Raw genomic sequence first — 115,343 nt, forward strand, 5'->3', positions numbered from 1 at the left:
ATCTGGCGTTGACTTTTGGCACGCTGTTGAGTTCTCAAGGAACGGACGCTTCCTTTGTACTCACCCTCTCGGGCTTTCCTCCGGGCGCTTCCCTTCGGTGATCCACACTCTATCAGGCTTTTCCGGCCCTCTTGACCACCGTCCCGCAGGCATGCGGAAGGCGATCCAGAGATAGGATCTGACAGGTTGGGTTCCGCTCGGGCCGAGGACGCTTGCTCGCGTCACTCACCCCCAAGCAGGAGTACGACTGTACAGGGGCCCGTGGAGCCGGTGCAAATCGATGGGATTGGTGGTCTAGACCACTATCGTGAGCTGTCGTAAGCTCTCGCCCGGATCCGGTACTTACCGTGACATACCCTGCTTCACAGTGCGCCGTCCGGGACAGACAGCGACGGCCCATACGAATCTCCACCCCTGGGAGGCTTCCCATGACCACCGTGACGTCCCCGCTCGCCGGACGCGCCATCGGACTGGCCGCTGTGCCCGACCCCGTCTTCTCCGGCGCCATGGTCGGCCCGGGCACGGCGATCGACCCCGTGCGCGAGCCCGCCGAGGCGGTCGCCCCCGTGGACGGTGTCATCGTCTCGCTGCATCCGCACGCCTTCGTCGTCGTCGACGAGCAGGGGCACGGTGTGCTCATCCACCTCGGCATCGACACCGTCCAGCTCAACGGCGAGGGCTTCGAGCTGCTCGTGAACAAGGGCGACACCGTCAAGCGCGGTCAGGCGGTGGTGCGCTGGAACCCCGCCGCCGTCGAGGCCGCCGGCAAGTCCCCGGTGTGTCCGGTCGTGGCCCTGGAGGCCACTGCCGAATCCCTCTCCGAGCTGCGTGACAGCGGCGACGTGCAGACCGGCGACAGTCTCTTCGCCTGGGAGTGACCGCCCCGCCGTCCCGGGACGGCCCAGGAACAACCACCGCGGCGCGACCCGCCGCACTATTCGGAGACGGGTGACATGGAGACAACGCTGCGAGGCGTCGGCGTGAGCCACGGTGTGGCGATCGGCGAGGTTCGGCACATGGGGACGGCGGTGCTGGAACCGCCGGCCAAGCAGATAGCGGCAGACGAGGCGGAGCGCGAACAGGGGCGCGCCCGCCAGGCCGTGGAGGCGGTGGCCGCCGACCTGACGGCCCGCGGCAACCTGGCGGGCGGCGAGGCCCAGGCGGTGCTCGAGGCGCAGGCCATGATGGCTCAGGACCCCGAGCTGATCGCGGACGTCGACCGGCGTATCGCGGTGGGCAGCACCGCGGAGCGCGCGGTGTACGACGCGTTCGCCGCCTACCGCGACCTGCTGGCCGGTGCGGGTGAGTACCTCGCCGGGCGGGTGGCGGACCTCGACGACGTGCGGAACCGTATCGTCGCGCGGCTGCTGGGCGTGCCCATGCCGGGTGTGCCGGACAGCGACGAGCCCTATGTCCTGGTCGCGCGTGACCTGGCTCCGGCCGACACCGCGCTGCTGGATCCCACCCTGGTCCTCGGTTTCGTCACCGAGGAGGGCGGGCCGACGAGCCACAGCGCGATCCTGGCGCGGGCGCTCGGTGTGCCGGCCGTGGTGGCGCTGCCGGGTGCGGGTGAGCTGGCCGAGGGCACGGTGATCGCCGTGGACGGCAGCACCGGTGAGATCTTCGTGAACCCCAGTGTCGAGAAGAAGGCGCAGCTGGAGGCCGCGGCCGCCGAGCGCAGGGCGGCGCTGGCCGCGTCGACGGGTCCGGGTGCCACTTCCGACGGTCACAAGGTGCCGCTGCTCGCCAACATCGGTGGTCCCGCGGACGTGGCGGCCGCGGTGGAGGCCGGTGCCGAGGGTGTGGGTCTGTTCCGGACCGAGTTCCTCTTCCTGGACGACAACAAGAAGGCGCCGTCGGAAGAGAAGCAGATCGAGGCCTACCGGCAGGTGCTGGAGGCCTTCCCCGAGGGCCGTGTCGTCGTGCGGGTGCTGGACGCGGGTGCGGACAAGCCGCTCGACTTCCTGACGCCTGCCGACGAGCCGAACCCCGCTCTGGGTGTGCGGGGTCTGCGCACGCTGCTCGACCACCCGGAGGTGCTGCGCACCCAGCTGAGCGCCCTGGCCAGGGCGGCCGAGGGGCTGCCGGTCCACCTTGAGGTCATGGCTCCGATGGTCGCGGACCGGGCGGACGCCAGGGCGTTCGCGGATGCCTGCCGTGCGGCGGGGCTGCGGGCGAAGTTCGGTGCGATGGTCGAGATCCCGTCGGCCGCGCTGCGGGCGCGCTCGATTCTGCAGGAGGTCGAGTTCCTGTCGCTGGGCACGAACGACCTCGCGCAGTACACCTTCGCCGCCGACCGGCAGGTGGGTGCGGTGTCGCGGTTGCAGGACCCGTGGCAGCCGGCGCTGCTCGATCTGGTCGCGCTGTCCGCCGAGGCGGCGCGGGCCGAGGGCAAGAGCTGTGGTGTCTGCGGTGAGGCGGCCTCGGATCCGCTGCTGGCGTGTGTGCTGACGGGCCTTGGTGTCACCTCCCTGTCCATGGGTGCGGCGTCGCTTCCTTATGTCCGGGCGGCGCTGGCGAAGTACACGCTGGCGCAGTGCGAGCGTGCCGCCGCGGCGGCACGGGCCGCGGACAGTGCCGAGGAGGCCCGTGACGCGGCTCAGGCGGTGCTGTCCGGCGAGTGAGCGGACCGTGCCGTCACCGGCTGGTTCGTCCGGGGCGCTCCACCCGAGGGTGGAGCGCCTTTGGCGTGTTCAGGGACGGTGTCGTGGGGTGAGTCCTTCTTCTCCCAGGTCGGGCGGGGTGCCGTAGTCGACGCCGGATTCCGGGGCGAGGAGGCCGCCGGATTCGATGTCGGTGCAGTAGGCGTCGAAGACCTCGCCCGCGGTGAGCGGCTCCAGGCCGTCGCCGCGCAGGCGCCAGCCGTAGATGCGGTCCGGGGTGCCCGGCGCGGTGGTGCGCATGACGAGTCCGCCGGGGCTGCGGGTGGCGAGTCCGAGGGCGAGGACGGTGGTGAATTCGAGGGCTTCGGCCTCGTCGAGGCGGGTGATGTCGGTGCGGAGGGCGTCACCGCCGGTGTCGTCGCCGGTGTCGTCGGCGTGGAGCACGGCGAGGAGGGTTTCCGGTGCGGTGGTGACACTGCAGACCAGGTGTCGGTTGCCGGGCGGGGCGGTGTCGAGGATGCGGGCGAGGAGGCCGGCGGCGCGGGTGAAGGCGGCGCGGCCGATGTCCTCGCCGCAGGAGGCACAGGGGCCGAGCCGGGCGAGGAGGGTGGAGGCGTACTCCCAGGTCGCCTGGCGGACGGCTTCGTCGACGAGGGCGGGGACGAGTTCGGTGAGCGGCCGGCCGTCGTAGGGCAGGGTCGGTCCGGCGGTGGCGATCTCGGCGGTGAAGCGGGCCCGGCTGGCCGGGGCGTCGGGGTCGAGGCCGGTGCGGGCGCAGAACTCGGCGTATTCCTCGGGGTCGAAGAGGGCGACGGTGGTGTGGCCGCCCTGGGCCGCCCTGACGCGCAGGAGTGCTTCGACCTGTTCGAGATAGGTGGTGTGGTCGTCGAAGGTGAAGCTGCGGTAGCGCCGCATGGCGCGGAAGTCGTGTTCGTCGGTGAGCAGGCCGATGGTGCCGGCGATCTCCCGGCGCAGGAGGCGTCGCATGGTCCGGCGGTCGGTGTGTGTCATGTTCTTCCCCCATGGTTTCCCCGTGTGTGCGCGCACGGTCTCGCCGTGTGTGCACGGTCGATCAATGCTCACTCACAGTAACGGGCGGCACTGACAACGGTGGTTCTGCGAGCCGGGCGCGGACCGTGCGGTGCTGGATGACGCAGGTCAGGGCTATGGAGCCGCCGAACACGGCCCATCCGGCCGGGCCCGCGGCGATGGCCGCGGTGACGGCGAGGGGTCCGATGCTGCGCTGGGCGGACTGGGCCAGTCCGTGCACGCCGAGGTAGGTGCCTTGCGCCGTGCCGGGGGCGAGGGCGACGGACAGTTCCCAGGAGGCGGTGGCGTGGAGCATCTCGGCGAGGGTGAAGGCGGCGGCCGCGGCGGTGAGGAGCGCGGTGGACGTGACGGTGCCTCCGGTGGTGGAGAGGGCCAGGGCGGCGCCGCCGAGGGCGTAGGCGAGGGAGAGCGGGAGCAGGAGGGTGCGGGCTGCCGCGGTGGTGGCGCCGAAGCGGGCCAGGGGGACCTGGAGGGCGACCACCATGACGTTGTTCAGCACCATGAGCAGGGGTGCGAGGCCGTGGGGCGCGGTGCTCGCGTGCGCGATCCACAGGGGCAGGCCGACCTTGAAGACGGCGTCGTCGAGGAAGAGGACGGTTTCGGTCGCGACGTAGGCGAGGTAGGTGCGGTCGCGCCACGGAGTGGCGGGGTGGCCCGCGGGTGCCGGGGTGTGGTGGGTGGCGACGGTGCGGGAGGGCGAGGGGGGTTCGCCGCAGCGCAGGGTGAGGAGGGCTACGGCGACGAAGGAGAGCGCGTCGCCGAGGAGCAGCCACCGGTAGGCGGCGGCGGTGCCGAGGGCGAGGGCGGCAGCGGCGGCGAGGCCGCCCAGGGCCCAGCCGGCGTTGGCCGCGGTCCTGTTGAGTGCCTGGTAGCGCACGCGGTCGGGTCCGGAGACGCGGGTGGCGTAGAGCTTGGTGAGGACGCTGGCGGCGCGGTCGCCGAGACTGCCGAGGGCGGAGAAGGCGAGCAGCGGGCCGTAGTGGTCGGTGGTGAGCAGCCCGAGGGAGGCCAGGGCGCGCAGGAGCTGGAGCGCGACGAGGACGCGGGTGAGCGGGAGGCGGTCGGCGATGCGGCCGCCGATGGGGGCGCCGGCGATGCCGACGGCTCCGGCGAGGGCGGCGAGGGTGCCGACCTGGGCGAGGGAGAGGTGGGAGACGTAGGTGAAGTACAGGACGGAGACGGAGGCCCACAGTCCGCTGCCGGTGCGGTCGACGAGCGCGACGAGGAGCATGCGGCGGCCGTCGGGGCCGCCGGGTATCCGGGGCTTTCCCGTTCTGGCGGGTCGTGTGCCGGTGTGACCGGTCTTCGTACGGCGGGTGGTTCCCACGGTTCCCCCTTGCGGCCAATTATGTATTGATACATAATCTTCAACGTGGCAGTACATTATGGGATCAGCGGTACGTCGGCCAAGGAGATTGCGGCCTCGGTGGAGCGGGGCGTGTCCGAGGGAGCCCTGGCGCCGGGTGCGGCGCTGCCGCCGGTGCGACGGCTCGCCGGTGAACTCGCCGTCAGTCCGGGGACGGTCGCCACCGCGTACAAGGAGCTGCGCGGGCGGGGCATCGTGGTGACCCGGGGCCGGGGCGGGACCGTGGTGGCGTCCGCGCCCGCGGTGGCGTCCCGCCGGCCGCCGAAGGTGCCGCCGGGGCTGCGGGACCTGGCGGGCGGGCATCCGGATCCGGCGTTCCTGCCCGCTCTGGTGCCCCCTTCCCGTCTGTCCTCGGGGGCCCGGTCGCACCGTTCGGCCCCGCGACTGCCACGGCTGGAGGAGGCCGTGCGGGACTGGCTGGGGCCCGACGGCGTGCCGGTGGAGCACGTGACGTTCGCGCACGGCGCGCTGGACCTGGTGGGACGCCTGCTGTCCGTGGAGCTGCGTCCGGGGGACGCGGTCGCGATGGAGGACCCGGGCTACCACCACCTGCTGGACCTGGTGACCGCGCTCGGCCTGCGCGGCGTCGCGGTGGCCGTGGACGACGAGGGGATGCGTCCGGAGGCCCTGCGGCGGGCGCTGCGGGCAGGTGCGCGGGCCGTGGTGTGCAGCCCCCGGGGGCAGAACCCGTACGGCGGCTGCTTCTCGGAGGAGCGCCGCGCGGCACTGGTCGAGGTGGTGCGGGAGGAGCCGGACGTGCTGGTCGTGGAGAACGACCACGCCTCGGCGGTGGCGGACGTACCGCTGCGCACGCTCACCTCCGGCGGCCTGAACCGGTGGGTGCACGTGCGGACGGTGAGCAAGTTCCTGGGGGCGGACCTCCGGTGGGCGGCGGCGGCCTGCGACGCCACCACCCTGGCCCGGCACGACGGGCGGCTGCTGCTGACCTCGGGCTGGGTCAGCCATCTGCTGCAGGAGACGGTCCTCGGTCTGCTGACGGACGAGGGCACGCGCGCGCTGGTGTCCCGCGCGCGCGGGACCTACGCCGAGCGCCGTGCCGCCCTGACCGGGGAACTGGCGGCCCGGGGCATCGGCGCGCACGGGGCGAGCGGGATGAACGTGTGGGTGCCGGTGGCCGACGAGTCCGCCGTGGTGAACGGCTTGCGTTCGTACGGCTGGTGGGTCGCCGCGGGGGCCCGGTTCCGTCTGTCGTCACCACCGGGCGTACGGATCTCCGTGGCCGGCCTGGAACCGGCCGAGGCGGCCCGGCTGGCCTCCGACTTCGCCGCCGCGCTCGGCGAGTCGGAGGCCACCTACGGCGGCTGACCCCCGGCCGTGCTCACCCCTCCTCGTGCGCTCAGGCGCGTTTGCGGGCCAGGTCCTCGTAGAAGCGCAGCAGGGCGAGGTCGTCGACGGAGCCGGGGTTGACGGCCTTTTCCAGCGGGGTGCCCTGGAGCAGGCGCTTGACCGGGACCTCGATGCGTTTGCCGGTGAGGGTGTGCGGAACGCCCGGCACCTCGATGACCTCGTCGGGGACGTGGCGCGGGGAGAGCTGTTCGCGGATGGTGCGCTTGATGCGGTCCAGGAGCGCGTCGTCGAGGACCGCTCCGGGCGCCAGGTGCACGAAGAGGGGCATCCAGTAGCCGCCGTCGGGCTGTTCGATGCCGATGACGAGCGATTCCCTGATCTCGGGCAGCCGCTCGACGGCCTCGTAGATGTCGGCCGAACCCATCCGCACGCCCTGGCGGTTGAGCGTGGAGTCGGAGCGGCCGTGGATGATCACCGAGCCGCGGGAGGTGAGCGTGATCCAGTCGCCGTGGCGCCACACCCCGGGATACACGGCGAAGTAGCTGTCGTGGTAGCGGCTGCCGTCGGGGTCGTTCCAGAAGTGGATCGGCATGGACGGCATGGGGTTGGTGACGACGAGTTCGCCGACCTCGTCGACCAGCGGTGCCCCGCTGGGGTCCCAGGACTGCAGGTCGGTGCCCAGGCAGGGCGCCTGGAGTTCGCCGATGTGCACCGGGAGGGTCGGTACGGCTCCCGCGAAGCAGGAACAGACGTCCGTACCGCCGCTGACGGAGGCGATCCACAGGTCCGCGCCGACCTCGTCGTGCAGCCAGCGGAACCCGTCCGGCGGCAGCGGGGACCCGGTGGTGCCGACGCACCGGATCCGGGAGAGGTCGTGGTCGCGGGCGGGGTGCACCCCCGCCTTGCGGCAGGCCATGACGTACGCGGCCGAGGTGCCGAAGAGGGTGGCTCCGGTGCGCTCGGCGACCCGCCACTGCGCGTCCGTGCCGGGATACCCGGGGCTCCCGTCGTACAGGACGATCGTCGTCCCGGTCAGCAGGCCGGAGACGAGGAAGTTCCACATCATCCAGCCGGTCGACGTGTACCAGAAGAAGCGGTCCCCGGGGCCCAGGTCGCAGTGCAGGCCGAGCTGCTTGAGGTGCTCCACGAGGATGCCGCCCTGCGACTGCACGATGGCCTTGGGCAGACCGGTGGTGCCCGAGGAGTACAGCACCCACAGGGGATGGTCGAAGGGCACCTGTTCGAAGACCGGCTCGACGTCGGCGGCGGTCAGGTCCGGCCACGCGAGGGCGCCGTCGGGGGTGGCACTGCCGAGCAGGGGGACGTGGACGACGGCGCGCAGGGTGGGCAGCTCGCGGCGCAGCTCGGCGACGACGTCCCGGCGGTCGTGCTCCTTGCCGCCGTAGCGGTAGCCGTCGACGGCGAAGAGGACGACCGGTTCGACCTGCTGGAAGCGGTCGAGGACGCTGCGGGCGCCGAAGTCGGGGGCGCAGGACGTCCACACCGCGCCGACGGCGGCGGTGGCGAGCAGGGCGACGACGGCCTCGGGGATGTTCGGCAGGTACCCGCTGACGCGGTCCCCGGGGCGTACGCCGAGGGCGCGCAGCCCGTCCGCGAGGGAGCCGACCTGGCGGCGCAGTTCGGACCAGGTCACCGGGTGCGGTTCGTGGCTCTCGTCGACGCGGAGGAGGGCGGGCTCCTCCGCGCGGGCCGCGGCGGCGCGCAGGGCGTGTTCGGCGTAGTTGAGGGTGGCTCCGGGGAACCACTGCGCGCCGGGCATCGTGCGGTCGCCCAGCACGCGCGCGCAGGGGGTGCTGAACCGTACGTCGAACCACTCCGTGACGGCCTTCCAGAAGGTCTCCAGACGGTCGACGGACCAGCGGTGCAGGGCCGGGTAGCCGCCCTCGGCGGGAGCGCCGTGGTGTTCGGCCGCCCAGGCCTGGAACTTCGTGATCTGTGCCTGGGCGATCCGCTGCGGATCGGGCTGCCAGAGCGGCAGGGGGTTCACGGTCGACATGGGCGGCTCCCGGACTCTGCGCGTCGTGTGCGTCGGTCCGCGCACGTGCGGGGTGTGCGCGTGACGCGGCTGACAGGGACGATGCCATGTGATCGACTTCCGCACCAGGGCTGGCCCCACATAGTCCCTGCCGTGAAGATGTGGTCCGGGCCTGGGTGAACGGCAGTTGAACAGCACACGCGTCGGGGCCTGTCAATGGCAGGGTGATCAGCATGAACGGTCGTGACCTGGTGCGTTCGGTGAAGGTGGTCGGTTCCGCGGGGCCGGCCCAGGGGGTGCGCACCGTACGGGCCGCCTGGCGCAGGCGGCGTGCCGACGCCGCGGGCCTGCCGCCGCGGGGCGCCGAGCGGGCCCGGGTGCCCGGCGAGGTGCGCGACGCGCGCCCGGAGCCCGGCGGCGGTGTGGTGCGCTTCGGCCGGTCGGAGCTGCGCATCGTCGTCGCGGTCAGCGGAGCGGTCTTCTGGAGCTGGGACGGGGCGGCACCCGAGCCGTCGTACGCGCTGGCCGGGCGCGCCCCCGAGCCGGATCCGCGGGCGGTGCTGGAGCCGGACAAGGACGGCGGCTGGCGGGTCGTCGCCGAGCGGGTCACGGTCACCGTCTCGCGGCGCGGCACCGTCGAGGTCTGTACGCCCGGGGGCGTGCGGCTGCGCCGTGATCTGCCGCCCCGGTGGTGGGAGCCGGTCGGCGGGGGCCCGGCACGCTGGATGCAGCGGTCGGAGGTGGCCGCCGACGCGCGGTTCTTCGGGCTGGGCGGGCGGGCCTCGGGACCGGTGCTGCGGGACGGCACGTACCGTCTGTGGAACACCGATCCCGGTCACGCCTCCGGGCCCGGGGACGATCCGCTCCACGTCACGATGCCGGTCCAGGTGGTCGTCGCGGACGCGGGCACGCATCTGGTCTTCCACGACAACTCCTGGGACGGCACGGTCGTGCTGCGGGAGGGCGAGGAGGGGGCCGGCTCGGGTCACGACCGGCCGGGGGTCAGTGAGCTGCGGATGGACGGCGGCCCGCTGCGGTGCTGGGTGGTCGTCGGCACTCCCGCGCGCGTGGCGCACATCTGGGCCTCGCTCACCGGGCCGGCGGCGCTGCCGCCCGCGTGGGCGCTCGGCCACCACCACGCCCGGCCGTTCGGCGGGGAACAGGAGGTGCGCCGGATCGTCGCGGGCCATCACGAGCACGGCCTGCCGCTGGACGCCGTGCACCTGGACACCGACCACCTCGACGCGCACCAGGTGTTCACCGTCGACCAGGACCGCTTCCCGAAACTGCCGGTGCTGGCGGAGGAACTGCGCCGGGACGGGATCCGGCTGGTGTCGGTCGTCGGCCCGGCGGTGCACGCCTTACAGGGCAACGCCGTCCACGACGCGGGGACGATCGAGGACGCCTTCGTGCGGGAGGCGTCCGGGGACGTCGTACGGGGGGTCGGGTGGCCTGGGGAGGCGGTCTTCCCGGACTTCACGCACGCGCGCGTGCGCGCCTGGTGGGGCGGGCTCTACCAGGAGCGGCTGACCCAGGGGTTCTCGGGGTTCTGGCACGGCATGGACGAGCCCACCTCCTTCGCGGCGTTCGGTGAGACGACGCTGCCGCGGTCGGCCCGGCACGCCCTGGAGGGCCGCGGGGGCGACCACCGCGAGGCGCACAACGTGTACGGGCTCTGCATGGCCCGGGCCGGCTACGAGGGGCTGCGCACCCTGGCGCCCGGCGAGCGGCCGTTCGTGTTCTCCCGCTCGGGCTGGGCCGGGACGCAGCGCTACGGCGGCACCTGGTCGGGGGACGTGGCCACGGGCTGGGCCGGATTGCGGGCCTCCCTGTCCCTGGTGGTGGGCCTGGGGTTGTGCGGGGTGGCCTACTGCGGGCCGGACGTGGGCGGCTTCGAGGACGGCCCCTCGCCGGAGCTGTTCCTGCGCTGGTTCCAGTTGGCCGCGTACCTGCCCCTGTTTCGGACGCACGCGAGCGGGCGGGCAGGGCGCCGGGAGCCCTGGGAGTTCGGGCCGGAGGTGCTCGGGCACGTGCGCGGGGCGCTCATCGAGCGCCGGCGGCTGCTGCCGTACTTCGTGACGCTGGCGCACCTGGCGCGGCGCACGGGCGCACCGTACGTGCGTCCGCTGTGGTGGAACACGCCGGAGGACCGGGCGCTGCGGGAGTGCGGGGACGCCTTCCTGCTCGGCGACGCCCTGCTGGTGGCGCCCGTGCTGCGGTCCGGGGCGGACGGGCGGACGGTGCGGCTGCCCCCAGGCCGCTGGTACGACACGGCTACCGGGCAGGCGTTCGAGGGTCCCGGGCAGGTGCGGGTGGACGCGCCCCTGGGGAGGATTCCGGTGCTCGCGCGCGCCGGGGCGGTGATCCCGGTGCGGGGTGAGACGGGCGGGGTGGAGCTGGAGGTGTGGGCGCCCGCCCCCGGGCGCGGCGGGGGCGGGCTGGTGGTGCCGGACGCGGGCGACGGCTGGGACGAGGCGGGGACGGAGCGGTACGCCGTGCGGCGGCAGGGCCGGCAGGTGGTGGTGGAGCTGGAGCGCGAGGACGGTACGGGCGCCCCGTCGCGTCCGTTGCGGGTGCGCGGGCTGGACTGAGCGCGGGGCCGGCCCCGGCCGGCTCGGACGGCCGGGGTGGGGCTGCCCGGCGGCTCAGACGTAGCGGCCCTCGAACCAGGCCCGGGCGGCCAGGGTGTGCAGCGGGAAGGCCAGTTCCTCGGGCCTGCGCAGCAGGTGCCAGCCGTCCGTCTCGGGGGTGGCGGCGGACTGCGGCAGCCCTTCGGCGGGGCGCTCCGGAAGCAGCCCGAAGAGCAGCAGATGGCCGTCGGGCGCGCTCATGGCGTCGATGAGCCGGACGTCGCGGGCGGCGGCCTCGATGCCCGTCTCCTCCTTGAGCTCGCGCACGACGGCCTGGCGCCAGTCCTCGCCGTCGTCGATGTACCCGCCCGGCAGGGCCGTGCCCCCGCGCGCGGGCGCGATGGTGCGGTCGATCACGACCAGGGCGGTGCCCTTCGGGTCGTAGACGGGCTGGAGGGCCACCGCGACGGGCAGCGGGTTGCGGTAGGCCACCGTCCCGCAGGCCGGGCAGGTGCGGGGCCAGCCGGAGATGCCCTCTCCGTAGGGCGCTCCGCAGCTCGAACAGTGCGAGTTCGGCGCGGAGTTGACAGTCGGATGCTGGTTTTCGGACACGCGCGGACTGTATCCGATCAACGGGTGGTCGTCTTGCGCCGATACCGCTCAGCGACCCGGGTCCGCCACGTCCGGTTCCGCGCGGGTCCGCGCGGGTCCGCCGATGTCCGCGCAGGTCCGGCACCGGCGGCGGGCCTGCGCGGACCCGGGTCGCTCAAGACCTGCCCGGACCCGGCTCAGGGCCTGCCGGCGAGCGACGCCCGGGAGACGGGGAAGTCGAAGTAGGTGTCCGGGTAGGGCTCGGGCTGGTAGGTGAAGTGCCACCACTCCTCGGCGAGGTTTACGAAGCCGAGGTTCTCCAGGGTGCTCTTGAGCAGCAGCCGGTTGGCCCGCTGCCGGCCCTGGATCCTCGGGTCGAGCGTATGGGCGAGCGTGTCGAAGCAGTCGAACCCGGTTCCCATGTCGACGGAGTTGTCCGGGAAGCGCTGGTCCTGCGGGGCGTAGCAGGGCACCAGGGCCTGGCCGGGGACGTAGGGACGCGTCGGCCGGACCGGGAGCCGGACGATGGTGAGGTCCACGGTCGAGCCGCGGCTGTGGCCGGACCGGGCCGCGATGTAACCGTCGTCGAACAGCCGGGTCTTGTCGACGCGCGGATAGAACTCGCCCTTCATGGTCTGGTCGTCGAGGTCGCGGGCCCAGCGGACGAAGTGGTCGACGGCGCGCTGCGGCCGGTAGCAGTCGTACACCTTGAGCGTGTAGCCCTCGCGCAGCAGTTCCTGCTGGGCCCGGTACAGGGCCTGCGCCGCGGGGCGGGTGAGGATGCACATCGGCTGCCGGTAGCCGTCGATGCGCGCGCCGACGAAGTCGTGCGGGGTGAAGTAGCGGATCTCCTGGAGGATCGTCGGGTCCACGGAGCTGAGGGCCACGAATTCCTCGGGTGCCCGGGGTTCGGGGACCGCGCGGGCCGTGGTGGCGGCGGTGGTCACGGTGAGCAGGGCGGCGACGGCGGTGATCACACCGCGGAGGAGCCTTGGCAGTCGTGTCATGTCTCCTACATCTATCGGGACGGAGCCCGCCCGGGGAAGCCCGAACCCGGGTCTCCGCCGGGGGCGGCCGGGGCGGGTCAGCGGCCGGAGCCTCCCTCACGGGCACCTTGACGCTCTCCGTGCACCGGTGAACACTTCCCGTGCCCGGCGGCCGGATGTCCATCCCGAGCCGTTTGCGCACCTTCTGGGACAAACTGATACCAGTGAGAACACAGGGGCCACAGCGGTCCCGGTCCCGGCCGTCTCTCCGCCCCGGGGAGGCGGCCACGCGATCCACCGGACCCGCGGCGCGGGCCCGCGCACGGTCCCGCTGAGCCGGGGGACGTGCGCGGGCGCCGGACACGGCGCGGCCGTCCGACCCTCGCCACCAAGGGGTAGCCATGACGGACAACGCCGAGAAGTACGTGGCCGCAATCGACCAGGGCACCACCTCGAGCCGCTGCATCGTCTTCGACCGCAACGGCGGCATCGTCGCCGTCGATCAGCGCGAGCACCGCCAGATCTTCCCCAAGCCGGGCTGGGTGGAGCACGACGCCACCGAGATCTGGTCGAAGGTGCAGGCGGTGGTCGCGGGCGCGCTGGCCAAGGCCGGGCTGCGCGCCGGACAGCTCAGCGCGCTCGGCATCACCAACCAGCGCGAGACGACCGTCCTGTGGGACCGCGCGACCGGCAAGCCCGTGCACAACGCGATCGTGTGGCAGGACACCCGCACGGCGGCACTCTGCAACGAGCTGGGCGGCGAGCAGGGGCAGGACCGGTTCCGCGAGCAGACCGGTCTGCCGCTCGCCAGCTACTTCTCCGGTCCGAAGGCCGCCTGGCTGCTGGACAACGTCCCCGGTCTGCGCGACCGCGCCGAGCGCGGGGAGATCGCCTTCGGCACCATCGACTCCTGGCTCATCTGGAACCTCACCGGCGGCACGGAGGGCGGGCAGCACGTCACGGACGTCACCAACGCGGGCCGGACGATGCTGATGAACCTGGAGACCCTCCAGTGGGAGCCGTCCATCCTGGCGGCCATGAACGTCCCCGAGGGGATACTGCCTCGGATCCGGTCCTCCTCCGAGGTGTACGGCACCGCTGTGGGCCAGCTCGCCGGAGTACCGGTCGCCTCGGCCCTGGGCGACCAGCAGGCCGCGGTGTTCGGACAGGCGTGCTACGACGTGGGGGATGCCAAGAACACGTACGGCACCGGGAGCTTCCTGCTGCTCAACACGGGCAACCGGCCCGTACCGTCCAGCAACGGCCTGCTCACCACCATGGGCTACAAGATCGGCGACGAGGCGCCGGTGTACTGCCTGGAGGGTGCCATCGCGATCACGGGTGCGCTGGTGCAGTGGTTCCGCGACCAGCTGGGCATCATCCGCACGGCGGACGAGATCGAGCCGCTGGCCGCCTCCGTCGAGGACAACGGCGGCGCCTACATCGTGCCGGCGTTCTCCGGCCTCTTCGCTCCGTACTGGCGTTCGGACGCGCGGGGTGTGGTCACCGGACTGACCCGGTACGTCACCAAGGCCCATCTGGCCCGCGCCGTCCTGGAGGCGACCAGTTGGCAGACGCGCGAGGTGGTGGACGCGATGTACCAGGACTCCGGGGTCCGGCTCACGACCCTCAAGGTCGACGGCGGGATGACGAAGAACAACCTCCTGATGCAGCACCAGGCGGACGTGCTCGGCGTGCCGGTGATCCGGCCCGAGGTCTCCGAGACGACCTGCCTGGGCGCCGCCTACGCGGCCGGACTCGCCACGGGTGTGTGGAACGACCTGGACGAACTCAAGTCGCACTGGCGCAAGGACGCCGAGTGGACGCCCGCCATGGAGGACTCGGTCCGTGACCGCGAGTACCACAACTGGCGCAAGGCGGTGGAGAAGAGCTTCGGCTGGCTGGAGGACGGCGAGGCGTAGCCGGGCCCGGGCTCGGTGACGCGCCTCGCCGGGGCCGGGCGGGCACGACCCGGCGCGGCGGCCGGGAGGGCGGCCCGTGCCGGGCCGGGTCAGCCGGTGACGGCCCGGCGGTGGGCCGCGCCGTACGCCATCGCGTGCTGGACGACCCCGACGAGGATCTCCTTGACCGATGCGCGGTCCCGGGCGTCGCACAGCAGGACGGGAACGCCGTCGTCCAGGTCGAGGGCCCGGCGGACGGCCTCGGCCGGGTGACGGGCGGCCCCCTCGAAGCAGTTGACGCCGACCAGGAAGGGGATCGAGCGCCGTTCGAAGTAGTCGACGGCCGCGAAGCAGTCCTCCAGACGGCGCGTGTCGGCCAGGACGACCGCGCCGAGCGCGCCCTCCGACAGCTCGTCCCACATGAACCAGAACCGCTCCTGACCGGGTGTCCCGAACAGGTACAGCACCAGGTCCTCGCGCAGGGTGATGCGGCCGAAGTCCATGGCGACGGTCGTGGTGTGCTTGCCCTCCACGCCGCTCAGGTCGTCGACCGGGCGGCCCGCCTCGGTGAGCAGTTCCTCGGTGCGCAGCGGCCTGATCTCGCTGACCGCGCCGACGAGCGTCGTCTTGCCCACGCCGAAGCCGCCGGCCACCAGGATCTTGAGCGTGAGGGGCTCGACCGGGGGCTTGCCGCGCTGGGTGCGCCCGAAGATCATCTTTTCCTTCTCCTGCTTGGTGAGGGCCGGTCAGCGGCGGCGGCCGCGACGGCGCCCGGCCGCGGCTTCGCCGTGACGGGGCCGGCGGTGCTCACAGCGCCCGCAGTCCGCTGATCACGTCGCGCAGAACGCTCTCGTCCGGCAGTTCGGCCGGGGGCACCGGGCGGCTCACGTGGACGTACTCCTCGTCCACGAGATCCCCGATGAGGACGCGCACCACGCCGACGGGCAGATCCAGCTCCGCGGCCAGTTCGGCGACCGACTGAGGTGCCTCGCGGCACAGCTCGACGATGTCCACGTGCTCCGGGGAGAGCGAGTGGTCCGCCTCCGGATCGTCCACGTGCGGTTCGGTGACGACCACCGCGATCAGATCGAGCCGGTGCTGGGCCGCGTGGCTGGTACGGCCCCGCGTCATGGCGTACGGGCGGACCACCGGTCCGGCCTCGTCGTCGAACCAGTGGCTTGCTGCCTGACCGTCTCCGTTCATGCCATCCCACTACCCGCCGGCGGGCAGGTCGGTGCGGGGTGCGGCGCCCAGGTGCACTCCGACCCGCTTGACCAGCAGGGTCATCTCGTAGGCGACCTGCCCGATGTCGGACTCGGCGTCGGCGAGGACGGCGAGACAGCTGCCGTCACCTGCGGCGGTCACGAACAGGAAGGCGTCGTCCAGTTCGACGACCGTCTGCCGGACGCTGCCCGCCTCGAAGTGCCGGCCCACGCCCTTGGCGAGGCTGTGGAAACCGGAGGCGACGGCGGCCAGGTGTTCGCCGTCCTCCCGGGTCAGGTCCTTGGACACCCCGGTCGGCAGGCCGTCCCCGGAGAGCACGACGGCCTTGCGGATGGTCGCGACCCGGTCCACGAGGTCGTCGAGGAGCCAGTTCAGTTCCTTCTTGCCGGTGGTGGTGTGGCCGGTCGTCTTCGGTGCGGTCATCGACCGTCCCCCTTAGTCGTTCCTTGTGCTGTGCTGCCGTCGGCGTCGTCGCCCACGGCGTTCTCCTCGCGTCCGCGCCGCCAGCCGCGCTGGAGCGAGGCCATACGGCTGCGTACCTCGTCGGCGTCCCGTTCATCCGGGTCGTCCCCGGCCCCGGGGCGCCGGGGAGTGCGCTTGAGCTGCGGGGCGAGGCTCGCCTGCCGGACGCGGCGGGGCAGCGCCCCGGCGTCGGCGGCGGGCTCGCCGGGTGCGGTGGCGGGTCCCTCGGGCGGGGTGGCGGGCCCGTCTTGGGCGGGCGCGGGCCCCTCGGGTGCGGGCGCGGCACCGGGCTCGCCCGGACCGCCCGCGCCGGGGATCCCGGCGGCCGTTGCCGGGTCGCCGGGTGCCGCGGCGGGCTTCCCGGAGGTCGGGGCACCGGGGGTGTCGCGCGCGGCGACGGGCCTGCGGGTGCGCTGTGGGAGGGCGGCCGGGGGCTGCTCCGGTGGTGCGCCACCGCGCCGACGGGCCGGCAGCTGCGGCGCGGACTCGGACGCGGGGCGGGCGGCCCGCCCGCTGTCCTGCCGGTCCGCGCCCTCGCGCCGCGCCCGCGCGTCGGTGACCGGACGTCCGTGCGAGCTGACCAGCTTGGGCGTCCTGCGCCGGGTGAGGGGGACCGGGCCGTCCGGAGCCTCGTCGCCGCCGGGGCGGTCGGGGGCGCTGCGCGGCCCGGGACCTGGCCGGGACCCGGCGGGGTGGCGCGGGGCCGCCTCGTTCGTCTGGGGCCGGGACGGCGGGCGTGACCGGAACAGGCCGCCGCGTTCGCTGTCGTCCTCGCCGAGGGCGCCGGGGAACTCCTCGAACTCCCCGATGGCGTCGAGGCCGACCGGCGCCTCCAGTTCCACCGGCCCGTCCAGCAGCGAGACCGGCAGACCGGGGAGCTGTACGGGCGTCTGGGAGAGGGCGTTCCTGCGGCCCTCCTCACGATCGGCCTTCGCGGCGGGCCGGTCGAGGCGGAACCCGACCCCGTTGGTGTCGGGGACGTCATCGGTCAGCAGCGCGTCCGGGATGAAGACCACCGCGGTGGTGCCGCCGTACGGGGACGGCTGGAGCGAGACGCGGACGTTCTGCCGCTGGGCGAGCCGGCTGATCACGAACAGGCCGAGCCGGTCGGTGTCCGACAGTTCGAACTCGGGGGTCTCGGCGAGCCGCAGGTTGGCGTCCAGCAGGGTCTCGGCGGCCATGCCCAGGCCCCGGTCATGGATCTCCAGGGTGAACCCGTTGGCGACCCGTTCGCCGACCACCTGCACCGCGGTGTGCGGCGGCGAGAACACCGTGGCGTTCTCCAGGAGTTCGGCGACGAGGTGGGTCAGGTCGGCGACGGCGGGCCCGGTGAGGGCGACCCGGGGAAGCCTGCGGACCTCGATGCGTTCGTAGTCCTCGACCTCCGCGACCGCGGCGCGGACGACGTCCATCAGCTGGACCGGTTTGCGCCACTGCCGGGACGGAGCCGCACCGGAGAGGATCACCAGTCCCTCGGCGTGCCGGCGCATCCGCGTGGTGAGGTGGTCCAGGCGGAACAGGTCGGCGAGTTCCTCGGTGTCCTCCGTCCGGCGCTCCATGGCGTCGAGGAGGGTGAGCTGCTTGTGCAGCAGGACCTGGCTGCGGCGGGCGAGGTTGACGAACACCTCCGAGACACCGGCGCGGAGTTCGGCCTGTTTCACGGCTGCCTCGACGGCGGCCCGTTGCAGGGTGTTGAGGGCCTGGCCGACCTCGCCGATCTCGTTCTTGTCGTACTCCAGGCGCGGCGCCTCGGTCTCCACGTCGACCTGCTCGCCGGCCGACAGGCGGCGCATCACGCTGGGCAGGCGGACCCCGGAGGCCTCGTGGGCCTCCACGCGGAGCTGCCGCAGGTCGCGGACGAGCCCGCGCCCGATGCGCACGGACAGGACGAGGGAGACCAACAGCGCCAGCAGCCCGAGGATGCCGACGGCGGCCGCCCGCAGGATGACGTGCGTGGCGACCGGGTCCGTCCGGTCCTGGAAGCGGTCCTCCGCGCCGTCCTGGAGGGTGCCGAGGTCGTCGAGCCCGTTGGCGGCGGCGCTGTCCCAGCTCTTCGCGGTGACGCCGCGCGGCGTGCCGGGCGCGGTGGAGACGGCGGCCCGCTCGGCCACCCGCAGCGGGGCGGACGCCGCGTTCGCCCAGAAGCGCTGGTAGCGGCTGCGTTCGGCGGCGGGCAGCAGCGGCAGGTTCACGTCGTACAGCAGGGACCGCTGGGCCACCAGTGCGGCGACGGCGCGGCTCTCGTCGCGGGTGAGGGTGCCGACGACCAGGGAGGAGCCGAGCAGCGCGTCCTCCCGGGAGAGGAGTTCACGGGCCCGGGAGAGGTTGACGAGGGCGCGGTACTGCTTGTCGAGTTCGACGTCGTCGATGACACGGAGGCCGGCGAGCAGGCCGTAGCAGGGGTCGACCAGACGGTTGTAGAGGTCGAGTGCCTGGGCGCGGCGGACGGTGCCGTCCTCGACGCTGCGGCGCAGGGAGTCGAGCCCGTCCAGGGCGTCCAGCACGGCGGTCAGCCGTCCCTCGCCGCCGGTGCCCAGCGCGTGGCGGACGTCGCCGTCGCTCGCGTTGCGGCGCAGGTCCAGGACGGCCCGGTCGGTGGCCGTCCGGCTGCGCCGCAGGGCGGCCAGGGCGTCCGAGGCGCGGGGGTCGGCGAGGTGGACGAGCGTCTGACGGCGCTCCTGCTGCAGGACGCGGACGGTGTCCTCGGTGGGGTAGGCGATCTTCTCCACCACGGAGGACGAGTTGAACAGCCGGCCGGCCTGCCGTCCCGTGATCACGGTGGCGAAGGCCCACACGGCCGTCAGGGACAGCAGCGGCACGAGGAGGAGCGCCACGATCTTCCTGCGGATGGACTTCCCGCGAAAGCGCATGGCCTCCCCCAGCTCGCCCCCTCCGTCAGGGGGTACACGTGTACGTCAACAAACGGCGCGAGCCTACTACCGACACACAGGTAACTCGAAGGGGCGGCCGGAGGGCGAACGTCCGCACCGGCGCGAAGAGAGGGGGAGTTGTCCGGGCATGGCGGGAGATGACGCCCGCGACACCGGGGTGGCGGACCGGCCGGAACGGGCCGGGCGCACCCGCCGGTTGGCCGAGATCATGCGTCTGCCGGGAATCTTCACGAAGTGCCGTTCGTCCTACTCCATGGGGCAGGAGGCGGAATCGGCCACTGGAGCCGCGTCCCGCACCTGGGCGGCGTAAGACAGCGCAAGCCGGGCAGCCAATGGGGAGCCGGTTTCCACGGACACCGGGGCGAGCGGCCTGCCGGCGGTGGGGAGTGACGGGTTGATGGACGCGACGGGGCGGCGCGAGAGGGCCGCCGGAAGCGGTACGGCGCAGGCGGCGGGGCGGACCGTACCCGGGGCACGGGATCACGGGGCACCGGATCACGACATTCCTGGGACCGGGAGCGACCGGCGGGGCGCGGGCGGGCGGGCGTACCCGGCGCAGGCAGGCGAATCGGCGGGACAGCCCGTGTACAAGCCGCTGTGGGTCGAGGAGCCCGCGCGGCGGCGCAGAATGCCGGATCCGGTGCGCGAGGCGGCGGTGCGGGCGGTGCTGATCATCGCCGTGACGCTCATCCAGGCCGTGGTGGCGTTCCTGTGCACCCTGGCCGGGTCCTGGCTGGCCTTCCCCATGGTCCTCAGCAGTGTGGGGAGCACGGTCGTCGCCACCTGGGCGGTGCTCGACGTCTGGGTGACCCGCCAGGTCTGGAACCAGCGCCATGGCGTCGTCTCCGCGCCGAACAGCACCGCGCGCGCCCTGCGGCGCGAGCGGCGCCGGGCCCGGCGGGAGCGGCGGGCGGCGGAGCGCACGCAGGAGCGAATACGCCGACAGGGCGGCGCGGGGCGGTTGTCGCACCCCTAGGGCACGTTTCGAAAGTCCCGCCTGCCCCGCGGCGCCTGGCACGCGCGCTCGCCGCGTTGTCGGGATCGTCCACGTACGCCCGGTACGAGGACGACCCTCCGCCAACTCCGCCAGCGCGGTCGTGTCGAACAGGCCGGTGGTGTAGAGGAGCTGGACGCCCAGCGCGTCGGAGACGGCGCGCTGCAGCTCCAGCAGGTAGGTGGCGTTGGCGCGGCCGATGGGGTTGTCCAGGAACAGGGTGCCCGCGTGGCGGTGCTTGTCGCGGCCCCGGTCGTTGGAGCGCAGGGCCGCCATCGTGCAGTACAGGGCGATGGCGGCGGTGAGCAGCTGGCCGCCCGAGAAGACGTCGCCCATCTGCCCGACGGGCACGCGCTCGGCGCGCAGCACGGCGTCCGGCTTGAGGATCTCCACGGCGACGCCCCTGGGCTGGAGCGCGGCGGCCACACCGCGCAGCAGCAGGGACACGCCGTCACGGCGCAGGTCGGAGTTCTTCTTCACGGCGGCACGGGTGGCCTCGTCGATGACCTCGCCGAGGCGTTCGGTGAGGGTGGCCTGGTCGGGTTCCTCGAAGCGGATGCGCAGGAACTCCTGCCCCGACCACTCGCCGAGCCCCTCGGGCAGGCGGGACAGGCGCTGGGCGGATCGGAGGGTGGCGAGCGCGGACTCCACCAGGCCGCGCAGGCGGTCCACGATCGAGTCGCGGTTGCGTTCGAGCTGGGCCAGCTCGTCGGTGAGGACGCGGAGCCGGGGCGCGAAGGCCTCGGCCCACTTGCGGGCGTGCTCGGGCAGGGCGGAGGCGGGCAGTTCGCGGATCTGCTGCCGGGCGGGGGTGCGCACCTGCTCGTAGCGGGTGGAGTTGGCGTGCCGGACGAGGACGTCGCTCGCCTCGCGCACGGCGGATTCGGCGGCGGACAGGTCGGCGGCGCAGCCGCGCAGCGACCGGCGGGCCTCGGCCGCCGCCTGCCGGGCGGCCTCCGGGCTGCCGGGGTACGGCTCGGTCTCCTCCTGTTCCTCCTCACCGGTGTGTTCGCGCAGCAGGTCGCGGAGCATGGCGGCGATCTCGTCGAAGCCGCCCGCCGCGTCCTCGGCGGCGCGGTGGGCGTCCAGCAGCTCGCCGTGGGCTTCGCGGGCCCGGGCCAGCGCCTCGGTGCGCGAGGTGAGTTCGGCGGTGGCGGTGCGCAGCAGGGTCTGGGCGTGCTCGGCGTCGCCCGGGAGCAGTTCGCCGGGCAGTTCGGTGTGGGCCTCGGCGTCCTCGGGTGCGAGCCGTTCGGCCTCGCCGCGCAGCCGGCCGAGCTGCTCGCTCGCGGTGGACATCCGGGTCTCCAGGAGCTGCACCAGCTCTTCGGCGCGGGCCGCGGCGGCCTGCCGGGACGGGCCGTCGGAGCCGTCGGGTGAGGCGAGGAGCTGCTCCGCGCGGGTGCGGACCTTGTTGCTGAGGCGGTCCAGTTCGGCGCGGGCGGCGCTCTCGTCGCTCTCCGCGCGGGCCTGTTCGGCGCGCAGGTCGGCACCCACGCCGACCTTCTCGTAGAGCTGGGAGGCCGCCCGGTAGGCCTCACGGAGGGCGGGCAGGGACGCCTTGGGCTCCTCCCCTTCGGTCTCGGGCACGTCGTCGGGGGCGCCGGCGATCTCGGAGCGCTCGGCGCGCAGCGCGCGGGCGGTGCGGCGGGCGTCGTCGGCGGCGCGCTGGGCGGCGCGCCGGTCCTCGTCGGCCGCCCGGGCGCGCTCCAGGCAGGTCTGGGCGCGGGCCTCCGACTCGGCCGCCTCGTCGGCCAGTTCGCGCAGTCTGGCCTGCCAGCCGGCGCGCTCGCGCAGCCGGAAGGCGAGTCCGGCCAGGGCGTCGGCGGCGCGCCGGGCCTTCTGCGCGGTCTCCTGCCGTTCGTCGCGTGCCCGGGCGGCCTCGGCGGCGGTGTCCTCCGCCTGGGCGCGGGCGGCCCGGGCCTCGGCCAGCTCGGCCTCTGCCTCCTCGGCGAACGCGCGCGTGTCCTGGGCGCCGCGGGCCAGTTCGGCGAGCCGTCCGGCGGGGCAGCCGGTGCGCCAGGAGGCGAGCCGGGCGGTCAGCTCGCGGTCCTTGCCGAGCCGGGCGGCGAGGCGGCGGATCTCCTCGTCGCGTTCGGTCGCCCGCGCGCGCAGCGCCTGCCGTTCCTCGTCGGCGGCGTGCTCGTCGTGCATGGCCGGGTTCGGCGGGACCAGGAAGACGCCGGTGACCGTGGCGTCCGTGGCCGGAGTGGGGGCGAGCAGGGCCGCCGCGGTGCCGACGGCGACGGCGGAGCGGGGCAGCAGCGCCGCGTCGGCCAGGGCGTCCCGGGCGCGGGCGTGCGTGTCCGGGTCGGTGATGATCACGCCGTCGACGAGTTCGGGCCGGGCGGCCAGTACGCGCGCGTGGTCGGCGGGGTCGACGGCCTGGGCGAGGTAGCGCCAGCCGGGCAGGGCGGGGATGCCGTGCTCGCCGAGGAACTCGACGGTGGCCAGCACGTCGGGACCGGGCGGAAGCAGACCGCCGTCGCCGAGGGCGCCGAGGATGCGGGAGTCGTCGGCCGCGGCCGTGCGCAGTTCGAACAGGTGCCGTTCGGCGGAGGAGACCGCGTCGTCCAAAAGCGCGCGCAGTTCGTCAGCGAAGCGGTCCAGGTCCTCGGCGGTCAGGGGTGTGCCGGCCGGGCGGCGCGGGCCGTCGGCGGGTGCGCCCGGCACGGACGCCGGTGTGCGCCCTGGGGCCGCCGGGTCCTCCGAGCCCGTGCGCGGGCCCGGCACGCCGGGCCTCCCGGCCGCGGGGGCGGCCGGGAGGCTCAGCAGCTCCGCGAGCCGCTGCTCGCCCGCCAGCGCCTCGGCGGTGCGCCGTTCGGCCTCGTAGGCCCGCTGCGCCGCCGTGGCCGCGTCGGCCGCGCGGGCCGCGGTGAGTTCCGCGCGGGACTCCGCCGAGGCGGTCTCGCGCGCGTGTTCCGCCGCCCTGCGGGAGGCCTCGCGGGCTTCGTCCCAGGCGGCGACGGCCGTCTTCTCGGCGTCGCTTGCGGCCAGGGCGGCGCGGGCCGGGTCGGCGTCGGGGGCGCTGTCGTCGAGCCAGCCGGCGCGGACGGCCTCGGCGGTCTCCTGCTCGACCTCGGCGAGCCGCTGGCGCAGGTGGCCGGCCTCGCTTCGGGCGCGCTGCGCCTCGGTGGCGGCGGCGGTCGCGTCCCGGTGGGCCGTCTCGCCCGCCTCCTGGAGCTGTGCGGAGCGCTCCTCGCCTTCGTTGGCGAGGGCTTCGGCGCTGCTCGCCGCCGCGTGCAGGGCCCGTACGAGGTCCACGGCGGCCCGGGCGCGGGCGGCGAGCGCGGGGGCCGCGTCCCGCTCGGCCTCCTGGATGGCGGCGGAGACGCGGGAGACGCGGTCGGCGGCGGCGCGGTGGCGCAGCACGGACTCGGCGGCCTGCCAGGCGGAGTACAGGGTGCGGGCGTCGGCCAGTTCCCGTTTCTGCGCGGCGGCGGACTTCTCGGCGGCGGCCAGGGCCAGCGACGCGTGCCGGTAGGCGAGTTCGGCGGCGATCAGGGCGCTGCGCTCGCGGGCGCCCTCGGAGTGGGTCACGGCGTGGGCGGCGGCGGTGACGCGCTGGGCGAGGTCGGCGGCCCGTACCCGCTCCTGCGCCGCCCGCGCGGACAGCCGCCGTGCGAGGGTCCGGGTGCGGCGTTCGGCTCCGGCGTGGATGTCACGCGCGCGGGTGCGGGCCTCGGCGGCCTCGACGATCCGGCCGAGCAGGTCCACCGAGCCGGCGGTGAAGTCCCGTTCGGCGATCAGTTCGGCGCGCCGGCCCAGTTTGCTGCCGAAGCCGCTGACCAGGTCGGCGAGTCCGTCGGTGTCGCGGGTGTCGGTGACGGCGCGCAGCAGCAGGTCGGTGAAGTCGGAGTCCTTCTTCACCGCGAAGAGGCCGGCGGCCTCGCCCTCGTCGGCGTTCATCTCCCGCTGGTACCGGAAGAGTTCGGGGTCGAGTCCGAGGTCGCCGAGGTGTTCGATCCACCGGTCGTGGATCTCCTCCCAGTGCGCCTCCAGGTGCGGGTAGGCCTTGCCCGCCTCGGTGAGGGCGTCCCGGAAGCCCTTCATGGTGCGGCGCCGGCCCCGCGCGCCGGAGGTGCCCTCGGCGGGCGGGCGCACGGAGGTGGCCTCGGCGACGGGGAGGTTGTCCAGGGTGAGTCCGGGGCCGGGCCGGAAGGAGTACCAGGCCTCGGCGAACTTGCGCGGGTCGTTGGAGACCTGCCGCCCGCGCCACTCGCTGACCTTGCCGACGACGACGCACTCGCCGGTCTGCACGTGCTGCCACTCCAGGGCCACGTGCCCGCAGTCGTCCGCGAGCAGGAACTTGCGCAGCACGCCGGAGCTGGCGCCGCCCAGGGTGTTGCGGTGGCCGGGCAGCATCACGGAGAAGATCAGCTTGAGCAGGACCGACTTGCCGCCGCCGTTCTCCAGGAAGAGCACGCCCGCGGGTGCGGGGCGGCGCGGCGGGCCGGCCGGCTCCTCCTCGAAGAACTCCGCCTGGGTGGGCGCGGGGTCGGGCACCGGCTCGCCCACACCCCGGAGGTCGAGCACGGTGTCGGCGTAGCGCGCACCGGCGGGACCGATGGAGTAGAGGCGGACCCGGGACAGCTCGTACATGGCGGACTCTCGTCAGTTTTCTGGCGGTTCGGGGGATTCGGTGCAGGGGTCGGGCGCGGATGTTCGGCGCGGACGTTCAGCGCTGGGCGGGACTGTGGAAGGGCAGTCCGGCGTCGGCCACCAGTTCCAGGTCGTCGGTGTCCTCGGCGGGCAGCAGGCTCGCCGTGCCGTCGGTGACGGGGACGACGCCCAGGTCGAGCAGTTCGGCCATGGCGGCGCCACCGGCCATGTCACGCACCTGGAGCTGGTAGCGGGCCGTGGTGCGGTAGGTGCCGCCGCTCTCGTCGCCGGTGCGCTGCAGGAACCCGGAGTCGGTGAGGAACGCCAGGGCCTTGGCGACGATGCCGGTGGTGGAGGCGGCCGGACGGCGGGCGTCCTTGGTGGCACCGGTCGCGCTGCGCCGGGCCCAGATCCGCCAGGCGGCCTCCAGGCCGGGGGCGCCCGTGGCCGGGTCGGTGTTCTCGCCCTGCTCCTCGGCGCGTTCCTCCAGGCGGCGGCAGGCCTGGCGGACGAAGGCGTCGACGCCGTTGACCGTGACGCGGCCGATGTAGCCGTCGTCGGACAGGTCCTCGGGGCGCGGGAAGGCGAGGGCGGCCACGGCGAGGTGGGCGAGGCCGTGCAGGAAGCGGTCGCCGGAGTCGGCGGCGGTGCGCCGGGCGTAGTCGCCCATGCGGACGGCGAACACGGAGTCCTCGGCGGCGGTCACCGCCATGCCCGCGCGCGGGGACACCTCCAGGACGACCAGTCCGAGGCCGGCGGCCACGGCGTCCGCGAGGCGGGCGAACGCCGGGTCCTCGCGGTGGCGGCGCAGCAGGTCGGCGTACTCCTGGTCCCGCGCGGGCTGCAGTCTGGGCTGCAGGCCGAAGGCGACGAGCCGGGCCGCGTCGGCGGCGTCGGCGGGGGTGACGGCGCCGGTCGCGGACGGGGCCGGGGTCTCCGCCTCGCTCCACTCGACGTGCTCACTCACTGCTGGGGCTCCTTGTCGCGCTCTCGCTCACTCGTGCTGCTTCCGTCCGGCCCGGGGCTCGTGCGGCTGACGCCCGGCTCGCGTCTCGTGCCGCTCACTCCCGGCTCAGCGGTCATGCCGCTCACGCCCGGTCGGCGGCTCATGCCGCTTCCGTCCGGTCCGCCGCCATCCCGGCCGCGTCCAGCAACGCGGTGCCGACGATCAGGTCGGCGCCGCCGAACTCCGGGTCGTCCAGCTCCGTGCCGTCGTCCACGGCGAAGAGCAGCTTCTCCTCGCCCTGCCGGTAGGCGGTGCCGACCGGCGGGCTGGCCGCGTGCACGGCGAGCAGCGCCACCAGGTACGGGAGGTCCGCGTCCGTGCGGCGGGCCTCGGCGAGCAGCCCGGACAGCCGGCGCGGGGCGTCGGCGGGCAGGTCCAGCAGCTCCATGGCGGCCGCCAGCTGCTCCTCGCTGAACCGGCTGTCGTCCGGTGTGGCGATCAGGTCGGGTTCGGGCATCTCGGCGCCCAGGTGCTCCCGCTCCACGGGCGGTGTGAGCAGGATGCCGACGAGGTCGCAGACCCGGACGGAGACGGGGGTGCGCAGCCCGGTCCCCCGGGCGAAGAAGGCGTCGGTGACCCGGATGGCGCTCTCCAGCGGCAGCGGCAGGGTGGGGGCGAGCAGGTGGCCGTAGAGGTCGGTCCCGGAGCTGGTGGTGGGGGTGGCGAAGGCCTGCCGGTCCTGTTCGGCGCGGAAGAGGGGGCCGGCCTCCAGCAGCCGGGACTGGAGCTGGGTGTGCCGGCGGATGCAGTCCTTGACGATGTCGACCAGCTCGGCGGCGCGCCGCTTGTGCTCGGGTTCCTCGGTCTCGTCGCGGGCCTTGCGGATGTTGGTCAGGATCGCGTTCTCGTGCCGGTAGCGGTCGGCGACGTGGTCCAGTGCCTCGGCGATCATGTCGGGTACGGCGCTGAGCCAGTCCACCGCGCGGACGTTGCGCCGGGTGGCGTCCAGGGCTCTGCGCAGGGTCTCCGAGTACTGCACGGTCCGGTAGCGGGCCTGCTCGGCGGCGAGCTGGGCGTCGGCGAGCCGGCCGCGGCTGATGAGCACCTCCAGCTTGACCTCGGCGGCGATCTGGGCGCTGGTGACGTCGGTGTCCAGGGCGCCCACGAGGACGTTGACCGCCTCGTCGGTGGTGCGCAGGTAGACGCTGCCGCCGGGGCCGGGCACCTCCTCGATCAGCTTGAAGTCGTAGTCGCGGCGCACATAGGTGCCGTCGGGCGCGAACGTGCCGTACACCGCGCGGAAGCCGCGGTCGGCACTGCCCACGTTGATCAGGTTCTCCAGGACCCAGCGGGCGACGCGCTCGTGCTCGGCGGCGGGGCGCCGGGGGGCCTGGGCGGCGACGCGCGGGACGAGCCGGGCCACGATCTGGTCGTGGTCGGCGCCGGTGTCGAAGTCCATGTTGAGCGTGACCAGGTCGATGGCGGCGAGCGCGATCTCCGCCATGCCGTACACCGAGTACTCGCCGGCGAGGTTCGCCTTGCGCGCGTCCAGGTCGTGCAGCGGGGCGGTGCACGCGAGCGCGCGCAGCCGCCGCGCCAGTCCCTCGTCGGCGGCCGGGCCCGGCGCGGGGCGCGGCCCCGCGCTGAACTGGGGCGGAACGCTGTCCGTCGATGCAGGCGAAGTCACGGTGCACAGACTAGGTCCTCGGTCCGACAACGACCCAAACGGCGCAGACGCGCCCCCTGCGCCGGGGCCGGACGACCGCTCTCCGCCGTCGGGGGACCGGGGCGGGCGCGCGCCTGCGGCGCCGGCGATCGGGGCCGCGCCCGTGCACGCCGCCGCGGGAGCCGGTGCGGTCGGGCCGCTACACGCCCTCGCCGACCCGCCGCCGGTACACCTCGACCACCTTCTCCAGCGAGTCGTCGAGGTAGACGGCGAGCTGCTTCTCCGCCTGGTGCCGGTCGCCGCTGCGGAGGATCCGCAGGAGCTCCTGGTTGCGGGTGAGGTAGGGCTCGTGCAGCCGCCGCGGGTCGTCCACGACGTGGAAGGCCAGGCGCAGTTCGGCGAAGACGCTGCGCATCAGCTCGTCGGTGCGCTCGCTGCCGGCGAGCGCCACCAGTTCCCGGTGGAAGTGGATGTTGGCGGTGCCCAGCGTCTTCCAGTCGGCTTCGAGCGCGGCCCGCCGCCCCTCCTCGACGGCCGCGGCGACACCGTCGAGCGCGTACGGCGGCTCCCCCAGGCCGCGTACGACGGCGCATTCGACGAGGCGGCGGGTGCGGTAGATGTCCTCGACGTCCTCGACGGCCAGGACGCGTACGAAGACGCCGCGGTTCAGTTCGTGGACGAGCAGCCGCTCGTGCGTGAGCAGCCGGAACGCCTCGCGCAGGGTGTTGCGGGAGACGCCGAGCGCGCCGCCGATGCTGTCCTCCGACAGCCGGGTGCCGGGCGGGAAGTAGCCCTCGGCGATCCGGCTTCTGAGGATGTCCGAGACGCGCTCGGCGGTGCTGGTGCGCCCCAGCAGGACGCGGTCGTCTGCCAGCGACGTCAACTGCTCTGCCATGCCCGGAATTCAACCGCAGACAAGAGGACAAGACAATAGAGGTATCGCGGGATCGTTCAACGATCCTCGGCCTTCCTCGCCGCCGCGCACGGCTCAGTGGAGGAGCAGGTCCGCGGGGGCCCGAGCGGACGGGCGTCGTCCGCCTCGCGCGGGGCGGGCGGCACGGGAGGGACGGGCGGCGAAGGGCCGTCCCGTCGCTCACCCCGTGGAGATGTCGGGCTCGATCCGGCTGCGTACGGCCGTCTGCACCTCGTCCTCCTCGGCCGGGTCGGCGGCGAGCCGGCGCAGTTGCTCCACGACGCGCTGGTCGGCTGTCTCGGCGTGCCGGGCGGCCACTTCGCGGGTGCTCTCCTCGCAGTCCCACAGGCATTCGACGGCGAACCCGGCGGGGAAGGAGGGGTCGGTCGCGGCCAGGGCGCGGGCGGCGCGACCGCGCAGATGGGAGGAGGCGGTCTCGCGGTAGACGTGCCGCAGGACGGGCGCGGCACAGGCGATGCCCAGTCGTCCGGCGCCGTCCACGAGGGTCCACAGGGCGGGCGCGTCGGGGCCTTCGCCCCGGACCGCCTCCCGCAGGGCGGACAGGACCAGGTCGCGGTCGCCGGCCCCGCCGCGGCAGGCGAGCATGCGTCCGGCGGCGGCGCCCAGCGGATCGGGACGGCCCGCCCAGGCGCGCGCCCGGTCGACGGCGGCGACGCTGCGCATGCGTTCGAAGGCGTCGAGGGCCGCCTCGGCCACGGCGGCCGAGCCGTCGCAGACGGCCGACTCGATCAGGTCCAGCGTGTGCGGGTCGTTGCCGTCGGCGAGGTAGCGCAGGGCGGTGCACCGGGCGCCGTCGGTGCCCTGGCGGGCGGCCGTGAGGATCTCCGGCCGGTCCTCGGGGCCCGCCACGGCGGCCAGGCAGCGGGCGGCCGGGACATGGAGGGCCGCGCCGCGCTCGACACCCTGCTGGGCCCACTCGAACACGGCCCGCACGCTCCAGCCCGGCCGGGGCCCGGCCGGGCGCATCTGCCGCTGCCAGCGGTCGAAGCTGCCCGTCTCCTGCGCGGCACGCACCCGGGAGGCGATCGACGGGCGCGGATCCTCGGCCCACAGCCGCCAGGGCCGGGGCTCGAAGGCGTCGCGGACGGTGGCGGCCAGCTCGGCGTCGCCCTCGGCGCCGGTGGCGAAGCGGGCCAGGACGGGCGCGGCCAGGGCGCGCAGGCCGGCGTCGTCGTCGCGCAGCGCCAGCTCGTCCAGGGCCCAGCTCCAGTTGGCGCCGGTGGCGGCGTACCGGCGCAGCAGGGCGAGCGCGTCGCGGCGGCCGTAGGAGGCCAGGTGCCCGAGGACGGCGAGGGCGAGTCCGGTGCGGGACTCGTCGGTGTCGACGGCGTCCTCGGGGTCGAAGAGGTGCGCCTCGATCGCGTCCAGTTCGGCGTGCAGGTCGAGCAGGAGCCGGGCGTAGTACAGGGAGCGGTTCTCCACCTGCCAGTCGTGGCGGGGGTCGTGCAGCACACAGTGATTCAGTGCCGCGAGCGCCTCGGCGCGGGGGGCGGTGAGCGCGTGCAGAGTGCCGTCGCCGCGGCCCCGCTGGAGCAGGCCGAGCAGCGTGCCGCTGGGCGCTATGACCGGATCGAACATGGGAAACAGCCTCACATCAAGCGTCGACGCAACCGGGGAACGCGCACTACCTGGCCGCGTGACAACACGTCGGGGCGCCCGCCGTCTCTTGCTCTCTGTAGACCATCTTCCTCTGCCTCTCGTCGGTGGCCCATGCGGACCGCTTCACGGCCCGCGCGGTGCGGCAACACCTGCCCAGCCATCGCGTCCGTGAATCACGACGTCATGATGACCCGGCGCCTGCGCTGCCGCGACCGAAATTTCCGGCGGCCCCGTACCGCCTCCCCCGTATTTGGTGTCATGGCTGGTTCAATGGGCCGTTTCAGATGCTCACGGCCCGTGCGTTCACTGCTCTCCGAACAGGCGCAGCAGCTCCGTACGGCCGAACATCCTGGCCGTGTCCAGGGCCGAGGGCGTGCCCGCGGTGGGGTCCGCGCCGCCCTCGAGGAGGGCTTCGATCACCTGCTGCTCGCCCTTGAAGACCGCTCCCGCGAGGGGGGTCTGGCCGCGGTCGTTGACGCGGTCGGCCTGGGCGCCGCGGGCCAGCAGCGCGCGGACCGCGTCGGCGTGGCCGTGGTAGGCGGCGAGCATCACGAGGGAGTCGCCACGGTCGTTGGTGAGGTCGGCGGGTACGCCCGCGTCGACGTACGCCACGAGCGCCTCGGTCCGCCCCTGCCGGGCCAGATCGAAAATCTTGGTCGCCAGCTCCACGACCTCGGGGTCGGGGGCATCACTCATCGGCCGGACCGCCTCTCACTGCTCACTGCGACTTCGGGGACTGTGGGTACTGCTGGGGCCCGCGCAGGTACCGCCGGAAGCCGCGCGGCTCTGCCGGGGACTGCGGGGAGCAAGCGTACGGCCGTGAGCGCGGATCGGCCGTACGGGTGAATCGCCAGGGTACTGGCTCGGCCGGGGCGGAACCCGGCGCACCGCAGGTGAAGATCAGCACGGACCGGGCCGCATGGGGCAGGGCGCCGGGCCGCCGTCGGCGCGGACCCCGTCCCCGGAGAGCGTTACGTGGCATTTCACCCAGTTGCACCTTTTGTCATACAGATACATGCTGTGATCCTGGAAGGACTCAGGGTGACCGTCCCCCTTCGACACCAGGAGATCTCACATGATCCTCTCCATCTCAGGCGTCGTCCTGTTCGGCGTCATCGGCTTCATCTTCTTCCGCAAGGACGGACTGAAGCCCTCCCACGCGTGCGTGTCGACTCTGTTCGGCTTCTACCTCGCGAGCACCGCGATCGCGCCGAGCATCAGAGCCGGCGGCGAGAGCCTGGCCAGCCTGCTCGGCGGCATGAGGTTCTGACGTCCCCCTCCCCGAGGACTCCGACAAGCTCCGTCCAGGGGGCGCCCCCGCCGCCCCTGAGCACTCCCAGGAGGCAGCAGTGGCCCGGCGCCCCCTCCCCCGCATCCTGAGCACAGGCGGCGCTCAGCTGGCCCGGAGCCGGGAGCTGGCCCGGACCGCGGCCGACAGCGCCACGGACGTCCTGCACCCGCTGATCACCATCGCCCGCGGTCTGCGCCGGCTCGCCGCCGCCGGCCGGCGCAGATGGGCCCAGACCCCCAAGGACCGGCGGGGACCGCTGCTGTTCCTGGTGGCCTCGGTGATCCTGGTGGTGGCGCTGGTGCCCTACGGTCCGCTGCTGGCCGCGGTGGTGGTGACGGGGGCGGCGGCCTGGCACGGCCGGGACCGCACGCCGCCCGAGCCCGTGGACGGCGACGAGCCGCGCAACCAGCGCCTGGGCGCGCTGTACGAGGCCCTGGTCCCGTACTTCTCCGCCGCCGAGGACCCCTCCCCGCTGTACGCGCACGGCGGCGAGTGGGAGAAGGCCTTCCCCTCCTACGCCTTCGACGACTCCGGGCGCGTCTGCCATCTGCTGATCCGCTACCCGGCGTACTTCACCGACGGCGAGCCCGAGGCACGCGCGCGGATCGAGCACCTGCTGACCGCCAAGGCCGGCCGCGGCCGGGAGTACCTCTTCGTCTGGGACGAGGAGGGCAACGAACTCGCCCTCACCGCGCTGGCCCCGCTGCCCACCGGCATCGCCGCCCAGCGGTTCGTCACCGCACCGGGCGAGACGGTGCTCGGCTTCACCGATCCGAGCGAGGTCCAGCGCACCCTGCCGCTCACCTACGGCGAGGAGCAGCACGACGTGCCGCCGGTCGTCTGGCGCACCGGGCTGCGCTCCACCGAGCCCCACCTGCTCGCCCTGGGCCAGCCGGGCAGCGGCACCTCCACGCTGCTGCGCTCCCTCGCCCTCCAGGCGCTCCAGCACGGTGACGTCGTGATCGTGGACGGCGGCGGCACCGGCGAGTACGCCTGCCTGACCGGCCGGGACGGCGTCCTCGCGGTCGAGTGCGGGCTGGCCGGGGTGCGCACGAGCCTGGAGTGGGCGGCCACCGAGACCGAGCGCCGGCTCATCGCCGTCAACCGGGCGCGCCAGGTGGGCCACCCGCCGCCGGAGGACACCAGGCGCCCGCTGTGGCTGCTGCTCGACCGGCCGACCGCGTTCACGCACCTGGCCGCCGCGGACGGCCGCGAGGACCCGCAGGCGCTGCTCCAGGTGCCTTTGCGGCACGGCCGGGCGGTCAACGTCACCGTCGTGGTCGCCGAGCAGTTCGACTGCGCGGAGGCGCTCAGCGACGCCCTGCGGCAGCACACCCGCGCGCGCGTGGTGCTCGGGCCCGCCACGGCGGAGCAGGTGAAGGCCGTGCTCGGCGCGCCGCCGCACACCACGCCGCTCTCCGTCGTCCCGCCGGGCCGCGGGTACGCGCGGCTGGGCACGGGGGCGGTGCACCGACTCCAGGTGCCGGCCACCCCCGACCCGTACGACGACTCCACGAACGAGGTCCTGCGCCGGGCGGTGCAGGAACTGCTGCCGCCGAAGACGACGCCGGCGGACGGCGAGACGGTCCCGGACCCGGCGCCGCCCGGGAAGACGGCTGTGAAGGTGACGAAGTCCGCGGAGGAGGCGGAGGAGGTCCTGGGGGCGGACGAACCCTTGGAGGCGGACGGGCCCGTGGGGGCGGTGAGGTCCTCGAAGGCCGTCTCTTCGGGGGCGGTGGAGCCCCTGGAGCCCCTGGAGGCCGTGGAGGCCGCCGTGACGGAGGCGGCCGTGGCCGAGCCGTCCTGACCGGCGGCCGCACCTCCCCGGCGGGAGGCGGGACCGTGACCGCTCCGGCTCCAGGGCGCCCGCCGCCGGGGAGGTACGGCGCACCGCGCCGGAGTCGCCCTCGTCGGGGCGGCCCGCCTCCCGCGGGCCTACGCCACGAACGTCCTGGGCGACTCGCCGCCCCCCGTCGCGCCCGACTCCACCATCCGGGCCGCGGCCGCCAGACGCGTCGCCGCTTCGTCCGCCACCGCCCCGGTCACGGTGAACGGCAGCCGGACGTACCCCTCGAAGGCGCCGTCGACCCCGAAGCGGGGCCCCGAGGGGACCCGGACGCCGACCCGCTCCCCCGCCTCGGCCAGGCGGGATCCCGACAGACCGCCGGTGCGCACCCACAGGGTGAGGCCGCCCCGGGGCACCTCGAACTCCCAGTCGGGCAGTTCCCGGCGGACCGCCGCGACCAGCGCGTCGCGGTTGCCGCGGGCCTGGCCCCGGCGGACCTCGACGGCCTGCTCCCAGCCGCCCGTGCTGAACAGCCAGTTGACGGCCAGCTGTTCCAGCACGGGGGTGCCCAGGTCGGCGTAGGCGCGGGCCGCGACCAGGCTGCGGATCACGTCGGGGGCCGCCCGCACCCAGCCGATCCGCATCCCCGCCCAGAAGGCCTTGCTGGCGGATCCCACGGTGATCACGGTGGAGCCCGCCGGGTCGAAGCCGCACACCCGCCGGGGCATCTCCACGTCCGGGTCCAGGTACAGCTCGCTCATCGTCTCGTCGACCACGAGCACCGTTCCGGCGGACCGGGCCGCCTCCACCAGGCGGCGGCGCTGGTCCTCGTCCGCCAGGGCACCGGTCGGATTGTGGAAGTCGGCGACGACGTAGGCGATCCGGGGCGCGGCCTCCCGCAGCACCTGGCGCCAGCGGTCCACGTCCCAGCCGGTGAGCCCCTCGGCCATCGCGACGGGCACCAGCCGGGCCCCCGCCTCGCGCATCAGCTGGAGGATGTTGGCGTAGGACGGCGACTCCACGGCGATGCGCTCGCCCCGCCCGCCGAAGAGGTGGCAGATGGCGTCGATGGCGCCCATGGCACCCGTGGTCACCATGATCTGCTCCGGCATGGTCGGGATGCCCCTGGCGGTGTACCGGTCGGCGATCATCGAGCGCAGCGCGGGCAGGCCCGCCGGGTAGTCCCCGTGCGTGTGGGCGTAGGGCGGCAGCTCGTCCAGCGCGCCCTGGACCGCGCGGGTGAGCCACGGCTCCGGGGCCGGCAGGGCGGCGGTGCCCAGGTCGATCATCGAACCCAGGGCTTCTGGCGGCAGGGGCTCGAGCCCCCGGGCGGGCAGCGGGTTGCCGGCCGGGACCGCGGTCCAGCTGCCCGCCCCGCGCCGCGACTCCAGGAAGCCCTCGGTGCGCAGCGCCTCGTAGGCGGCGGCGACGGTGGTGCGGCTGACGGACAGGGCGAGGGCCAGTTCGCGTTCGGCGGGCAGCCGCGCGGCCACCGGGACCCGGCCCTCCAGGACCAGCAGCCGGACACCGTCGGCGAGCGCACGGTAGGCGGGCGGGCGGCGCGCACCGGGACCCGCCGGGCGCCCCTGCTGGGAGGTGAGCAGCCGGGCGAGCTGCGTGGCACCCACCGCCGAGGTCCACTGCGCCATGATGATCAGTCCACCTTCCCCGAATTGGCCATGGAGAGGTCGCTTCCCCACGCCACAGAGTGGCACGGGTCAGGCCACTTCCACCATCCGGGTCTCCATGTGGCCGCCACCGGCCCACGCCCGGAGCCGACCGGTCCACCACCGACCCGCCACCAGGGCCACCATCGGCCCGCCACGACGGCCACCACCCGGCCCACCACCAGGGGGAAACCTTGTCCATACCGGACCGCCTCGGGCGGCGACTCGTCCAGCTCTACGCCGGCCTCGCGCTGTACGGCGCCAGTTCCGCGCTCCTCGTCGAGGCCGGGCTCGGGCTGGAGCCCTGGGGCGTCCTGCACCAGGGCCTGGCCGAACTGTCCGGTCTGACGATCGGTGTCGTGTCGATCATCGTGGGAGCGGTGGTGCTGCTGCTGTGGATCCCGCTGCGCCAGCGGCCGGGCCTCGGCACCGTCTCCAACGTCTTCGTGGTCGGACTCGCCATGGACGGCACCCTCGCCCTGGTCCCCGATGCCCGCGCTCTCGCGGTGCGGATTCCGCTGCTGGTGGCGGGCATCCTGCTCAACGGTGCGGCGACCGGCCTGTACATCTGCGCCCGTTTCGGTCCCGGCCCCCGGGACGGGCTGATGACGGGGCTCCACCGGCGTACCGGCCGCTCGATCCGCCTGATGCGCACGGCCGTCGAGGTGGCGGTGGTGGCCACCGGCTTCCTCCTCGGCGGCACGGTCGGTGTCGGCACCCTGCTCTACGCCGTCTCCATCGGGCCGCTGGCCCAGCTCTTCCTGCGGGTGTTCGCCGTGCCCGGGACCGCGGGCGGCGGTCCGGTCATGTCCGGCGGTACACCCGAAGGGGCGATACTGCGTCCGTGACCACGCTCGTACGCCACCCCTACCTCGACCACCCGGGGCCCCTCGCCTTCGCGCACCGCGGCGGGGCGGCCGACGGGCTGGAGAACACGGCGGCCCAGTTCCGCAGGGCGGTCGAACTCGGCTACCGGTACATCGAGACCGATGTGCACGCCACGGCCGACGGAAGACTGGTCGCCTTCCACGACGCGACGCTCGACCGCGTGACCGACGGCGCGGGACGCATCGCCGACCTGCCGTGGGCCGAGGTGCGCCACGCGCGGGTGGCCGGCCGCGAACCGGTGCCGCTCTTCGAAGACCTGCTCGCGGCGTTTCCCGGGGTGCGGTGGAACGTGGACGTCAAGGCGGAGCCCGCCCTGCTGCCCCTGCTGGACGTGCTCGACCGGGCCGACGCCTGGGGGCGGGTGTGTGTCGGGTCGTTCTCCGAGGCGCGCGTCGCGCGGGCGCAGCGCCTGGCGGGGCCGCGCCTGGCGACGTCGTACGGCACGCGCGGGGTGCTGGGGCTGCGGCTGCGCTCCTGGGGCGTGCCGGCCGTGCTGCGCCGGTCCGCCGTGGCCGTGCAGGTGCCGGTGGCGCAGTCGGGTGTCCCGGTGGTCGACCGCCTGTTCCTCCGCGCGGCCCATGTGCGGGGGCTGCACGTGCACGTGTGGACCGTCAACGAGCCCGGGGAGATGCACCGGCTCCTGGACCTCGGTGTCGATGGCATCATGACCGATCACATCGACACGCTGCGCAAGGTCATGGAGGAGCGGGACGTCTGGGTCTGAGCCCGGCCGCGACCGTCCGCGAGGTCCGTGCGGCGACCGGGGCGAAGGAGCGGGGGCGCGGGTGGGCAGCGGCACCGTGCGGGCACGGCAGGACGAGGGGAGCGCCGCGCGGCGGCGCGAGCAGCACGGCTGGTACTTCTACGACTGGGCGTGCTCCGTCTACTCGACCAGCGTGCTCACCGTGTTCCTGGGCCCCTACCTGACCTCGGTGGCGCGGTCGGCGGCGGACGCCGACGGGTTCGTGCACCCGCTGGGGATCCCGGTGCGGGCCGGGTCGTTCTTCGCTTACTGCGTCTCGGTGTCGGTGGTCGTGGCGATCGTGGTGATGCCGGTCGCGGGCGCCGCCGCCGACCGCACCGGCCGCAGGAAGCCGCTGCTCGCGACCGCCGCCTACGTGGGCGCGGCGGCCACGACGGCCCTCTTCCTGCTGGACGGCCACCGCTACCTGCTCGGCGGCCTCCTGCTGATCGTCGCCAACGCGTCGGTCGCGGTCTCGATGGTGCTCTACAACTCCTACCTGCCGCAGATCGCGCATCCCGACGAACGGGACGCGGTCTCCTCCCGGGGCTGGGCGTTCGGCTACGCGGCCGGTTCGCTGGTGCTCGTGGCGAACCTGGTGCTGTTCACCGCCCACGACTCCTTCGGTGTGTCGGAGGCCATGGCCGTGCGCATCTGCCTGGCGTCGGCGGGGCTGTGGTGGGGCCTGTTCACCCTGGTACCGCTGAAACGGCTGCGCGACCGGCGCCCGGACCGCGCCGCCCCGCCGGGGCGCGGCCGGCGGCAGCTCGCGGCCACCTTCCGGGACATGCGGGGCAAACCGCTCACCCTGGCCTTCCTGCTGGCGTACCTCGTCTACAACGACGGCATCCAGACGGTGATCTCCCAGGCGTCGGTGTACGGCTCACAGGAGCTGGGACTGAGCCAGTCGACGCTGATCACGGCCGTGCTGATGGTGCAGGTCCTGGCGGTCGCCGGGGCGCTGGGCATGGGACGGCTGGCCCGCAGGTTCGGGGCGAAGCGGACGATCCTCGCATCCCTGGCCGCCTGGACGCTCACCCTGGGCGCCGGGTACTTCCTCCCGGCCGGGGCGCCGGTGTGGTTCTTCGTGCTGGCGGCCGGGATCGGGCTCGTCCTCGGCGGCAGTCAGGCGCTGTCCCGGTCCCTCTTCTCGCACCTGGTCCCGCCCGGCAAGGAGGCCGAGTACTTCTCGGCGTACGAGATGAGCGACCGGGGCATGAGCTGGCTGGGGCCGCTGCTGTTCGGGATCACCTACCAGCTGACCGGGAGCTACCGGGACGCGATCGTCTCCCTGGTGGCGTTCTTCGTGATCGGGTTCGCGCTGCTCGCGCGGGTCCCCGTGGCGCGGGCGATCCAGAGCGCGGGCAACGCGGCGCCCGGCCGGATCTAGGTCCGGCCGGACCTGGCGCCGAAGGCGCCGGATTTAGCGCTGGAGGCGAAAGGGCTGTAGTGTACGCGTTTGGCCTGCCAGGCGTACCGTTACTGCGCGTCAAAGATGCCGAAACGCTGGGTGACATCTCCTTTCAGATGTGACAAACCGGGCGCCGGTGGGTACTGCACTGGTTGACAAGGCTGCGGCTACGACGGCGACACATGACCCGGAACGGGACATCGGAACGGGAATCTTTACCGCCGACCGGACGTTGACCGGATGACGACGACAGCGACACCTGTCCTGTGGGCGACAAGCCCGGGAGGCACGATTCATGAGTGAGCGAGCTCTTCGCGGCACGCGCCTCGTGGTGACCAGCTACGAGACGGACCGCGGCATCGACCTGGCCCCGCGCCAGGCCGTGGAGTACGCATGCGAGAAGGGGCACCGCTTCGAGATGCCCTTCTCGGTCGAGGCGGAGATCCCGCCGGAGTGGGAGTGCAAGGTCTGCGGGGCCCAGGCACTCCTGGTGGACGGCGACGGCCCGGAGGAGAAGAAGGCCAAGCCTGCGCGCACGCACTGGGACATGCTGATGGAGCGGCGCACCCGTGAGGAACTCGAAGAGGTCCTCGAGGAGCGTCTCGCCGTACTGCGGTCCGGGGCGATGAACATCGCCGTTCATCCCCGGGACAGCCGCAAGAGCGCGTAGTCCCCGCGGGGGCTCGGGCCGGTCACCAGCGCACCTCAACAGGGAACGGGCGCCGTACGTGGATTCACGTACGGCGCCCGTTTCGCGTGTCCGTGGCGGGTTTCGCCCCTCCGGCACCCGGTGCCCGCCCCGTCACGACGCCCGGGACTCCACCGGTCCGCCCCGGGACCCTCGGTCTGCCCGGGTCTCACCGGGTCAGCGGCGGGTCCGCCCGGGTCTCACCGGGTCAGCGGCGGGTGCTGTGCGCGCGGGGCGTCGCCCGGCTCGTCGTCCCTGATCACCTCGCCCGGCACGACCTTGCCGTCGGGGCGGTGCATGCGGGCCTGCTGGAAGGCGTCCCCGAGGGTGCCCGGCGCGGCCGCGCGCAGCCTGCGGTCGACCGTGCGCTGCGCGAACCGGCCGACGGCCCGCTGGACCGGCGGGACCAGCAGGAGCAGACCCACCGCGTCGGAGATCATGCCGGGGATCATCAGGAGCAGACCGCCGAGCATCATCAGGCCGTTGCCGCCGCGCCGGTCGGACGGGGTGGCACCGCGCTGAAAGGCCTCGTTGAGGTTCTGGAAGGCGCGGCGGCCCGCCCGCTTGATCACCACGGCGCCGAGCACGAAAGCGGCGACCAAGAGCAGGAACACCGTGAAGCCTCCGGCCGCGGCGGCCACCAGCGTCAGCAGCCAGATCTCCAGCACCAGCCACACGGCGACGGCCGCCGGCAGAAACCTGCGCAGCCGCGAGTGCCGGGGCCTGGTGGAGTACGGAGAGGTCGGAGCGCCTGTCGTCATACTCCCAGTGTGCCTGGGCGCGGCTCAGGACGGGATAAGAGGGCAGTGCCTAGGCCTGCGGGCCGCCGCCCCGGCCGGTGAGCCTGGTCACGCGTTCGCCCACGCCCCAGGACGTGACCCGCCACAGCGCCTCCGCGACGATGTCCCGGCTCATCTTGGAGTCGCCCAGTTCCCGCTCCACGAACGTGATGGGCACCTCGACGACGTGGAAGCCGGCCTTGATCGCGCGCCTGGCCAGGTCGACCTGGAAGCAGTACCCCTGCGAGGCCACCTCGTCGAGGCCCAGGCCCTCCAGGGTCTCCCGCCGGAACGCCCGGTAGCCGCCGGTCACGTCGCGGATCGGCACGTCGAGCATGAGGCGCGAGTAGGTGCTGCCGCCGCGGGAGAGGAACTCGCGGGACTTCGGCCAGTTGACCACGCGGCCGCCCGGCACCCAGCGGGAACCGAGGACCAGGTCGGCGCCCTTGAGGGCGGTCAGCAGCCGGGGAAGCTCCTCGGGCTGGTGGGAGCCGTCGGCGTCCATCTCGACAAGCACGCCGTAGTCGCGTTCCAGACCCCAGCGGAAACCCGCGAGGTAGGCGGCGCCGAGGCCTTCCTTGCCCTTGCGGTGCAGTACGTGGACGTGTCCGTCCTCCGAGGCCAGCTCGTCGGCGAGCTTGCCCGTGCCGTCGGGGCTGTTGTCGTCGGCCACCAGGACGTGCGCGTCGGGGACGGCCTTGCGGACCCGGCCCACGATCGTGGTGATGTTCTCCGCCTCGTTGTAGGTCGGGATGATCACCAGCGCGGTGCCTAGCGGACCGAACCGCCTCTCCTGGGACCCAGCCGCGGGGGTGCCGTCGCCGTGGTTCACTACTGCCCCTTCATGTCCGTACGCAGGGGACCACCATAGTGGCCAGGGCCTGCGAGGATGTGACACCACGTCCGTTCGGTGGTGTCGATTCGACCAGAGCTGGGTAAGAACTCTCTTTTTCGGAATGGGGGCCCGGTGCCCTTCGGGCCGACCTGGTACCCGCTGGCTGCGGATCGACCGAAAGCCGTTGTCTACTGAGCGACCGGGCCCCACCCGGGTCACACCTTGCCGACCGTCCGGAACGTTCCCCCGCCGACGCGGACGCTGAGCCTGGCTCCCAGTGACGGTGACCCGGTGCGGCACACCGTCCCTGACCCAGCGGCACTGCGACGCGGGTACGGAAGTTCCCCGGTCGGGCGTCCGGTGGTGGACCCGGCAGAACCTACCGGCCCCCTGCCGTCGCCTGTCAAACAGCGGCCCGGCCCGCCGGGAAGCCCGGCGCCGCCCGGCCGGTGCCGAGGATGCGCAGGTCGCGCGAGCGGGCGGCGGGGGATCCTCGCCGCCGCGCCGCACCGGGAGATCACTCGCCCGGCCGTACGAAGACGGTCCGGCCCCCCACCACGGTCCGCAGGCAGACGGGCAGGTCACGGCCCTCGCCGAGGTCGGGCAGGCCGGGGGTGCCGGAGCGCGGGTCCGTCGACCAGCGGGCGACGCGGTCGTCCGGGGCCTGGACGACCAGCTCGCCGGTGCGCCACACGGCATAGTCCGCCACGGCGCCCGGCACCAGCACACCGGCGTCGTCACGGCCGATGGCCCGCCAGCCGCCGCGGGTGTGGGCGGTGAAGGCGGCCCGCACGGAGACCCGGTGCTCGGGGGTGCGGTGGAAGGCGGCGGCGCGGACCGTGCCCCACGGGTCGAGCGGGGTGACGGGGCTGTCCGAGCCGAGGGCGAGCGGGACACCGGCCCGCAGCAGCGCCGCGAAGGGGTTCAGCGTCCTGGCCCGCTCGGCGCCCAGACGCTGGGCGTACATGCCGTCCTCACCGCCCCACAGCGCGTCGAAGGCGGGCTGGACGGACACGGTCAGCCCCAGCTCGGCGAAGGCCGCGACGGTCTCCGGGGTGAGCATCTCGGCGTGTTCGACGCGGTGCCGGGCGGCGCGGACCCGGGCCAGGCCGAGCTTGTCGGCGGCGGCCCGCACGCCCTCGACGACCGTGCCGACCGCGGCGTCCCCGATGGCGTGGAACCCGGCCTGCAGGCCCGCCTCGGTGCAGGCGGTGACATGGGAGGCGACGGCGTCCGCGTCGAGGTAGGCGCTGCCGGTGTGGGCCGCGTCGGCGTACGGGGCGTGCAGGCAGGCGGTGTGGGAACCGATGGAGCCGTCGACGAACAGGTCCCCGGCCGCGCCGAGCGCCCCGAGCTGCCGCGCCTTGTCGGCGTCCGCCTCGGCCCAGTAGCCGACGACCCGCGGGCCCGGCTCCTCGGCGGCCGTGCGCAGCAGACCCGTGAAGTCGTCCTCGGAGGAGATGTTGGGGCCGCCGCACTCGTGCACGGAGCCGATGCCCAGGGCGGCGGCCCGGGCCAGCGCCGCACGCTGCGCCTCGGCGCGCTGGGCGGGCGTGACGGCGGCGAACGCGGCGGCCCGCACGGCGTGGTGGGCGTCGGCGGTCAGCGGGCCGTCCACCGGTCCCCGGACCGACGGGACGAGGTCGAGCAGCGCGGTGGTGACGACGGCGGAGTGGACGTCGATCCGGCTGAGGTAGAGCGGCCGGCCGCCGGTGGCCTCGTCGAGTTCCGCGCGCGTCGGGGGACGGCCGCCGGGCCAGCGGGCCGCATCCCAGCCGTGGCCGAGCAGGACCCGGTCGTCCGGCCGGGCGGCGGCGAAGTCCCGTACCCGGGCCAGGGCCGCTTCCAGGGAGGGGGCGGCGGACAGGTCGAGTCCGGTGAGGGCGAGGCCGGTGGCCGTGGTGTGCACGTGGGCGTCGGTGAACGCCGGGGTGACCAGGGCCCCGTCCAGGTCGACGACCTCGTCGACCCCGTCCGCGAAGGCGTCGGCCGCGCCCTCGGAGCCGACCCAGGCGACGTGTCCCGCCTCGACGACCATCGCGGTGGCGAACGGGTCGGCGGGACTGTGGACCTCGCCGCGGCGGAGGAGGACGGTCTGCGGTTCGGCGGTGCGCTCACTCATGAGCACCAGTCTCGCGCCTCCCCCGGGCGGTCCGGCACGCAGGGCGGGTCCCCGCGCGGCACGCGGCGCCCCGGAACGGTACCCGGACCCGCCGGAGCGGGGCCCTGGCCCGCCGGAGCGGGACCCGACGCTGCCGGGGCGGGGCCGGCGGCCCGGAACGGCGGACCCACCGATGCGGCGGCGGAACGGCGTCGGGCCGGCCGAAGCGGTGGGGAACGGCGGCCCGGAACGGCAGGGGCCGGTTCAGATGCGCGGGGGGCGTGCCTCGTACGGGGTCGACAGGACCACCGTGGTCCGGGTCGACACCCCGGCCAGGGTCCGTACCCGGGCCAGCAGTTCCTCCAGTTCGTGCGGCGTGGCGACGCGCACCTTGAGGATGTAGTTCTCGTCACCGGCCACGCTGTGGCAGGCCTCGATCTCGGGCACGCCCGCGAGCCGGTCCGCGATGTCGTCCGGTGCGCTGGGATCGAAGGGTTTGACCGAGATGAAGGCGGTCATGGGCAGCCCGACGGCCTCGGCGTCGACGACCGCCGCGTACCCGCGGATGACGCCACGCTGCTCCAGCCGCCGCACCCTCTGGTGCACGGCCGACGTGGACAGGCCCGTGGCCTTGCCCAGGTCGGTGTAGCTCATCCGCCCGTCCTTGACGAGCAGCTGCACGATCTGTCGGTCCAGCTCCTCCATGACGCAAGAACCTACAGTGCGCTTGATCTCCTCGGATACCTCGGCGGCCCAGGTCATGCCCCGTTCGCCCGGGGCCCGGCGGCGGCCGGTCGGCCACCTGGGGGACAAACCGGCCGCGAGGGGCACCTGCGACCGGCATGTGACCAACGCCACAACACCTGGTCGCTCTTCGTGATGTTCTCGTGATTACCGCCGAGAGCGGGCGGGAAGTGCTTGCTGTGGTCCAGGCCGCAGCGCCTTCACGGCCCAGCCTTAGGGGGAGAATCCCATGCAGAGTCTTAAGCGCCCTGGTCGATCTGTGCCCAAGCGGCAGCAGCCGGTCATCGAACCGCAGCCGGAGGGCGTCGAACCCGACGAGTTCGGCGAGGGCACCGACGCCTACGACACCTTCGAGATGTTCCGGGTGATCTGCCCGGAGTGCGCGCAGCCCATCGCGCTGCTGGCGGACGAGGAGATCCTTCCGGAGCACGCGCTGTGCGCCTCGCCGTGGAACCCGTTCGGACTCACCGTCTGCGCCGGTACCGGGCGCAAGGCCGCCGAGGCGCGTCCGGCGGACGAGTTCGACGGCCCCCAGGAGCAGCAGACGGCCCTGCTGCTGACGCTCCCCCAGGGACTCGACTGGCGGATGCAGCCCTTCTCGCACGTGGGCGGCCCCGGTTCGCGACCGATGCGGGTACCGGCGATGCGGCGCCAGGCCGCCTGACCACCCGCCCGGCCGCCCGGCCCAGGCACTCCGTCCGCACCATGGCGCACCGGCGCCGTGGTGCGGTACCGGCGGGCACGGGCGTGCCGCGATCGCCGCGGGGGGCCCGACGGGCACGGGCCGCGTCGCCGGCCACAGGGCGCATCGATGGGCACGGGCATGCCACCGCGCGGGGGCGCATCCGGTGAGCACGGGTGCGGCGCCGACGACGGGCGCATCGATGCGCCCGGGCGTGCCGGCGGGCGACGACGGCTCGCGACGCCGAAGAGCGGCGGGCGTACCGGAAGAGGCGCGGCCCGGGTCTCCCGCTGCCAGGAGTCCGGACCGGACGCCGCTGGACTCACGCTCGATTCCCCGCGGCGGTGACCTGTCCGCCGTGCGGCGCGTTGCCCGGGTATGACCGCCATTCCTCCGGCAGCCGGACGTCGGCGTCGCATCTTCGTGCCGCCGCCCGCGGAACTGGTTCCGCCCGCGCCCCCGCAGCTCCCGGACCCGCCGATCTACCGCGACCTGATGCGCACCTGGGCCGACCGGGGCCGTACCCTGCCGGGGCGCCACGACCCGGAGTGGGTTCGGCTGGCGGCGCCCCTGCTCGGCCTCGGGCAGTTCAGCGGGTCTCGGGACCCGCGACGTGACGGGCGATGACCATCCGCTGGATCTGGTTGGTCCCCTCGACGATCTGCAGCACCTTGGCCTCCCGCAGGTAGCGTTCGACCGGGAAGTCCGCGGTGTAGCCGTACCCGCCGAGCACCTGGACGGCGTCGGTCGTCACCTTCATGGCCGCGTCCGTGCAGAACATCTTGGCCATGGCCGCCTGCCGCGCGAACGGCCGTCCCGCGTCGCGCAGCCGCGCAGCCGTCAGGTACAGCGACCGGCCCGCCTCGATCTGCGTCGCCATGTCGGCGAGCATGAAGCGCAGCCCCTGGAAGTCGGCGATCGGCCGTCCGAACTGCCGCCGGCCGGTGGCGTAGGCGACCGCCTCGTCGAGTGCCGCCTGGGCGAGGCCTATGGCGCAGGCCGCGATGCCGAGCCGTCCCGAGTCGAGGGCCGCCAGCGCGATGGTGAAGCCCTGGCCCTCCTCGCCGAGCCGGCGGGTGTCGGGGACCCGCACTCCGTCGAGGTGGACCTGCGCGGTCGGCGAGCCCTTCAGGCCCATCTTCTTCTCCGGTGCCGCGGCGCTCAGTCCCTCCGCGTCGCCCGGCACCAGGAAGGCCGTGATCCCGCGCGGGCCCTCTTCGCCCGTGCGGGCCATGACGGTGTAGAAGTCGGCGATGCCGCCATGGGTGATCCAGGACTTGGTGCCGGTGATCACCCATTCGTCGCCCTCGCGGACGGCCTTGGTGCGCAGCGAGGCGGCGTCGGAGCCGGAGGCCGGTTCGGACAGGGCGTAGGCGCCGAGCAGTCCGCCGCCGAGGATCGCGGGCAGATGCTCGGCCCGCTGTTCCTTGGTGCCGTACGCGGCGAGCCCGTAGGTGGCCAGGGAGTGCACGCTCAGGCCGAGTCCGACGGTGAGGCGGGCCGCCGCCAGCTCCTCCAGGACCTGGAGGTACACCTCGTAGGGCTGGTCGCCGCCGCCGTACTCGGAGTCGTAGGGCAGGCCGAGCAGTCCGGAGCGGGACAGCAGGGTGAAGACGTCGCGCGGGAAGCGCCCGGCGTCCTCCTCCTCGGCCGCCTTCGGGGCGATCTCGTGCTGCGCGATGTCGCGGACGAGCGAGATCAGGTCCCGGGCCTCGTCCGTGGGCAGTTGCCGGTCCACCGGCTGCGGGGCGCGGTCGGGCATGGCGACGCTCTCCTCCCTGTCGGGCACTGGCGGACGAGCACCCTGTGGGGCGGCTCCGCCGGGGTCTTCCTCGGGCCGGCCGATGTTCGTCCTCCCGGGTCACGGAAGCGGCTGACCAGCGGCTGTGCGCTGTGAGTATGCCCGATCGGAGGCAGGGAGTCACCGGTTAACGACCGCTTACTTCAAGAAAGGGTGAAGCGGTGTGCCGCAAGCGGTGATCGGCGGTTCCCGCCGGCGGGCGTGCGGTGCCTAAGGGCGGCCGCGGGGGCCGGACGGACAGGGCGGTCCCGTCGGTCGCGGAGCGCGCGGTCCAGGGTCTTCGCACCCAGTTCGCGCAGTGTCCCGGGAGAGCCGGGGGCGGTCGTGCGGCAGGCGCCGGGGCCGTGCCGGGCGTGGCCTGGATCAGGCCTTCGGTGACCTGGGCCTGCCGGGCGACCTACGGGTCACAGCAGTCCGAGCTGGGCGACGAGCATGGCGATCACCACGACGAGGGTCCAGCCGAGGACGTGCTCCAGGACCTTGGGCCCGTCGCCGTCGTCCCGGGGGCCACCGGTGCGGACGCGGGCGGGTGCGGCGGTGGCCGAAGGAGCGGTCATGGTCTCTCGCAGGGTCGGACGTGCGGTGTGGAATCCCCCGCGGGCTCGGCGCCCGCCTCGTCTCCACCTTGCCACCCGCGACACCTCATGCGGCGGAGACCTTGCTCACAGGCGGGGTCCCCGTGCTGACCGGCGCTCTGGTGCGCACAGGCGGGGTCCCGGTGCTCACCGGCGCTCTGGTGCGCACAGGCGGGGTCCCGGTCGCCCGGGGCCCCGCCTGCCGGCCGCCACCGGTCGGGTCAGCGCACGCCCACCGCTTCGAGCGCCGCGCGCTGGCGGGGCGTGGGGTGCGCAGGGAAGTACAGGTAGCAGACGCCACCGCTGCCGGAGACGACCTTGCCGGAGGCGTTGTACCGCTTGGTCCTCAGCCAGATGTTCTCGAACTCCCGGCGCCGGTAGACGCGCCGGACCGCCTCGTCGCTCGGCGAGGCGGGGTCGTTGGCGATCACGTCCCCGTCGGCGGTGAAGCCGATGACCGTCATCAGGTGGCCGGAGGTGCCGTATCCCGCTCCGGTCAGTTCGCTCTTGAGGAAGGACTGCGAGGTGATGGCCGGGACGCCGGCCGCGATCAGCGTCTCCAGGTCGGTGAGGGAACCGAGCCGGGTGATGACGCCCTGCAGGTCCTCGAACGTCGCCGCGTAGGCCGCGTTGAAGGGCCAGTTGCCGCAGCCCGCGTACTGGTAGTCGTACGTGGAACGCGCCGCGTGGCAGACCTGCGGGTCGGCGTAGGACGGGTCCACCCACGACAGTTGGGCGGGGGTGAGCCGGCCGCCCCAGTACTCGACGATCATCTGCGAGGAGGTGGGGCTGCACCAGGCCTCGCCGCCGTTGTCGTACTGGGGGTACTGGCCGGCGTGGATCTCCTGCGAGTACCGCGGGACGGTGAGTTCCGCACCCACGCGTCCGGGGGCCGAGGCGGGCACGGTGAAGCGGTCGGGGATGTCGGAGCCCATGGCACCGGCGCGCCAGACGGTCGGGGTGAGCTGGGTGCCGGGCCTGCGGTAGAGGGTGAGACGCAGCCGGTAGGCGGCCAGCCGCAGGCCGGAGGAGGGGTCGTCGACGGAGAAGGTGTCCGTCCAGATCGTGCTGCGGCCGTCGCTCTGGCCGTCGACGGAGGTGCGCCTGATGTCCTGGTCGCCGGCGGCCCAGCGGCCCATCACGTACCAGGGGGTGTCGGTGCCGTCCGAGTACGTGCCCCGCAGCTCGACCTGGAGCCAGGTGCCGGCCGGGGTGTGCGCGTTCCAGGAGGCGATCGCCTCCGTCGCGGGGACGGGGAGCCGGTGGAGCGGGCCGGTCCAGGTGGCGTACTCCCACGTGGCGGTGGTGCCGGTGTGCGGGTCGGTGTAGTCGGTGGTTCCGCGGGGGGCGGCGATCTCCAGACCCGGGCGGGCGCCGGCCACCGCGCGGGTGCCGTCGCGGGCGCCCGCGCGCCAGTCGGCGTACGTGGTCCAGGCGCGGTAGTCGACCGGGCGGGCGGAGCCGCCCCCGGCGCCGGGTGGACGGCGTCCGGCGGCGGGGGCGGTGGTCCCTCCGGCCGGTTGGGCAGCGGCGGCCGGGGCCGCGCCGCCTGCGACGGCGGCGACGACCGCGGCGGCCAGAACGGATCTGCGGGTGGGCTGATCGGGTCCGCTCATGGGTGGAAGACCCCCAGGTGTCCGAGTCGGGGCGGGTGGCCGGTCCGTGCACGGCGATGCGCCCCCACTATGGCGGCGGCGACCGTCTCCTGCCAGCACTTCACCACGCGCCACGCTCAGCAATATTGGTCTCCACCACTGGCACGCCCTCCTCGGCCCGCACGGCTCGCCGGCCGCCCCGCGGGAGCCCGGCGCCCAGCCTGCGGGGGCCCGCACGGGGACGGGGACCACCGCCGGGCGGCACGCGCCGGCCGCCCTGGCCCGGACCGGTCGCGGCGCCCGGAGCGGACGCGCCCCCGGACCGGTCGCGGCGCTCGCCGGGAGCGGTTCCGGCGCCCCGTCAGATGAGGTCCATCGCGGCGACCTCGTCCGGGCGGCCGTAGCTGACCGGGCCCTGGAAGCGGCGGCGGGCGGTGGCGAACCACCAGACCGTGGCGACGAGCAGGACGGCGGCCAGGGCGATGGGGGCGTAGTTGAACGAGTCGGCGGTGATCGGTGAGGCCTGCGGCAGCATGAACAGCACGCTGCTCAGCACGATCCAGGTGACCGCCACGACGCCGACCGGCCGGCCCCAGCGGCCCAGGTGCCAGGGGCCCGGCTGGAACTCGTCGCCCAGCCGCAGCCTCAGCAGGATCGGGACGGCGTAGGCGAGGAAGAGCCCGACGACGTTGACGCTGACGATGGCGGTGAAGGCCGTGTGCGACCACCAGCCGGGCAGGACCAGCGCCAGGGAGCAGACGACCGCCAGCCAGACGGCCTTGACGGGCGTGCGGGTGCGCGGGGAGACCGAGTGCCACCAGCGGGATCCGGGCATCGCGCCGTCCCGCGAGAAGGCGAAGATCTGCCGGGTGTTGCTGGTGAGGTTGGCCAGGCCGCAGAAGAGCATGGCCCCGATGACGATCAGCAGCATGGCTTTCGCCGCGCCCAGGCCGAGCGCGTCGATGAGGATCTGGACGGGCGGCGCGTCCGCGCCCGCCACGTGTGCGTAGTCACGAATGCTGTAGACGAGCGCGAGCATGAGGATCAGGCCGGTGACCGCCGAATAGCCGATGGCGCGGACGATGCCCCGGGGTGCGTTGACGGTCGCCTGGACCGTTTCCTCGGACATGTGGAAGCTGCCGTCGAAGCCGGTGAAGGTCCAGCTCGTGACGAGCAGGCCGAGCAGCCCTCCGTAAAGTCCGCTCGTGAAACCGGTGTTGTTCGCGAAATGCGTGACGAAGGACACCGGACGGTGATCGCCGGGAACGGCGACCAGCGCGGTCACGATGACCACCATCCCGATCAGCAGCCACCACACGGAGATCCGGTTCAGGACCGCGACCAGTTGGACCGTGTACGTGTTGGCCAGCCCCTGGAGCACGATGACGAGCGCGGTGATCAGCACCGTCTGGTGCGCGGTCGGCCGGTAGGAGGACCACTGGAGGGCGACGAAGGCCTGGATGAAGGTGGCCGCCGCGTACCCGGTGGCCGCCGTACCGCCGACCTGCCCGACGAAGTTCAGCCAGCCGGTGAACCAGGACCAGGCTCCTTTGTGCCGCTTGGCCAGTTTCCCCGCGGAGAAATACAGCGCGCCGCTCGTGGGATAGGCGGAGGCGACCTCGCCCATCGCCGCGCCGACGAACAGCACCATGACGGAGACACCGATCCAGCCGAATACGAGAATGCGGGGACCGCCCGCGTTCATACCGAATCCGAAGGAGGAGAAGATCCCGGAGATGATGTTGATGATGGTGAAGGAGATCGCGAAATTGTCGAACGCCTTGAAACGCCGGGTGAGTTTCCTCGGATAACCCATCGCGTGCAGGGTCGCGTCGTCGTCGAGCGCCCTCGGGTCAGCCATGCCGCGGGTTCTGGCGCGCGGGAGCTGTATCCGTTCCGACACGGTCGGCCTTCCTCTCGTGGGGGGGTGGTGCGAGGGTCAGGGGGACGAGGGCACCGGCAGGCCGCAGGCCCGCCGCGCCCGGGACAACTGCTCCACGGGGTCACCGAAGACGCACCAGGGCATCCGTGAGGCGTAGGGGCCCATGGCGGTCAGGACGGCGCGGGCCTCGAACTCGCACCCGGCGAGCACCAGCGCGTGGGCCAGGTAGGCCAGGTCGAGCACCGGCGTGAACCGGTAACCGGGCACCGTGGGAAGCCAGTTGCGGTAGACCGCGAGGGCGGCGGAACGCCACTGGGGCTGCTCCCAGACCCGGTCCGCGAGCGACTGCGAGGCGTCGTAGCTCTCCACGAGGGCGACCAGCGGCAGCAGCCGCAGCGCGGAGTCGGCGGGCGCGCGCTGGCTCAGGAAGGCGGCGACGTCCCAGGCCGCGTTGACCGAGCCGCCGTGCCGGGTGAAGAAGAAGGCCAGAAATCGGTGGTGGGCCTCGCGGTGCCAGGGGTCGAGGGACAGGATGTGCGCGAACAGCCGCCAGGGGCCGGGCGGGGCGGTCAGCAGCCCCTGCGGCGCAGGGTCGCGCAGCCGGTGCAGCCGGGCCATGGCCAGTTTGGCCGTCCAGGGCGTGGGGTCGGCGGGGTCCACCGCCGAGGCCCGTTCGCAGGCCGAGAGCGCTATCCGCTCCAGCGCGGCGGCCCGCTCGTCGCCGGCGTCGGCCGCGCGCAGCGCCCGGTGCACCGCCACCCGCGCCCACACCAGGGCCGACTCGGGACCGGGTTCCTCGGCCAGCCAGCGTTCGGCGAGGTCGGAGTCGGCGGCCTCCGAGGCCAGCACCAGGGAGCGGTGGGCGCGCAGCGCGAAGTCGTCACGCGTCTCGGCGAGGGCGGCGCGGGCGCTCGCCCAGCGGCCGGCCCGGATGTCGACGCACACGCCGGCCAGGACGCGGTCGTCCGCCGCGGGGTGCCAGACGTACTGCCCGTCGAATAACCCAGCGGCCATCTTCCCCCTGTCGGTCCCCGCACGGCACCTCACAGTGCGCTTCCGGCACTTTACTCATCACCGAGCACAACCGGAACGCGATTTTCGACATGTTCACCCGGGGATTCGCGGGCTATTCCGCGGTACTCGGGGGCACCGCCAAGGGTGTTCCGAAGGGCACCGCGGCCGGCGTTCCGAAGGACGTTGCGACAGGTGTTCACCGGGCGGCGGCACGGACGTCCGGTTACCGGTCACTAGAATGTTCCGGGGAAATATGCCACCACATCCGCGCCCGCCCCGGCACCCGCCCCGCTCCCTGCCCCACCTCACCCCGGCACCCACTCGCCCCCTCGCCCCCACTGCCCGCGCCACCCTTCACCGCACCGCCCACTCCGCCCCCGGGAAGAGCCATTCACACCCTCGCCGACCGTCTGCGCCGCCTCCCGCCGTCCTGCGGGCCCGTCCGCCTGGTCGGTGTCGACGGACACGCGGGTTCCGGAAAGTCCACCTTCACCGCCCGGCTGTCCGCGGCACTGGGCGGGGCTCCCGTCCTGCACCTGGACGACGTCTCCGGCCACGAGGAGCTGTTCGCGTGGGACGGGCGGCTGCTGACCGAGGTGGTCGCCCCGCTCGCCCGGGGCCTGACGGCGCACTACGCCCCCTACGACTGGCGGGCCCGGCGCTTCGGCCCGGCCACGCGCGCGCTGCCGCCGGCGCCCGTCGTGCTCGTCGAGGGCGTGGGGGCGGGCCGCCGGGCCCTGCGCCCCCACCTGGCCCGGCTGCTGTGGATGGAGCTGCCGCGCGAGGAGTCCTGGGCGCGCGGACGGGCGCGGGACGGGGCGGAGCAGCGGGAGTTCTGGGCGGACTGGGTCGAGGCGGAGCGCCGGCACTTCGCCGAGGACCCCTCCCGGCCCTTCGCGGACCTCCTGGTGCGGCAGTCCGCACATGGGTACGAACTGCTTCCGGGGCCCGCCGGGCGGGTTGGACCGGACCAGATCGCTACGGAGGGTGAGGGGTCGTCGGCAATGTGCTGAACTTGTGAAGACCGCCCTGGGGGAACTTGGCCAAGTGTCCCAACTTCGCTTGACCCGGGGCCCGTACAGGTCTTACGTTCTCAATGTGCGGTCATCGCGGACCGCCCGCAAACACGAAGCCCCCGGTTGTTCCCCCGTGACCGGGGGCTTCGTTCTGCCCGCGCACCGCTATCCGGACGCCGCGCGGCTTCATTCGGTCACCCTCGGTCACCGATCCGGGCGTACCGCTTCCGCTTCCGTCTCACCGAACAGCGTGTGCCGCACCCTTCGGCGGGCGGCGATCCCGCAGGTACGATGCCCTCGGTGCGACCTTCGAACGACTGCTTCGCGCACCTGCAACTCCGGTCCGCGCAGCAGCGGTTCGACCAAGGCAGCCACCGGGCGGCGGTCCGGTGGCGAACCTACGGGGGCACGGTCTGTGGGGGACGTGATGGACTTCGGCACGCAGGGCCCCGAGGCCCCGGCCGACCTGGCCTGGCTGCGCGGTGTGGACGCCTACGCGATGGGCGCCTACCCGCAGGCCGAGGAGGAGTTCCGGGCCGCGGTGGAGATGGACCCGGGGATGGCGGACGGCTGGCTCGGGCTGCACGCGCTGCGCGTCGACACGACGACCGCGCTGCTCAGGATGTTCCGGCACCGGGACCGCTTCGGCGAGCAGCGCGCCCGGCACCGGCGCACCCTCAACTCCTGGTACTGGCTGGGCTGGTGGGTGCAGCCGGTGCTGGAGAGCCCCCGCGATCTGCTGCTCGCGCACGCCTCGCACTGGCTGGACGGACGCCACGTGCCCGAGCTGGACCGGGCGCTGGCCGGTCTGCCGCCGGTGGACGCCGACGCCCACGTCCGTTTCCTGCACGCCTGCCGCGCCTACCTGATCAAGGACTGGGAGCAGCTGGTACGGCACACCGACCCGCTCGTCGACGATCCGATGCTCGGCATCGAGGCCGGTCTGTTCGGCGGCATGGCCCGGGTCCGGCTGGAGATGTACGGGCAGGCCGAGCCGCTGCTGTCGGCCGCGCTGATGCGGTGCCGCAGCGAGCAGCCGCAGCGCAAGGAGCTGCGGTACTGGCTGGCCAGGGCACACGAGGGCACCGGCCGCAGCGCCGCAGCGCTGCCCCTGTACCGCGCGGTGCACCGGGTCGACCCCGCCTTCATGGACACCTCGGCACGGCTCGCGGCGATCGCCGAGGGCGACGGTTACGACGACGAGGCCGCCGATTTCGCGGCGGTCACGCTCGCCGGGGCCGGCCAGGACAGCGTGGACGGCCCGGACGTCCTTGACCCGCTCTTCGGCACGGAGGGCCGGGACCTCAGACTCGACGACGCGGAAGCGCCCGCTGCCGGCCCCTTCCCCTCCCCCGCCGACCCGGCGGTGCGTCAGCGGGGCACGGTCGCCGTCGGCCCGCTGCCCAGCGGACCGACGGACCCCGCGTTACTCGAACAGGCGCTCGCCGAACTGGAGCGCATGGTGGGGCTGGAACCGGTCAAGCGCCAGGTGAAGGCGTTGTCGGCCCAGTTGAACATGGCACGGTTGCGCGCCGGGCAGGGGCTGCCCGTCCAGCCGCCGAAACGCCACTTCGTCTTCTCCGGCCCCTCGGGCACCGGCAAGACCACGGTGGCCCGCATCCTCGGCCGGGTCTTCTACGCGCTCGGGCTGCTCGGTGGCGACCACCTGGTGGAGGCGCAGCGCGCCGACCTGGTCGGCGAGTACCTGGGCCAGACCGCGGTCAAGGCCAACGAACTGATCGACTCCGCCATCGGAGGGGTCCTCTTCGTCGACGAGGCGTACTCCCTGTCCAACTCGGGGTACGGCAAGGGCGACGCGTACGGCGACGAAGCCCTCCAGGTGCTGCTGAAGCGGGCCGAGGACAACCGCGACCACCTGGTGGTCATCCTGGCCGGCTACCCCGAGGGCATGGACCGCCTCCTCGCCGCCAACCCCGGCCTGTCCTCCCGTTTCACCACCCGGGTGGACTTCCCGTCGTACCGCCCCCAGGAACTCACCGAGATCGGCAAAGTGCTGGCCGCGGAGAACGGCGACCTCTGGGACGACGAGGCCCTGGACGAGCTGCGCTCCATCGCCGGGCACGTGGTGGACCAGGGGTGGATCGACGAGCTGGGCAACGGCCGCTTCCTGCGCACCCTGTACGAGAAGAGCTGCGCGTACCGGGACCTGCGCCTGTCCGGCTATCCGGGCACCCTGACCCGGGACGACCTGGCGACCCTGCGCCTGCCGGACCTGATGCAGGCGTACGGGGAGGTGCTGTCGGGCCGGGGTCCCCAGGACCCGTCCGCCTTGTGACGGGACCGCCGGGACCCGCACGGCACTCCAGCGCTCCCGGCGCCTCCTGCGCCGGTCCGGCCGCCCTCACGGCCCGGCTCACACGCGGCCCTGCGCACACGTGAGCCCACGGCCGCCGGGCGGTCGTGGGCTCACGTGGAGGCGGCGGCGGCTCAGGTGGCCAGGGCCTGTTCCGGTTCTCCGCTGACCCGGGGTTCCGTGAGCCGGATCTCCGGGGTCACCCGGTGCGCGGGGTCGCGGACCTCGCCGACGAGGAGTTCCAGTACGTCCTCCAGGGCCACCACGCCGAGCACCTTGCCGGAGGCGTCCGCGACCTGGGCCAGATGGGTGGCGGCGCGGCGCATGACCGTCAGGGCGTCGTCCAGCGGCAGCTCGGACCTGAGCGTGGCCATCGGGCGCCATATCCGCTGCGGCACGGCACGGTCGGAGTCCTCCAGGTCGAGGACGTCCTTGACGTGCAGATAGCCCATGAAAGCGCCGTTCTCCGCGGCGACCGGGAAACGGGAGTAGCCGGTGCGGGCGGTGAGCGCGACGATCTCGCCGGGGGTGACCGACGGGCGGACGGTCACCAGCGCGTCACGGCGCAGCAGCACGTCGAGGACGGGCCGCGAGCCCAGTTCCAGCGCGTCCTCCAGACGCTCCTGCTCCTCGGGGCCGAGGAGACCGGCCTGCCCGGAGTCCTCGACGAGCCGGTTGAGCTGCTCGCTGGTGAAGACGGCCTCGACCTCGTCCTTGGGTTCGACGCGGAAGAGCCGCAGGATGCCCTGGGCGCAGGCGCCGAGCGCCACGGTGACGGGCTTGCAGACGCGGGCGAAGGCGACCAGGCCGGGGCCGAGCCACAGCGCGGCCTTCTCCGGTGCGGCCATCGCGAGGTTCTTCGGCACCATCTCGCCGATGACCAGGTGGAAGAAGACCACGGCCGCCAGCGCGATGACGTAGCCCAGCGGGTGCACCACGCCGTCGGGCAGGTGCACCCGGGTGAAGACCGGTTCCAGCAGCCGCGCCACCGTCGGTTCGGCGACGGCGCCCAGGGTCAGCGAGCAGACGGTGATGCCGAACTGGGCGGCTGCCATCATCTGCGGCAGCCGCTCCAGGCCGTGCAGCACCTGTCGGGCGCGGGCGGTGCCGAGCGGTTCGATCTGGCTGCGGCGGACGGAGACGAGCGCGAACTCGGCGCCGACGAAGAAGCCGTTGGTGAGCACGAGCAGCGCGGCGAGGACCAGTTGGAGCACGCTCATCGGGCGGCCTCCGTCACGGCCTCGGCGGTGGGTGCCGCGGTCCCCGTGCGGACCAGCCGGACCCGCTCGGCGCGGTAGTGGCCGACCTGGCGCACGGACAGCCGCCAGCCCGGCAGTTCGGCCCGGTCGCCGGGGGCCGGGATGCGGCCCAGCAGGTCGGCGACGAGTCCGGCGACGGTCTCGTAGGGGCCTTCCGGCGCGTCGAGGCCGATGCGCCGGAGCAGGTCGACCCGGCAGCCGCCGTCGGCGTCCCAGGCGGGCCGGCCGTCCTCCGGCGGAGCGGGGGCGAGTTCGGGCACGTCCTTGGCGTCGTGCTCGTCGCGGACCTCGCCGACGAGTTCCTCGACGATGTCCTCCAGGGTGACGACGCCCGCCGTGCCGCCGTACTCGTCGACGACGACCGCGATGGGCTGCTCGCTGCGCAACTGAGCCAGCAGCGGCTGCACCGGCAGCGTCTCGGGCACCAGCAGCGCGGGCCGGGCGATGCGTCCGACGGGGGTGCGCAGCCGCTCGTGCGCGGGGACGGCGAGGGCGTCCTTGAGATGGGCCATGCCGACCACCTCGTCGATCTTCTCCTGGTAGACGGGGAAGCGGGACAGGCCGGTGGCCCGGGTGAGGTTGACGACGTCCTCGGCGGTCGCGGAGAACTGCAGGGCGCTGACCTTCACGCGCGGCGTCATGACGTGCTGCGCGGTGAGGTCGCCCAGGGAGAGGGTGCGCACGAACAGGTCGGCCGTGTCCTGTTCCAGGGCGCCGGCCTGGGCGGAGTGCCGGGCCAGCGAGACCAGCTCGCCGGGGGTGCGGGCGGAGGCCAGCTCGTCGGCGGGCTCGACGCCCAGCGCCCGTACCAGGCGGTTGGCGACCGTGTTCAGCGCGGCGATCACCGGGTGGAACAGGCGCGAGAAGTGGTGCTGCGGGCCGGCCACGAAGCGCGCGACCTGCAGCGGCCGGGACACCGCCCAGTTCTTGGGGACCAGCTCGCCGATCACCATCTGCAGGGCGGAGGCGAGCAGCATGCCGACGACCACGGCGACACCGGAGACCGCGCCCGTGGGCAGACCGGTCGCGGTCAGCGGGCCGTGCAGCAGCTCGGCCAGTGCCGGTTCGGCGAGCATGCCGACGACGAGGGAGGTGATGGTGATGCCGAGCTGGGTGCCGGAGAGCTGGAAGGACAGCTCGCCCAGGGACTCGACGACCGTACGGGCCCGCCGGTCGCCTTCGGCCGCGGCCCGCTCGGCGTCGGGGCGCTCCACGGTCACCAGGCCGAACTCGGCCGCGACGAAGAAACCGTTGGCGAGAATCAGCAGGGAAGCCGCTCCGAGGAGCAGCAGGGGGATGGTCATGATGCCGCCGCCTGAAAGCGCGTGCGGACCGCTTGGTCGCGGTGCGCGCTATGTCGGCAGGGGGCGGCGCAGGTACTGCAGGACGATCCGTCCATCGCCGGGGGGAGTCACTCCTCGGGTAGCAGGAACCCCTGGCACCGGTCGGCGCTCAGGGGCGGGGACGCAGCGAAACGTCTCCGCCACCAGATTAATCAAGACCGGGCCGAATGCGTCAGGGCAAAGGCCCCGGAGCCGTCCCGGAGGTTCACCCCGAGACGGGTCCGGGGCCCGTCCCTGGGGTCTGCTCCGGGTCGTGGACGGCGCGGGCCTCGACGAGCGCGCGCAGGGCGCGGGCGTCGGCGACGGCGCGCTGCCTGGCGATACCGGGCTGGATGCCCAGTGCGGGCAGGCTGGTGCCGTCACTCAGATTGAGGAAGACCCACGGGTCGCCGGGGCGCAGGTTCACCTGGAGGACCTCCGGCCACTCCAGGTGCCGCTTGGAGGTGATGTTCACCACGGTGACGCCGGATTCGTCGGCGACCACCTTCGGGCGCGCCAGCAGCGCGAGCACGCCGAAGAGGAGGGCGCCGGTGAAGACGAAGCTGATGCGTTCGCCGGGGGTGAGCTGTTCCAGGAGGACCGCCACGGCCGCGATCACGACGAAGATCGCGACCCCGGCGGTGAGCAGCACCGCGCGGGTGTGCCCGGGCCGGAAGGTGACGGGGAGGGCGGGAGGGAGGTCGGACATCGCTCGTTCGTCCTCAGAGGCGGCAGGCGTGGATGGCCGTGGTCAGGATGGCGCGGGCGCCGATCGCGTACAGGTCGTCCATGATCCGCTGCGCGTCCTTGGCGGGGACCATCGCGCGGACGGCGACCCAGCCCTCGTTGTGCAGCGGGGAGACGGTCGGGGACTCCAGGCCGGGGGTCAGCGCGACGGCCTTCTCCAGCTGCTCGACCCGGCAGTCGTAGTCCATCATCACGTACGTCCGGGCGACCAGGACGCCCTGGAGGCGGCGCAGGAACTGCTGCACCTTGGGCTCCTCGGCGTCGGCCCCGGTGCGCCGGATCACGATCGCCTCGGACCTCATGATGGGCTCGCCGAAGACCTCCAGGCCCGCGTTGCGCAGGCTGGTGCCGGTCTCCACGACGTCGGCGATGACCTCGGCGACGCCCAGCTCGATCGCGGTCTCCACCGCGCCGTCGAGGTGGACGACGGAGGCGTCGACGCCGCTGTCGGCGAGGTGCTTGGCGACGATGCCCTCGTAGGAGGTGGCGACCGTCTTGCCGCTCAGGTCGCTCACGCCGCTCGCCGTGCCGGGCTTGGAGGCGAAGCGGAAGGTGGAGCGGGCGAAGCCGAGCGGGAGGATCTCCTCCGCGTTGGCGCCGGAGTCCACGAGCAGGTCGCGGCCGGTGATGCCGATGTCGAGGCGGCCGGAGGAGACGTAGATCGCGATGTCACGGGGGCGGAGGTAGAAGAACTCCACCTCGTTGCCCGGGTCGACGATCCGCAGTTCCTTGGACTCCCGGCGCTGCTGGTAGCCGGCCTCATGCAGCATGTCCGCCGCAGGGCCGGAGAGTGAACCCTTGTTGGGGACGGCGATGCGCAGCATGAGGTCGGCTTCCTTCGCGTGAGGGGGTGGTACTGCTCTTACGGCGGGCGGGTTACAGGTGGGCGTAGACGTCGTCCAGGGAGATGCCGCGGGCGACCATCATCACCTGGACGTGGTACAGCAGCTGCGAGATCTCCTCGGCGGCCGCCTCCTTGCCCTCGTGCTCGGCGGCCATCCAGACCTCGGCCGCCTCCTCGACGACCTTCTTGCCGATGGCATGGACTCCCTTGCCGACCAGTTCGGCGGTGCGGGAGGTGGCGGGGTCGCCGTGGGCGGCCTTCTGCTGGAGCTCGGTGAACAGCTCCTCGAACGTCTTCTTGGACATGGTGCTGCTTACCCTACGCGCTCCGGGCCACTGGTCACCGCCAGGGTTCGGATACTGAACGCAGCGTGGCCGCGGTCGCCACGGCGGCCGTCACCGCCTCGTGGCCCTTGTCCTCCCTGGAGCCTTCGAGACCGGCCCGGTCCAGGGCCTGTTCCTCGTCGTCGCAGGTCAGAACGCCGAAGCCGACGGGGACGCCGGTGTCCACCGACACCTGGGTCAGTCCCTGGGTGACGCCCTGGCAGACGTAGTCGAAGTGCGGGGTGCCGCCGCGGATGACGACACCGAGGGCGACGATGGCGTCGTAGCCGCGGCCGGCCAGCACCTTCGCCACCACGGGGAGTTCGAAGCTGCCGGGCACCCTGAGCAGGGTGGGCTCGTCGATCCCCAGCTCGTGCAGGGCGCGCAGGGCGCCGTCCACCAGTCCGTCCATCACCTTCTCGTGCCACTGTGCCGCGATGACGGCGACCCGGAGGTCTCCGACGTTCCGGACGGACAGATCCGGTGCACCCTTGCCGCTCACGTGTCTCCTCAGTGCTCTGTGCTCTGTAGCGCTCTGTGCTCTGTGCCGACCGGTGCTGTGGTCCGGCCGGGCCTGGTCGCCGGGTCTACTGGTTGCCGCAGGTGGACGCGGTGGCCGCGTCCAGCCAGGGCAGGTCGTGCCCCATCCGGTCCCGCTTGGTGCGCAGGTAGCGGAGGTTGTGCTCGCCGGCCTTCACGGGCATGGGCTCGCGGCCGGTGACCTTGATGCCGTGGCTGAGCAGCGCCTCGGTCTTGTCGGGGTTGTTGGTCATCAGGCGGACGCTGCGGACGCCGAGGTCCCGCAGGATCTGCGCGCCTGCGCCGTAGTCGCGGGCGTCGGCGGGCAGGCCGAGTTCCAGGTTGGCGTCGAGCGTGTCGCGGCCCCGCTCCTGGAGTTCGTACGCGCGCAGCTTGGACATCAGGCCGATGCCGCGTCCCTCGTGGCCGCGCAGGTAGACCACCACGCCCCTGCCCTGCTGCTGGATGCGTTCCAGGGAGGCGTCCAGCTGGGGGCCGCAGTCGCAGCGCAGGGAGCCGAAGACGTCTCCGGTCAGGCATTCGGAGTGGACGCGGACGAGGACGTCGTCGCCGTCGCCGATCTCGCCGTGCACGAGGGCGACGTGCTCCACTCCGTCGACGGTGGAGCGGAAGCCGTAGGCGGTGAAGGTGCCGTGGGCGGTGGGGAGGCTGACCTCGGCCTCGCGCCGGACGGTGGGTTCGCTGCCGCGGCGGTAGGCGATCAGGTCCTCGATGGAGATGATCGTCAGGCCGTGCTTGCGGGCGAACAGGAGCAGTTCGGGCAGGCGCAGCATGCGGCCGTCCTCACCGGCGATCTCGACGATGGCGCCGGCCGGGCGCAGTCCCGCGAGCCGGGCGAGGTCGACGGCGGCCTCGGTGTGGCCGTCGCGGACGAGGACGCCGCCGGGCCTGGCGCGCAGCGGGAAGACGTGGCCGGGCCGGACGAGGTCACCGGGTTCTGCGGTGCCGCCGGCCAGGAGCCGGAGGGTGGTGGCGCGGTCGGCGGCGGAGATGCCGGTGGTGACGCCGTGGGCGGCGGTGGCGTCGACGGAGACCGTGAACGCGGTCTTCATCGATTCGGTGTTGTCCTCGACCATCTGCGGCAGCTGCAGCCGGTCGAGCTCGTCGCCCTCCATGGGGGCGCAGATCAGGCCGCGGCACTCGCTCATCATGAAGGCGACGATCTCGGGGGTCGCCTTCTCGGCCGCGATGACGAGGTCGCCCTCGTTCTCGCGGTTCTCGTCGTCGACGACCACGACGGGACGGCCGGCCGCGATGTCGGCGACGGCCTGCTCGATCGGGTCGAGCGCGAAGTCCTCGATGTCGTCGGTGCTGTACAGGACGGGTGCCGCTGTCATGCGGGCGCTCCTTCCGGGACGGGCCGCGTGCCCTGGCGGGAGCGCAGCCACCAGTCGCGCAGGCCCCACAGGACGAGCGCGCCGTAGATGACGTAGACGAAGCCGGAGAAGGCGAAGCCGTTGGCGAAGTTGAGGGGGACGCCGACGGCGTCGACGAGCAGCCAGGCGAACCAGAACTCGACCATGCCGCGCGCCTGGGCGTACATGGCGACGACGGTGCCGACGAAGATGTAGGCGTCGGGCCAGGGGTCCCAGGACAGGGACGGGTAGGCCTTGAACAGGGCGCCGACCAGGAGGGTGCCGACTGCGGCCACGGCGAGCAGGGCGGCCCGCTCGCGCCAGGTGGCGAAGCGTACGGCGATGTGGCCGTCCTCCGCCGCGCCCCTGCCGCGGTTCCACTGCCACCAGCCGTAGACGGCGACGACCATCACCACGATCTGCTTGCCCGCGCTGCCGGAGAGGTGGGCGGTGGCGAAGGCCGCGAAGAGGATCAGGCCGGACAGGAACTGGGTGGGCCAGCTCCATATGGAGCGGCGCCAGCCGAACGCCAGGCCGAGCAGACCGATGATGTTGCCGATCATGTCGGACCACTTGATGTGCTGGCCGAAGAGCGTGAAGGCCTCGGAGTTGAGCCAGTTCACCGGCCGGCCCCCGCGATCCGGTCGCCGAGCAGCCGTTCGACGTACTTGGCGACGACGTCCACTTCCAGGTTGACCGGGTCGCCGGGCTGCTTCAGTCCGAGGGTGGTCAGCGCGAGGGTGGTGGGGATGAGGCTGACGGTGAAGTGCTCGGCGCCCGCGTCGACGACGGTGAGGCTGATGCCGTCGACGGTGATGGAGCCCTTCTCCACGACGTAGCGGGCGAGGTGCGCGGGCAGGGAGATCCGCACGATCTCCCAGTGCTCGGAGGGGGTGCGCTCCACGATGGTGCCGGTGCCGTCGACGTGGCCCTGGACGATGTGGCCGCCGAGGCGGGCACCGACGGCGGTGGGCCGTTCGAGGTTGACCCGGGAGCCGGGGGCGAGCGCGCCGAGGCTGGAGCGTTCGAGGGTCTCGGCCATGACGTCGGCGGTGAACTCGTCGCCTTCGTGGTCGACGACGGTCAGACAGACGCCGTTCACGGCGATGGAGTCGCCGTGCTGCGCGCCTTCGGTGACGACGGGGCCGCGCAGGCGGAAGCGAGCGGCGTCGCCGAGGTTCTCGACGGCGGTGACCTCGCCCAGCTCTTCGACGATTCCGGTGAACACTTCCCGGGTCCTCCTGCCTCTTCGGGCACGGACTCCGGGGCTGCCGACGACGGCAGGACACACGAGCGAACGCACGGGGTACGACGGCGCCGAAGCGGAACCCGTCGTGAAGGACGAGCCCGTGGACGGCGACGCGCACAGCTGTGCCCGCTCGCCGCGCACTGCCTCCCATCCGGACTTTAACCGTCGGTCCAGGAATTTCACCTGGTCAACCGGCCGCTGGAAGCGACCGGGTCGCGGACTGTAACCGCCGGTTCGGACTTTCACCGACCCCGGAGTGCGCTGCTACTGGTACAGGGCCAGTGTGCCACGCTCCACCCGCGTCCATACGGGCGGTCGATGTGGGCTCGCTCACAGAGCGCATCACGGGCCTGACGGTCGGCGAGCGGCGGGAGGCCCGGCGGCGGGCAAGGGCCGTCGTCACCGCCGCCGGGCCGGTCTGTGCGGGAGTCGGACCCGGTCAGACCCTAGGTGGACTAGACCAGAGGGGTCAACAGGGCCGCAGGGCAGGAGAGTTCCCCTGACACGGGGCGGAACACGTGGGCGGTGGCGGGCGCTTGGCACGTGGGTGCGGATGCGGCTGCGTGCGGATGCGGGTGCCGCCGAACGCGGACAAGCTGGAACTCGTACCGCCGGTGCCGGAGGGAGCGCCGGAAGGAGCCGCCGGCGGGGGTGCCGGGCGGTCCGCCCGGAGGGAGCTGCCGGACGGGCCTCCTGAAGGAGTCTCCAGCCGTGCCGAGGAGCCCTCCGAAGAGCCGTCCGAGGAACCGTCCGAGGGACCGCCGGACGGGCCGTCCGAAGGGGCTGAACAGCATGACCGTGATCCTGGTGACCGGCGGCGGATCCCTCGGCGGGCTCGTCGCCGAGCGGCTGCGCGCGGACGGGTACGAGGTGCGGGTGCTCGGCCGGCGGCCGCCCGGCGCCGTGGACCTGCGCGAGGGCGGGAGGGCGCTGGACGCGGCCGTGGCCGGTGCGGACACGGTCGTGCACTGCGCGAGTCCGCCGCGGGACGGTGGCGAGGAGGCCGCGGCCCACCTGGTCGCGGCGGCGCGCCGGGCCGGGGCGGGACATCTGGTGCTCGTCTCCGCCGTGGGCGCGGGCCGGCTGCCGCTGGGCCACTACGAGACCGCGCGGGCCGTGGAGCGGTTGGTCGAGGAGTCGGGCCTGGGCTGGTCGGTCCTGCGTGCCACCCGGACCCACGACCTCCTGGCGGCCGCCTTCCGGCGCATGGCCCGGCCGCCGGTCATGCTGCTCCCGGCGGGTGTGCGGGAGCAGCCGGTCGAGGCGGCGGAGGTCGCCGGACGGCTGGCGGAACTGGCGGCGGGCGCACCGGCGGGGCGGGTGCCGGACATGGGCGGCCCCGAGGTCCGCGGCCTGGAGTCCCTGGCCCGCGCCTACCTCGGGGCCACGGCCCGCCGCCGCCCCGTCCTGAACGTGCCCCTGGCCGGCCGCGCCTACCAGGGTTTCCGCGAGGGCGAGCACCTCGCTCCGCGGCGGGCCGTGGGCAAGCGCACCTTCGAGGAGTACCTGGCGGCCCGCCGCGGCCGGCGGGAGTGAGGCGGCCGGACCGTCACCGCGGACGTACCGGGCCGCGGGGCCGGCGGGGAGCGACGCGGCCGGACCGTCAGAGCGGGGCGCACCGCGGCCGGCCCGGCGGGGAGCGACGCGGCGGGGCGACTGTCAGGGCGGGCGGCCCCGCCCGACGGGGATTGAGACGGCGGGGCCCTCAGCGCGCGTCGGGGCCGGCCCGGCGGGGAGCGACGCCGAGGCGACGTCGGGGGCGGGCGCCCAAACGGGCGGGACCGAGACGGCGGGGCCCTCAGCGCGGGCGCACCGGGTCGGCCGACCGGAAGCGACGCTGCGGGACGACGTCAGCACGCGCGGCCCTGCCAGGCAGGGAACGAGACGGCAGGGCCCTCAGCGCGGCGTACCGGGGCCAGCCGGCGGGAAGCGGCGCGGCGAGGCGACGCCAGCGCGGGCGGCCCCGCCCGGCGGGAAACGAGACGGCAGGGCGCTCAGCGCGGGCGCACCGGGGCCGCAGGGTCGGGCGGCCGGCCCGAAGCGACGCGGCGGGACGGCGTCAGCGCAGGCGGCCCCGCCCGGCGGGAAACGAGACGGCAGGCCCCTCAGCGCGGGCGCGGCGGGGCCGCGGGGCCGGGCGTCTCGCGGGGGTGAGGGGGCGGGCCGGGGGGCGCGAAAAGGATCTCCTGGGCGCGGTCCCGCGCCGTCAGGAGCGCGCCGCGCAGCACCGCGCCGCCGCCCAGCGTGCTCGCCCGGACCTCGGTGGGCAGCGGTGACATCCGGGCGACCCGCCGCGCCACCCGCGCGGCGAGCGCGTCCCCGCCGGCCCGGCCGATCTCGCCGCCCAGCACCACGCACCCGGGGTCCAGCACCGCCACCACGGAGGCCGCCGCGAGGGTCACCCGGTCGGCGAGGGCGTCCAGGAACTCGGCGGCCCGGGGCGCGTCCCCCCGCACCGCGCCGCGCACCAGTTCCGCGGCGGCCGGTTCCCGTCCCGCCGGGGCCGCCGAGATCCCGAACCGGGCGGCCAGCTCCGCCACCGCCGCGGAACCGGCCAGCGAGTGGAAGCCGCCCGTGCAGTCGGTCGCCGAGGGCAGGCCGCCGGTGCCGGGCACGGGCAGGAACCCGATCTCGCCCGTGCCGCCGGAGGCGCCGTGCCGCAGGACGCCGTCCAGGACCACCGCCGCGCCGGCGCCGTGGCCCAGCCACAGCAGGACGAACGTGTCCCGCCCCCGGGCGGCCCCGTCGCGCTGTTCGGCCAGCGCGGCGAGGTTCGTCTCGTTCTCGACGATGACGCGGGCCCGCGGCAGCCGGTCCTGGAGCGCGGCCACCAGCCGGCGGTGCCACTCGGGCAGCCCGGTGGTTCCGCGCAGTTCGCCCGTGTCCGGGTCGATCAGGCCGGGCGCGCCTATGCCGACGGTGTGCAGCTCTTCCGCACCCGCCTCCTTGGCGGCGCGCTCCACCAGGGTGACGGCCTGCTCGACGGCCGGGCCGGTGCCGGTGCCCGGACCGATCGGCACCGACTCGGCGGCCAGTTCGCGGCCGATCAGGTCGCAGACGGTCACGGCGACGCTGTCGGTGCGCACGTCGAGGGCGGCGAGGTGGGCCCGGTCGGCGACGATGCCGTACAAGCGGGCGTTGGGTCCGCGCCGCTGCTCCCCGGACTCCCCCACCACGGTGATCAGGCCGGAGACCGTCAGACGCTCGACCAGGTCCGCGACGGTCGGCCGGGACAGTCCGGTCAGATGCTTCAACTGCCCTGCCGTCAACGGCCCTTCCTGCTGCAACAGGCGCAGGGCGAGCCGGTCGTTGATGGCCCGGGCGGTGCTCGGGGATGCGGGCATGCCGGGAATCCTTCCAGATCCGCGGGGGCGGGCCGCCTCGCGGGCCGCCCCCGGTCCCTATCTATCAGGCAGGGTCCCTGATAGTTTACGTCCGCAGCAGCACGGCGGGACGAGGCACACGCCCGGGAGGGGCCGGAGAATGACAGCAGTGGTCTACCAGCAGCGCGAGGTCAGGCGCGCCCGGTACGCCGTGGCGGCCGTCTTCGCCGTGCACGGCGCCGTGACGGGATCGTTCGCCACGCGGGTGCCCTGGATCCAGGACCACGCATCGGTCAGCGCCGGCCAACTGGGTCTCGCGCTGGCGTTCCCCGCGCTGGGGGCGTCCGTGGCGATGCCGCTGGCCGGGCGCATCAGCCACCGCTTCGGCGCCCGCACCGCCCTGCGCGGCCTGCTGGCCCTGTGGACGCTCTCGCTGGTCCTTCCCGCGCTCGCCCCGAACCTGCTCGCCCTGTGCCTGGCCCTGTTCGTGTACGGCGCCTCGGCGGGCATGTCGGACGTCGCGATGAACGCGCTCGGCGTGGAGGTGGAGAACCGGCTCGGCCGCTCGATCATGTCGGGGCTGCACGGCATGTGGAGCGCGGGCGCCCTGATCGGTTCGGCGGCCGGGACGCTCGCCGCGCACCTGGGGGCGGACGCCCGCCTGCACCACACGCTGACGGCGGCCGTGCTGACGGTCCTCGGCTTCACCGCCTGCGCCTGGGTCCTGGACCTGCAGCCCGCCGAGGACGAGGACCCGCCGCCGCGGTTCGCGCTGCCGCCGAAGTCGGCCCTGCTGATCGGTGCCGTCGGGTTCTGCGCGGTGTTCGCGGAGGGCGCGAGCCTGGACTGGTCCGCGGTCTACCTGCGGCAGCGGCTGGAGACCTCGGCCGGACTCGCCGCGGCCTGCACGACCGGCTTCACCTTCACCATGGCCATCGCCCGGATCGCGGGGGACAAGGTGGTGGACCGGTTCGGCTCGGTGCGCACGGTGCGGGCCGGCGGGGTGCTGGCCGTGGCCGGGGGCCTGCTGGTCGTGGCGGCGGGGCATCCGGCGGTGGCGATGACCGGGTTCGCCCTGATGGGTCTGGGCATCGCGGTCGTCGTCCCGCTCTGCTTCGCCGCGGCGGGACGCAGCGGACCGAACCCCAGCCAGGCCATCGCGGGTGTGGCGACCATCACGTACACCTCGGGTCTGGTGGCGCCGGGCGCGATCGGCGGTCTCGCCCAGGCGACCAGCCTGGTGGTGTCGTTCGGCCTGGTCACCGTCCTGGCGTGCGGCCTGGCGGTCTTGGCGGGAGTGCTGCGGGCGGGCGACCGGGACCGTCCGAGGATCAGCGGGCCGGGCGCAGCAGTTCCTGACCCGCGGCCCTGAACTCCGCGCTCCACGGCGCCGGCCGCAGCGTCGCCGGGTCCAGCCGGACCAGGACGCGGCTGCCGTGCGCGTACGTCAGCGCGCCGTCGGCCGAGCAGAAGCGGAAGCCGTAGGTGAGGCCGGTGGTGCCGAGCCGTTCGAGCCACAGGTGGACGGCGTACCCGCCCGGCCGGGTCACCGGCGCCTCGTAGGTGATGCGCAGTTCCTTGACGGCGTTGCAGGCGTCCCCGGCGGCCACCCAGTCGCCCTCGAAGCGGAAGCCGTGCTCGTGCCACAGCCCGGCCCAGGCGCGTTCGACCATGAGCGGGTAGCGGGCGTTGTGCAGCAGCCCGAGGGCGTCCAGGTCGTCGAAGTGGACGGTGACGGGGATCAGCCGCCCGTACGACAGGGCGGGGGCGGCGGGCGCTTCGGCGGTCACGGTGATGCTCCTGAACGTACGGGCCGGGCGGCGGGACCGGACGCACGGCCGGGTCGGCGCGAGGGGGCGTACGGGCCCGCAGGGCGGGACGACCGTCATTCTAAGCGGTCGCTCAGCCTGTCCGGCGGGGAAGGTGCTGGTCAGCCGCCCGGCCACCCGCACAATGGTCTGGACAGACTTCACGTACAGAGAAAGCGAAACCCCACCATGGACCTCGGCGTGCGCTGGAAACTGCACGGTGACGGGCGCACGCCCGCACCCGGAGCGGTGGTCCGGCCCGACGAACGGCTGTCCTGGCCCCGCACGGTCGGGCTCGGCGCCCAGCACGTCGTGGCCATGTTCGGCGCCTCTTTCGTGGCCCCCGTGCTCATGGGCCTCGACCCGAACCTCGCCATCATGATGTCGGGCGTGGCGACCGTGCTCTTCCTGCTCGCCACGCGTGGCCGGGTGCCCAGCTACCTGGGCTGCTCGCTGTCGTTCGTGGGCGTCGCCGCGGTGATCCGGGCGCAGGGCGGCACGAGCGCGACCGTGACCGGCGCGGTCTTCGTCGTCGGCGTCGTGCTGTTCCTGGTGGGCGTCGCGGTGCAGCGGTTCGGGGCGCGGATCATCCACGCCGCGATGCCGCCGATCGTCACGGGCGCGGTGGTGATGCTGATCGGCTTCAACCTCGCCCCGGTGACCGCCTCGACGTACTGGCCGCAGGACCAGTGGACGGCCCTGCTGGTGATGCTGTTCACCGGACTGGCCGTGGTCTGCCTGCGGGGTTTCTGGTCCCGGATCGCGATCTTCCTCGGGCTGGTCTTCGGCTACGGCATCTCCTGGGTCTTCGACCGGGTCTTCGGGAAGATCCACTCCGTGGACGGGTCGGGCAGGCTCACCGACCACTGGCGCCTGGACCTCTCCGGCGTCTCCAAGGCCGACTGGATCGGTCTGCCGGCCTTCCACGGACCGGCCTTCCACTGGTCGGCGATCCTGGTCGCGCTGCCCGTCGTGATCGCGCTGGTCGCGGAGAACGCCGGCCACGTGAAGGCGGTCGGCGAGATGACCGGCGACCCGCTCGACGACAAGCTGGGCACGGCGATCTCCGCGGACGGCGTGGCCTCCATGATCTCCACGGCCGTGGGCGGCCCGCCCAACACCACCTACTCCGAGAACATCGGCGTGATGGCGGCCACCCGCGTCTACTCGACCGCGGCCTACTGGGCCGCCGCCGGCTTCGCGCTGCTGTTCGGCGTCTGCCCCAAGTTCGGTGCCGTCGTCGCCGCGATCCCCGGCGGCGTGCTCGGCGGCATCACCGTCATCCTGTACGGCATGATCGGCCTGCTCGGCGCGCAGATCTGGACCAACGCCAGGGTGGACCTGCGCAACCCGCTGAACCTGGTGCCGGCCGCGGCGGGCATCATCATCGGCGTCGGCAACGTCAGCATGAAGTTCACCGACACCTTCTCGCTGAGCGGCATCGCGCTCGGCACGGTCGTCGTCATCACCGGGTACCACGCCCTGCGGGCCTTCGCCCCGGCGCACCTGAAGAAGCAGGAGCCGCTGCTGGACGAGGGCACGTCGTCGTACGACGCGTCGGGGCGGGCCGGGAGCGGCGAACCGGGTCAGGCCGCGTCCTGAGACGCGCCCGCGCGGAACGTGAGACGCGCCCGCGCGGAACGTACCGGATGCGGCAGGCGCCCGGGCGTCGCCGTGGCCGCGGCCGGCGCAAGGACCGTGCCGGGGTCACGGCGGGCACCGGACCGCACCGGCTCTCTGACGGGTGCCGGGCCGCGCCCGGGACCGTGACGGGTTCCGGACCGTGCCGGGTCCGCAGCGGGTGCCGGGCCGCGCCCGGGACCGTGACGAGCGCCGGGCCGTCCCGGACCGTGACGGGTTCCAAACCGTGCCGGCTCCGTGGCGCGTGCCCGGTATAGGTGAGCGCCCCTGCGGCCGGGCCCGGATCGCTCGGACGTTCCCCCGTTCTGGGGAAGCGTCCGGCCGGTCGGCCCCAGGGCCGGTGCGGGCCTGGAACCCTGCCCCCATGGGGCAATCGGTACAACTCATCCGTCGTCCGGACACAGTGGACGCGGTCGTCACACGGATGCGGGGCCTGGCCGCCGGGCTGCCGGAGCGGGACGGGATCGCGGTCTTCAACCGGGTCTACCTCGCCGTCACCGAGGAGGCCGGACGGCGGCCGGCGGCCGGGCGGTTCACCGGAGCGCGGGCGGCGGCCACGCTGGACGTACGGTTCACCGAGCGGTACCTCACCGCCGTGGACCCGGCGGCCCAGGAGCGGCACGCACCGGCCTGCTGGCGGCCGCTCCTCCAGTCGCGCCGGCACCCGGGCGTGCGCCCGCTCCAGTTCGCGCTGGCCGGCGTCAACGCGCACGTCGGACACGACCTGGCCCTGGCCGTGGTGGACACGTGCGCGGCGCTGGAGTGCGAACCGGCCGATCTGGAGGGCGACTTCGAGCGGGTGGGCGACCTGCTGGCCGCGCTGGAGGAACGCGTCCGCGAGGACCTGATGCCGGGTCCGGACCTGCTGCGGATCGCCGACCCGCTGACCCATCTGCTGGGCGCGTGGAGCCTGGAGCAGGCCCGGGACGCCGCCTGGTCGGCCGCGCGGGCGCTGTGGGCGCTGCGCCGGCTGCCCGACGTGGCCGAGGACTTCACCCGGCGGCTGGACGCGGCGGTCGGCTTCGCCGGTCGCATGATGCTCACACCGCTGCCCGCCTGACCGGCCCGCCCCTCCCCCGCCGGGCCCGCGGCGGCTCGGACCGTTCCCCGGGCCCGGGCGCCGCCGAAGGCTCCACTGCCGCTCGACGGCACCGCGCTGCTCCCCGGAACTGCCGTGCGGTCGCTGTACGTTGCCCATGGACACCGGCGATCACCGGCGATCACGAAGGAGCGCACCACCATGGCGACCCGTCTGGGACTGGGCCTTCCGCAGAACCGTCAGTACGACCTCGGCAGGGACGTGCCCGACGTGGCGCGGACGGCGGAGGGCATCGGCTACGACAGCCTCTGGGTGTACGAGCGGGCACTGTTCCCGGAGCCCGCGACCCAGGGGCTCTACGGCATCGAGGGCCTGCCCTGGCCCGACTCCTACCGCCATGTGGCCGACCCGCTGGTCACGCTCACGCTGGCCGCGGCCGTCACCGAGCGGGTGAGTCTCGGCAGCAGTGTGCTGGTCGCGCCGCTGCACGTGCCCTTCCAGCTGGCCAGGACCCTGGCCTCGCTGGACGCGGCCAGCGGCGGCCGGGTGATCGCGGGCCTGGGCACCGGCTGGTCCCTGGACGAGTACGCGGCGGCGGGCATCCGCCCGATCAAGGAGCGCGGCCGGGTGCTGGACGAGGTGATCGACGTCTGCCGGGCGGTGTGGGGCCCCGACCCTGTGCGCCACCACGGCCGGATCACCGAGATCGACTCGGCCGTGGTCGGCCCCAAGCCCGCCCGGCCGATCCCGATCCTGCTGGCCGCGACCACCCGCAAGGCGCGCGAGCGGCTGGTGGAGCACGCCGACGGCTGGCTGCCGGCCGGCATGGGCGTCGAGCAGGTCGCCGCCCAGTGGCACGCCCTGCAGGACCTGGCCGCCGAGCGCGGCCGGCAGCAACCCATCCGGACGGTGCTGCGGGCGAACGCCCGCTACTCGCCCAAGGCCCGGGAAGGCGCCGACCGGAGCCCCTTCCACGGCAGCGCCGACCAGATCGTCGAGGACCTTCTCGCGCACGCCGGGATCGGCATGGAGGAGATCCTCGTCGATCTGCAGAGCACCCTGCGGGACGCCGAGGAACTCAAGGACGTCGCCGCGGAGGTCTACGAGAAGGCGCGGGCCGCCGGGCTGTGACCGCCCCCGCCCGGGACCGGCCCTCGGGGGCCGGCCCCGCGAGCGGTCCTCGCCGTCGGTCCTCGCGGCCGGCCCTCGCGATCGGTGCCCGCGATCCGTCCCGGCGGTCAGTTGCCGCGGTCAGTCCTCCGGCAGTTCGACGGGCGCGATCTCGTCGAAGACGTCGCCGGGACCGGGGTTCGTCGCGTCGGTCGCCCCGCCGAAGTGGTGCATGACGCCCCAGACCGCGTTCAGCGCGGTCTGGACGGCGCCCTCGGCCCAGCCGGCCGTCCAGGAGATGTCGTCGCCGGCCAGGAAGATGCCCCGCTTGTCCTCGGGCAGCCCCTCCTGCATGAAGTGCGTGAACAGGCGCCGCTGGTAGCGGTAGTGGCCGGGCAGGTTGGCCTTGAACGCGCCCATGAAGTAGGGCTCGTTCTCCCAGGAGACGGTCACCGGGCTGCCGATGATGTGCTTCCTGATGTCGACGTTCGGATAGATCTCCGACAGCGACTTCAGCATGACCTCCATCCGCTCGTTCGCGGACAGCGGCAGCCACTTGAGGCTGTCGTCGCACCAGGTGTACGACAGGCAGATCACGGCGGGCCTGTCCGGGCCGTCGTCCAGGAGGTAGGTGCCGCGGGTCATGCGGTCGGTGAGCGTCATCGACATGACGTCCCGGCCCGTCTCCTCGTCCTTGTCCAGCCAGAACGGCCGGTCGACCGGGACGAAGAGCTTGCTGGACTCCATGTAGTGGGTGCGCTCGATCGCCGTCCAGTGGTCGATCGGGAACAGCGCGTCGTCGCACTGGATCTTGGACAGCAGCATCCAGGACTGCGCGGTGAAGATCGCCGCCCGGTAGGTGCGGATGTCGCCGTCCGCGTCCGTCACGGTGATCCGGTTGCCCGCGGTGCGGTGCAGCCGGGTCACGGCCGAGCGCGGCTCGCCGCCCGGGTGCAGCGTCTTCAGCGAGGTGCCGTACGGCCAGTGGACGATCTTCTCCGGCTCGCGCTCCCACAGCCGCAGCGGCAGCTGCTGCGAGCCGCCGACGATGCCGCGGTGGTGGTCGTCGGCCTCGGTGTAGACGACGCGCAGGATCTCCAGGATGGAGTTGGGGAAGTCGGTGTCCCAGCCGCCGGTGCCGAAGCCGACCTGGCCGAAGATCTCCCGGTGCCGGAAGGACTTGAACGCCTCGGAGTCGCACAGGAAGCCGTAGAACGTCTGGTTGTCGAGCTTCTCGACGAGCCTCGACCAGATCGCGCGGATGCGGGGCACGTCCCGCTCGCGCAGGGCGCGGTTCATGTCGGAGAAGTCGGCGCCCTCTTCCAGGCACTTGTTCCAGGCCTCGGCGACGTCCCGGTAGACCTGCGGCAGATCGTCGATCGTCTCCGCGTAGTGCGACTCGCCCTTGAGGTCGACGACGGTCGACGGGGTCGCCTCGGCGAGCGGGTTCGGGAAGGGGCGGGTGGTCAGGCCGACCAGGTCGATGTAGTGCTGGAGCGCCGTGGAGGACGGCGGGAAGCGCATCGCGCCCATCTCTGCGGTGAGGTCCGGGTCGCAGCCCTCGAAACCGACGGTGCGCAGCCTGCCGCCGATCCGGTCCGCCTCGTAGACGACGGGCTTGAGGCCCATCTTCATCAGTTCGTAGGCGGCCACGATGCCCGACAGGCCGCCGCCGATGACCGCGACCTCGCTGCCGTGCTCGGTCGCGGGTATCTGGCCGAGCCCCGCCGGGTGGGCGAGGAAGTCGTCGTACGCGTACGGGAAGTCCGGGCCGAACATGGTGATCGGCGGCTGCTGCTCGTCTGCGTGCTCGACGGCGTTGGGCACGGTGGACGTCATGGGGTGCGGACTCCTTGCGCGTGAAGAACGATCGGGGAGGTCGGGGCCGGGGCCGGTCTCAGCCCAGGGACCCGTAGAGGCCGGGGCGGCGGTCCAGCAGGTACGGGTTCGACTCCCGGGAGCGGGCGAGGAAGCCGGGGTCGGCGTCGGCGACGACGAGGTCCTCGTCGCGGCCGGCGCGGGTGCGGGCGACTCCGTCGGGGCCGGCGAGGACGGAGAGGCCGACGAACTCGAACTCGCCCTCCCGGCCGACGCGGTTGACGTACGCGACGTACATCTGGTTCTCGAAGGCGCGCACCGGCACGACCGACTCGGCGACGAACTGGTACGGGTGCATCTGCGCGGTCGGCACGCACAGGAGGTCGGTGCCGGCGAGGGCGTGGGCGCGGACGTTCTCCGGGAACTCGACGTCGTAGCAGATCATCAGGCCGACGGTCAGGCCGCCCAGCTCTGCCTGGACGACGGGCTGCCCGCCCGGGGTGAAGTGGTCGCGTTCGAAGCGGCCGAAGAGATGGGTCTTGCGGTAGTTCGCCAGCCGCGTGCCGTCGGCGGAGACCAGCTGGGCCGAGTTGAACACGGCGTCACCGTCCCGCTCCGGGTAGCCGTAGGCGACCGCCAGGCCGTGCCGGCCGGCGAGGTCGGCGACGGCGTCCGCGAAGTCGCCGTCGACGGGCTCGGCGAGGCGGCCGATGCCGTCGCCGATCGCGTAGCCGGTCAGGAACATCTCCGGCGTGACCAGCAGGCCCGCCCCGGCAGCGGCGGCGCGGCCGGCGGCGGCGTCGAGGACCTTCAGGTTCTCGGCCACGGAGCCGGGGCGGCCGGAGCTCTGGAGCAGGGCGGTACGCATGCGGGATCCTTGCCGGTCAGGGGGATTCGGGGTCGGTTAGACGGTACGGGCGGGGGTACGGGCGGACAAGCGGGAGCCGTTGCGCGGCGGCGCGGTGTTCGTTGCGCGTGGGCCGGGCCGCGCGGCGATTCGTTGCGCGAGCGGCGGCGACGGCGGTCCGCCGGGCGCCGCCGGGCCGGCAGGCCCCCGTCACCCGGCTCGGCCGCCGGGCCGGCAGGCCCGCCCCCGCCCCACGCGCACACCACACCGCCCCTGGACCTCGCACGGGACGCAGGGGCGGCGGTCGGCTCCGGGGCGCGCGGGTGCTTACGTGGGGGAGCCGGAGGAGTAGCGGCGCAGGAGGGGGGAAAGGACCAGGACCGACTTGGTCCGCTCCACGAACGGCTCGCCCGCGATGCGTTCCAGGACGCGCTCGAAGTGCCGCATGTCCGCGGCGAAGACCTGGGCGATCGCGTCCGCGTCACCGGTGACGGTGGAGGCGGACACGACCTCCTGGTAGCGCTCGAGACCGCGCTGGATCGTCTCCGGCGAGGTGTTGCGCCGGCAGTGGATCTCCACGTAGCCCTCGGTGTGCCAGCCGAGCGCCGCGGGGTCGACGCGGACGGTGAAACCGGTGATGGCACCGGTGGCACGCAGCCGGTCCACCCGCCGTTTGACGGCGGGCGCGGACAGGCCGATCAGCTGCCCGATGTCCGCGTAGGAGCGGCGGGCGTCCTCGGCGAGGGCGTGCACGATGCGTTCGTCGAGATCGTTCAGCACGGGGCGTGGGTCACTTCTTCGGGGTCGGGCTCGGGGCTACTGGGCTGCCGTCGCGGGGGCGGGATCGGCCGCGAGACGGGAACGGCGGTGGCCGTACAGGAAGTAGATCACGAGCCCGACGGCCATCCAGATCCCGAAGACCACCCAGGTGACGGCGGACAGGCTGCCCATCATCCACACGCACAGCACGAAGCCGATCGCGGGCAGCACCGGCGACAGCGGCACCCGGAAGGTGCGGCGCATGGCAGGGCGGGTCCGGCGCAGCACCACGACGGCCACGTTGACCAGGGCGAAGGCGAAGAGGGTGCCGATGCTGGTGGCGTCCGCGAGCTGTCCGAGCGGGATGGCGGCGGCCAGCACACCGCAGAACAGGGACACGATGACCGTGTTCACCCGCGGCGCGCCCGACCTGGGGTGGACCCGGGAGAACGCCTTGGGCACCAGACCGTCGCGGGACATCGCGAACAGGATGCGGGTCTGGCCGTAGAGGACGGTCAGCACGACGCTGGCGATGGCGATGACCGCGCAGAAGGCCAGCAGGGTGCCCCAGAAGCTCTGGCCGGTGACCTCGCGCATGATCTGGGCGAGGGCGGCCTCCGAGTCGTTGAACTGCCGCCAGGGCTTGGCGCCCACGGCGACGGCGGCGACCAGGACGTAGAGCGCGGTGACGATCACCAGGGAGAGCATGATCGCGCGCGGCAGGTCGCGCTGCGCGTTCTTCGCCTCCTCACCGGCGGTGGAGGCCGCGTCGAAGCCGATGTACGAGAAGAACAGCGTCGCGCCCGCCGCGCTGACACCGCCCATGCCGAGCGGCATGAAGTGGGAGTAGTTGCCGGAGCGGAAGCCCTGCACGCCGATGGCGCAGAACAGGATCAGGGCGGCGATCTTCACGCACACCATGATCGTGTTGGCGCGCGCGGACTCCTTGGCGCCGCCGAGCAGGAAGGTCATCGCCAGCAGGACGACGATCAGGGCGGGCAGGTTGAAGACGCCGCCGTCGCCGGGCGGCGCCGACAGGGCCGCGGGTATGGTCACGCCGATCGTGCCCTTGAGCAGCTCGTTGAGGTACTCGCCCCAGCCGACGGCGACGGCGGCCACCGACACGCCGTACTCCAGGACCAGGCACCAGCCGCAGACCCAGGCGATCAGCTCGCCCATCGTTGCGTATGCGTACGAGTACGAGGAGCCGGAGACCGGGATGGTGCCGGCCAGCTCCGCGTAGGACAGGGCGGAGAAGAGCGCCGTCAGACCGGCGATCACGAAGGAGAGCGTGACGGCGGGCCCGGCCTTGGGGACCGCCTCGCCCAGGACGACGAAGATGCCGGTGCCCAGGGTGGCACCGATGCTGATCATGGTGAGCTGCCACAGTCCCATGGAGCGCCTGAGACTGCCCCCCTCGCCCTGGCCGCCCTCCGCGACCAGGCGTTCCACGGGCTTGCGACGCATCAGGCGCGCACCGAAGGACGAGGGGACGGTGAGGGTGCGGTTGGGCGGTGCGCCTTGGTCGAGCACGCGCGGCTCCTTGTCGCTGCGGTTCTTCGAGCGGCGGGGACCGGTGGCACCACGTCCCGTGGGGACCCACCGAGCGGGGTCCCTGCCACGCCATGTACAGCGCAGACCCTATGAGGCTGCGCTTCACAAGCGTAATGCAGCAACCTTGCGTCTCTCCGCATGATCGTTGCGTTCCGGGGCCCTGCGCGGGTGTTCGTTGCGCGGGGGCTTTCGACCGTTGCGTACGGGACGGGCGGGAGTGTCCCGGTGTGCCGCGGCCGCCACCGACGCCGACGGCCCCTGCCGTCCCGGCGGCGGGACGGCAGGGGCCGTACGGAAGGGGTCGCTCCGCTCAGGGCGGCGGGGCGGGGCGGCGGTCAGCTCCAGCTGGCGTGCAGCGGCTTGCCCTCGGCGTAGCCGGCCGCGCTCTGGATGCCGACGATCGCCTTCTCGGCGAACTCCTCCAGGGACCCGGCACCGGCGTAGGTGCAGGAGGAGCGGACACCGGCGATGATCGAGTCGATGAGGTCCTCGACGCCCGGGCGGGACGGGTCGAGGAACATCCGGGAGGTGGAGATGCCCTCCTCGAACAGCGCCTTGCGGGCCCGGTCGTAGGACGACTCCTCCGAGGTGCGGTTGCGCACCGCGCGGGCGGAGGCCATGCCGAAGGACTCCTTGTACAGGCGGCCGCTCGCGTCCTGCTGGAGGTCGCCCGGCGACTCGTACGTGCCCGCGAACCAGGAGCCGATCATCACGTTGGACGCCCCGGCGGCGAGCGCCATCGCCACGTCGCGGGGGTGACGGACGCCACCGTCGGCCCAGACGTGCTTGCCGTACTTCCGGGCCTCGGCCGCGCACTCCAGCACGGCGGAGAACTGGGGCCGGCCCACGCCGGTCATCATCCGGGTGGTGCACATGGCGCCGGGGCCCACACCGACCTTGATGATGTCCGCGCCCGCCTCGATCAGGTCCTTGACGCCCTCGGCGGAGACGATGTTGCCGGCCACGATCGGCACCTGCGGGTCGAGGTCGCGGACCAGCTTGACCGCGCTGATCATCGACTCCTGGTGGCCGTGGGCCGTGTCGATGACGAGCGTGTCCACACCCGCGCCGAGGAGCTGCTCCGCCTTGCCCGCCACGTCGCCGTTGATGCCGACGGCGGCGGCGACACGGAGCCTGCCCTGCGCGTCGGTGGCCGGGGTGTAGAGCGTGGCGCGCAGGGCGCCCTTGCGGGTGAGGATGCCGGCGAGGCGGCCCTCCTTGTCCACGGCGGGCGCGTAGCGGCGGTTGGCCGCGTCCAGCCGGTTGAAGGCCTCGCGCGGGTCGATGTCCGCGTCCAGCAGCACCAGGTCCCGGCTCATGACGACTTCGAGCTGGGTGAAGCGGTCCACGCCGGTCAGGTCCCGGTCGGTGACCACGCCGACGGGCCGGTGGTCCTCGTCGACGACCACACCGGCGTTGTGCGCCCGCTTGGGCAGCAGGGACAGGGCGTCGGCGACCGTCTGGTGCGGGGCCAGCACGATCGGGGTGTCCAGGACGTGGTGGCGGCCCTTGACCCAGGAGACGACCTCGGTGACGACGTCGATCGGGATGTCCTGCGGGATGACTACCAGGCCGCCGCGCCGGGCCACGGTCTCGGCCATGCGGCGGCCGGCGATCGCGGTCATGTTGGCGACGACGAGCGGGATGGTGGTGCCCGTGCCGTCCGGGGAGCTGAGGTCCACGCCCTGACGCGAGCCGACCGCGCTGCGGCTCGGCACCATGAAGACGTCGTCGTACGTCAGGTCGTACGCGGGCTGGATGTCGTTGAGGAAACGCACGTGCTGCACATCCCAGTCGATCAGAGGTGGCCCCCGGACAGGTCAGCCAGGGGGAAAGAGCACGTACTTCATTGTCCCATGCCGGATGGCCCGTCATGCCCTGTCGCAACATCCAGGCTGGTCAGAGGGGGTTTAGGAGGAACCTCCAAGGATCAGTGCGACGGTCAGTGCGGGGGTGCGGTCCGCCGCCTCGGCGAACACGTCCTCGGCGGTGCGCCACTCCCCGGGGCGGCCCTCGGCGAACGCGCGCCAGCCCCGCACGACGAGCAGCAGGCCGCGCTCTGCCGCTCCTCGCGGCCACACGGAGGGATCGGCGAGGGAATCTGCCAGCGCGTCCCAGTTGCGCCCGAACCAGTCGGGCAGCGCCAGGGCCCGCGCGGCACGGTCCATCAGGCCGGCCTTGTCCGTGACCCCGTCGAGGTCCAGGACGGCCACGAGCCGGCCGGCCAGGTCATCGCTCATCTCAGCACCGCCCGGAACGAGTCGTAGTGGTCGTCGGTGTAGTAGATCTCGCCGTCCCGGCCGGTGACGAGGCGCCGGGCACCCCGGTCGCGGGAGCCGGGGGTCCTGACCGTGTACTCGTGGTAGTAGCCGCGCGCGTGGGCCGGCAGCCGCTTCTCGAAGTTGCCGAAGACGACGCCGTCCCGGGAGTACGGGAAGGGGCCGCCCCGGTCGATGAGGGCCAGCGTGCGGCGGGCCTCGGCCGGCAGCCGGGACTCCCGCACGGTGGCCATGCCCCGCGCCCAGGCGGGCGTGGCGGCGCCGGCCGACGCGGGGCTCGACGCGGAGGACCGGGCGGGAGGGGAGGCGGCGCCCCCCGTGGCGGAACCGCTCGGACTCCCGGCGGAACAGCCCGCCAGCAGGACGGCGAGGCAGACGAGGAGACCCGCGAGCGCACGGGGGACGGACCGCAGCAGCATGGCGACGATGCTCCCACGGCCGTCCGCCGGCGGCTCGCCGTCAGGCCCCGTCCGGGTCCGCCCGGTGCAGCGCGGACTTGGGGGACGGCCCGGCCGTCATCAGGTAGTCGGCGGCCGAGGTGTCCGTGACGAGGCTGGTGACCAGCCCCGAACGCAGCACCGCGTCGATCGCGGCCGCCTTGCGCTGGCCGCCGGCGATGGCGACGACCTCGGGGATACGGCGGAGCTGGTCGGCCTTGACCGTGATGCACCGCTCCCCCAGGTCGCGGCCGATCCGGCGGCCCTCGGCGTCGAAGAGGTGCGCGGCCATCTCGGCGGCGACGCCGAGCGAGGCGTAGTGGGCACGCTCCTCGTCGCTGAGCATGTCGTGCACCGTGGAGATGCCCGGCTCCCACGAACCGATGGAGACGCAGGCGACGGTGACCTTGTCGAAGTACTCGAAGGCGCGGGCGATCCCGGTCTGGTTGCGCAGCGCCGCCGCGGTGGCCGCGTCCGGCAGCAGCATCGGCGCGTAGATGGGGTGCGCGTCGCCGCCGGAAACCTGGGCGGCACGGCGGACGGCCTCCACCGAGCCGCGCTCGGAGGTCCCGGCGTCGTACACGCCCGTCAGCTGCACCACCGTGCACGGGGGCAGCCGGTCCAGGGCCGCCGCCATGTGAATGGTGGAACGGCCCCAGGCCAGGCCCAGGACGTCGCCCTCGTCGACGAGTTCGCCGAGCAGATCGGCGGCGACCTCGCCGAGGTTCTCCGGGTCGGGCGTCTCCTCCGCCTCGGCCGGGGACTCGACCACGACGGCGTGCCGGAGACCGTAGCGGGCGCGGAGCGCGTCGGAGCGCTCGGCGTCCAGCTCGGCCGGCACACGGATCTCGATCCGCACGAGATCACGTTCGAGAGCGGTCTCCAGGACCCGGGCCACCTTGAACCGGCTCACGCCGAACTCCTCGGCGATCTGGATCTTGGACTTGCCCTCGAGGTAGAAGCGGCGGGCCATGGCCGCCGCCTGCACCAGCTCAGCGGGTCCCATCCGCACTGCTGACCGGCCCGCCGACATACCCGACACGGCGATCTCCTCACTGCTGTTCACACTCTGGATTCGCCGTTCATCCTTGCAGATCCGGCGCTGTTGATCAGCCCTGATGAGAGCCGTTCACGTACCTGATGCCCAGTGGTTGCACGTCCGGGACGCCCCGGCGCGCGCCGGCCGCGCGTACGGACCGCCCGGGATGCCCCGATACTCAGTGGCCGCACGCCCAGGATGCCCGGGATGTGGCCGTCTGCGCCTGTGCGCGCAGGGCACGGACCGCCTCGGACGGGTCGTCGGCGCCGTAGACCGCGGAGCCCGCGACGAAGACGTCGGCGCCGGCGTCCGCGCACCGCTCGATCGTCGAGGCCGAGACGCCCCCGTCGACCTGGAGCCACAGCTGCAGACCGTGCTTGCCGATCAGCTCCCTGGTACGGCGGATCTTGGGCAGCATGATGTCGAGGAACGCCTGTCCGCCGAAGCCGGGCTCCACCGTCATGATCAGGAGCATGTCCAGCTCGGGGAGCAGGTCCTCGTACGGCTCGATGGGCGTGGCGGGCTTCAGCGCCATCGAGGCGCGGGCACCCTTGGCGCGGATCTCGCGGGCCAGGCGCACCGGCGCGGCGGCGGCCTCGACGTGGAAGGTCACCGAGGAGGCGCCCGCCTCGACGTACTGCGGGGCCCACCGGTCCGGGTCCTCGATCATCAGGTGGCAGTCCAGCGGCGTGTCCGTCGCCCGCGCCAGGGACTCCACGACCGGCACGCCGAGGGTGAGGTTCGGGACGAAGTGGTTGTCCATCACGTCGACGTGGAGCCAGTCGGCCCCTTCGACCGCCTTCGCCTCCTCGGCGAGGCGCGCGAAGTCGGCGGACAGGATGCTGGGGTTGATCTGCACGGCCATGCCCCAAGCCTGCCATGCCGCGGCGCGCGGCCGGAACGGCGGGCCGCCGGGGGCCGTGAGGACGGCCCCCGGGGTGCCGCGGCCGGTGTGCGCGCCGGTGGTGGGTCTCCGGCCGGCCGGCGGGGGCCGGGCGCGCCGTTCCCCGTGCCCCCGCGGGGGGCCGCCCCGGCGGCGTCCCGGCAGACGTCGCAGGTCAGGGGCGGACGCGCCCCGGTGCCGACCGGGCCGACCCGGCACATCCGGGGCGGCGGCCCCGGGTGTGTCCCAGCAAGTTCCGCGCATCAGGGGGGCGGACCGGCCCCGGCGGCACCCCGGCAGGTCCCCGCGCATCAGGGGCGGGCCGCCCCCGGGTGGCGATCAGCCGGTGCGGCGGATCAGGGCCAGGTACATCGCGTCCGTGCCGTGCAGGTGCGGCCACAGCTGGATGTCGGGGCCCTCTCCCAGGGCGGGGACGCCGGGCAGCAGCGGCCTCGCGTCGATCAGTTCCGCCGTCGGGAACTGCTTGAGCAGGTCGGCGACGACCGCACGGGTCTCGGCGAGGTGGGGCGAGCAGGTGGCGTAGCCGACGACACCGCCGACGCGGACCGACTCCAGGGCCGTACGGAGCAGGCCGCGCTGGAGCGGCGCGAAGCCGTCGAGGTCCTCCGGGCGGCGGCGCCAGCGGGCCTCGGGGCGGCGGCGCAGGGCGCCGAGACCGGTGCACGGCACGTCGACGAGGACGCGGTCGAAGCTGCCCGGCCGCCAGGCGGGGCGCGTCCCGTCGGCGGCGATCACCTGGTACGGCCCGGGGTTCCCGGCGAGCGCCTTCGCGACCAGTCCGGCCCGGTGCGGCTGCTTCTCCGAGGCCAGCAGCACGGCGCCGCGCTCGGCGGCGAGCGCGGCGAGCAGAGCGGCCTTGCCGCCGGGACCCGCGCAGCCGTCCAGCCACTTGCTGTCGGGGCCGTCGACGGGCGCGGCGGCCAGGGCCAGGGCGACGAGCTGGCTGCCCTCGTCCTGTACGCCCGCGCGCCCCTCCCGCACGGCGTCCACCGCGCCCGGCTCGCCGCCCTCGGTGAGCCGGACGGCGTACGGCGACCAGCGGCCCGGCACCGCGGCCTCCTCCCGCAGCAGCTCCTCGGTGGTGGCGCGCCCCGGCCGGGCCACGAGGGTCACCTCGGGCCGCTCGTTGTCGGCGTCCAGGAGGTCCTCGATGCCTGCGCGTCCGCCGCCGAGCGAGTCCCACAGGGCGGACACGACCCAGCGCGGGTGGGAGTGGACGACGGCGAGGTGGTCCTCGGGATCCTCGTCGTAGGGCGGTGCGACCTTCTCCAGCCAGCCGTCGAGGTCGTGCTGGGCGACCTTGCGCAGCACCGCGTTGACGAACTTGGCGCGCCCGTCACCGAGCACGACCCGGGCCAGCTCGACGGTGGCGGAGACCGCGGCGTGGCTCGGGATACGCGTGCCGAGGAGCTGATGGGCGCCCAGGGCGAGCACGTCCAGGACGGGCGGGTCCACCTCCCTGAGCGGCCGGTCCACGCACGCGGCGATGACCGCGTCGTACGTGCCCTGCCGGCGCAGGGTGCCGTAGACCAGTTCGGTGGCGAGCGCCGCGTCCCGCCCGTCGAAGTCGCCCTTCTCCCGCGCCTTGCGCAGCAGGGGCGGCAGCACGAGGTTGGCGTACGCGTCGCGTTCGTCCACGGCGCGCAGCGCGTCGAAGGCGAGGATGCGGACGGGGTCCTTCTGGGGCCGGCGGTACGGCTTGGCGGGCTTGCGGGGCCGACGGGGGGTGTCGCTCACGAAAAGGTGCTCCGGATGTCTGGGGCGCCGCGCACGGACGCGTGGGGCGGGGCCGGGCGCGGGTGCGCGGGCCCGGGTGCGCTGTGCACCCAGCCTACGACCCGCCCCGACGTCCGACCGGCTCTCCCCCGGCCCTGACCTGCCGGGCGACCGCCACACCGCCGTCCCGGCCGCCGCGCCGCTCCCCCGCCCGCCGCTCCCGTCCCGCGGGCACCGCGCTCCCGGCCCGCGGGCCGGACGGCTTTGCCGCCCGGCTACGCCGACCGCGCCGAAGGCGCACGGCGCCGGTCAGCCGCCGAGGGTCTCGCCCTCGGCGATGCGCACGCCCCGTGCCCAGTCCGCCGCCCGCATCGGCTTCTTGCCCTGGGCCTGCACCCACAGCAGCTCCACCGCGTACGAACCCGTACCGACGTGGACGTCGTTCTTGCCGGCGGCGAGCGCGCCGGGCGCGAGGCCGGTGCGCCGGGGTACGGGGGCGACCTGGATCAGCTTGAGGCGTTCGCCGCGGAACGTGGTCCAGGCGCCCGGCGCCGGCGTGCACCCGCGGACCACGCGGTCCACGCGCAGGGCTGGGGCGGTCCAGTCGACCCGGGCGTCCTCGACCGTGATCTTGGGCGCGAGGGTCACGCCCTCCGACGGCTGCGGTACGGCCTTCAGGGTGCCGTCCTCGATGCCGTCCATGGTCGCCGCGAGCAGCCCCGCCCCGGCGAGCGCGAGCCGGGTGAGCAGGTCACCGCTGGTGTCGGTGGGACGGATCGCCTCCGTGACGGTGCCGTAGACCGGACCGGAGTCCAGCCCCTCCTCGATGAGGAACGTGGAGGCGCCGGTGATCTCGTCACCGGCCATGAGGCTGTGCTGCACCGGCGCGGCACCGCGCCACGCAGGCAGCAGCGAGAAGTGCAGGTTGACCCAGCCGTGCACGGGGATGTCCAGGGCGGTCCTGGGCAGCAGGGCACCGTAGGCGACGACGGGGCAGCAGTCCGGGGCGATCTCCTTGAGCCGCTCCTGGAAGTCGGGGTCGCGCGGCCTGGCCGGCTTGAGCACCTCGATCCCGGCCTCCTCGGCGCGTTCGGCGACCGGGCTCGCGATCAGCCTGCGCCCCCGGCCGGCGGGTGCGTCGGGGCGGGTGACGACGGCCGCCACCTCGTGCCGCCCGGAGGCGAGCAGGGCGTCCAGGGCGGGAACGGCGACCTCGGGGGTACCGGCGAAGACGAGCTTCATGGGCGGGTGCGGGCCTCTCGGTCGGGGTGTTCGGGGCGGGTACGCGGCCCACAAGTCTATGACCCCGTACGGCCGTGGGCGGGAAGCGGCCGCAGGCGGGGGCCGCAGCGCACAGCCGCTCCACGGGGGGGGCGTACGCATATGCCCTTACGCCCCCACAGCGTGACCAGCGGGCGGAAAACGCGTTGGTCAAGTGAGAGTTGACCAAAAGGGGCCGCTCGTACGGCCCGTTCCTTTCAACGCCGGTTCGAGAGGCTTGTTCATGGCCGACCACGCAACCCACGACGCCCAGGCCCGGGCCAGCCTGCACTTGCTGGTGCGGGACATCGAGCGGGTCCGCCGGCAGGTGGACGCACTGCGCACGCTCACCGCCCAGTTGGGCAACGTCTACCGCCCGCGCCGCTCCGGGCCCTCCACGGGCTTCGTCGTCTACGGACGGGCCCCCGCCCCGACGGTCCGCCTCGCGCAGGAACTGCGGGACAGCGTCGAGACCCTGGTCACGGCCGCCGTCGACTTCGACCGCTCGCTCGGCTTCTCGTGGGACGCGGTGGGCTCGGCGCTCGGCGTCACCAAGCAGGCGGTGCACCGGCGTTACGGTGCACGCCGCGCCGCCGCACAGGCGGCCGCCGCCGAGGCCGAGCGTGCGCCGGAGACGCCGGGCACCCGGCCGGTCGCCCTGGGCCCCGGCCTGGCCACGGCGCCCGCGGTGCCCACGGTCCCGGCCGCCCGGTCCATGCCGACACAGCCGACGGCCGGCAGCCCGGCGCTGCGCGAGGACGTCAGGCCGACGGCCTTCCCTGGCCCGCGCAACGGCTGACGCACCGCACCCGGCGCGGGCCCGCCGCGGCGGGAGCCCGCCGGCCCGGGACCAGGTCCTCGGCGGACGCAGGCCGCGCAACGGAAGTCCTCGCCACGAGGGCTCTTAGAGTTGCGAACAAAAGGGGCGCCCGGCTCGCGACGTCCGGCACGCACGCTCGCGGCGTTGCCGAAAGGCCCTGGTAGCTCCGCTACAAGGACCTTCCGGCGCCTTGCGATCGCACGCACCGGACGCCGCGCCCGGTCCGTCACCCGATGTCCGGCGGATCGATCCGCACCCAGACCGCCTCGCCGCTCCCCCGGGCCGTCCGGGCCGCCTGTGCGCTCTTCAGGGCCGCGGCGAGGGCGGAGCCGCTGCCGGGCGGCACGCGGACCAGCGCCCGCTCCCAGTGCTCGCCGGGCGGCGGCGCGCCGGGCCGCCGGGGGCGGCCGGCCGGGGTGTCCGGCACCGGCACGGGCCCGAGGATCTCGGCGTCGCGCGGCAGTTCGACCGCGCGCAGGAAGTCCGCGACCGCCGCCCCGGGGCCCGTCACGGCCGCCATCCGGGACACCGGCGGGAAGCCCAGCTCGGCCCGCTCGGACAGCTCCCGCAGCGCGTGCCCCACGGGGTCCCAGCGCACCAGCGCCTGCACGGGGCGCAGGGTCGGCTCGGCCACGACGACCACAGTGCCGCCCGCCTCCTGCGGCCGCACCAGGGCCGCGGCGCCGATCCAGCGGCGCAGGGCGTCCTCGCCGGCCCGCAGGTCGGGCCGCCCCAGCATGGCCCAGCCGTCCAGCAGGAGGGCCGCCGCGTAGCCGCCCTCGGCGACCGGCTCGGCCCCCGGTGTGCTCACCACCAGGGCGGGCGTGCCCGGCACCGTGTCGAGCACGTGTTCGCGGCCCGACGTGCGCACCGGTACGGCGGGGAAAGCCCGCCCCAGTTCCTCCGCGGTGCGCCGGGCCCCGACCACCTGGGCCCGCAGCCGGAAGGCGCCGCACTCCGGGCAGTGCCAGCGGGACTCCTCCCGGCCGCACCAGCCGCAGCGCAGGATGCCCGCGTCCTGGCCCTCCAGCGGACCGGCGCAGTGCCGGCAGCGGGCCGGGGCCCGGCACTGCGCGCAGGCCATCCGCGGCGCGTACCCGCGCCGGGGGACCTGGACCAGGACGGGGCCGTGCCGCAGCCCCTCCCTGGCCGCCTGCCAGGCGAGCGAGGGCAGTCGGGCGGCCCGCGCGGCCTCGTCCCGCGCGAGGTCGCCGTCGCCCACCGTACGCACGAGGGGCGCGGCCCGCCTGACCTGGTCCCGCGCGGCGACCAGGGGCCGTGCCCAGCCGGTCTCGACGAGCTGGGCCGCCTCCACGGTGCAGCTCCAGCCGCCGAGCAGGAAGGCGCACCCGTCCTGCGCGGCGCGCAGCAGCAGCACCTCGCGCGCGTGCGGCTGCGGTGCGTGCTGTTCGCTGTGGCTGTCGTCCCCGTCGTCCCACAGGGCGACCAGCCCGAGGTCGCGCACCGGCGCGAACATGGCGGCGCGGGTGCCGACCACGGCCCGCACCGAGCCCCTGCTCACCGCGAGCCACTGCCGGTAGCGCTTCTCGGGCCCCGCGTCGGCGGTGAGCAGCGCGTGCCGTCCCTCGCCCAGGAGCGCGGTCAGCGCGGCGTCGAGCCGGGCGGCGATGCGGCCGTCGGGGGCCACGACGAGCGCGCCGCGCCCGGACGCGAGCGTCGCGGCCACGGCCCGCGCCGTCTCCTCGCTCCACTGCGGCCCGGGCAGGGCGTTCCACACGGCCCGGGGGGCGCCGCCCGCGGCCAGCGACTCGATGAAGGCGGCCCCGTGCCCGTAACGGGTCCAGGAGCCCGGCTCCGGGGCCTTCGGCGGCGGCAGCGGGGCGGGCGAGGGCCGCTGTTCGGCGCGCGCGCTGCGCGGTGGGACGGCGAGCTGGAGCACGTCGGCCACGCTGCCCGCGTACCGGTCGGCGACGGCTCGGACCAGCGCCAGGAGTTCCTCGCTCAGGACGGGCTCCGGGGAGACGACCTGGGCGAGCGCGGCCAGCGGCCCGGAGTAGTCGGACTCGGCCCGCCGTTCGACGAGGAACCCGTCGATGAGGCCGCCGCCCTCGCGGCGGCCCTCGCGCACCCGGTGCCGTCCGGCGCCGAAGCGCACCCTCACCCGGACCCCGGGCTGCGCGTCGGCGTCCAGCTCGGCGGGCACGGCGTAGTCGAACGAGCGGTCGAGGTGGAGCACGCCCTTGTCGACGAGCACGCGTGCGACGGGCAGGTGCGGGGCGAGGGCCGCGCCGCGCCAGGTCCGGGGCTTGGCCCGGGGCTCCTTGGCCTTGCGCACGGTCTCCCGGATGAGCGCAAGCTGCTCGGGCGGCGCACTTCCGGCCCCGCCGTCCCCCGACCCGTTCTCGCTGCTCACGCTTGCATTTTTACCAAACGGCACTGACAACGGGCCTGACCACCGCTGCGGCGCCGGGAGCCGCGCCCGCGGGACGACGCCGGCTCCCGGGACCGCGAACGGGTCCCGGGAGCCGGCGCTCTGTGTCCGCGGGCTGTTACAGGCCCACGGCCTGGCGCAGGGCGTCCACGCGGTCGGTGCGCTCCCAGGTGAAGTCCGGCAGCTCACGGCCGAAGTGGCCGTAGGCGGCGGTCTGCGAGTAGATCGGGCGCAGCAGGTCGAGGTCGCGGATGATCGCGGCCGGACGGAGGTCGAAGACCTCGTCGATCGCCTTCTCGATCTTCTCGGGTTCGACCTTGTGGGTGCCGAAGGTCTCCACGAACAGACCGACGGGCTCGGCCTTGCCGATGGCGTACGCGACCTGCACCTCGCAGCGGGAGGCGAGGCCCGCGGCCACCACGTTCTTCGCGACCCAGCGCATCGCGTACGCGGCCGAGCGGTCCACCTTGGACGGGTCCTTGCCGGAGAAGGCGCCGCCGCCGTGGCGGGCCATGCCGCCGTAGGTGTCGATGATGATCTTGCGGCCGGTCAGGCCGGCGTCGCCCATCGGGCCGCCGATCTCGAAGCGGCCGGTGGGGTTGACGAGCAGGCGGTAGCCCTCGGTGTCCAGCTTGATGCCGTCCTCCAGGAGCGACTTCAGCTCCGGCTCGACGACGAACTCGCGGATGTCGGGGGCGAGCAGCGACTCCAGGTCGATGTCGGAGGCGTGCTGCGAGGAGACGACGACCGTGTCCAGGCGGACGGCCTTGTCACCGTCGTACTCGATGGTGACCTGCGTCTTGCCGTCGGGGCGCAGGTAGGGGATCGTGCCGTTCTTACGGACGTCCGAGAGGCGCTTGGACAGGCGGTGCGCGAGGAAGATCGGCAGCGGCATCAGCGTCGGCGTCTCGTCGGAGGCGTAGCCGAACATCAGGCCCTGGTCACCCGCGCCCTGGCGGTCCAGTTCGTCCTCGTCGCCCTCGACACGGGCCTCGTAGGCCGCGTCGACCCCCTGCGCGATGTCCGGGGACTGCGCGCCGATCGACACGGACACGCCGCAGGAGGCGCCGTCGAAGCCCTTCTTGGAGGAGTCGTAGCCGATCTCGAGGATCTTGCCGCGGACCAGGGTCGCGATGTCCGCGTAGGTCTTGGTGGTGACCTCGCCGGCCACGTGCACCAGGCCGGTGGTGATCAGCGTCTCGACGGCGACCCGCGAGGAGGGGTCCTCCCGCAGGAGCGCGTCGAGGATGGTGTCGCTGATCTGGTCAGCGATCTTGTCGGGGTGACCCTCGGTCACGGACTCCGAAGTGAACAGGCGACGGGACACAACGCTCCCTGGGGTTGCAGCGGCTGCTGGCTGATCATTGGCGGACGGCACGGGGGGCTGCGCCCGGCGTCGTCCGTGGACAGTTTATCGGTCGCGCTCGGCCACCGGCCCACCTGTCTCGCCACTCGGGAGCCCTGTGACCTGCGGCACGGGCATTCTGCCCAATGCCCGCGGAGATTGAACAGGGCCGCCGGGTGACGGTGTGCGGTGTTCGAGTGGCGCGCGAGGCGGCGGGGACGATCAGCCCAGCCGGGAGACGACCAGGTCCCACACCGTCTCGGCCAGGGCCTCCTTCGGCCCGTACGGGACCGGCGTCTCGCCGCCGTCGGCGGCCAGCACCACCGCCTCGTTCTCCTCGGAGCCGAAGGTCCTGCGCTCCCCCACCTCGTTCACCACGAGGAGGTCGCAGCCCTTGCGCGCCAGCTTCCTGCGGCCGTTGGCGAGGACGTCGTCGGTCTCCGCGGCGAAGCCGACGATCACCTGCCCGGCCCGCGCCCGGTCGGCCGATATCTCCGCGAGGACGTCCGGATTGCGCACCAGGGCGATGGGCTCGGGCTCCTGGTCGTCCTGCTTCTTGATCTTCCCGGCCGCGTAGACCGCGGGACGGAAGTCGGCGACGGCGGCCGCCATCACCACCGCGTCGGCGTCCGCGGCCGCCTTCAGTACCGCCTCGCGCAGCTGTACGGCGGTCGAGACCCGGACGAGGTCGACGCCCGCCGGGTCCGGCAGCTCGGTGTGGGCGGCGACCAGGGTGACCCGGGCGCCCCGGGCCGCGGCGGTGCGCGCCAGGGCGTAGCCCTGCTTGCCGGACGAGCGGTTGCCGAGGAAGCGGACGGGGTCGAGCGGCTCGCGGGTGCCGCCCGCGCTGACGACGACGTGCCGGCCGGCGAGGTCGGGGGCGCCGGCGCCCCGGGCGAGGACGCGGCGGCAGACCTCGAAGATCTCCGCCGGGTCGGGCAGCCGCCCCTTGCCGGTGTCGACGCCGGTGAGGCGGCCGACGGCCGGCTCGATGACGACGGCACCGCGCCGACGCAGCGTCGCCACGTTCTCCTGGGTGGCGGGGTGCTCCCACATCTCCGTGTGCATGGCGGGGGCGAAGACGACCGGGCAGCGGGCGGTGAGCAGCGTGTTGGTCAGCAGGTCGTCGGCGAGGCCGTGGGCGGCCCTGGCGAGCGTGTCGGCGGTGGCCGGGGCGACGACGACCAGGTCGGCGTGCTGGCCGATGCGGACGTGCGGCACCTCGTGGACGTCGTCCCAGACCTCGGTGGCGACGGGGTTGCCGGACAGGGCGGACCATGTGGCGGCGCCGACGAAGTGGAGGGCGGAGGCGGTGGGGACGACGCGCACCTCGTGCCCGGACTCGGTGAACCGGCGCAACAGTTCACAGGCCTTGTACGCGGCGATGCCGCCGCTGACCCCCAGCACGACCTTCGGCTTGTCCACCGTCTCTCCCTGGCTCGGCCCCGGTGCGCCCGGTGCGGCGCACGCCTCCTATGACACACCACAGGCCCGGCAGTCGCGCTGCCGGGCCTGTGGAGAAAGCCAACCGCGGTCTGCGGATACGACTTGTCGCACCGTATCTGCGCCGCACCTGCGCCGTATCGTCGGCGGTTACTGCGCCGGGCCTTCGATGGCCTCGGACGTCAGCAGACCGGCGTTGATCTCCCGCAGGGCGATGGAGAGCGGCTTCTCGTGGACGTGGGTGTCGACGAGCGGACCGACGTACTCGAGGAGGCCCTCGCCGAGCTGCGAGTAGTACGCGTTGATCTGGCGGGCCCGCTTGGCCGCGTAGATCACGAGGCTGTACTTCGAGTCGGTGGCCTCGAGGAGCTCGTCGATCGGCGGGTTGATGATGCCCTCGGGCGCGGAGATGGAAGAGGACACGCTCTACCTTCCGATGGATGGGAAAGAATCAGTCCGGATGACCGGTGACGATCACACGACGTCCATCAAGGCTAGCAGCTCGCGCGCCACGTCCTCGACGGAGGTGTTGACCAGGGTCTCGTCGAACTCGGGCTCGGCCGCCAGCTCGACCTTCGCGGCCTGGAGCCGGCGTTCGATCACCTCGGGCGGCTCGGTGCCCCGGCCGGTGAGCCTGCGCACCAGCTCCTCCCAGGAGGGCGGGGCCAGGAACACCAGGCGTCCCTCGGGCATGGACTCGCGGACCTGCCGGGCGCCCTGGAGGTCGATCTCCAGGAGGACCGGCACACCCGCCTCCAGGTGCTCCAGCACGGCTGCGCGCGGCGTGCCGTAGCGGTTGCCGGCGAACTCGGCCCACTCCAGCAGTTCACCGTTGGCGATCAGCTTGTCCATCTCCTCGTCGGTGACGAAGAAGTAGTGGACGCCGTGCTGCTCGCCGGGGCGGGGCTTGCGGGTCGTCGCCGACACCGAGAGCCAGACCTCGGGGTGTTCCTTGCGCATATGAGCGACGACCGTGCTCTTGCCGACCCCGGAGGGGCCGGAGAGCACGGTCAGCCGCGGACGTGCGTCCGGGGGTACGGGGGTCGTCCCCCGGGGTGTTACAGCCATGCAGCGATTATTCCAGCAATCCGGCGGTGCCCGGGACGCCCGTCCCGGGGCCCGGGACCTCAGGAACCGGTGCTGCCGAACTCACGCTCCAGGGAAGCGATCTGGTTGGAGCCGAGGCCGCGCACACGACGGCTCTCGGAGATGCCGAGTCGCTCCATGATCTGCTTGGCGCGGACCTTGCCCACGCCCGGCAGGGACTCAAGAAGGGCGGACACCTTCATCTTGCCGATGACGTCGTTCTCCTGGCCCTGCTTGATGACCTCGTGCAGGGAGGCGCCGGAGTGCTTGAGTCGATTCTTGACCTCGGCCCGCTCCCGGCGAGCCGCGGCGGCCTTTTCGAGCGCGGCTGCGCGCTGTTCAGGGGTAAGGGGCGGAAGAGCCACGCCTACGTCACCTCGGATGTCGAACTGTCGGATACGGACCGGTGAGGAACCTAGTCGCCCCACACCTGGGGAGCCACGAGCAACACGCTCGCCCGATGACTCTCGACGGAGACTAGCGGTCGAGGGCGCCAGAGTCAGCGAGAACAGCGGAAAAGTCCTGGTCAGCCTCAGTGAGGTCGGACATTTAGGACATATTGCCCCGGATTTGGGAATGTATCCAGACCCGGGGCCGTCCTCGGGGCACCGCCCGACCGTTCGTCCGGGGCTCAGTCGGACCGCACAGCCGCCCGGATCTCCTGCGCGAAACGGTCCGCCGCGTCACGCAGCGCGACCACGTCGGGACCGTGACGCAGAACACCGCGGCTGACGTTCGGCACCACGTTGCGCACCGCCGGACCGAAGACCGCGGGCAGATCGGCCGGCGTCGCCCCCTGCGCCCCGATCCCGGGCGCCAGGAGCGGCCCGTTGATGTCCAGGTCGTACGACGACAGGTCACCGAGCGTGGCGCCGACCACCGCGCCGAAGGAGCCCATCGGGCCCTCCCCGGCGTTCTCCCGCGCCAGGTGGGCGAGCATGGTGGCTCCCACGTTCCGGCCGTCGGGCCGCACCGCGTGCTGCACCTCGCCGCCCTCCGGGTTGGAGGTCAGCGCCAGGACGAACAGGCCCGCGCCGCTCTCCCGCGCCAGGTCGACCGCGGGCTTCAGCGACCCGTAGCCCAGGTAGGGCGAGACGGTCAGCGCGTCCGAGAACAGCGGCGCGTCCTTGTGCAGGAACGACTCGGCGTAGGCCGCCATGGTCGAGCCGATGTCGCCGCGCTTGGCGTCCATGAGGACCAGCGCACCGGCGGCCCGGGCCTCCCGGACCGCCGTCTCCAGGACGGCGACGCCCCGCGAGCCGAACCGCTCGAAGAAGGCGCTCTGCGGCTTGAGGACGGCGACCCGGCCGGCGACCGCCTCCACGACGGTGCGGCTGAACCGCTCCAGACCGGCCACGTCGTCGTTCAGGCCCCACTCGGCGAGCAGGGAGGCGTGCGGGTCGATGCCCACGCACAGCGGGCCGCGCTCGTCCATCGCGCGGCGCAGGCGTGCGCCGAAGGGCTCCAGAGGGCTCATGCGGACTTCCTCACGTCGGCGCCGACCGCGTCGGCCAGGGTGGCGTACGGGCTGGTGCGCAGGCGCGCGGCGAGGCCCTTGTGGATGGCGCGGCCCCAGAAGGGCCCCTCGTAGATGAAGGCGCTGTAGCCCTGGACCAGCGTGGCGCCGGCCAGGATGCGCTGCCAGGCGTCCTCGGCGTTCTCGATGCCGCCGACGCCGACCAGGGTGATGCGGTCGCCCACGCGCGCGTAGAGGCGGCGCAGGACCTCCAGGGAGCGTTCCTTCAGGGGCGCGCCGGACAGGCCGCCGGTCTCCTTGACCAGGGCGGGCCGCGAGCGCAGACCGAGCCCCTCGCGCGCGATGGTGGTGTTCGTGGCGATGATGCCGTCCAGGCCGAGTTCCACGGCGAGGTCGGCGACGGCGTCCACGTCCTCGTCGGCGAGGTCCGGCGCGATCTTGACCAGCAGCGGCACGCGGCGGGCGGGCACCGCCCGGTCGGCGGCCTCGCGCACCGCGCTGAGCAGCGGGCGCAGCGCCTCGGTCGCCTGGAGGTTGCGCAGACCGGGGGTGTTGGGCGAGGAGACGTTGACGACCAGGTAGTCGGCGTGGGGGGCGAGGCGCTCGGCGGACTTCACGTAGTCGGCGGCCGCCTCCTGCTCGGGGACGACCTTGGTCTTGCCGATGTTGACGCCCACCACGGTCCTGAACACCGGTGTGCGGGAGGCCAGGCGGGCCGCCACGGCCAGCGAGCCGTCGTTGTTGAAGCCCATGCGGTTGATGAGCGCGCGGTCCTCGACGAGGCGGAAGAGCCGCTTCCTGGGGTTGCCGGGCTGCGGCTCGCCGGTGACCGTGCCGATCTCGACATGGTCGAAGCCGAGCATGGACATGCCATCAATGGCGACGGCGTTCTTGTCGAAGCCCGCGGCGAGCCCGAAGGGGCCGTGCATGCGCAGCCCCAGTGCCTCGGTGCGCAGTTCCTTGTACCGGGGTGCCAGGACGGCCGCGACGAAGGTGCGCAGGACCGGGACGCGGGCGGCCAGGCGGATCCAGCGGAAAGCGAGGTGGTGGGCCTGTTCCGGGTCCATGCGCCGGAAGACCAGACGGAAGAAGAGCTTGTACATCGTGGAGAAGTCCTTCGGGGGTGCTCGAGGCGGCGGCCAGGGGTCCTCGTGGAGGGACCAGGGTGCTCGTGCGGGGACCGGGTCCTCATGAAGGGAGAGGTCCTCATGAAGGCACGGGCCCTCATGAAGAGGGGGACACCGTTTCCGGTGTCCCCCTCGGTGCGGCCGCTAGTCGCGGGCCGCGGTCAGGAACTCGGCGTGTTCCTGGAGCGACCGCACGCCCACGTCGCCGCGGTTGAGGGCGTCGATGCCCTGGACGGCGGCGGCGAGCGCCTGGACGGTCGTCAGGCAGGGCACGGACCGCGCCACCGCCGCCGTACGGATCTCGTAGCCGTCCAGGCGGCCGCCGGTGCCGTACGGGGTGTTGACGATGAGGTCGACCTCACCGTCGTGGATGAGCTGGACGATGGTCTTCTCGCCGTTGGGGCCGGTGCCCTCGGACTGCTTGCGCACCAGCGTGGCGTTGATGCCGTTGCGCTTGAGGACCTCGGCGGTGCCGGAGGTGGCGAGCAGTTCGAAACCGTGGGCGACCAGCTCACGGGCCGGGAAGATCATCGAGCGCTTGTCCCGGTTGGCGACCGAGATGAAGGCGCGGCCCTTGGTGGGCAGCGGCCCGTAGGCGCCCGCCTGCGACTTGGCGTAGGCCGTGCCGAAGACGGAGTCGATGCCCATGACCTCACCGGTGGAGCGCATCTCCGGGCCGAGGACGGTGTCGACGCCGCGGCCGTGGATGTCGCGGAAGCGCGACCACGGCATGACGGCCTCCTTGACGGAGATCGGCGCGTCGAGCGGAATGGTGCCGCCGTCGCCGTTCCTGGGCAGCAGGCCCTCCTCGCGCAGCTGCGCGATGGTCGCGCCCAGCGAGATCCGGGCGGCGGCCTTCGCCAGCGGCACCGCGGTCGCCTTCGAGGTGAAGGGCACGGTGCGGGAGGCGCGCGGGTTGGCCTCCAGGACGTAGAGGATGTCACCGGCCAGCGCGAACTGGATGTTGATCAGACCGCGCACCCCGACACCCTTGGCGATGGCCTCGGTGGAGGCGCGCAGCCGCTTGATGTCGAAGCCGCCCAGCGTGATCGGCGGCAGCGCGCACGCCGAGTCGCCGGAGTGGATGCCGGCCTCCTCGATGTGCTCCATGACGCCGCCCAGGTACAGCTCCTCGCCGTCGTAGAGGGCGTCGACGTCGATCTCTATGGCGTCGTCGAGGAAGCGGTCGACGAGGACCGGGCGGGAGGGGCTGATCTCGGTCGACTCGGCGATGTACGCCTCCAGGCGGGCCTCGTCGTAGACGATCTCCATGCCGCGGCCGCCCAGGACGTAGGACGGGCGCACCAGGACCGGGTAGCCGATCTCGTCGGCGATCGTCTTGGCCTGCGCGAACGTGGTGGCGGTGCCGTGCTTGGGGGCGGGCAGGCCGGCCTCCGCGAGGACCTGGCCGAAGGCGCCCCGGTCCTCGGCCGCGTGGATGGCCTCGGGCGAGGTGCCGACGACCGGCACGCCGTTGTCCTTGAGCGCCTGCGACAGGCCGAGGGGGGTCTGGCCGCCGAGCTGGACGACCACACCGGCGACCGGGCCGGCCTGCTGTTCGGCGTGGACGATCTCCAGGACGTCCTCCAGGGTGAGCGGCTCGAAGTACAGCCGGTCGGAGGTGTCGTAGTCGGTGGAGACGGTCTCCGGGTTGCAGTTGACCATCACGGTCTCGTACCCGGCGTCGCTCAGCGCGAAGGAGGCGTGGACGCAGGAGTAGTCGAACTCGATGCCCTGGCCGATGCGGTTGGGGCCGGAGCCCAGGATGATCACGGCGGGCTTCTCGCGCGGCGCGACCTCGGTCTCCTCGTCGTAGGACGAGTAGAAGTACGGGGTCCTCGCGGCGAACTCGGCCGCGCAGGTGTCGACCGTCTTGTAGACCGGGCGGATGCCGAGCGCGTGGCGCACCTCGCGGACGACGTCCTCGCGCAGCCCGCGGATCTCGGCGATCTGCTGGTCGGAGAAGCCGTGCCGCTTGGCCTCGGCGAGCAGCTCGGCGGTCAGCTCGGGGGCCTCGGCCAGCTCGTCGGCGATCTCCTTGATCAGGAAGAGCTGGTCGACGAACCAGGGGTCGATCTTCGTGTACTCGAAGACCTCCTCCGGCGTGGCGCCGGCGCGGACGGCCTGCATGACCGTGTTGATGCGGCCGTCGGTGGGCCGGACGGACTGCTCCAGGAGCGCCTGCTTGTCACCCGGCTCGCCGACGAAGGTGAACTGGCTGCCCTTCTTCTCCAGGGAGCGCAGCGCCTTCTGGAAGGCCTCGGTGAAGTTGCGGCCGATGGCCATGGCCTCGCCGACCGACTTCATGGTGGTGGTGAGGGTGGAGTCCGCGCTCGGGAACTTCTCGAAGGCGAACCGGGGGGCCTTGACGACCACGTAGTCGAGGGTCGGCTCGAAGGAGGCCGGGGTCTCCTGCGTGATGTCGTTGGGGATCTCGTCGAGGGTGTAACCGACGGCGAGCTTGGCGGCGATCTTCGCGATCGGGAAGCCGGTGGCCTTGGACGCGAGCGCGGAGGAGCGGGAGACGCGCGGGTTCATCTCGATGACGATCACCCGGCCGTCGACCGGGTTGATCGCGAACTGGATGTTGCAGCCGCCGGTGTCGACGCCGACCTCGCGGATGATCGCGATGCCCATGTCGCGCAGGACCTGGTACTCGCGGTCGGTGAGCGTCATCGCCGGGGCGACGGTGATCGAGTCACCGGTGTGCACGCCCATCGGGTCGAAGTTCTCGATGGAGCAGACGACCACGACGTTGTCGTTCTTGTCGCGCATCAGCTCCAGCTCGTACTCCTTCCAGCCGAGGATGGACTCCTCCAGGAGGACCTCGGTGGTCGGGGAGAGCGTGAGGCCGGTGCCCGCGATGCGGCGCAGTTCCTCCTCGTCGTGGGCGAAGCCGGAGCCGGCGCCGCCCATGGTGAAGGAGGGGCGGACGACGACCGGGTAGCCGCCCAGCTCCTCGACACCGGCGAGGACGTCGTCCATGGTGTGGCAGATGACCGAGCGGGCGGACTCGCCGTGCCCGATCTTGCGGCGGACCTCCTCCACGACCTCCTTGAACTGGTCGCGGTCCTCGCCCTTGTGGATGGCCTCGACGTTGGCGCCGATCAGCTCGACGCCGTACTTCTCCAGGACGCCGTTCTCGTGCAGCGAGATGGCGGTGTTCAGGGCCGTCTGGCCGCCCAGGGTGGGCAGCAGGGCGTCGGGGCGCTCCTTGGCGATGATCTTCTCGACGAACTCGGGGGTGATCGGTTCGACGTAGGTGGCGTCGGCGATCTCCGGGTCGGTCATGATCGTCGCCGGGTTGGAGTTCACCAGGACGACCCGCAGGCCTTCGGCCTTCAGGACGCGGCACGCCTGGGTGCCGGAGTAGTCGAACTCGGCGGCCTGGCCGATGACGATCGGGCCGGAGCCGATGACCAGGACGGACTGGATATCGGTGCGCTTAGGCACGCTGGCCCTCCATCAGGGAAACGAAGCGGTCGAACAGGTAGGCGGCGTCGTGCGGACCGGCCGCCGCTTCGGGGTGGTACTGGACGCTGAAGGCCGGCTTGTCGAGGAGCTGGAGGCCCTCCACCACGTTGTCGTTGAGGCAGACGTGGGAGACCTCGGCGCGGCCGAAGGGGGTGTCGGAGACCTGGTCGGCCGGGGCGTCCACGGCGAAGCCGTGGTTGTGCGCGGTGACCTCGACCTTGCCGGTCGTACGGTCCTGCACCGGCTGGTTGATGCCGCGGTGACCGTACTTCAGCTTGTAGGTGCCGAAGCCGAGGGCGCGGCCGAGGATCTGGTTGCCGAAGCAGATGCCGAACAGCGGCGTGCCGCGCTCCAGGACGCCCCGCATCACGGAGACGGGGTGGTCGGCGGTGGCGGGGTCGCCGGGGCCGTTGGAGAAGAACACGCCGTCGGGCCGGACCGCGTAGACGTCCTCCAGGGTGGCGGTGGCGGGCAGGACGTGCACCTCGATGCCGCGCTCGGCCATGCGGTGCGGGGTCATGCCCTTGATGCCGAGGTCGACGGCGGCGACGGTGAACTTCTTCTCACCGATCGCGGGGACGACGTACGCCTCCTTGGTGGCGACCTCGGCGGACAGGTCGGCGCCGACCATCTCGGGCGCCTCCTGGACGCGGGCCAGCAGCGCGGCGTCGTCCTGGACGGCGTCGCCGCTGAAGATGCCGACGCGCATGGCGCCGCGCTCGCGCAGGTGGCGGGTGAGCGCGCGGGTGTCGATGCCGCTGATGCCGACGACGCCCTGCGCGGCCAGCTCCTCGTCCAGGGAGCGGCGGGAGCGCCAGTTGGAGGGCACCCGCGCGGGGTCGCGGACGACATAGCCGGCCACCCAGATGCGCTGGGACTCGGGGTCCTCGTCGTTGACGCCGGTGTTGCCGACGTGCGGGGCGGTCATGACGACGACCTGCCGGTGGTACGACGGGTCGGTGAGGGTCTCCTGGTAGCCGGTCATGCCGGTGGAGAACACGGCCTCGCCGAACGTCTCCCCCACGGCGCCGTAGGCGCGGCCCCGGAAGACCCGGCCGTCCTCCAGGACGAGTACGGCGGGAAGCGCCCTCTGCCTGCGCGAGGCGTTCCCCTGGATGGAGGTGGTCATCGTTCGACGCCTTCCGTGGTGTTCGTTTCGAGCTTCGTTTCGGTCATGGAGTTGAGGGCTGCGACCCACTCGGTGTGCTCGGCCGCCCTGTCGGAGCGGAACCCCGAGTCGAGCAGCTTGCCTCCGTGCTCCCAGGTCACCACCAGCAGGCCGCCCTCGGTGAGGACCTTGCCGGCGATGCCCTTGTCGAGCCGGGCCCCGCGCAGCTGTGCCGCCGGGACGAAGAAGTCGCGCGCGCCGGGGCGTACGACGTCCAGTCCCGCGTCCGTCAGGGTCAGCTCGGCCCGGCTGCGGGTTCCCAGGCCGTGCGCCACGATGCGGTCCAGCCACTGACCGGCCGTGGTGGAGCCGTGGTAGCGGCCGGTCGTCGTCAGTCTCGCCGCGCCGGGCTCCCGCGGCGCGGCGGGCAGCTCCGGCAGGTCGCTCTGGAGGGTGCCGCGCCACTTCCAGCCCTCGCGCATCAGCCAGTAGACGAGGGCGACGAAGAGGGCGAGGCCGACCAGCCAGCCGATGCGTCCGCCCCAGTCGGTGACCGTCGCCGACTTCTCCCCGGCGGCGAGGTGGGTGCCGAGCCCGGCTGCGAGCAGTGTTGCAGGTGTCACGTGAGCTTCCCGTCGACGAGCGTGGCCTTGCCCCGGAGCCACGTGTGGGTGACACGGCCCGGCAGCTCACGTCCCTCGTACGGGGTGTTGCGGCTGCGCGAGGCGAAGCCCGCGGGGTCCACCTGCCCACGGTATTCCGTGTCGACGAGTGTGAGGTTGGCGGGCTCGCCTGCCGAGACGGGGCGGCCGTGGCCGGCGGCCCGCCCGATGCGGGCCGGCGCGAAGGACATGCGGTCGGCGACGGCCGCCCAGTCCAGCAGTCCGGTGTCGACCATGGTCTCCTGGACCACCGACAGGGCCGTCTCCAGGCCGACCATGCCCATGGCGGCGGCGGCCCACTCGCAGTCCTTGTCCTCGTGCGGGTGCGGGGCGTGGTCGGTGGCGACGATGTCGATCGTGCCGTCGGCGAGCGCCTCGCGCAGGGCCAGCACGTCGCGCTCGGTGCGCAGCGGCGGGTTGACCTTGTAGACGGGGTTGTAGGTGCGCACCAGCTCGTCGGTGAGGAGCAGGTGGTGCGGGGTGACCTCGGCGGTCACGTCGATGCCGCGGGACTTGGCCCAGCGGACGATCTCGACGCTGCCGGCGGTCGACAGGTGGCAGATGTGGACGCGGGAGCCGACGTGCTCGGCGAGCAGCACGTCCCGGGCGATGACCGACTCCTCGGCGACGGCCGGCCAGCCGCCCAGGCCAAGCTCGGCGGAGACGACGCCCTCGTTCATCTGGGCGCCCTCGGTGAGGCGGGGCTCCTGCGCGTGCTGGGCGACGACACCGCCGAACGCCTTCACGTACTCCAGGGCCCGGCGCATGATCACCGCGTCGTCGACGCACTTGCCGTCGTCGGAGAAGACGGTGACGCCGGCGGCCGACTCGTGCATGGCGCCCAGCTCGGCGAGCTTCCTGCCCTCCAGGCCGACGGTGACGGCGCCGACGGGCTGCACGTCGCAGTAGCCGTGCTCGCGGCCGAGCCGCCAGACCTGCTCGACCACGCCCGCGGTGTCCGCGACCGGGAAGGTGTTGGCCATGGCGAACACGGCGGTGTAGCCGCCGGCGGCGGCGGCGCGGGTGCCGGTCAGGACCGTCTCGGAGTCCTCGCGGCCCGGCTCGCGCAGGTGGGTGTGCAGGTCGACCAGGCCCGGCAGGAGGACCTTGCCGGCGGCCTCGACGACCTCCGCGCCCTCGGCGGACAGGCCGGACCCGACCTCCGCGATGGTCCCGCCGTCGATCAGCACGTCCTGCGGCTCGCCGCCGAGCACCTTCGCACCACGGATCAGGATCTTGCTCATCTTGTCTTACTTCTCCTCGGTGGTGCGGGTGTGGGTGACGGCGGGCTCGTTGCCTCCGAGCAGCAGGTAGAGCACGGCCATGCGGATGGAGACGCCGTTGGCGACCTGTTCCACGGCGGTGCAGCGCCCGGAGTCGGCGACGCCGGCGGTGATCTCCATGCCGCGGACCATCGGGCCGGGGTGCATCACGATCGCGTGCTCGGGCATCTTGGCCATGCGGTCGCCGTCGAGGCCGTAGCGCCGCGAGTACTCGCGCTCGGTGGGGAAGAAGGCGGCGTTCATGCGTTCGCGCTGCACGCGCAGCATCATCACCGCGTCCGACTTGGGCAGCGTGGCGTCGAGGTCGTAGGAGACCTCGCAGGGCCAGGACTCGACGCCGACCGGCAGCAGGGTGGGCGGGGCGACGAGGGTGACGTCGGCGCCGAGGGTGTGCAGCAGGTCGACGTTGGAGCGGGCGACGCGGCTGTGCAGGACGTCGCCGACGATCGTGATGCGCCTGCCCGCCAGGTCCTGGCCGAGGCCGGCGTCCCGGCCGGTGAGGCGGCGGCGCATGGTGAACGCGTCGAGCAGGGCCTGCGTCGGGTGCTGGTGCGTGCCGTCCCCGGCGTTGATGACGGCGGCGTCGATCCAGCCCGAGTTGGCCAGGCGGTAGGGGGCGCCGGAAGCGCCGTGCCGGATGACCACGGCGTCGACGCCCATGGCCTCCAGCGTCTGGGCGGTGTCCTTCAGGGACTCGCCCTTGGAGACGCTCGACCCCTTGGCGGTGAAGTTGATGACGTCCGCGGACAGGCGCTTCTCGGCGGCCTCGAAGGAGATCCGGGTGCGGGTGGAGTCCTCGAAGAAGAGGTTGACCACCGTGCGGCCGCGCAGGGTCGGCAGTTTCTTGATCGGCCGGTCGGCGACCCGGGCCATCTCCTCGGCGGTGTCGAGGATCAGGACGGCGTCGTCGCGGGTGAGGTCGGCGGCCGAGATGAGATGACGCTGCATCTGTCAGGCTCCGTAAGGCAGTTCATTCAGGAGATTTCGGGCACAGGAGCACGTGCGGGCACGCGCGCGGGACGTACGGCGTGTGCGTACGCGCGCGTTGCTACGGCTGCTGTTCGCCCGGGGCGGCCGGCTTGGCGCCGAGCAGCACGGTGTCGCGACCGTCCTCCTCGGCGAGCTGGACCTTGACCGTCTCCCGCAGCGACGTGGGGAGGTTCTTGCCGACGTAGTCGGCGCGGATGGGCAGTTCGCGGTGGCCCCGGTCGACGAGGACGGCGAGCTGCACCGCGCGCGGGCGGCCGATGTCGTTCAGCGCGTCGAGGGCGGCGCGGATGGTGCGGCCCGAGAAGAGCACGTCGTCGACGAGGACGACGAGACGGCCGTCGATGCCGTCCCCGGGGATCTCGGTGCGGGCCAGCGCGCGCGGCGGGTGCATGCGCAGGTCGTCGCGGTACATGGTGATGTCGAGCGAGCCGACCGGGATCTTGCGCTCGGTGATCTGTTCGAGCTTGGCGGCGAGCCGCTGGGCGAGGAAGACGCCGCGGGTCGGAATGCCGAGGAGCACCACGTCGTCGGCGCCCTTGGCGCGTTCGACGATCTCGTGGGCGATGCGGGTCAGTACGCGGGCGATGTCGGGGCCCTCGAGAACGGGCCGCGCATCGGACGCCTGCGCACCGGTGTGCGTGTCCTGCTTGTCCATACGAAACGGACCTCCTTCTCCGCCTCACGGGACGGACCTTAAAGGACGTCGGAATTGCGCCATCCACGGTAGCAGGTGCCGCGGGCCGCTCCGTGCACCCCCTCGTCCCCGTGCGTCACCCGTTCGGCGCAACCGGGTGCCGTCGGCACGGAAGAGGCGGTGTGGACCATTCGGCTTGACGCGGCAGAGTAACGCTGCGTAACCTCACAGTGAGTTACCAGCCGCCCGGCGTGGCAGCCGAGCCAGGCCGCGTCGACACAGTGTCCGGGGAGCCATATGTCCAGCGAATACGCCAAACAGCTCGGGGCCAAGCTCCGGGCGATCCGCACCCAGCAGGGCCTTTCCCTCCACGGTGTCGAGGAGAAGAGCCAGGGCCGCTGGAAGGCGGTCGTGGTCGGTTCGTACGAGCGCGGCGACCGTGCCGTGACCGTGCAGCGTCTCGCCGAGCTGGCGGACTTCTACGGGGTCCCGGTGCAGGAACTGCTGCCCGGCACGACCCCCGGCGGCGCCGCCGAGCCCCCGCCGAAGCTGGTCCTGGACCTGGAGCGGCTGGCCACCGTGCCGGCCGAGAAGGCGGGCCCGCTGCAGCGGTACGCGGCGACCATCCAGTCCCAGCGCGGTGACTACAACGGCAAGGTGCTCTCGATCCGCCAGGACGACCTGCGCACCCTCGCCGTGATCTACGACCAGTCGCCCTCGGTCCTCACCGAGCAGCTGATCGGCTGGGGTGTGCTGGACGCGGACGCGCGCCGTGCGGTGGCGTCCCACGAGGAGGCCTGAGCCCAGCTCCGGCAGCGACGCCGGACCCAGCAGAAACGTGCCGCCGGGGTGGCCGGAACCAGACGGTTCCGGCCACCCCGGCGGCTTTCTGTCGGCTTCTGCGGGCCCGTGCAGCCGCAGTGGCCCCCAGTGCCCGACCACACGTCGCAGGGCCCGCAGCATCGATGCTGCGGGCCCTGCGACGTGTCTGCGGCTCTTCCTACGCCTCGTCGTTCACGCCACGGCGCAGCGAGGGCTTGAGTTCCTTCAGCCGGCCGAGCAGACCGTTGACGAACGAGGGCGACTCGTCCGTGGAGAACTCCTTGGCCAGCTGCACCATCTCGTCCAGGACGACGGCGTCCGGGGTCTCGTCGACCCAGATCAGCTCGTACGCGCCGAGCCGCAGGATGTTGCGGTCGACGACCGGCATCCGGTCCAGCGTCCAGCCCACCGCGTACTGCGAGATCAGCTCGTCGATGCGCCGGGCGTGCTCGGCGTAGCCCTCGACCAGCTGCATCGTGTACTCGCTGACCGGGGGCTGCCGGGTGTCGGACCGGGAGAGCCGGACCCAGTCCGCGAGGACGGTGAGGACGTCGGCGTCGCGCTGGTCACCTTCGAAGAGGATCTGGAAGGCGCGCTTGCGGGCCGTGTTGCGGGCAGCCACGGTTAGCTGTTCACCCGGCCGAGGTAGTCGCTCGTACGGGTGTCGACCTTGATCTTCTCACCGGTGGTGATGAAGAGCGGGACCTGGATCTGGTGGCCGGTCTCCAGGGTGGCGGGCTTGGTGCCACCGGTGGAGCGGTCGCCCTGGACGCCCGGCTCGGTCTCCTGCACGGTCAGCTCGACGGCGGCGGGCAGCTCGACGAAGAGCACCTCGCCCTCGTGCTGGGCGACGGTGGCGGTGAAGCCCTCGATCAGGAAGTTGGCGGCGTCGCCGACGGCCTTGCGGTCGACCATCAGCTGGTCGTAGGTCTCCATGTCCATGAAGACGAAGTACTCGCCGTCCATGTACGAGAACTGCATGTCGCGCTTGTCGACGGTGGCCGTCTCGACCTTGACACCGGCGTTGAAGGTCTTGTCGACGACCTTGCCGGAGAGCACGTTCTTGAGCTTGGTGCGCACGAAGGCCGGGCCCTTGCCGGGCTTGACGTGCTGGAACTCGACGACGGACCAGAGCTGGCCGCCTTCGAGCTTGAGCACCAGGCCGTTCTTGAGGTCGTTCGTGGAAGCCACGGTTGCGGAATCTCCTGGACTGACGTGGACGACCCCGGCGCACGCACTCCTACAGCGCGAGCAGCTCCTTGGTCGTGATGGTGAGTAGCTCGGGTCCGCCGTCCGCCTCGGGGCGCACGACGAGCGTGTCATCGATCCGGACACCGCCCCGGCCCGGGAGGTGGACCCCCGGTTCGACGGTGACCGGCACGCAAGCGTCCAGTTTACCCATGGCCGCGGGGGCCAGCTGAGGGTCCTCGTCGATTTCGAGTCCGACCCCGTGTCCCGTGAGGGGCTGCAGGCCCTCGGTGTACCCGGCGGAGTCCAGCACCTGCCGTGCGGCGCGGTCCACGTCGCGGTAGGCGGCGCCGGGCGTCAGCGCCTCCCGGCCGGCCCGCTGGGCTGCGAAGACCAGGTCGTACAGCTGGATCTGCCAGTCCGCCGGGGAGGTCCCGATCACGAACGTCCGGCCGATCTCGCAGCGGTAGCCGCGGTAGGCGGCGCCCAGGCACACCGAGAGGAAGTCGCCCTCCTCGACCCGCCGGTCGGTCGGCCGGTGCCCGCGGCGGCCCGAGTTCGGGCCGGTGGCCACCGAGGTCGGGAAGGCGGGGCCGTCGGCGCCGTGGTCGACCAGGCGCCGCTCCAGCTCCAGCGCGAGGTGCCGCTCGGTGCGGCCGACCAGGATGGACTCCAGCAGTTCGCCCAGGGCCTGGTCCGCGATCTCGGCGCCGATCCGCAGGCAGGAGATCTCCTCCTCGTCCTTGACGACCCTGAGCTGTTCCACCGCGCTGCCCAGCTCGGCGATGCGCAGCTGCGGGGCGACCGAGGTGAGCGCCCGGTGGCGGGCCACGGTGACGTGGTGCTCCTCGATCGCCAGGGAGTCGGCGCCCTGGGAGCGCGCCAGGTCGGCCGCGGCCACGGCCGCGTCGCCGCCGGGCCGGGGCAGGATCCGCACCCCCAGCGTCTCGTCGGGACGCCCCTCACCGGGCCGGTCGTCCGGTGCGCTCGGGCACACCAGCAGGTCCTCGCGCTTTCCGAGGAGCAGGACGGCACCGTGCGGGGCTGCTCCCGCCAGGTACCGCACATTGGCGGGACGAGTCACCAGCGCCGCCGCGCTGCCGCCCGCGTTGCAGCGCTCCCGTAGCCGGGTCCGGCGGGCCGCGTACACCTCTGACATGAACCGAGCGTAAGAGCTGTGCCCGTGCCGTGCCGCTCGGGAGAGGCCGAGTGGGCGGCGGGGCTCTCCCTCACGGGCGTCCGGCGGCTTCGGGGCGGCTCACCGCGCGCCCGCACCGCCCCGCACGCGCCTCACGGCCGCTCGCCGTGCCCGGCGGTCACCAGGTCGGGGGGCTGGCGATGGCCCGGGAGAGGACCTCGTCCAGGACACGGGCCGTGGCCGGTATGTCGAGCTGGGAGTTGTCGATGATGGGCAGGCCCGAGCCGTACCAGCCGGCCATGCGGCCGTGGATACGGGCGACCTCCTCGTCGGTCAGGCGGCGGTTCCCGGTGCGCTCGGCGTTGCGCTCGAGGACGATGTCCAGTCCGGGCAGCAGGACCACGGGGAGCAGTCCCGGACCCACGTGCCGCTTCCAGCCGCCGAGGCCGACGACCGGGCGGTCGGGGAAGACGGCGTCGTCCAGGATGCAGGAGATGCCGTTGGCCAGGAAGTTGCGCGCGGCGAAGCCGCAGGTGCGGCGGGCGAGGCGGTACTGCGCCTCGGAGTTGTCGTTCCACCCGGACTGCGGGTTGGCGAAGCCGGAGCGGACCCACTCGCGGACGTCGTCGAGGCTGATGTGCGCGGTGGGCACCCGGCGGTGCTCGGCCCAGTGCTTGGCGACGCTGGTCTTGCCCGCGCCCGCGGGTCCGATCAGCAGGACGGCGAGCGTGGTGGTGGTCGGGTCGGGCAGGGCCTGGGCGGGCGGTACGGCCGGCATGGCGACCGGGCCGCCGGGCGGCAGCCGGACGTGGCCGGACGCGTCCGGCGGGGCGACGGGCGGGGCGGCCCCCTGCCCCGGCGGCACCGCAGGGTGCTGCGCGGCCGGGGCTGCCGGGTGGCCCGGCGCGGGCGGCACGGGACCCTGGACCGGGTGCGCTCCCGGCGGGTGCGGACCCGGGTGAGGTGCGGCCGGTGACCAGCCGGCGGCCGGTCCGTGCCCCGGCTGGTGGGGCGGCGGCAGCGGAGAACCCACTGCGTGCTGCATCCGGTGCCACTCCGTCTCGTACAAGGCAATGGTCGCTGGTGGCGGGCCCGAACCCGCGCCCTACCGAACGGTACCGTCCCCGGCCGCCCTGTGGTGAACGGCCGGGTCCGGTCCGAAGTGCCCGCCCGGGCAAGGTGAATCGGACCGATCGCGCTCAGCGGGACCCGGAGCCGCGAGCGCAAGGGGAGTCCGCGCCCCTCGTGTTCGCGGCTCCTACTGACCCACCTCGCCGTACGCGGCGAGCAGCACGGCCGGGTCCGGGCCCTCCAGGACGGTGGGCTTGGCGAGACCGTCGAGCACGATGAAACGCAGCAGGTTGCCGCGGGACTTCTTGTCGACCTTCATGGTCTCCAGCAGCTTGGGCCACTGGTCGTGGCGGTAGTGCAGCGGCAGGCCCACCGACTCCAGGACGGTGCGGTGGCGGTCGGCCGTCGCGTCGTCCAGCCGGCCCGCCAGGCGGCCCAGTTCGGCGGCGAAATGCATGCCGACGGCGACGGCGGCGCCGTGCCGCCACTTGTACCGCTCGTTCTTCTCGATGGCGTGGCCGAGGGTGTGGCCGTAGTTGAGGATCTCCCGCAGACCCGACTCCTTCAGGTCCGCGGAGACGACGTCGGCCTTGACGCGGATGGAGCGCTCGATCAGCTCGGCGGTGTGCGGCCCGGCCGGGGTACGGGCGGCCTCGGGGTCGGACTCGACGAGGTCGAGGATCACCGGGTCGGCGATGAAGCCGGCCTTGATGACCTCCGCGAGCCCGGAGACGTAGTCGTTGACCGGGAGGGAGTCGAGCGCGGCCAGGTCGCACAGCACGCCGGCGGGCGGATGGAAGGCGCCCACCAGGTTCTTGCCCTCGGCGGTGTTGATGCCGGTCTTGCCGCCGACGGCCGCGTCCACCATGGCGAGCACGGTGGTGGGCACGGCGACCCAGCGCACGCCGCGCAGCCAGGTCGCGGCGACGAACCCGGCCAGGTCGGTGGTGGCGCCGCCGCCCACGCCGACGACGACGTCGGAGCGGGTGAAGTTCGACTGGCCGAGCGCCTTCCAGCAGTAGGCGGCGACCTCGGCGGTCTTGGCCTCCTCCGCGTTCGGCACCTGGATGGCGATCGCCTCGTAGCCCTGTCCGGCCAGGTCGGCGCGGAGCGCGTCACCCGTCTCGGCGAGCGCCTCGGGGTGGATGACGGCGACCCGCCGTGCCTGGTCCCCGATCAGCCCGGCCAGCTCGCCCAGGAGCTGACGGCCGACCAGCACGTCGTAGGGCTCGGTGCCGGCGGTGCCGGCGATGTGGATCCGCGTCACTGCCTCGCTCATGCTTCCTTCAACTCCACAGCGTCCAGGACGGATCGGGTGACCTCTTCGGGGGTGCGGCCGTCGGTGGCGACCACCGCCGTGGCGACCTCCTCGTACAGGTGCCGGCGGGCCTGCATCAGCTCGCGCCACTGCTTGCGCGGGTTGACGGCGAGCAGCGGACGGGCCACGTTCAGGCCGGTGCGCCGGACCGCCTCCTCCACGTCCATCGAGAGGTAGACAACGGGCAGGCCGGCGAGCAGCGCGCGCGTGTCCGCGTCGAGGACCGCACCGCCGCCCAGCGCGAGGACGCCCTCGTGTTCGGCGACGGCCCGGCGCACGGCCTGCTTCTCCAGCGCGCGGAAGGCGCTCTCCCCGTCGTCGACGAAGATCTCCGCGATGGTGCGGCCCTGTTCGGTCACGATGTCGTCGTCGGTGTCCCGGTAGGCCACGCCGAGGCGGTCGGCCAGCAGCTGTCCGACGGTCGACTTGCCCACGCCCATCGGACCCACGAGGACGACGGCCGGCGCGCCGCTCACCGGATCGCCAGGTTGTCGAGGTAGGACCGCACGTTGCGGCGGGTCTCGGTCACGCTGTCGCCGCCGAACTTCTCGGCGACGGCGTCGGCGAGGACGAGGGCCACCATGGCCTCGGCGACGATCCCGGCCGCCGGTACCGCGCACACGTCGGAACGCTGGTGGTGGGCCTGCGCCGCCTCACCGGTGGCCACGTCGACCGTCCGCAGGGCGCGGGGCACGGTGGCGATCGGCTTCATCGCGGCGCGCACCCGCAGCAGCTCGCCCGTGGTGAGGCCGCCCTCGGTGCCGCCGGAGCGGCCGGTGGCCCGCCTGATGCCGTCGGGGGTGGTCAGGATCTCGTCGTGCGCCTTCGATCCGGGCACCCGCGCGAGGTCGAAGCCGTCGCCGACCTCGACACCCTTGATCGCCTGGATGCCCATGAGGGCGGCGGCGAGCCGGGCGTCCAGGCGCCGGTCCCAGTGCACGTGCGAGCCCAGGCCCACCGGCACGTCGTAGGCCAGCACCTCCACGACGCCGCCGAGCGTGTCGCCGTCCTTGTGGGCCTGGTCGATCTCGGCGACCATCGCCTCCGAGGCGGCCGTGTCCAGGCAGCGCACCGGGTCCGCGTCGAGCTTCTCCACGTCGGCCGGGGTCGGGTACACCCCGTAGGGGGCCTTCGCCGACGCCAGCTCCACCACGTGGGAGACGATCTCGATGCCCGCCGTCTCCTTCAGGTACGACCGCGCCACCGCGCCCAGCGCCACGCGGGCGGCGGTCTCCCGGGCGGAGGCCCGCTCCAGGATCGGGCGCGCCTCGTCGAAGCCGTACTTCTGCATGCCGGCCAGGTCGGCGTGGCCGGGGCGCGGGCGGGTCAGCGGCGCGTTGCGCGCCAGCTCGGCCAGCTCCGCCGGGTCCACCGGGTCGGCCGCCATGACCTTGTCCCACTTGGGCCACTCGGTGTTGCCCACCATGACCGCCACGGGGGAGCCGAGGGTGAGTCCGTGCCGGACCCCGCCGAGGAAGGTGACCTCGTCCCGCTCGAACTTCATCCGTGCGCCGCGCCCGTACCCCAGGCGCCGTCGCGCGAGGTGGTCCGCCACCATGTCCGTGGTGATGGGCACGCCGGCGGGAAGGCCCTCCAGCGTCGCGACAAGTGCGGGTCCGTGGGACTCCCCCGCGGTCAGCCAACGCAACCTGCTCAACGATGCTCCTCATGCTCGCGCCTGGAACTGCGACGGCGCGACCGGGTGCGCGGCCCTGGCCCGCCACCTCCGATCCTCCCACGTCCGGGCCCGGTGTCCGGCCGCCGGTCCAGCAGGCGGACGCCGCGGACGGCACCCGTCCCGCGCTCGGCCGCCCCGCGCGCACGCGAAAGGGGCCGCTGCCCGCCGGGGAAGGCGGGATCCCGGTGGGGCGGCGAGGGGGGGGATCGCGGGTCCGGCTCCGCCCTGCGGGGCCGTCAGCGGTCCGCGAGGGCCTTCTCGCCGGCGCGGCGCATGACGTCCAGGGGGGCCGGGGCCCGGCCGGTCATCCGCTCGACCTGGAGGACCGCCTGGTGGACGAGGAGGTCGAGGCCGCTGACGACGGCGCCGCCGGCCAGGGACCAGCGGGCGGCGAGCGTGGTCGGCCAGGGGTCGTAGAGGACGTCGAAGAGCGCGGTGGGGCGCTCCGGTACGGCGCCGGCGAGCGCGTCGGTCGTGCCGGCCGGGGTGGTGGCGATCACGAGCGGGGCCGTCAGGGCCTGCTCGGCCCGGGACCAGGGCGCCGTGCGGACCTCGACGCCCAGCCGTTCGCCCCACCCGCGCATCTCGGCCGCGCGGGCGTCGCTGCGGACGTAGGCGACGACCTCGCCGGTGCAGACGCGGGCGAGCGCGGCCAGGGCGGAGGACGCGGTGGCTCCGGCCCCGAGGACCGCGGCCGAGTCGACCTGTTCGATTCCGTGCTCGCGCAGCGCGGCGACCATGCCCGGGATGTCGGTGTTGTCGCCGGTGCGCCGGCCGTCCTCGGTGACGACGACCGTGTTGACCGCCTCCACGGCGGCCGCCGTCTCGCTGACCTCGTCGAGCAGCGGGATGACGGCCCGTTTCAGCGGCATGGTCAGCGACAGCCCCGCCCACTCGGGCCCGAGCCCGTCGAGGAAGCCCGGCAGAGCGGCCTCGTCGACCTCGAACCGGTCGTAGGACCAGTGGGTGAGCCCCAGCTCCGCGTAGGCCGCGCGGTGCAGCACCGGGGACAGGGAGTGGGCGATCGGCGAACCGAGCACGGCCGCCCGGCGGGTTGGCGTCATCACTGCTTCTTCTTGGAGAGGTTCCACTCGTCGACCAGTTTCTCGTGCTCGGCGAGGGTCTTGGTGAACTTGCTGGTCCTGCCGTCCATCGAGATGAAGTAGTACCAGCCGTCGTCCGTCGGGTCGAGGGCGCCCTTGAGGGCCTCCTCGCCCGGGTTGTCGATGGGCCCGGGGGGCAGGCCGGTGGCGTAGTACGTGTTGTACGGGTTGGCGTACCTGCGCAGCTCGGCGATGCTGAGGTCGATCTTGCTCTGGTTCTTCACGTAGTTGTACGTGGAGTCGAACTCCAGCTTGCCGTTGGTCTGCGCGTTGCCGGGCTTGAGGCGGTTGTAGACGACCTCGGCCATCTTGCGGAAGTCGTCGTGGCTCGTGCCCTCGGCCTGCGCGAGGCTCGCCACGGTGAGCAGTTGCCAGGGGCCGTCGAGTCCGAGGCTCCGGGCCTTCTTGGCGAGGCCGAGCTGCGCGTAGGTCTCGGTGGCCCGGGCGACCATGCCCTTGAGGACGTCCTCGGGCTTCTGCCCCTTGGCCACGGCATAGCTGGAGGGGTAGAGGAACCCTTCGAGCGGGTCCTTGAGGTCGGGGTGGTTCAGTGCCCATTCGGGCAGGCCCAGCTTCTTGTAGTCCTTCTTCGCGACGCTCGCCGTGGTGCCCTCGGGCACCCCGAGGCGCTTGTCGATCAGCGTGTAGACGGCCGTGTTGCGCGAGCCCTCGGCGATGATCAGGTTGCTGCGGCTCTTCGGGCTGAGCATCAGCTGCACGGCGCTCGCCGCCGACATGTGCTTCTGGAGCGTGTAGACGCCGTCCTGGATCTGCTTGCCGTCGGGGTTCGCCGTCTGCGCGGAGACGAACGCGTCGACGCTCTCGACGACGCCCGCCTTCTTCAGCACCTGCCCGATCACGTACCCGCCGGCGTCCTTGGGGATGACGACCGTGACCTGCTCGCCGTTGCCGCTGCCCGCGTAGTCCGGGGCCGCGCCGAAACGATCCTGGTAGAAGTGGTAGCCGTAGTAACCGACCCCGGCGACGCCGCCGCCGAACACCATGACGACGACCAGGCAGGCACAGCCGTTGCGTCTCTTCCGGCCGGCCTTGCCCGTACGGCCCTTGCCGCCGCGTCCTTTGCGGTCCCCGCGGCCCCGGCCCGTCACCGGTGCGTCCGCGTCGGGATCTCCGTCGGCGTCGTCGCCGCCCGCGAAGAAGGAGTCGTCCTCCTGGGCGGGCCCGGGCTCCGGGTCCCAGTCGGGGCGCGGCTCCGGCTCGGAGCCGCGGCGGTTCGGGGGCTGGGGCGGCGGATAGGCCTCGGGGGTGCCGTAGAGATCGGGCTGGTCCGGGCCGTAGGCCATGGACTGCCCGCCGTACGGGTCCGCGGGGTCGCCGCCGTAGGACGGCTGCGCGTGTGCGCCGGTGCCGTCCCAGGCCGCCTGCCCGTACTGCTCCTCGGGACCGCCCCGCTGCTGGTTGCCGTACGGGTGGCCGCCCTGCTCACCGTAGTGCGGGGGCTGCCCGGAGCCCTGCTCGCCGTAGTGCTGCTGGTACGGACCGTCGTGGCCGGGCTGGGGCTCCTGGCTCCAGCCGCCGTACTGCTGCTGGTGCTGAGGATGCTGCTGGTACTGCTGCGGCTGCGGGTGGTGCTGCAGGCCGCCGTAGGAGGACTGCGGGTCCGCGGGGGCCTGCTGTCCTCCCCATCCGCCGTCCCCGTACAACGGGTCCTCGGGATGCCACGGTTCGGAGCCTGGGCCCCGGCCATACTCAGTCATCGATCCCCTAGCGCCGCGAGACGGTGGTCACGTTGTGTGACACCCGCGTCCGTTCCGCCTCTTGCTGTGCGGCGGCTGTTCGAAGACCGTCGCATCGCGCGGAACGTTACCGTATCGCGATCAGATGACCACTTCGACGCCCTCTCCGGGTGCTGTGCCTGACACCCGTTCGGATTCCAGGGCCTGCTGCAGAATGATGACGGCCGCGGCCTGGTCGATCACGGAGCGTCCCTTCTTGGACTTCACCCCGGAGGCCCGCAGCCCCTGACTCGCCGTCACCGTCGTCATCCGCTCGTCCACCAGGCGGACCGGCACCGGAGCGATGCCGTTGGCCAACTCGCCCGCGAAAGCACGGACCTTGACGGCGGCCGGGCCCTCACCCCCCTTGAGGGAGCGAGGGAGACCGACGACGACCTCGATCGGCTCGTACTCCTCGACGAGCTGCCGCAGCCGGCGGTGGGCCGCCGGGACGTCCCGGCCGGGAACCGTCTCCACGGGTGTGGCGAGGATCCCATCGGGGTCGCACGAGGCGACCCCGATCCGGGCGTCCCCGACGTCGATCGCCAGGCGCCGGCCGCGTCGCATCACTTGGCCGTTTCCGCCACGAGACGCTCCACGGCGTCGACGGCGTCGCCGACCGCGGCCGGGTTCTGGCCGCCGCCCTGGGCGACGTCCGGCTTGCCGCCACCGCCGCCGCCGAGCGTCTTGGCGGCGGTACGGACCAGGTCACCGGCCTTCAGGCCGCGCTCGCGGGCGGCCTCGTTGGTGGCGATGACCGTGAGCGGCTTGCCGTTGTTCACCGTGAAGAGGGCGACGACGGCGGCCCGGCCGCCCTGGATGCGCCCGCGCACGTCGAGGACCAGCTTGCGCAGGTCGTCCGGGGTCGTGCCGTCGGGGACCTGGCCGGTCACCACGGCGACACCGCGCACGTCCTTGGCGGACTCGGCGAGACCGGCGGCGGCCTGCAGGACCTTCTCGGCGCGGAACCGCTCGATCTCCTTCTCGGCGTCCTTCAGCTTGCCGAGCATGGCGGAGACCTTCTCCGGCAGTTCCTCCGGGCGGCCCTTGACCAGCTCCTGGAGCTGGGCGACGACCGTGTGCTCGCGGGCGAGGAAGTTGTAGGCGTCGACGCCCACGAGGGCCTCGATACGGCGCACGCCCGAGCCGATCGACGACTCACCGAGCAGCTTCACCAGGCCGAGCTGGGCGGTGTTGTGCACGTGCGTGCCGCCGCACAGCTCCTTGGAGAAGTCGCCGATGGTGACCACCCGGACCCGCTCGCCGTACTTCTCGCCGAACTCGGCGATGGCGCCCTGCTTCTTGGCGTCGTCGATGCCCATGACCTCGGCGTGCACGTCGAGGTCGCGGGCGAGCACCTCGTTGATCTTCTGCTCGACGTCGGTCATCACGGCCGTCGGGACGGCGGAGGGGGAACCGAAGTCGAAGCGGAAGCGGCCGGGCTGGTTCTCCGAACCGGCCTGGGCGGCCGTCGGGCCCAGCGCGTCACGCAGCGCCTGGTGGGTCAGGTGGGTGGCCGAGTGGGCGCGGGCGATGGCCTTGCGGCGGCGGACGTCGATGGCGGCCTGGGCCTTGGCGCCGACGGTGACCTCGCCGACCTGGACGACCCCCTTGTGGACGTAGACGCCCGGGACCGGCTTCTGGCAGTCGCGGACCTCGATGACGGCACCGGAGTCGACCTTGATGCGGCCGGTGTCGCCGATCTGACCGCCGCCCTCGGCGTAGAACGGGGTGCGGTCCAGGACGATCTCGACCTCGTCGCCCTCGGAGGCGGCCGGGGAGGAGACGCCGTCGACGAGGATGCCGACGATCGTGGACTCGCCCACGGTGTCGGTGTAGCCGATGAAGTCGGTCTCACCGGCCAGGTCGGCGATCTCGCGGTAGGCGCCCATGTCCGCGTGGCCGGTCTTCTTGGCCTGGGCGTCGGCCTTGGCCCGCTCCCGCTGCTCCTTCATCAGGCGGCGGAAGCCGTCCTCGTCCACGGCCAGGCCCTGCTCGGCGGCCATCTCCAGGGTGAGGTCGATCGGGAAGCCCCAGGTGTCGTGGAGCAGGAACGCCTTGTCGCCGGAGAGGACCGTGCCGCCGGACTGCTTGGTCTCGGTGACGGCGGTGTCGAGGATGTTGGTGCCGGCCTTCAGCGTCTTCAGGAAGGCGTTCTCCTCGGCGAGGGCGACCTTCTCGATCCGCTCGCGGTCGGTGACCAGCTCCGGGTACTGCTGTCCCATCATCTCGATGACGGTGTCGATCAGGTCCTTGACGACCGGACCGGTGGCACCGAGCAGGCGCATGTTGCGGATGGCGCGGCGCATGATGCGGCGCAGCACGTAGCCGCGGCCCTCGTTGCCGGGGGTCACGCCGTCGCCGATGAGCATCACCGAGGTGCGCATGTGGTCGGTGACCACGCGCAGCGAGACGTCCGAGGCGTGGGCGTCGCCGTAGGCCACGCCGGTCAGTTCGGTGGCCCGGTCGATGACAGCCATGGAGGTGTCGATCTCGTACATGTTCTGCACGCCCTGCAGAATCATGGCGAGGCGCTCCAGGCCGAGGCCCGTGTCGATGTTCTTGCTCGGCAGCTCGCCGAGGATCTCGAAGTTGTCCTTTCCGATGCCCTCGCCGCGCTCGTACTGCATGAAGACGAGGTTCCAGATCTCCACGTACCGCTCGTCGTTGACGGCGGGGCCGCCCTCGGCGCCGAACTCGGGGCCGCGGTCGTAGTTGATCTCGGAGCAGGGGCCGCACGGGCCGGGCACGCCCATGGACCAGTAGTTGTCCTTCATGCCCAGGCGCTGGATGCGCTCCTTCGGCACGCCGACGACCTCGTGCCAGATGCGCTCGGCCTCGTCGTCGTCCTTGTAGACGGTGATCCACAGACGCTCGGGGTCGAGGCCGTAACCGCCCTTGTCCTGGGGCGTGGTGAGCAGCTCCCAGGCGTACGTGATGGCGCCTTCCTTGAAGTAGTCGCCGAAGGAGAAGTTGCCGCACATCTGGAAGAACGTGCCGTGCCGGGTGGTCTTGCCGACCTCTTCGATGTCCGGGGTGCGCACGCACTTCTGCACGCTGGTGGCGCGCTGGAAGGGCGGCTTGACCTCGCCCAGGAAGTAGGGCTTGAAGGGCACCATGCCGGCCGGGACGAGGAGCAGAGTCGGGTCGTCCGCGATGAGCGACGCCGAAGGGACGACGGTGTGCCCGCGCTCCTCGAAGAAGCTCAGCCAGCGGCGGCGGATCTCAGCCGACTCCATCAGTGGTCCTCATTCCGGTTGTACGAGTACGTCGGGTACGTCGATCCCTCGACGTACTTCGGGTTGTCGTGGTTCTCGATGGCGGCGAGCCGCCGGGACGGGTGCGCCCCCTGCTCGAGCGGAGCCGGGAACTCGGGGCCGGCAGGGGCGTTGATGCCGAGCGCCTCGCCGAGTTCGGCCTCCCGCCGCGCCATGTTGTCGCGGACGTCGAGCGCGAAACCCACCGCGCGGTCCTTGATCCGGTGACCGGTCTCCAGGGCCTTGTTCGCCGCGGTCGCGGCGACGCTCTCGGGGGTCAGCTGCCTGAGCTTGCGGTTGACCTTGGTGGTGGCCCACACACCGGCGGCGACACCTGTGCTGAACCAGAACGTACGGCGGAACATCGCTAGTCCTTACTTCTCCCGGTTGTTCCGCTTCCCCCGCCGGGCGGCCGGGACGGTGCGGCCCACGATCACCGTACGCCTCGACGTCCTGGCGGGCACGTCCTCCTTGCGGCCGCCGAGCGCGCGGCGCACGCCGTAGCCGAAGGCGGCGACCTTGACCAGCGGGCCGCCGAAGGTGGAGGCCACGGTGGTCGACAGCGCGGACGCGTTCGAGGTGACCTCCTGGACGTCGGAGGCGATCGCGTCGACGCGGTCGATCTGGGTCTGCGCGGAGCGCACCGCCTGCGAGGCGTCGGCCAGCAGCGGAACCGCCTGGTCGGTCACGTCCGCCACGAGTTTGGTGGTCGCCTTGAGCGTCTGGGCCACCCTCGCCAGCGCGACGGCGAGGAAGGAGACCAGGATCGCCCAGAACACGGCCACCAGGATCCCGGCCACCTCACCACCGGACACTGTGCGCACCCGCTCCCTGAAACGTGCCTGAACATCGAGAACATCGAGAAAGTCGTGCACCGAGCCTATCGCGCCACGGGCGGGGCTCCGTACCGGATTACCGCGCGCGGCCCGGGGAGTCCGTCCGGGCGATTGTACGGAGTGATTACGTTTCAGTACCCTCCGTGTTCCATGCGAGACGCCATGCCTGATCCGACGCCGGTCCCGCCGCTCCAGGGATGCGGCACGGCCGCCGGCGCGCCCGCCGAGCCCGACGCGTTCGTGGGGCGCTCGGCCGAACTCGGCGCGCTCGCGCGGGCGCTGGACGGTGCGCGGCTGGTCACGGTGACGGGGGCGGGCGGGGTCGGCAAGTCGCGGCTGGCGGCACGGGCGGCGGCCCGTGCGGCGGCGCGGGGGGCGGCGGGGGGCGGCGGGGCGGGGGGGCGGGGGGGCGCGCGGGTGGACCTGGCGCCGCTGCGGGACGCGGAGTTCGTCGACCACGCCGTGGTGGAGGCCCTCGGGCTCACCGACCACACGCTGCGCACGCCCCGCGAGACGCTGCTCGCACTCCCCCGGGTGCTCGGCCTCGCCGGGCCGGGCGGGACGTGCGCGGCCGGCGACCGGCTGCTGCTGGTGCTGGACGGCGTCGAGCACCTGGCCGAGGCCTGCGCCGGCCTGGTGGCCGAACTGCTGCGGGGGGTGCCCCAGGTGCGGGTGCTCGCCGTGG

The 115,343-nt window shown here is 73.3% G+C and carries 97 protein-coding genes and 1 riboswitch (1 of these 98 running past the window's edge); of the genes, 23 read left to right on the forward strand and 74 right to left on the reverse strand.

What is annotated here, in order from left to right; translation table 11 throughout:
* Positions 1–428: 428 nt before the first annotated feature.
* Both IG64_RS24325 and ptsP read left to right on the forward strand, forming a co-directional pair.
* On the forward strand, positions 429–878 hold the full coding sequence (locus IG64_RS24325) for a PTS sugar transporter subunit IIA (protein ID WP_037859856.1): 450 nt from the start codon (positions 429–431) through the stop codon (positions 876–878).
* A gap of 75 nt (positions 879–953) precedes the next feature.
* A complete protein-coding gene (gene ptsP, locus IG64_RS24330; protein WP_037859858.1) occupies positions 954–2,624 on the forward strand; it encodes a phosphoenolpyruvate--protein phosphotransferase in 1,671 nt (556 codons plus the stop codon).
* A gap of 69 nt (positions 2,625–2,693) precedes the next feature.
* Here the strand turns inward: ptsP and IG64_RS24335 are convergent, their stop codons facing one another.
* Together IG64_RS24335 and IG64_RS24340 are read right to left on the reverse strand one after the other, a co-directional pair.
* Positions 2,694–3,614, reverse strand: coding sequence for a hypothetical protein (locus IG64_RS24335; protein WP_037859861.1), 921 nt, complete (start codon positions 3,612–3,614; stop codon positions 2,694–2,696).
* A 61-nt stretch (positions 3,615–3,675) separates the two neighbouring features.
* A complete protein-coding gene (locus IG64_RS24340; RefSeq protein ID WP_324609590.1) occupies positions 3,676–4,980 on the reverse strand; it encodes an MFS transporter in 1,305 nt (434 codons plus the stop codon).
* Between the two features lie 45 nt (positions 4,981–5,025).
* Here IG64_RS24340 and IG64_RS24345 point away from each other — a divergent pair, with 45 nt between their 5' ends.
* The gene (locus tag IG64_RS24345; RefSeq protein WP_037859867.1) at positions 5,026–6,345 is read left to right on the forward strand and encodes an aminotransferase class I/II-fold pyridoxal phosphate-dependent enzyme; all 1,320 of its coding nucleotides are present in this window, start codon (positions 5,026–5,028) and stop codon (positions 6,343–6,345) included.
* Between the two features lie 31 nt (positions 6,346–6,376).
* Here the strand turns inward: IG64_RS24345 and IG64_RS24350 are convergent, their stop codons facing one another.
* A complete protein-coding gene (locus tag IG64_RS24350; RefSeq protein WP_037859870.1) occupies positions 6,377–8,344 on the reverse strand; it encodes an acetoacetate--CoA ligase in 1,968 nt (655 codons plus the stop codon).
* A gap of 212 nt (positions 8,345–8,556) precedes the next feature.
* Between IG64_RS24350 and IG64_RS24355 the strand changes: the two genes are divergently transcribed.
* Entirely contained in the window at positions 8,557–10,914 is a 2,358-nt protein-coding gene (locus tag IG64_RS24355; protein WP_037859872.1) for a glycoside hydrolase family 31 protein, read from the forward strand.
* 54 nt (positions 10,915–10,968) lie between these two features.
* On the opposite strand, the gene IG64_RS24360 is transcribed toward IG64_RS24355, so the two are convergent.
* Positions 10,969–11,505, reverse strand: coding sequence for an NUDIX domain-containing protein (locus IG64_RS24360; RefSeq protein ID WP_037859874.1), 537 nt, complete (start codon positions 11,503–11,505; stop codon positions 10,969–10,971).
* Between the two features lie 176 nt (positions 11,506–11,681).
* Positions 11,682–12,491: a M15 family metallopeptidase gene (locus tag IG64_RS24365; protein WP_037859875.1), complete on the reverse strand. Its 810-nt coding sequence runs from the start codon at positions 12,489–12,491 to the stop codon at positions 11,682–11,684.
* Positions 12,492–12,871: 380 nt separating this feature from the next.
* Between IG64_RS24365 and glpK the strand changes: the two genes are divergently transcribed.
* A complete protein-coding gene (gene glpK, locus IG64_RS24370) occupies positions 12,872–14,392 on the forward strand; it encodes a glycerol kinase GlpK (RefSeq protein WP_037859877.1) in 1,521 nt (506 codons plus the stop codon).
* Positions 14,393–14,481: 89 nt separating this feature from the next.
* Here the strand turns inward: glpK and IG64_RS24375 are convergent, their stop codons facing one another.
* From IG64_RS24375 to IG64_RS24420, 10 genes are all read right to left on the reverse strand, one after another.
* Complete coding sequence (locus IG64_RS24375) at positions 14,482–15,087, reverse strand: GTP-binding protein (RefSeq protein ID WP_037859880.1); 606 nt, start codon at positions 15,085–15,087, stop codon at positions 14,482–14,484.
* A gap of 91 nt (positions 15,088–15,178) precedes the next feature.
* A complete protein-coding gene (locus IG64_RS24380) occupies positions 15,179–15,574 on the reverse strand; it encodes a DUF742 domain-containing protein (RefSeq protein ID WP_037859881.1) in 396 nt (131 codons plus the stop codon).
* 9 nt (positions 15,575–15,583) lie between these two features.
* A complete protein-coding gene (locus IG64_RS24385) occupies positions 15,584–16,018 on the reverse strand; it encodes a roadblock/LC7 domain-containing protein (protein ID WP_037859883.1) in 435 nt (144 codons plus the stop codon).
* Positions 16,015–18,927: a nitrate- and nitrite sensing domain-containing protein gene (locus IG64_RS24390; protein WP_037859885.1), complete on the reverse strand. Its 2,913-nt coding sequence runs from the start codon at positions 18,925–18,927 to the stop codon at positions 16,015–16,017. The genes IG64_RS24385 and IG64_RS24390 overlap by 4 nt, the downstream gene beginning before the upstream one ends.
* Before the next feature lie 25 nt (positions 18,928–18,952).
* Positions 18,953–24,541, reverse strand: a complete 5,589-nt coding sequence (locus tag IG64_RS24395) for a hypothetical protein (RefSeq protein ID WP_420709972.1) — start codon at positions 24,539–24,541, stop codon at positions 18,953–18,955.
* A gap of 76 nt (positions 24,542–24,617) precedes the next feature.
* Positions 24,618–25,508 (reverse strand): hypothetical protein, encoded by an 891-nt coding sequence (locus tag IG64_RS24400; protein ID WP_037859888.1) that lies wholly within the window; start codon positions 25,506–25,508, stop codon positions 24,618–24,620.
* Positions 25,509–25,647: 139 nt separating this feature from the next.
* Positions 25,648–27,174: a hypothetical protein gene (locus IG64_RS24405; RefSeq protein WP_037859890.1), complete on the reverse strand. Its 1,527-nt coding sequence runs from the start codon at positions 27,172–27,174 to the stop codon at positions 25,648–25,650.
* A gap of 178 nt (positions 27,175–27,352) precedes the next feature.
* Positions 27,353–28,048: a GntR family transcriptional regulator gene (locus tag IG64_RS24410; RefSeq protein ID WP_037859893.1), complete on the reverse strand. Its 696-nt coding sequence runs from the start codon at positions 28,046–28,048 to the stop codon at positions 27,353–27,355.
* Between the two features lie 198 nt (positions 28,049–28,246).
* Positions 28,247–29,665 (reverse strand): hypothetical protein, encoded by a 1,419-nt coding sequence (locus tag IG64_RS24415; RefSeq protein WP_037859897.1) that lies wholly within the window; start codon positions 29,663–29,665, stop codon positions 28,247–28,249.
* Positions 29,666–29,989: 324 nt separating this feature from the next.
* Positions 29,990–30,382 (reverse strand): ankyrin repeat domain-containing protein, encoded by a 393-nt coding sequence (locus IG64_RS24420; RefSeq protein ID WP_037859898.1) that lies wholly within the window; start codon positions 30,380–30,382, stop codon positions 29,990–29,992.
* A gap of 379 nt (positions 30,383–30,761) precedes the next feature.
* On the opposite strand from IG64_RS24420, the gene IG64_RS24425 reads away from it, so the two are divergent.
* Both IG64_RS24425 and IG64_RS24430 read left to right on the forward strand, forming a co-directional pair.
* Complete coding sequence (locus tag IG64_RS24425) at positions 30,762–30,956, forward strand: hypothetical protein (protein WP_019983932.1); 195 nt, start codon at positions 30,762–30,764, stop codon at positions 30,954–30,956.
* Positions 30,957–31,035: 79 nt separating this feature from the next.
* Positions 31,036–32,784, forward strand: coding sequence for a hypothetical protein (locus IG64_RS24430; protein WP_078884196.1), 1,749 nt, complete (start codon positions 31,036–31,038; stop codon positions 32,782–32,784).
* A gap of 128 nt (positions 32,785–32,912) precedes the next feature.
* Here IG64_RS24430 and IG64_RS24435 read toward each other — a convergent pair whose 3' ends face one another.
* Positions 32,913–34,412 (reverse strand): PLP-dependent aminotransferase family protein, encoded by a 1,500-nt coding sequence (locus tag IG64_RS24435; protein ID WP_037859899.1) that lies wholly within the window; start codon positions 34,410–34,412, stop codon positions 32,913–32,915.
* Positions 34,413–34,624: 212 nt separating this feature from the next.
* On the opposite strand from IG64_RS24435, the gene IG64_RS24440 reads away from it, so the two are divergent.
* From IG64_RS24440 to IG64_RS24455, 4 genes are all read left to right on the forward strand, one after another.
* Positions 34,625–35,278, forward strand: coding sequence for a YczE/YyaS/YitT family protein (locus IG64_RS24440; RefSeq protein ID WP_037859900.1), 654 nt, complete (start codon positions 34,625–34,627; stop codon positions 35,276–35,278).
* A complete protein-coding gene (locus IG64_RS24445; protein WP_037859901.1) occupies positions 35,275–36,042 on the forward strand; it encodes a glycerophosphodiester phosphodiesterase in 768 nt (255 codons plus the stop codon). The genes IG64_RS24440 and IG64_RS24445 overlap by 4 nt, the downstream gene beginning before the upstream one ends.
* Positions 36,043–36,103: 61 nt before the next feature.
* Positions 36,104–37,450, forward strand: coding sequence for an MFS transporter (locus IG64_RS24450; RefSeq protein ID WP_037859902.1), 1,347 nt, complete (start codon positions 36,104–36,106; stop codon positions 37,448–37,450).
* 316 nt (positions 37,451–37,766) lie between these two features.
* Positions 37,767–38,141 carry an RNA polymerase-binding protein RbpA gene (locus IG64_RS24455; RefSeq protein WP_003977404.1) on the forward strand — a complete coding sequence of 125 codons (375 nt, stop codon included), beginning with the start codon at positions 37,767–37,769 and terminating at the stop codon, positions 38,139–38,141.
* Between the two features lie 218 nt (positions 38,142–38,359).
* On the opposite strand, the gene fxsA is transcribed toward IG64_RS24455, so the two are convergent.
* The 4 genes from fxsA to IG64_RS24475 all read right to left on the reverse strand — a co-directional run bounded on the left by fxsA (position 38,360) and on the right by IG64_RS24475 (position 42,579).
* Entirely contained in the window at positions 38,360–38,920 is a 561-nt protein-coding gene (gene fxsA / locus IG64_RS24460) for an FxsA family membrane protein (RefSeq protein ID WP_037859904.1), read from the reverse strand.
* 49 nt (positions 38,921–38,969) lie between these two features.
* Complete coding sequence (locus tag IG64_RS24465; protein WP_037859906.1) at positions 38,970–39,770, reverse strand: polyprenol monophosphomannose synthase; 801 nt, start codon at positions 39,768–39,770, stop codon at positions 38,970–38,972.
* Positions 39,771–40,290: 520 nt separating this feature from the next.
* Positions 40,291–41,895 (reverse strand): amidohydrolase, encoded by a 1,605-nt coding sequence (locus IG64_RS24470; protein WP_037860219.1) that lies wholly within the window; start codon positions 41,893–41,895, stop codon positions 40,291–40,293.
* Positions 41,896–42,138: 243 nt separating this feature from the next.
* Complete coding sequence (locus IG64_RS24475) at positions 42,139–42,579, reverse strand: Lrp/AsnC family transcriptional regulator (protein ID WP_018570152.1); 441 nt, start codon at positions 42,577–42,579, stop codon at positions 42,139–42,141.
* 268 nt (positions 42,580–42,847) lie between these two features.
* Here IG64_RS24475 and IG64_RS24480 point away from each other — a divergent pair, with 268 nt between their 5' ends.
* A complete protein-coding gene (locus IG64_RS24480) occupies positions 42,848–43,282 on the forward strand; it encodes a hypothetical protein (protein WP_037859908.1) in 435 nt (144 codons plus the stop codon).
* Positions 43,283–43,678: 396 nt separating this feature from the next.
* Positions 43,679–43,927, forward strand: coding sequence for a hypothetical protein (locus tag IG64_RS43310; protein WP_078884197.1), 249 nt, complete (start codon positions 43,679–43,681; stop codon positions 43,925–43,927).
* Here IG64_RS43310 and IG64_RS24485 read toward each other — a convergent pair.
* The 5 genes from IG64_RS24485 to IG64_RS24500 all read right to left on the reverse strand — a co-directional run bounded on the left by IG64_RS24485 (position 43,890) and on the right by IG64_RS24500 (position 50,167).
* On the reverse strand, positions 43,890–45,062 hold the full coding sequence (locus IG64_RS24485; protein WP_037859910.1) for an acyl-CoA dehydrogenase family protein: 1,173 nt from the start codon (positions 45,060–45,062) through the stop codon (positions 43,890–43,892). The genes IG64_RS43310 and IG64_RS24485 overlap by 38 nt on opposite strands.
* 443 nt (positions 45,063–45,505) lie before the next feature.
* Complete coding sequence (locus IG64_RS40620; RefSeq protein ID WP_107474343.1) at positions 45,506–45,658, reverse strand: SCO1431 family membrane protein; 153 nt, start codon at positions 45,656–45,658, stop codon at positions 45,506–45,508.
* Between the two features lie 239 nt (positions 45,659–45,897).
* Positions 45,898–47,292, reverse strand: a complete 1,395-nt coding sequence (locus IG64_RS24490) for a peptidase C39 family protein (RefSeq protein ID WP_037859911.1) — start codon at positions 47,290–47,292, stop codon at positions 45,898–45,900.
* 340 nt (positions 47,293–47,632) lie between these two features.
* Positions 47,633–49,132, reverse strand: coding sequence for an amino acid permease (locus IG64_RS24495; protein WP_234438603.1), 1,500 nt, complete (start codon positions 49,130–49,132; stop codon positions 47,633–47,635).
* A 78-nt stretch (positions 49,133–49,210) separates the two neighbouring features.
* Positions 49,211–50,167 (reverse strand): hypothetical protein, encoded by a 957-nt coding sequence (locus IG64_RS24500; RefSeq protein WP_037859915.1) that lies wholly within the window; start codon positions 50,165–50,167, stop codon positions 49,211–49,213.
* A 389-nt stretch (positions 50,168–50,556) separates the two neighbouring features.
* Between IG64_RS24500 and IG64_RS24505 the strand changes: the two genes are divergently transcribed.
* Positions 50,557–51,180 (forward strand): uridine kinase family protein, encoded by a 624-nt coding sequence (locus tag IG64_RS24505; protein WP_037860221.1) that lies wholly within the window; start codon positions 50,557–50,559, stop codon positions 51,178–51,180.
* Positions 51,181–51,610: 430 nt separating this feature from the next.
* Positions 51,611–53,479, forward strand: a complete 1,869-nt coding sequence (locus tag IG64_RS24510) for an AAA family ATPase (RefSeq protein ID WP_037859917.1) — start codon at positions 51,611–51,613, stop codon at positions 53,477–53,479.
* Between the two features lie 152 nt (positions 53,480–53,631).
* Here the strand turns inward: IG64_RS24510 and IG64_RS24515 are convergent, their stop codons facing one another.
* The 9 genes from IG64_RS24515 to IG64_RS24555 all read right to left on the reverse strand — a co-directional run bounded on the left by IG64_RS24515 (position 53,632) and on the right by IG64_RS24555 (position 61,115).
* On the reverse strand, positions 53,632–54,717 hold the full coding sequence (locus tag IG64_RS24515) for a hemolysin family protein (protein WP_037859918.1): 1,086 nt from the start codon (positions 54,715–54,717) through the stop codon (positions 53,632–53,634).
* Positions 54,714–56,060 (reverse strand): hemolysin family protein, encoded by a 1,347-nt coding sequence (locus IG64_RS24520; protein ID WP_037859920.1) that lies wholly within the window; start codon positions 56,058–56,060, stop codon positions 54,714–54,716. The genes IG64_RS24515 and IG64_RS24520 overlap by 4 nt, the downstream gene beginning before the upstream one ends.
* Before the next feature lie 244 nt (positions 56,061–56,304).
* Positions 56,305–56,787: a PH domain-containing protein gene (locus IG64_RS24525; protein WP_037859922.1), complete on the reverse strand. Its 483-nt coding sequence runs from the start codon at positions 56,785–56,787 to the stop codon at positions 56,305–56,307.
* Between the two features lie 13 nt (positions 56,788–56,800).
* Positions 56,801–57,649 (reverse strand): ATP phosphoribosyltransferase, encoded by an 849-nt coding sequence (gene hisG, locus IG64_RS24530; RefSeq protein WP_037859924.1) that lies wholly within the window; start codon positions 57,647–57,649, stop codon positions 56,801–56,803.
* A 52-nt stretch (positions 57,650–57,701) separates the two neighbouring features.
* Positions 57,702–57,974 carry a phosphoribosyl-ATP diphosphatase gene (locus tag IG64_RS24535; RefSeq protein ID WP_018570165.1) on the reverse strand — a complete coding sequence of 91 codons (273 nt, stop codon included), beginning with the start codon at positions 57,972–57,974 and terminating at the stop codon, positions 57,702–57,704.
* 34 nt (positions 57,975–58,008) lie between these two features.
* Entirely contained in the window at positions 58,009–58,494 is a 486-nt protein-coding gene (gene ribH, locus IG64_RS24540; protein WP_037859926.1) for a 6,7-dimethyl-8-ribityllumazine synthase, read from the reverse strand.
* Between the two features lie 85 nt (positions 58,495–58,579).
* Positions 58,580–59,869 (reverse strand): bifunctional 3,4-dihydroxy-2-butanone-4-phosphate synthase/GTP cyclohydrolase II, encoded by a 1,290-nt coding sequence (locus IG64_RS24545; protein ID WP_037859927.1) that lies wholly within the window; start codon positions 59,867–59,869, stop codon positions 58,580–58,582.
* The gene (locus tag IG64_RS24550; RefSeq protein WP_037859929.1) at positions 59,866–60,510 is read right to left on the reverse strand and encodes a nicotinamide mononucleotide transporter family protein; all 645 of its coding nucleotides are present in this window, start codon (positions 60,508–60,510) and stop codon (positions 59,866–59,868) included. The genes IG64_RS24545 and IG64_RS24550 overlap by 4 nt, the downstream gene beginning before the upstream one ends.
* Positions 60,507–61,115, reverse strand: coding sequence for a riboflavin synthase (locus tag IG64_RS24555; RefSeq protein WP_037859930.1), 609 nt, complete (start codon positions 61,113–61,115; stop codon positions 60,507–60,509). Before IG64_RS24555 ends, IG64_RS24550 begins: the two co-directional genes overlap by 4 nt.
* 154 nt (positions 61,116–61,269) lie before the next feature.
* Positions 61,270–61,400: riboswitch (FMN riboswitch) on the reverse strand.
* A 528-nt stretch (positions 61,401–61,928) separates the two neighbouring features.
* Between IG64_RS24555 and IG64_RS24560 the strand changes: the two genes are divergently transcribed.
* Positions 61,929–62,672, forward strand: a complete 744-nt coding sequence (locus IG64_RS24560; protein ID WP_037859931.1) for an SDR family oxidoreductase — start codon at positions 61,929–61,931, stop codon at positions 62,670–62,672.
* Between the two features lie 569 nt (positions 62,673–63,241).
* Here the strand turns inward: IG64_RS24560 and IG64_RS24565 are convergent.
* Complete coding sequence (locus tag IG64_RS24565) at positions 63,242–64,480, reverse strand: ROK family transcriptional regulator (RefSeq protein ID WP_051813306.1); 1,239 nt, start codon at positions 64,478–64,480, stop codon at positions 63,242–63,244.
* A 139-nt stretch (positions 64,481–64,619) separates the two neighbouring features.
* Between IG64_RS24565 and IG64_RS24570 the strand changes: the two genes are divergently transcribed.
* The gene (locus tag IG64_RS24570; RefSeq protein WP_037859932.1) at positions 64,620–65,831 is read left to right on the forward strand and encodes an MFS transporter; all 1,212 of its coding nucleotides are present in this window, start codon (positions 64,620–64,622) and stop codon (positions 65,829–65,831) included.
* Here the strand turns inward: IG64_RS24570 and IG64_RS24575 are convergent.
* Entirely contained in the window at positions 65,791–66,249 is a 459-nt protein-coding gene (locus tag IG64_RS24575) for an acyl-CoA thioesterase (RefSeq protein ID WP_037859935.1), read from the reverse strand. The two genes, IG64_RS24570 and IG64_RS24575, sit on opposite strands and share 41 nt — an antisense overlap.
* 207 nt (positions 66,250–66,456) lie before the next feature.
* Between IG64_RS24575 and IG64_RS24580 the strand changes: the two genes are divergently transcribed.
* The 3 genes from IG64_RS24580 to IG64_RS24590 all read left to right on the forward strand — a co-directional run bounded on the left by IG64_RS24580 (position 66,457) and on the right by IG64_RS24590 (position 70,078).
* Positions 66,457–67,869: a uracil-xanthine permease family protein gene (locus IG64_RS24580; RefSeq protein WP_037859937.1), complete on the forward strand. Its 1,413-nt coding sequence runs from the start codon at positions 66,457–66,459 to the stop codon at positions 67,867–67,869.
* A 403-nt stretch (positions 67,870–68,272) separates the two neighbouring features.
* Entirely contained in the window at positions 68,273–68,968 is a 696-nt protein-coding gene (locus IG64_RS24585; protein ID WP_037859940.1) for a DUF5995 family protein, read from the forward strand.
* 180 nt (positions 68,969–69,148) lie between these two features.
* The gene (locus IG64_RS24590) at positions 69,149–70,078 is read left to right on the forward strand and encodes an LLM class F420-dependent oxidoreductase (protein ID WP_037859942.1); all 930 of its coding nucleotides are present in this window, start codon (positions 69,149–69,151) and stop codon (positions 70,076–70,078) included.
* A gap of 120 nt (positions 70,079–70,198) precedes the next feature.
* Here IG64_RS24590 and IG64_RS24595 read toward each other — a convergent pair whose 3' ends face one another.
* The 11 genes from IG64_RS24595 to fmt all read right to left on the reverse strand — a co-directional run bounded on the left by IG64_RS24595 (position 70,199) and on the right by fmt (position 82,652).
* Positions 70,199–71,896, reverse strand: coding sequence for a flavin monoamine oxidase family protein (locus IG64_RS24595; protein ID WP_037859944.1), 1,698 nt, complete (start codon positions 71,894–71,896; stop codon positions 70,199–70,201).
* 58 nt (positions 71,897–71,954) lie between these two features.
* Positions 71,955–72,743, reverse strand: coding sequence for a carbon-nitrogen hydrolase family protein (locus IG64_RS24600; protein WP_037859945.1), 789 nt, complete (start codon positions 72,741–72,743; stop codon positions 71,955–71,957).
* 306 nt (positions 72,744–73,049) lie between these two features.
* Positions 73,050–73,502 (reverse strand): Lrp/AsnC family transcriptional regulator, encoded by a 453-nt coding sequence (locus IG64_RS24605; RefSeq protein WP_037859947.1) that lies wholly within the window; start codon positions 73,500–73,502, stop codon positions 73,050–73,052.
* A gap of 36 nt (positions 73,503–73,538) precedes the next feature.
* Complete coding sequence (locus IG64_RS24610; protein ID WP_037859948.1) at positions 73,539–75,014, reverse strand: amino acid permease; 1,476 nt, start codon at positions 75,012–75,014, stop codon at positions 73,539–73,541.
* Between the two features lie 356 nt (positions 75,015–75,370).
* Complete coding sequence (locus IG64_RS24615) at positions 75,371–76,813, reverse strand: GuaB1 family IMP dehydrogenase-related protein (protein WP_037860229.1); 1,443 nt, start codon at positions 76,811–76,813, stop codon at positions 75,371–75,373.
* 132 nt (positions 76,814–76,945) lie between these two features.
* A complete protein-coding gene (locus IG64_RS24620) occupies positions 76,946–77,275 on the reverse strand; it encodes a barstar family protein (RefSeq protein ID WP_037859951.1) in 330 nt (109 codons plus the stop codon).
* Positions 77,272–77,733: a ribonuclease domain-containing protein gene (locus tag IG64_RS24625; RefSeq protein ID WP_037859953.1), complete on the reverse strand. Its 462-nt coding sequence runs from the start codon at positions 77,731–77,733 to the stop codon at positions 77,272–77,274. Before IG64_RS24625 ends, IG64_RS24620 begins: the two co-directional genes overlap by 4 nt.
* Positions 77,734–77,773: 40 nt before the next feature.
* Positions 77,774–78,817 (reverse strand): sugar-binding transcriptional regulator, encoded by a 1,044-nt coding sequence (locus IG64_RS24630; protein ID WP_037859956.1) that lies wholly within the window; start codon positions 78,815–78,817, stop codon positions 77,774–77,776.
* 151 nt (positions 78,818–78,968) lie between these two features.
* Entirely contained in the window at positions 78,969–79,655 is a 687-nt protein-coding gene (gene rpe / locus IG64_RS24635) for a ribulose-phosphate 3-epimerase (protein ID WP_037859958.1), read from the reverse strand.
* A 357-nt stretch (positions 79,656–80,012) separates the two neighbouring features.
* Positions 80,013–81,431, reverse strand: coding sequence for an RsmB/NOP family class I SAM-dependent RNA methyltransferase (locus IG64_RS24640; protein ID WP_037859959.1), 1,419 nt, complete (start codon positions 81,429–81,431; stop codon positions 80,013–80,015).
* Between the two features lie 288 nt (positions 81,432–81,719).
* Positions 81,720–82,652: a methionyl-tRNA formyltransferase gene (gene fmt / locus IG64_RS24645; RefSeq protein ID WP_037859962.1), complete on the reverse strand. Its 933-nt coding sequence runs from the start codon at positions 82,650–82,652 to the stop codon at positions 81,720–81,722.
* Between the two features lie 262 nt (positions 82,653–82,914).
* Here fmt and IG64_RS24650 point away from each other — a divergent pair, with 262 nt between their 5' ends.
* Positions 82,915–83,469 (forward strand): hypothetical protein, encoded by a 555-nt coding sequence (locus IG64_RS24650; protein WP_037859965.1) that lies wholly within the window; start codon positions 82,915–82,917, stop codon positions 83,467–83,469.
* A gap of 247 nt (positions 83,470–83,716) precedes the next feature.
* Here IG64_RS24650 and IG64_RS24655 read toward each other — a convergent pair whose 3' ends face one another.
* The 14 genes from IG64_RS24655 to pyrR all read right to left on the reverse strand — a co-directional run bounded on the left by IG64_RS24655 (position 83,717) and on the right by pyrR (position 100,532).
* Positions 83,717–85,864 (reverse strand): primosomal protein N', encoded by a 2,148-nt coding sequence (locus IG64_RS24655; RefSeq protein WP_037859968.1) that lies wholly within the window; start codon positions 85,862–85,864, stop codon positions 83,717–83,719.
* 136 nt (positions 85,865–86,000) lie between these two features.
* Positions 86,001–87,209: a methionine adenosyltransferase gene (gene metK, locus IG64_RS24660; RefSeq protein ID WP_037859971.1), complete on the reverse strand. Its 1,209-nt coding sequence runs from the start codon at positions 87,207–87,209 to the stop codon at positions 86,001–86,003.
* Positions 87,210–87,449: 240 nt separating this feature from the next.
* Entirely contained in the window at positions 87,450–88,652 is a 1,203-nt protein-coding gene (coaBC, locus tag IG64_RS24665; protein ID WP_037859975.1) for a bifunctional phosphopantothenoylcysteine decarboxylase/phosphopantothenate--cysteine ligase CoaBC, read from the reverse strand.
* A 168-nt stretch (positions 88,653–88,820) separates the two neighbouring features.
* The gene (rpoZ, locus tag IG64_RS24670; RefSeq protein ID WP_003977348.1) at positions 88,821–89,093 is read right to left on the reverse strand and encodes a DNA-directed RNA polymerase subunit omega; all 273 of its coding nucleotides are present in this window, start codon (positions 89,091–89,093) and stop codon (positions 88,821–88,823) included.
* Between the two features lie 51 nt (positions 89,094–89,144).
* Positions 89,145–89,738, reverse strand: coding sequence for a guanylate kinase (gene gmk / locus IG64_RS24675; RefSeq protein WP_051813308.1), 594 nt, complete (start codon positions 89,736–89,738; stop codon positions 89,145–89,147).
* Positions 89,739–89,797: 59 nt separating this feature from the next.
* Positions 89,798–90,121: an integration host factor gene (locus tag IG64_RS24680; protein WP_003977346.1), complete on the reverse strand. Its 324-nt coding sequence runs from the start codon at positions 90,119–90,121 to the stop codon at positions 89,798–89,800.
* Between the two features lie 266 nt (positions 90,122–90,387).
* Positions 90,388–91,233 carry an orotidine-5'-phosphate decarboxylase gene (pyrF, locus tag IG64_RS24685; protein ID WP_037859981.1) on the reverse strand — a complete coding sequence of 282 codons (846 nt, stop codon included), beginning with the start codon at positions 91,231–91,233 and terminating at the stop codon, positions 90,388–90,390.
* Positions 91,230–92,336, reverse strand: a complete 1,107-nt coding sequence (locus tag IG64_RS24690) for a quinone-dependent dihydroorotate dehydrogenase (RefSeq protein WP_037859983.1) — start codon at positions 92,334–92,336, stop codon at positions 91,230–91,232. Before IG64_RS24690 ends, pyrF begins: the two co-directional genes overlap by 4 nt.
* A gap of 168 nt (positions 92,337–92,504) precedes the next feature.
* A complete protein-coding gene (gene carB / locus IG64_RS24695) occupies positions 92,505–95,813 on the reverse strand; it encodes a carbamoyl-phosphate synthase large subunit (protein WP_037859985.1) in 3,309 nt (1,102 codons plus the stop codon).
* Complete coding sequence (gene carA / locus IG64_RS24700; protein ID WP_037859987.1) at positions 95,806–96,963, reverse strand: glutamine-hydrolyzing carbamoyl-phosphate synthase small subunit; 1,158 nt, start codon at positions 96,961–96,963, stop codon at positions 95,806–95,808. The genes carB and carA overlap by 8 nt, the downstream gene beginning before the upstream one ends.
* The gene (locus IG64_RS24705; protein WP_037859988.1) at positions 96,960–97,565 is read right to left on the reverse strand and encodes a hypothetical protein; all 606 of its coding nucleotides are present in this window, start codon (positions 97,563–97,565) and stop codon (positions 96,960–96,962) included. Before IG64_RS24705 ends, carA begins: the two co-directional genes overlap by 4 nt.
* Positions 97,562–98,848, reverse strand: a complete 1,287-nt coding sequence (locus tag IG64_RS24710; protein WP_037859990.1) for a dihydroorotase — start codon at positions 98,846–98,848, stop codon at positions 97,562–97,564. The genes IG64_RS24705 and IG64_RS24710 overlap by 4 nt, the downstream gene beginning before the upstream one ends.
* A 6-nt stretch (positions 98,849–98,854) precedes the next feature.
* A complete protein-coding gene (locus IG64_RS24715) occupies positions 98,855–99,835 on the reverse strand; it encodes an aspartate carbamoyltransferase catalytic subunit (protein ID WP_037859993.1) in 981 nt (326 codons plus the stop codon).
* Positions 99,836–99,935: 100 nt separating this feature from the next.
* Entirely contained in the window at positions 99,936–100,532 is a 597-nt protein-coding gene (gene pyrR, locus IG64_RS24720; RefSeq protein WP_037859996.1) for a bifunctional pyr operon transcriptional regulator/uracil phosphoribosyltransferase PyrR, read from the reverse strand.
* A 276-nt stretch (positions 100,533–100,808) separates the two neighbouring features.
* Between pyrR and bldD the strand changes: the two genes are divergently transcribed.
* The gene (gene bldD, locus IG64_RS24725; RefSeq protein ID WP_037859999.1) at positions 100,809–101,312 is read left to right on the forward strand and encodes a transcriptional regulator BldD; all 504 of its coding nucleotides are present in this window, start codon (positions 100,809–100,811) and stop codon (positions 101,310–101,312) included.
* Positions 101,313–101,511: 199 nt separating this feature from the next.
* Here bldD and nusB read toward each other — a convergent pair whose 3' ends face one another.
* From nusB to IG64_RS24790, 13 genes are all read right to left on the reverse strand, one after another.
* Positions 101,512–101,955 (reverse strand): transcription antitermination factor NusB, encoded by a 444-nt coding sequence (nusB, locus tag IG64_RS24730; RefSeq protein ID WP_037860001.1) that lies wholly within the window; start codon positions 101,953–101,955, stop codon positions 101,512–101,514.
* A 2-nt stretch (positions 101,956–101,957) separates the two neighbouring features.
* Positions 101,958–102,524: an elongation factor P gene (efp, locus tag IG64_RS24735; RefSeq protein ID WP_009187601.1), complete on the reverse strand. Its 567-nt coding sequence runs from the start codon at positions 102,522–102,524 to the stop codon at positions 101,958–101,960.
* Positions 102,525–102,573: 49 nt separating this feature from the next.
* The gene (locus tag IG64_RS24740; RefSeq protein ID WP_037860004.1) at positions 102,574–103,680 is read right to left on the reverse strand and encodes an aminopeptidase P family protein; all 1,107 of its coding nucleotides are present in this window, start codon (positions 103,678–103,680) and stop codon (positions 102,574–102,576) included.
* 157 nt (positions 103,681–103,837) lie between these two features.
* On the reverse strand, positions 103,838–104,704 hold the full coding sequence (locus IG64_RS24745) for a Pro-rich N-terminal domain-containing protein (protein WP_078884198.1): 867 nt from the start codon (positions 104,702–104,704) through the stop codon (positions 103,838–103,840).
* 213 nt (positions 104,705–104,917) lie between these two features.
* On the reverse strand, positions 104,918–106,009 hold the full coding sequence (gene aroB / locus IG64_RS24750) for a 3-dehydroquinate synthase (protein WP_037860007.1): 1,092 nt from the start codon (positions 106,007–106,009) through the stop codon (positions 104,918–104,920).
* Positions 106,006–106,488, reverse strand: a complete 483-nt coding sequence (locus tag IG64_RS24755; RefSeq protein ID WP_107474351.1) for a shikimate kinase — start codon at positions 106,486–106,488, stop codon at positions 106,006–106,008. Before IG64_RS24755 ends, aroB begins: the two co-directional genes overlap by 4 nt.
* Positions 106,489–106,520: 32 nt before the next feature.
* Entirely contained in the window at positions 106,521–107,705 is a 1,185-nt protein-coding gene (aroC, locus tag IG64_RS24760) for a chorismate synthase (protein WP_037860012.1), read from the reverse strand.
* A gap of 257 nt (positions 107,706–107,962) precedes the next feature.
* Positions 107,963–108,790 (reverse strand): shikimate dehydrogenase, encoded by an 828-nt coding sequence (locus IG64_RS24765; protein ID WP_037860014.1) that lies wholly within the window; start codon positions 108,788–108,790, stop codon positions 107,963–107,965.
* The gene (gene mltG, locus IG64_RS24770; RefSeq protein WP_107474345.1) at positions 108,790–110,547 is read right to left on the reverse strand and encodes an endolytic transglycosylase MltG; all 1,758 of its coding nucleotides are present in this window, start codon (positions 110,545–110,547) and stop codon (positions 108,790–108,792) included. Before mltG ends, IG64_RS24765 begins: the two co-directional genes overlap by 1 nt.
* A gap of 120 nt (positions 110,548–110,667) precedes the next feature.
* Positions 110,668–111,132: a Holliday junction resolvase RuvX gene (ruvX, locus tag IG64_RS24775; protein ID WP_037860018.1), complete on the reverse strand. Its 465-nt coding sequence runs from the start codon at positions 111,130–111,132 to the stop codon at positions 110,668–110,670.
* Positions 111,132–113,804 (reverse strand): alanine--tRNA ligase, encoded by a 2,673-nt coding sequence (gene alaS, locus IG64_RS24780; protein ID WP_037860021.1) that lies wholly within the window; start codon positions 113,802–113,804, stop codon positions 111,132–111,134. Before alaS ends, ruvX begins: the two co-directional genes overlap by 1 nt.
* A complete protein-coding gene (locus IG64_RS24785; protein WP_037860023.1) occupies positions 113,804–114,187 on the reverse strand; it encodes a hypothetical protein in 384 nt (127 codons plus the stop codon). The genes alaS and IG64_RS24785 overlap by 1 nt, the downstream gene beginning before the upstream one ends.
* Before the next feature lie 9 nt (positions 114,188–114,196).
* Positions 114,197–114,646 carry a DUF948 domain-containing protein gene (locus IG64_RS24790; RefSeq protein ID WP_199811650.1) on the reverse strand — a complete coding sequence of 150 codons (450 nt, stop codon included), beginning with the start codon at positions 114,644–114,646 and terminating at the stop codon, positions 114,197–114,199.
* Positions 114,647–114,820: 174 nt separating this feature from the next.
* Between IG64_RS24790 and IG64_RS24795 the strand changes: the two genes are divergently transcribed.
* Positions 114,821–115,343, forward strand: partial view of an ATP-binding protein gene (locus tag IG64_RS24795; RefSeq protein ID WP_199811651.1) — the beginning only. Its footprint extends 1,721 nt past the window's final position; only the first 523 of its 2,244 coding nucleotides appear in the window; it begins with the start codon at positions 114,821–114,823; its stop codon lies off the right edge, out of view.

The organism is Streptomyces sp. NRRL S-340 (assembly GCF_000720185.1).
GTDB lineage: Bacteria > Actinomycetota > Actinomycetes > Streptomycetales > Streptomycetaceae > Streptomyces.

Bases quoted from the DNA above. Each gene is read 5' to 3' on its own strand.
- IG64_RS24325 (WP_037859856.1), top strand. From the start codon at position 429: ATGACCACCGTGACGTCCCCGCTCGCCGGACGCGCCATCGGACTGGCC.
- ptsP (WP_037859858.1), top strand. From the start codon at position 954: ATGGAGACAACGCTGCGAGGCGTCGGCGTGAGCCACGGTGTGGCGATC.
- IG64_RS24335 (WP_037859861.1), bottom strand. From the start codon at position 3,614: ATGACACACACCGACCGCCGGACCATGCGACGCCTCCTGCGCCGGGAG.
- IG64_RS24350 (WP_037859870.1), bottom strand. From the start codon at position 8,344: ATGTCGACCGTGAACCCCCTGCCGCTCTGGCAGCCCGATCCGCAGCGG.
- IG64_RS24355 (WP_037859872.1), top strand. From the start codon at position 8,557: ATGAACGGTCGTGACCTGGTGCGTTCGGTGAAGGTGGTCGGTTCCGCG.
- IG64_RS24365 (WP_037859875.1), bottom strand. From the start codon at position 12,491: ATGACACGACTGCCAAGGCTCCTCCGCGGTGTGATCACCGCCGTCGCC.
- glpK (WP_037859877.1), top strand. From the start codon at position 12,872: ATGACGGACAACGCCGAGAAGTACGTGGCCGCAATCGACCAGGGCACC.
- IG64_RS24375 (WP_037859880.1), bottom strand. From the start codon at position 15,087: ATGATCTTCGGGCGCACCCAGCGCGGCAAGCCCCCGGTCGAGCCCCTC.
- IG64_RS24380 (WP_037859881.1), bottom strand. From the start codon at position 15,574: ATGAACGGAGACGGTCAGGCAGCAAGCCACTGGTTCGACGACGAGGCC.
- IG64_RS24385 (WP_037859883.1), bottom strand. From the start codon at position 16,018: ATGACCGCACCGAAGACGACCGGCCACACCACCACCGGCAAGAAGGAA.
- IG64_RS24390 (WP_037859885.1), bottom strand. From the start codon at position 18,927: ATGCGCTTTCGCGGGAAGTCCATCCGCAGGAAGATCGTGGCGCTCCTC.
- IG64_RS24395 (WP_420709972.1), bottom strand. From the start codon at position 24,541: ATGTACGAGCTGTCCCGGGTCCGCCTCTACTCCATCGGTCCCGCCGGT.
- IG64_RS24410 (WP_037859893.1), bottom strand. From the start codon at position 28,048: ATGGCAGAGCAGTTGACGTCGCTGGCAGACGACCGCGTCCTGCTGGGG.
- IG64_RS24415 (WP_037859897.1), bottom strand. From the start codon at position 29,665: ATGTTCGATCCGGTCATAGCGCCCAGCGGCACGCTGCTCGGCCTGCTC.
- IG64_RS24420 (WP_037859898.1), bottom strand. From the start codon at position 30,382: ATGAGTGATGCCCCCGACCCCGAGGTCGTGGAGCTGGCGACCAAGATT.
- IG64_RS24425 (WP_019983932.1), top strand. From the start codon at position 30,762: ATGATCCTCTCCATCTCAGGCGTCGTCCTGTTCGGCGTCATCGGCTTC.
- IG64_RS24435 (WP_037859899.1), bottom strand. From the start codon at position 34,412: ATGGCGCAGTGGACCTCGGCGGTGGGTGCCACGCAGCTCGCCCGGCTG.
- IG64_RS24455 (WP_003977404.1), top strand. From the start codon at position 37,767: ATGAGTGAGCGAGCTCTTCGCGGCACGCGCCTCGTGGTGACCAGCTAC.
- fxsA (WP_037859904.1), bottom strand. From the start codon at position 38,920: ATGACGACAGGCGCTCCGACCTCTCCGTACTCCACCAGGCCCCGGCAC.
- IG64_RS24470 (WP_037860219.1), bottom strand. From the start codon at position 41,895: ATGAGTGAGCGCACCGCCGAACCGCAGACCGTCCTCCTCCGCCGCGGC.
- IG64_RS24475 (WP_018570152.1), bottom strand. From the start codon at position 42,579: ATGGAGGAGCTGGACCGACAGATCGTGCAGCTGCTCGTCAAGGACGGG.
- IG64_RS24480 (WP_037859908.1), top strand. From the start codon at position 42,848: ATGCAGAGTCTTAAGCGCCCTGGTCGATCTGTGCCCAAGCGGCAGCAG.
- IG64_RS43310 (WP_078884197.1), top strand. From the start codon at position 43,679: ATGACCGCCATTCCTCCGGCAGCCGGACGTCGGCGTCGCATCTTCGTG.
- IG64_RS24485 (WP_037859910.1), bottom strand. From the start codon at position 45,062: ATGCCCGACCGCGCCCCGCAGCCGGTGGACCGGCAACTGCCCACGGAC.
- IG64_RS40620 (WP_107474343.1), bottom strand. From the start codon at position 45,658: ATGACCGCTCCTTCGGCCACCGCCGCACCCGCCCGCGTCCGCACCGGT.
- IG64_RS24490 (WP_037859911.1), bottom strand. From the start codon at position 47,292: ATGAGCGGACCCGATCAGCCCACCCGCAGATCCGTTCTGGCCGCCGCG.
- IG64_RS24495 (WP_234438603.1), bottom strand. From the start codon at position 49,132: ATGGCTGACCCGAGGGCGCTCGACGACGACGCGACCCTGCACGCGATG.
- IG64_RS24500 (WP_037859915.1), bottom strand. From the start codon at position 50,167: ATGGCCGCTGGGTTATTCGACGGGCAGTACGTCTGGCACCCCGCGGCG.
- IG64_RS24510 (WP_037859917.1), top strand. From the start codon at position 51,611: ATGGACTTCGGCACGCAGGGCCCCGAGGCCCCGGCCGACCTGGCCTGG.
- IG64_RS24515 (WP_037859918.1), bottom strand. From the start codon at position 54,717: ATGAGCGTGCTCCAACTGGTCCTCGCCGCGCTGCTCGTGCTCACCAAC.
- IG64_RS24520 (WP_037859920.1), bottom strand. From the start codon at position 56,060: ATGACCATCCCCCTGCTGCTCCTCGGAGCGGCTTCCCTGCTGATTCTC.
- IG64_RS24525 (WP_037859922.1), bottom strand. From the start codon at position 56,787: ATGTCCGACCTCCCTCCCGCCCTCCCCGTCACCTTCCGGCCCGGGCAC.
- hisG (WP_037859924.1), bottom strand. From the start codon at position 57,649: ATGCTGCGCATCGCCGTCCCCAACAAGGGTTCACTCTCCGGCCCTGCG.
- IG64_RS24535 (WP_018570165.1), bottom strand. From the start codon at position 57,974: ATGTCCAAGAAGACGTTCGAGGAGCTGTTCACCGAGCTCCAGCAGAAG.
- IG64_RS24545 (WP_037859927.1), bottom strand. From the start codon at position 59,869: ATGACAGCGGCACCCGTCCTGTACAGCACCGACGACATCGAGGACTTC.
- IG64_RS24560 (WP_037859931.1), top strand. From the start codon at position 61,929: ATGACCGTGATCCTGGTGACCGGCGGCGGATCCCTCGGCGGGCTCGTC.
- IG64_RS24565 (WP_051813306.1), bottom strand. From the start codon at position 64,480: ATGCCCGCATCCCCGAGCACCGCCCGGGCCATCAACGACCGGCTCGCC.
- IG64_RS24570 (WP_037859932.1), top strand. From the start codon at position 64,620: ATGACAGCAGTGGTCTACCAGCAGCGCGAGGTCAGGCGCGCCCGGTAC.
- IG64_RS24580 (WP_037859937.1), top strand. From the start codon at position 66,457: ATGGACCTCGGCGTGCGCTGGAAACTGCACGGTGACGGGCGCACGCCC.
- IG64_RS24585 (WP_037859940.1), top strand. From the start codon at position 68,273: ATGGGGCAATCGGTACAACTCATCCGTCGTCCGGACACAGTGGACGCG.
- IG64_RS24590 (WP_037859942.1), top strand. From the start codon at position 69,149: ATGGCGACCCGTCTGGGACTGGGCCTTCCGCAGAACCGTCAGTACGAC.
- IG64_RS24595 (WP_037859944.1), bottom strand. From the start codon at position 71,896: ATGACGTCCACCGTGCCCAACGCCGTCGAGCACGCAGACGAGCAGCAG.
- IG64_RS24600 (WP_037859945.1), bottom strand. From the start codon at position 72,743: ATGCGTACCGCCCTGCTCCAGAGCTCCGGCCGCCCCGGCTCCGTGGCC.
- IG64_RS24620 (WP_037859951.1), bottom strand. From the start codon at position 77,275: ATGAGCGATGACCTGGCCGGCCGGCTCGTGGCCGTCCTGGACCTCGAC.
- IG64_RS24625 (WP_037859953.1), bottom strand. From the start codon at position 77,733: ATGCTGCTGCGGTCCGTCCCCCGTGCGCTCGCGGGTCTCCTCGTCTGC.
- rpe (WP_037859958.1), bottom strand. From the start codon at position 79,655: ATGGCCGTGCAGATCAACCCCAGCATCCTGTCCGCCGACTTCGCGCGC.
- fmt (WP_037859962.1), bottom strand. From the start codon at position 82,652: ATGAAGCTCGTCTTCGCCGGTACCCCCGAGGTCGCCGTTCCCGCCCTG.
- IG64_RS24650 (WP_037859965.1), top strand. From the start codon at position 82,915: ATGGCCGACCACGCAACCCACGACGCCCAGGCCCGGGCCAGCCTGCAC.
- gmk (WP_051813308.1), bottom strand. From the start codon at position 89,738: ATGGCTGTAACACCCCGGGGGACGACCCCCGTACCCCCGGACGCACGT.
- pyrF (WP_037859981.1), bottom strand. From the start codon at position 91,233: ATGAGCCCTCTGGAGCCCTTCGGCGCACGCCTGCGCCGCGCGATGGAC.
- IG64_RS24690 (WP_037859983.1), bottom strand. From the start codon at position 92,336: ATGTACAAGCTCTTCTTCCGTCTGGTCTTCCGGCGCATGGACCCGGAA.
- carA (WP_037859987.1), bottom strand. From the start codon at position 96,963: ATGACCACCTCCATCCAGGGGAACGCCTCGCGCAGGCAGAGGGCGCTT.
- IG64_RS24710 (WP_037859990.1), bottom strand. From the start codon at position 98,848: ATGAGCAAGATCCTGATCCGTGGTGCGAAGGTGCTCGGCGGCGAGCCG.
- IG64_RS24715 (WP_037859993.1), bottom strand. From the start codon at position 99,835: ATGCAGCGTCATCTCATCTCGGCCGCCGACCTCACCCGCGACGACGCC.
- pyrR (WP_037859996.1), bottom strand. From the start codon at position 100,532: ATGGACAAGCAGGACACGCACACCGGTGCGCAGGCGTCCGATGCGCGG.
- bldD (WP_037859999.1), top strand. From the start codon at position 100,809: ATGTCCAGCGAATACGCCAAACAGCTCGGGGCCAAGCTCCGGGCGATC.
- IG64_RS24740 (WP_037860004.1), bottom strand. From the start codon at position 103,680: ATGTCAGAGGTGTACGCGGCCCGCCGGACCCGGCTACGGGAGCGCTGC.
- IG64_RS24745 (WP_078884198.1), bottom strand. From the start codon at position 104,704: ATGCAGCACGCAGTGGGTTCTCCGCTGCCGCCGCCCCACCAGCCGGGG.
- aroB (WP_037860007.1), bottom strand. From the start codon at position 106,009: ATGAGCGAGGCAGTGACGCGGATCCACATCGCCGGCACCGCCGGCACC.
- IG64_RS24755 (WP_107474351.1), bottom strand. From the start codon at position 106,488: ATGGGCGTGGGCAAGTCGACCGTCGGACAGCTGCTGGCCGACCGCCTC.
- IG64_RS24765 (WP_037860014.1), bottom strand. From the start codon at position 108,790: ATGACGCCAACCCGCCGGGCGGCCGTGCTCGGTTCGCCGATCGCCCAC.
- mltG (WP_107474345.1), bottom strand. From the start codon at position 110,547: ATGACTGAGTATGGCCGGGGCCCAGGCTCCGAACCGTGGCATCCCGAG.
- ruvX (WP_037860018.1), bottom strand. From the start codon at position 111,132: ATGCGACGCGGCCGGCGCCTGGCGATCGACGTCGGGGACGCCCGGATC.
- alaS (WP_037860021.1), bottom strand. From the start codon at position 113,804: ATGGAGTCGGCTGAGATCCGCCGCCGCTGGCTGAGCTTCTTCGAGGAG.
- IG64_RS24785 (WP_037860023.1), bottom strand. From the start codon at position 114,187: ATGTTCCGCCGTACGTTCTGGTTCAGCACAGGTGTCGCCGCCGGTGTG.